The organism is Polynucleobacter yangtzensis, assembly GCF_027924165.1.
Classification (GTDB): domain Bacteria; phylum Pseudomonadota; class Gammaproteobacteria; order Burkholderiales; family Burkholderiaceae; genus Polynucleobacter; species Polynucleobacter yangtzensis.
Map to the genome: position 1 here is coordinate 1835186 of NZ_AP026973.1, position 111030 is coordinate 1946215.

At 45.9% G+C, this 111030-nt stretch carries 122 protein-coding genes, 1 tRNA gene and 1 riboswitch (2 of these 124 only partly in view); of the genes, 46 read left to right on the forward strand and 77 right to left on the reverse strand.

Translation table 11 applies throughout. From position 1 onward, the window contains the following. Both mutY and mutM read right to left on the reverse strand, forming a co-directional pair. Positions 1 to 32, reverse strand: partial view of an A/G-specific adenine glycosylase gene (mutY, locus tag QMF28_RS09175; RefSeq protein WP_281742421.1) — the start only. Its footprint begins 1114 nt before the window's first position; only the first 32 of its 1146 coding nucleotides appear in the window; the start codon lies at positions 30 to 32; the stop codon falls past the left edge of the window. Further along, positions 17 to 853: a bifunctional DNA-formamidopyrimidine glycosylase/DNA-(apurinic or apyrimidinic site) lyase gene (mutM, locus tag QMF28_RS09180; protein WP_281742422.1), complete on the reverse strand. Its 837-nt coding sequence runs from the start codon at positions 851 to 853 to the stop codon at positions 17 to 19. Before mutM ends, mutY begins: the two co-directional genes overlap by 16 nt. A 35-nt stretch (positions 854 to 888) precedes the next feature. Here mutM and QMF28_RS09185 point away from each other — a divergent pair, with 35 nt between their 5' ends. From QMF28_RS09185 to pth, 6 genes are all read left to right on the forward strand, one after another. Continuing rightward, positions 889 to 2376, forward strand: a complete 1488-nt coding sequence (locus QMF28_RS09185; protein ID WP_281742423.1) for a lipoprotein insertase outer membrane protein LolB — start codon at positions 889 to 891, stop codon at positions 2374 to 2376. Positions 2377 to 2387: 11 nt separating this feature from the next. Beyond that, positions 2388 to 3266 carry a 4-(cytidine 5'-diphospho)-2-C-methyl-D-erythritol kinase gene (gene ispE, locus QMF28_RS09190; RefSeq protein ID WP_425594894.1) on the forward strand — a complete coding sequence of 293 codons (879 nt, stop codon included), beginning with the start codon at positions 2388 to 2390 and terminating at the stop codon, positions 3264 to 3266. Between the two features lie 5 nt (positions 3267 to 3271). Further along, positions 3272 to 3348 (forward strand) — tRNA-Gln (locus tag QMF28_RS09195). A 54-nt stretch (positions 3349 to 3402) separates the two neighbouring features. Continuing rightward, the gene (locus QMF28_RS09200) at positions 3403 to 4368 is read left to right on the forward strand and encodes a ribose-phosphate pyrophosphokinase (RefSeq protein ID WP_425594895.1); all 966 of its coding nucleotides are present in this window, start codon (positions 3403 to 3405) and stop codon (positions 4366 to 4368) included. 136 nt (positions 4369 to 4504) lie between these two features. Beyond that, positions 4505 to 5149 carry a 50S ribosomal protein L25/general stress protein Ctc gene (locus QMF28_RS09205; protein WP_068319643.1) on the forward strand — a complete coding sequence of 215 codons (645 nt, stop codon included), beginning with the start codon at positions 4505 to 4507 and terminating at the stop codon, positions 5147 to 5149. Between the two features lie 111 nt (positions 5150 to 5260). After that, positions 5261 to 5851: an aminoacyl-tRNA hydrolase gene (gene pth, locus QMF28_RS09210; RefSeq protein ID WP_068319644.1), complete on the forward strand. Its 591-nt coding sequence runs from the start codon at positions 5261 to 5263 to the stop codon at positions 5849 to 5851. Positions 5852 to 5868: 17 nt separating this feature from the next. On the opposite strand, the gene QMF28_RS09215 is transcribed toward pth, so the two are convergent. The 5 genes from QMF28_RS09215 to QMF28_RS09235 are packed head-to-tail and all read right to left on the reverse strand — an operon-like array spanning position 5869 to position 10015. Continuing rightward, complete coding sequence (locus tag QMF28_RS09215) at positions 5869 to 6135, reverse strand: YfhL family 4Fe-4S dicluster ferredoxin (protein WP_068319646.1); 267 nt, start codon at positions 6133 to 6135, stop codon at positions 5869 to 5871. Between the two features lie 25 nt (positions 6136 to 6160). Beyond that, positions 6161 to 6658, reverse strand: a complete 498-nt coding sequence (coaD, locus tag QMF28_RS09220) for a pantetheine-phosphate adenylyltransferase (RefSeq protein ID WP_068319648.1) — start codon at positions 6656 to 6658, stop codon at positions 6161 to 6163. A gap of 36 nt (positions 6659 to 6694) precedes the next feature. Then, the gene (rsmD, locus tag QMF28_RS09225; RefSeq protein WP_281742424.1) at positions 6695 to 7291 is read right to left on the reverse strand and encodes a 16S rRNA (guanine(966)-N(2))-methyltransferase RsmD; all 597 of its coding nucleotides are present in this window, start codon (positions 7289 to 7291) and stop codon (positions 6695 to 6697) included. 22 nt (positions 7292 to 7313) lie between these two features. Further along, positions 7314 to 8651: a M16 family metallopeptidase gene (locus tag QMF28_RS09230; protein WP_281742425.1), complete on the reverse strand. Its 1338-nt coding sequence runs from the start codon at positions 8649 to 8651 to the stop codon at positions 7314 to 7316. After that, positions 8651 to 10015, reverse strand: a complete 1365-nt coding sequence (locus tag QMF28_RS09235) for a M16 family metallopeptidase (protein WP_281742426.1) — start codon at positions 10013 to 10015, stop codon at positions 8651 to 8653. The genes QMF28_RS09230 and QMF28_RS09235 overlap by 1 nt, the downstream gene beginning before the upstream one ends. Before the next feature lie 63 nt (positions 10016 to 10078). Between QMF28_RS09235 and ftsY the strand changes: the two genes are divergently transcribed. Then, a complete protein-coding gene (ftsY, locus tag QMF28_RS09240; RefSeq protein ID WP_281742427.1) occupies positions 10079 to 10969 on the forward strand; it encodes a signal recognition particle-docking protein FtsY in 891 nt (296 codons plus the stop codon). A gap of 93 nt (positions 10970 to 11062) precedes the next feature. Then, positions 11063 to 11986 carry an RNA polymerase sigma factor RpoH gene (rpoH, locus tag QMF28_RS09245; protein ID WP_425594896.1) on the forward strand — a complete coding sequence of 308 codons (924 nt, stop codon included), beginning with the start codon at positions 11063 to 11065 and terminating at the stop codon, positions 11984 to 11986. A gap of 36 nt (positions 11987 to 12022) precedes the next feature. On the opposite strand, the gene QMF28_RS09250 is transcribed toward rpoH, so the two are convergent. Genes QMF28_RS09250 through QMF28_RS09270 form a run of 5 tightly spaced genes read right to left on the reverse strand, consistent with a single transcriptional unit; the run spans position 12023 to position 16082 of the window. Continuing rightward, a complete protein-coding gene (locus QMF28_RS09250; RefSeq protein WP_281742428.1) occupies positions 12023 to 12607 on the reverse strand; it encodes an SCO family protein in 585 nt (194 codons plus the stop codon). Positions 12608 to 12614: 7 nt separating this feature from the next. Beyond that, the gene (cyoE, locus tag QMF28_RS09255; RefSeq protein ID WP_281742429.1) at positions 12615 to 13508 is read right to left on the reverse strand and encodes a heme o synthase; all 894 of its coding nucleotides are present in this window, start codon (positions 13506 to 13508) and stop codon (positions 12615 to 12617) included. Positions 13509 to 13510: 2 nt separating this feature from the next. Then, positions 13511 to 14632 (reverse strand): COX15/CtaA family protein, encoded by a 1122-nt coding sequence (locus QMF28_RS09260; protein WP_281742430.1) that lies wholly within the window; start codon positions 14630 to 14632, stop codon positions 13511 to 13513. After that, entirely contained in the window at positions 14632 to 15288 is a 657-nt protein-coding gene (locus QMF28_RS09265) for a hypothetical protein (protein WP_281742431.1), read from the reverse strand. The genes QMF28_RS09260 and QMF28_RS09265 overlap by 1 nt, the downstream gene beginning before the upstream one ends. Next, a complete protein-coding gene (locus QMF28_RS09270) occupies positions 15285 to 16082 on the reverse strand; it encodes an SURF1 family protein (RefSeq protein WP_281742432.1) in 798 nt (265 codons plus the stop codon). The genes QMF28_RS09265 and QMF28_RS09270 overlap by 4 nt, the downstream gene beginning before the upstream one ends. A gap of 24 nt (positions 16083 to 16106) precedes the next feature. On the opposite strand from QMF28_RS09270, the gene QMF28_RS09275 reads away from it, so the two are divergent. Beyond that, on the forward strand, positions 16107 to 16319 hold the full coding sequence (locus tag QMF28_RS09275) for a twin transmembrane helix small protein (protein WP_215348025.1): 213 nt from the start codon (positions 16107 to 16109) through the stop codon (positions 16317 to 16319). Positions 16320 to 16380: 61 nt separating this feature from the next. Here QMF28_RS09275 and QMF28_RS09280 read toward each other — a convergent pair whose 3' ends face one another. The 7 genes from QMF28_RS09280 to QMF28_RS09310 all read right to left on the reverse strand — a co-directional run bounded on the left by QMF28_RS09280 (position 16381) and on the right by QMF28_RS09310 (position 21962). Continuing rightward, on the reverse strand, positions 16381 to 17235 hold the full coding sequence (locus tag QMF28_RS09280) for a cytochrome c oxidase subunit 3 (protein ID WP_281742433.1): 855 nt from the start codon (positions 17233 to 17235) through the stop codon (positions 16381 to 16383). Between the two features lie 29 nt (positions 17236 to 17264). Then, positions 17265 to 17459, reverse strand: a complete 195-nt coding sequence (locus tag QMF28_RS09285; protein WP_068319664.1) for a DUF2970 domain-containing protein — start codon at positions 17457 to 17459, stop codon at positions 17265 to 17267. Further along, positions 17456 to 18040 carry a cytochrome c oxidase assembly protein gene (locus QMF28_RS09290; protein ID WP_068319666.1) on the reverse strand — a complete coding sequence of 195 codons (585 nt, stop codon included), beginning with the start codon at positions 18038 to 18040 and terminating at the stop codon, positions 17456 to 17458. Before QMF28_RS09290 ends, QMF28_RS09285 begins: the two co-directional genes overlap by 4 nt. Positions 18041 to 18052: 12 nt before the next feature. Continuing rightward, entirely contained in the window at positions 18053 to 18268 is a 216-nt protein-coding gene (locus QMF28_RS09295; protein ID WP_276203325.1) for a cytochrome oxidase small assembly protein, read from the reverse strand. Beyond that, on the reverse strand, positions 18168 to 19787 hold the full coding sequence (gene ctaD, locus QMF28_RS09300) for a cytochrome c oxidase subunit I (protein WP_068319668.1): 1620 nt from the start codon (positions 19785 to 19787) through the stop codon (positions 18168 to 18170). Before ctaD ends, QMF28_RS09295 begins: the two co-directional genes overlap by 101 nt. Positions 19788 to 19830: 43 nt before the next feature. Beyond that, positions 19831 to 20901: a cytochrome c oxidase subunit II gene (gene coxB / locus QMF28_RS09305; RefSeq protein ID WP_425594919.1), complete on the reverse strand. Its 1071-nt coding sequence runs from the start codon at positions 20899 to 20901 to the stop codon at positions 19831 to 19833. A 263-nt stretch (positions 20902 to 21164) separates the two neighbouring features. After that, entirely contained in the window at positions 21165 to 21962 is a 798-nt protein-coding gene (locus QMF28_RS09310) for a methyltransferase domain-containing protein (RefSeq protein ID WP_281742435.1), read from the reverse strand. A 23-nt stretch (positions 21963 to 21985) separates the two neighbouring features. On the opposite strand from QMF28_RS09310, the gene QMF28_RS09315 reads away from it, so the two are divergent. Both QMF28_RS09315 and trmL read left to right on the forward strand, forming a co-directional pair. Beyond that, the gene (locus tag QMF28_RS09315; RefSeq protein ID WP_281742436.1) at positions 21986 to 22747 is read left to right on the forward strand and encodes a ComF family protein; all 762 of its coding nucleotides are present in this window, start codon (positions 21986 to 21988) and stop codon (positions 22745 to 22747) included. Next, a complete protein-coding gene (gene trmL / locus QMF28_RS09320) occupies positions 22740 to 23210 on the forward strand; it encodes a tRNA (uridine(34)/cytosine(34)/5-carboxymethylaminomethyluridine(34)-2'-O)-methyltransferase TrmL (RefSeq protein WP_281742437.1) in 471 nt (156 codons plus the stop codon). The genes QMF28_RS09315 and trmL overlap by 8 nt, the downstream gene beginning before the upstream one ends. Before the next feature lie 22 nt (positions 23211 to 23232). On the opposite strand, the gene QMF28_RS09325 is transcribed toward trmL, so the two are convergent. From QMF28_RS09325 to QMF28_RS09340, 4 genes are read right to left on the reverse strand one after another with little or no spacing between them, the layout of a single operon-like run. Continuing rightward, entirely contained in the window at positions 23233 to 24255 is a 1023-nt protein-coding gene (locus QMF28_RS09325) for an NAD(P)H-dependent glycerol-3-phosphate dehydrogenase (protein ID WP_281742438.1), read from the reverse strand. Between the two features lie 24 nt (positions 24256 to 24279). After that, positions 24280 to 24792: a protein-export chaperone SecB gene (secB, locus tag QMF28_RS09330; RefSeq protein ID WP_068319678.1), complete on the reverse strand. Its 513-nt coding sequence runs from the start codon at positions 24790 to 24792 to the stop codon at positions 24280 to 24282. A gap of 29 nt (positions 24793 to 24821) precedes the next feature. Further along, a complete protein-coding gene (grxC, locus tag QMF28_RS09335) occupies positions 24822 to 25076 on the reverse strand; it encodes a glutaredoxin 3 (RefSeq protein ID WP_068319680.1) in 255 nt (84 codons plus the stop codon). A gap of 9 nt (positions 25077 to 25085) precedes the next feature. Then, positions 25086 to 25499, reverse strand: a complete 414-nt coding sequence (locus tag QMF28_RS09340) for a rhodanese-like domain-containing protein (protein ID WP_068319682.1) — start codon at positions 25497 to 25499, stop codon at positions 25086 to 25088. A 22-nt stretch (positions 25500 to 25521) separates the two neighbouring features. Between QMF28_RS09340 and gpmA the strand changes: the two genes are divergently transcribed. From gpmA to QMF28_RS09355, 3 genes are read left to right on the forward strand one after another with little or no spacing between them, the layout of a single operon-like run. Beyond that, positions 25522 to 26211: a 2,3-diphosphoglycerate-dependent phosphoglycerate mutase gene (gene gpmA, locus QMF28_RS09345; protein WP_281742439.1), complete on the forward strand. Its 690-nt coding sequence runs from the start codon at positions 25522 to 25524 to the stop codon at positions 26209 to 26211. Between the two features lie 12 nt (positions 26212 to 26223). Continuing rightward, positions 26224 to 27657 carry a S41 family peptidase gene (locus QMF28_RS09350; RefSeq protein WP_281742440.1) on the forward strand — a complete coding sequence of 478 codons (1434 nt, stop codon included), beginning with the start codon at positions 26224 to 26226 and terminating at the stop codon, positions 27655 to 27657. Positions 27658 to 27678: 21 nt separating this feature from the next. Then, positions 27679 to 28431: a HesA/MoeB/ThiF family protein gene (locus QMF28_RS09355; protein ID WP_281742441.1), complete on the forward strand. Its 753-nt coding sequence runs from the start codon at positions 27679 to 27681 to the stop codon at positions 28429 to 28431. A 4-nt stretch (positions 28432 to 28435) separates the two neighbouring features. Here QMF28_RS09355 and ptsP read toward each other — a convergent pair whose 3' ends face one another. The 8 genes from ptsP to QMF28_RS09395 all read right to left on the reverse strand — a co-directional run bounded on the left by ptsP (position 28436) and on the right by QMF28_RS09395 (position 35988). After that, positions 28436 to 30187 carry a phosphoenolpyruvate--protein phosphotransferase gene (ptsP, locus tag QMF28_RS09360; RefSeq protein ID WP_281742442.1) on the reverse strand — a complete coding sequence of 584 codons (1752 nt, stop codon included), beginning with the start codon at positions 30185 to 30187 and terminating at the stop codon, positions 28436 to 28438. A 5-nt stretch (positions 30188 to 30192) separates the two neighbouring features. After that, positions 30193 to 30462 (reverse strand): HPr family phosphocarrier protein, encoded by a 270-nt coding sequence (locus QMF28_RS09365; RefSeq protein WP_068319699.1) that lies wholly within the window; start codon positions 30460 to 30462, stop codon positions 30193 to 30195. Between the two features lie 17 nt (positions 30463 to 30479). Then, positions 30480 to 30902 (reverse strand): PTS sugar transporter subunit IIA, encoded by a 423-nt coding sequence (locus QMF28_RS09370; protein WP_068319704.1) that lies wholly within the window; start codon positions 30900 to 30902, stop codon positions 30480 to 30482. A 2-nt stretch (positions 30903 to 30904) separates the two neighbouring features. Next, entirely contained in the window at positions 30905 to 31846 is a 942-nt protein-coding gene (gene gshB, locus QMF28_RS09375; RefSeq protein WP_281742443.1) for a glutathione synthase, read from the reverse strand. A 29-nt stretch (positions 31847 to 31875) separates the two neighbouring features. Continuing rightward, entirely contained in the window at positions 31876 to 33174 is a 1299-nt protein-coding gene (gshA, locus tag QMF28_RS09380; RefSeq protein WP_068319708.1) for a glutamate--cysteine ligase, read from the reverse strand. A 103-nt stretch (positions 33175 to 33277) separates the two neighbouring features. After that, complete coding sequence (locus tag QMF28_RS09385; protein WP_281742444.1) at positions 33278 to 34762, reverse strand: ammonium transporter; 1485 nt, start codon at positions 34760 to 34762, stop codon at positions 33278 to 33280. A gap of 13 nt (positions 34763 to 34775) precedes the next feature. Beyond that, positions 34776 to 35114, reverse strand: coding sequence for a P-II family nitrogen regulator (locus QMF28_RS09390; protein WP_011903792.1), 339 nt, complete (start codon positions 35112 to 35114; stop codon positions 34776 to 34778). 25 nt (positions 35115 to 35139) lie between these two features. After that, positions 35140 to 35988, reverse strand: a complete 849-nt coding sequence (locus QMF28_RS09395; RefSeq protein ID WP_281742445.1) for a TorF family putative porin — start codon at positions 35986 to 35988, stop codon at positions 35140 to 35142. A gap of 261 nt (positions 35989 to 36249) precedes the next feature. Here QMF28_RS09395 and QMF28_RS09400 point away from each other — a divergent pair, with 261 nt between their 5' ends. Then, entirely contained in the window at positions 36250 to 36504 is a 255-nt protein-coding gene (locus QMF28_RS09400) for an accessory factor UbiK family protein (RefSeq protein ID WP_068320637.1), read from the forward strand. A 41-nt stretch (positions 36505 to 36545) separates the two neighbouring features. On the opposite strand, the gene QMF28_RS09405 is transcribed toward QMF28_RS09400, so the two are convergent. Genes QMF28_RS09405 through QMF28_RS09435 form a run of 7 tightly spaced genes read right to left on the reverse strand, consistent with a single transcriptional unit; the run spans position 36546 to position 41171 of the window. Further along, positions 36546 to 37142 (reverse strand): hypothetical protein, encoded by a 597-nt coding sequence (locus QMF28_RS09405; protein ID WP_281742446.1) that lies wholly within the window; start codon positions 37140 to 37142, stop codon positions 36546 to 36548. Further along, positions 37123 to 38133, reverse strand: coding sequence for a lipoyl synthase (gene lipA, locus QMF28_RS09410; protein WP_216212902.1), 1011 nt, complete (start codon positions 38131 to 38133; stop codon positions 37123 to 37125). The genes QMF28_RS09405 and lipA overlap by 20 nt, the downstream gene beginning before the upstream one ends. After that, entirely contained in the window at positions 38130 to 38774 is a 645-nt protein-coding gene (lipB, locus tag QMF28_RS09415; protein WP_068319718.1) for a lipoyl(octanoyl) transferase LipB, read from the reverse strand. The genes lipA and lipB overlap by 4 nt, the downstream gene beginning before the upstream one ends. 7 nt (positions 38775 to 38781) lie before the next feature. Continuing rightward, the gene (locus QMF28_RS09420; protein ID WP_068319720.1) at positions 38782 to 39048 is read right to left on the reverse strand and encodes a YbeD family protein; all 267 of its coding nucleotides are present in this window, start codon (positions 39046 to 39048) and stop codon (positions 38782 to 38784) included. A 33-nt stretch (positions 39049 to 39081) separates the two neighbouring features. Further along, positions 39082 to 39795, reverse strand: a complete 714-nt coding sequence (locus tag QMF28_RS09425) for an alpha/beta hydrolase (protein WP_281742447.1) — start codon at positions 39793 to 39795, stop codon at positions 39082 to 39084. Between the two features lie 25 nt (positions 39796 to 39820). Continuing rightward, positions 39821 to 40129, reverse strand: coding sequence for a (2Fe-2S) ferredoxin domain-containing protein (locus QMF28_RS09430; protein ID WP_281742448.1), 309 nt, complete (start codon positions 40127 to 40129; stop codon positions 39821 to 39823). Between the two features lie 16 nt (positions 40130 to 40145). Next, positions 40146 to 41171, reverse strand: coding sequence for a VanZ family protein (locus QMF28_RS09435; protein ID WP_281742449.1), 1026 nt, complete (start codon positions 41169 to 41171; stop codon positions 40146 to 40148). A gap of 106 nt (positions 41172 to 41277) precedes the next feature. Between QMF28_RS09435 and QMF28_RS09440 the strand changes: the two genes are divergently transcribed. Beyond that, the gene (locus QMF28_RS09440) at positions 41278 to 42063 is read left to right on the forward strand and encodes a biotin--[acetyl-CoA-carboxylase] ligase (protein WP_281742450.1); all 786 of its coding nucleotides are present in this window, start codon (positions 41278 to 41280) and stop codon (positions 42061 to 42063) included. Then, on the forward strand, positions 42060 to 42869 hold the full coding sequence (locus QMF28_RS09445; RefSeq protein WP_281742451.1) for a type III pantothenate kinase: 810 nt from the start codon (positions 42060 to 42062) through the stop codon (positions 42867 to 42869). The genes QMF28_RS09440 and QMF28_RS09445 overlap by 4 nt, the downstream gene beginning before the upstream one ends. Here QMF28_RS09445 and rfaE2 read toward each other — a convergent pair. Next, positions 42866 to 43354, reverse strand: coding sequence for a D-glycero-beta-D-manno-heptose 1-phosphate adenylyltransferase (gene rfaE2, locus QMF28_RS09450; protein ID WP_068319731.1), 489 nt, complete (start codon positions 43352 to 43354; stop codon positions 42866 to 42868). The genes QMF28_RS09445 and rfaE2 overlap by 4 nt on opposite strands. Before the next feature lie 107 nt (positions 43355 to 43461). Here rfaE2 and QMF28_RS09455 point away from each other — a divergent pair, with 107 nt between their 5' ends. The 5 genes from QMF28_RS09455 to QMF28_RS09475 are packed head-to-tail and all read left to right on the forward strand — an operon-like array spanning position 43462 to position 48239. After that, positions 43462 to 44016 (forward strand): glutathione peroxidase, encoded by a 555-nt coding sequence (locus QMF28_RS09455; protein WP_425594920.1) that lies wholly within the window; start codon positions 43462 to 43464, stop codon positions 44014 to 44016. Then, positions 44013 to 45389 carry an NAD(P)/FAD-dependent oxidoreductase gene (locus tag QMF28_RS09460; RefSeq protein WP_281742453.1) on the forward strand — a complete coding sequence of 459 codons (1377 nt, stop codon included), beginning with the start codon at positions 44013 to 44015 and terminating at the stop codon, positions 45387 to 45389. Before QMF28_RS09455 ends, QMF28_RS09460 begins: the two co-directional genes overlap by 4 nt. Beyond that, positions 45389 to 46174 carry a DUF1365 domain-containing protein gene (locus tag QMF28_RS09465; RefSeq protein ID WP_281742454.1) on the forward strand — a complete coding sequence of 262 codons (786 nt, stop codon included), beginning with the start codon at positions 45389 to 45391 and terminating at the stop codon, positions 46172 to 46174. Before QMF28_RS09460 ends, QMF28_RS09465 begins: the two co-directional genes overlap by 1 nt. Continuing rightward, the gene (locus QMF28_RS09470; RefSeq protein ID WP_281742455.1) at positions 46171 to 47466 is read left to right on the forward strand and encodes an SAM-dependent methyltransferase; all 1296 of its coding nucleotides are present in this window, start codon (positions 46171 to 46173) and stop codon (positions 47464 to 47466) included. The genes QMF28_RS09465 and QMF28_RS09470 overlap by 4 nt, the downstream gene beginning before the upstream one ends. Further along, positions 47463 to 48239, forward strand: a complete 777-nt coding sequence (locus tag QMF28_RS09475; RefSeq protein WP_281742456.1) for an SDR family NAD(P)-dependent oxidoreductase — start codon at positions 47463 to 47465, stop codon at positions 48237 to 48239. Before QMF28_RS09470 ends, QMF28_RS09475 begins: the two co-directional genes overlap by 4 nt. Positions 48240 to 48267: 28 nt before the next feature. Here the strand turns inward: QMF28_RS09475 and QMF28_RS09480 are convergent, their stop codons facing one another. Genes QMF28_RS09480 through argS form a run of 3 tightly spaced genes read right to left on the reverse strand, consistent with a single transcriptional unit; the run spans position 48268 to position 51301 of the window. After that, a complete protein-coding gene (locus tag QMF28_RS09480; protein WP_068319752.1) occupies positions 48268 to 48915 on the reverse strand; it encodes a thiol:disulfide interchange protein DsbA/DsbL in 648 nt (215 codons plus the stop codon). After that, positions 48912 to 49535 (reverse strand): SPOR domain-containing protein, encoded by a 624-nt coding sequence (locus QMF28_RS09485; protein WP_281742457.1) that lies wholly within the window; start codon positions 49533 to 49535, stop codon positions 48912 to 48914. The genes QMF28_RS09480 and QMF28_RS09485 overlap by 4 nt, the downstream gene beginning before the upstream one ends. Positions 49536 to 49573: 38 nt before the next feature. After that, positions 49574 to 51301 carry an arginine--tRNA ligase gene (gene argS / locus QMF28_RS09490; protein WP_281742458.1) on the reverse strand — a complete coding sequence of 576 codons (1728 nt, stop codon included), beginning with the start codon at positions 51299 to 51301 and terminating at the stop codon, positions 49574 to 49576. A gap of 35 nt (positions 51302 to 51336) precedes the next feature. Between argS and QMF28_RS09495 the strand changes: the two genes are divergently transcribed. Next, a complete protein-coding gene (locus QMF28_RS09495; RefSeq protein ID WP_281742459.1) occupies positions 51337 to 51654 on the forward strand; it encodes a DUF1840 domain-containing protein in 318 nt (105 codons plus the stop codon). On the opposite strand, the gene metH is transcribed toward QMF28_RS09495, so the two are convergent. Further along, on the reverse strand, positions 51651 to 54401 hold the full coding sequence (metH, locus tag QMF28_RS09500; RefSeq protein ID WP_281742460.1) for a methionine synthase: 2751 nt from the start codon (positions 54399 to 54401) through the stop codon (positions 51651 to 51653). The two genes, QMF28_RS09495 and metH, sit on opposite strands and share 4 nt — an antisense overlap. Further along, positions 54398 to 55462, reverse strand: coding sequence for a homocysteine S-methyltransferase family protein (locus tag QMF28_RS09505; RefSeq protein ID WP_068319764.1), 1065 nt, complete (start codon positions 55460 to 55462; stop codon positions 54398 to 54400). The genes metH and QMF28_RS09505 overlap by 4 nt, the downstream gene beginning before the upstream one ends. A gap of 74 nt (positions 55463 to 55536) precedes the next feature. Here QMF28_RS09505 and QMF28_RS09510 point away from each other — a divergent pair, with 74 nt between their 5' ends. Continuing rightward, positions 55537 to 55986 carry a PhaM family polyhydroxyalkanoate granule multifunctional regulatory protein gene (locus QMF28_RS09510; protein ID WP_216212962.1) on the forward strand — a complete coding sequence of 150 codons (450 nt, stop codon included), beginning with the start codon at positions 55537 to 55539 and terminating at the stop codon, positions 55984 to 55986. On the opposite strand, the gene QMF28_RS09515 is transcribed toward QMF28_RS09510, so the two are convergent. Next, positions 55898 to 56983 carry an MBL fold metallo-hydrolase gene (locus tag QMF28_RS09515; RefSeq protein ID WP_281742461.1) on the reverse strand — a complete coding sequence of 362 codons (1086 nt, stop codon included), beginning with the start codon at positions 56981 to 56983 and terminating at the stop codon, positions 55898 to 55900. The two genes, QMF28_RS09510 and QMF28_RS09515, sit on opposite strands and share 89 nt — an antisense overlap. A gap of 42 nt (positions 56984 to 57025) precedes the next feature. Between QMF28_RS09515 and QMF28_RS09520 the strand changes: the two genes are divergently transcribed. Beyond that, positions 57026 to 57202: a DUF1289 domain-containing protein gene (locus QMF28_RS09520; RefSeq protein ID WP_082786336.1), complete on the forward strand. Its 177-nt coding sequence runs from the start codon at positions 57026 to 57028 to the stop codon at positions 57200 to 57202. 29 nt (positions 57203 to 57231) lie between these two features. On the opposite strand, the gene acuI is transcribed toward QMF28_RS09520, so the two are convergent. Then, the gene (acuI, locus tag QMF28_RS09525; protein ID WP_281742462.1) at positions 57232 to 58215 is read right to left on the reverse strand and encodes an acrylyl-CoA reductase (NADPH); all 984 of its coding nucleotides are present in this window, start codon (positions 58213 to 58215) and stop codon (positions 57232 to 57234) included. 87 nt (positions 58216 to 58302) lie between these two features. Here acuI and QMF28_RS09530 point away from each other — a divergent pair, with 87 nt between their 5' ends. The 3 genes from QMF28_RS09530 to QMF28_RS09540 are packed head-to-tail and all read left to right on the forward strand — an operon-like array spanning position 58303 to position 59799. Beyond that, entirely contained in the window at positions 58303 to 58599 is a 297-nt protein-coding gene (locus QMF28_RS09530) for a hypothetical protein (protein WP_281742463.1), read from the forward strand. A 9-nt stretch (positions 58600 to 58608) separates the two neighbouring features. Next, the gene (locus QMF28_RS09535; protein WP_068319774.1) at positions 58609 to 59109 is read left to right on the forward strand and encodes a flavin reductase family protein; all 501 of its coding nucleotides are present in this window, start codon (positions 58609 to 58611) and stop codon (positions 59107 to 59109) included. 27 nt (positions 59110 to 59136) lie between these two features. Next, positions 59137 to 59799, forward strand: a complete 663-nt coding sequence (locus tag QMF28_RS09540; RefSeq protein WP_281742464.1) for a glutathione S-transferase family protein — start codon at positions 59137 to 59139, stop codon at positions 59797 to 59799. Positions 59800 to 59817: 18 nt separating this feature from the next. Here QMF28_RS09540 and QMF28_RS09545 read toward each other — a convergent pair whose 3' ends face one another. The 8 genes from QMF28_RS09545 to QMF28_RS09580 all read right to left on the reverse strand — a co-directional run bounded on the left by QMF28_RS09545 (position 59818) and on the right by QMF28_RS09580 (position 71374). Beyond that, on the reverse strand, positions 59818 to 62853 hold the full coding sequence (locus QMF28_RS09545; RefSeq protein ID WP_068319776.1) for an efflux RND transporter permease subunit: 3036 nt from the start codon (positions 62851 to 62853) through the stop codon (positions 59818 to 59820). A 7-nt stretch (positions 62854 to 62860) separates the two neighbouring features. Beyond that, positions 62861 to 64000 carry an efflux RND transporter periplasmic adaptor subunit gene (locus tag QMF28_RS09550; protein WP_486644326.1) on the reverse strand — a complete coding sequence of 380 codons (1140 nt, stop codon included), beginning with the start codon at positions 63998 to 64000 and terminating at the stop codon, positions 62861 to 62863. A gap of 169 nt (positions 64001 to 64169) precedes the next feature. After that, positions 64170 to 65708, reverse strand: a complete 1539-nt coding sequence (locus QMF28_RS09555; RefSeq protein ID WP_281742466.1) for an efflux transporter outer membrane subunit — start codon at positions 65706 to 65708, stop codon at positions 64170 to 64172. A 131-nt stretch (positions 65709 to 65839) separates the two neighbouring features. Continuing rightward, positions 65840 to 67672, reverse strand: a complete 1833-nt coding sequence (gene glmS, locus QMF28_RS09560; RefSeq protein ID WP_281742467.1) for a glutamine--fructose-6-phosphate transaminase (isomerizing) — start codon at positions 67670 to 67672, stop codon at positions 65840 to 65842. Next, positions 67672 to 69210 carry a bifunctional UDP-N-acetylglucosamine diphosphorylase/glucosamine-1-phosphate N-acetyltransferase GlmU gene (glmU, locus tag QMF28_RS09565; protein ID WP_281742468.1) on the reverse strand — a complete coding sequence of 513 codons (1539 nt, stop codon included), beginning with the start codon at positions 69208 to 69210 and terminating at the stop codon, positions 67672 to 67674. Before glmU ends, glmS begins: the two co-directional genes overlap by 1 nt. Next, positions 69207 to 70115 carry a tRNA 2-thiocytidine(32) synthetase TtcA gene (ttcA, locus tag QMF28_RS09570; protein ID WP_281742469.1) on the reverse strand — a complete coding sequence of 303 codons (909 nt, stop codon included), beginning with the start codon at positions 70113 to 70115 and terminating at the stop codon, positions 69207 to 69209. The genes glmU and ttcA overlap by 4 nt, the downstream gene beginning before the upstream one ends. Positions 70116 to 70145: 30 nt before the next feature. Next, positions 70146 to 70541, reverse strand: a complete 396-nt coding sequence (locus tag QMF28_RS09575) for a dihydroneopterin aldolase (protein ID WP_068319792.1) — start codon at positions 70539 to 70541, stop codon at positions 70146 to 70148. Between the two features lie 23 nt (positions 70542 to 70564). Then, a complete protein-coding gene (locus tag QMF28_RS09580; protein ID WP_281742470.1) occupies positions 70565 to 71374 on the reverse strand; it encodes an SDR family oxidoreductase in 810 nt (269 codons plus the stop codon). A 25-nt stretch (positions 71375 to 71399) separates the two neighbouring features. On the opposite strand from QMF28_RS09580, the gene QMF28_RS09585 reads away from it, so the two are divergent. Continuing rightward, positions 71400 to 72587, forward strand: coding sequence for a class I SAM-dependent methyltransferase (locus tag QMF28_RS09585; protein WP_281742471.1), 1188 nt, complete (start codon positions 71400 to 71402; stop codon positions 72585 to 72587). Between the two features lie 9 nt (positions 72588 to 72596). Here the strand turns inward: QMF28_RS09585 and QMF28_RS09590 are convergent, their stop codons facing one another. The 3 genes from QMF28_RS09590 to QMF28_RS09600 are packed head-to-tail and all read right to left on the reverse strand — an operon-like array spanning position 72597 to position 76630. After that, positions 72597 to 73727 carry a tRNA nucleotidyltransferase/poly(A) polymerase-related protein gene (locus QMF28_RS09590; RefSeq protein WP_281742472.1) on the reverse strand — a complete coding sequence of 377 codons (1131 nt, stop codon included), beginning with the start codon at positions 73725 to 73727 and terminating at the stop codon, positions 72597 to 72599. Then, positions 73727 to 74635: a complex I NDUFA9 subunit family protein gene (locus QMF28_RS09595; RefSeq protein WP_281742473.1), complete on the reverse strand. Its 909-nt coding sequence runs from the start codon at positions 74633 to 74635 to the stop codon at positions 73727 to 73729. Before QMF28_RS09595 ends, QMF28_RS09590 begins: the two co-directional genes overlap by 1 nt. A gap of 36 nt (positions 74636 to 74671) precedes the next feature. Next, on the reverse strand, positions 74672 to 76630 hold the full coding sequence (locus tag QMF28_RS09600; protein ID WP_281742474.1) for a lytic transglycosylase domain-containing protein: 1959 nt from the start codon (positions 76628 to 76630) through the stop codon (positions 74672 to 74674). Between the two features lie 93 nt (positions 76631 to 76723). Here QMF28_RS09600 and QMF28_RS09605 point away from each other — a divergent pair, with 93 nt between their 5' ends. Further along, positions 76724 to 77341 carry a 5-formyltetrahydrofolate cyclo-ligase gene (locus QMF28_RS09605; RefSeq protein WP_281742475.1) on the forward strand — a complete coding sequence of 206 codons (618 nt, stop codon included), beginning with the start codon at positions 76724 to 76726 and terminating at the stop codon, positions 77339 to 77341. Here QMF28_RS09605 and metF read toward each other — a convergent pair. From metF to metK, 3 genes are all read right to left on the reverse strand, one after another. Continuing rightward, a complete protein-coding gene (metF, locus tag QMF28_RS09610) occupies positions 77330 to 78160 on the reverse strand; it encodes a methylenetetrahydrofolate reductase [NAD(P)H] (RefSeq protein WP_281742476.1) in 831 nt (276 codons plus the stop codon). The two genes, QMF28_RS09605 and metF, sit on opposite strands and share 12 nt — an antisense overlap. 36 nt (positions 78161 to 78196) lie before the next feature. After that, positions 78197 to 79642, reverse strand: a complete 1446-nt coding sequence (gene ahcY, locus QMF28_RS09615; protein WP_281743676.1) for an adenosylhomocysteinase — start codon at positions 79640 to 79642, stop codon at positions 78197 to 78199. Between the two features lie 61 nt (positions 79643 to 79703). Next, positions 79704 to 79809, reverse strand: a riboswitch (S-adenosyl-L-homocysteine riboswitch). Between the two features lie 67 nt (positions 79810 to 79876). Then, a complete protein-coding gene (gene metK, locus QMF28_RS09620) occupies positions 79877 to 81043 on the reverse strand; it encodes a methionine adenosyltransferase (RefSeq protein WP_068319810.1) in 1167 nt (388 codons plus the stop codon). 203 nt (positions 81044 to 81246) lie between these two features. Between metK and QMF28_RS09625 the strand changes: the two genes are divergently transcribed. Genes QMF28_RS09625 through dapF form a run of 3 tightly spaced genes read left to right on the forward strand, consistent with a single transcriptional unit; the run spans position 81247 to position 83944 of the window. Then, positions 81247 to 82107 (forward strand): lysophospholipid acyltransferase family protein, encoded by an 861-nt coding sequence (locus tag QMF28_RS09625; protein ID WP_281742477.1) that lies wholly within the window; start codon positions 81247 to 81249, stop codon positions 82105 to 82107. 23 nt (positions 82108 to 82130) lie between these two features. Beyond that, on the forward strand, positions 82131 to 83030 hold the full coding sequence (locus tag QMF28_RS09630) for an LpxL/LpxP family acyltransferase (protein WP_281742478.1): 900 nt from the start codon (positions 82131 to 82133) through the stop codon (positions 83028 to 83030). Between the two features lie 59 nt (positions 83031 to 83089). After that, positions 83090 to 83944, forward strand: coding sequence for a diaminopimelate epimerase (gene dapF, locus QMF28_RS09635; protein WP_281743677.1), 855 nt, complete (start codon positions 83090 to 83092; stop codon positions 83942 to 83944). 12 nt (positions 83945 to 83956) lie between these two features. Here dapF and pyrE read toward each other — a convergent pair whose 3' ends face one another. Beyond that, entirely contained in the window at positions 83957 to 84625 is a 669-nt protein-coding gene (gene pyrE, locus QMF28_RS09640) for an orotate phosphoribosyltransferase (RefSeq protein WP_281742479.1), read from the reverse strand. An 8-nt stretch (positions 84626 to 84633) separates the two neighbouring features. On the opposite strand from pyrE, the gene QMF28_RS09645 reads away from it, so the two are divergent. Next, on the forward strand, positions 84634 to 85416 hold the full coding sequence (locus QMF28_RS09645; RefSeq protein WP_281742480.1) for an exodeoxyribonuclease III: 783 nt from the start codon (positions 84634 to 84636) through the stop codon (positions 85414 to 85416). A 36-nt stretch (positions 85417 to 85452) separates the two neighbouring features. Here QMF28_RS09645 and QMF28_RS09650 read toward each other — a convergent pair whose 3' ends face one another. From QMF28_RS09650 to gatC, 12 genes are all read right to left on the reverse strand, one after another. Next, positions 85453 to 86772 (reverse strand): AmpG family muropeptide MFS transporter, encoded by a 1320-nt coding sequence (locus QMF28_RS09650; RefSeq protein ID WP_281742481.1) that lies wholly within the window; start codon positions 86770 to 86772, stop codon positions 85453 to 85455. 15 nt (positions 86773 to 86787) lie between these two features. Continuing rightward, the gene (metW, locus tag QMF28_RS09655) at positions 86788 to 87381 is read right to left on the reverse strand and encodes a methionine biosynthesis protein MetW (RefSeq protein ID WP_281742482.1); all 594 of its coding nucleotides are present in this window, start codon (positions 87379 to 87381) and stop codon (positions 86788 to 86790) included. Further along, the gene (metX, locus tag QMF28_RS09660; protein ID WP_281742483.1) at positions 87378 to 88517 is read right to left on the reverse strand and encodes a homoserine O-succinyltransferase MetX; all 1140 of its coding nucleotides are present in this window, start codon (positions 88515 to 88517) and stop codon (positions 87378 to 87380) included. The genes metW and metX overlap by 4 nt, the downstream gene beginning before the upstream one ends. Then, positions 88514 to 89164 carry a nucleoid occlusion factor SlmA gene (gene slmA / locus QMF28_RS09665; RefSeq protein WP_281742484.1) on the reverse strand — a complete coding sequence of 217 codons (651 nt, stop codon included), beginning with the start codon at positions 89162 to 89164 and terminating at the stop codon, positions 88514 to 88516. Before slmA ends, metX begins: the two co-directional genes overlap by 4 nt. A gap of 10 nt (positions 89165 to 89174) precedes the next feature. Next, entirely contained in the window at positions 89175 to 90077 is a 903-nt protein-coding gene (gene argB / locus QMF28_RS09670) for an acetylglutamate kinase (RefSeq protein ID WP_216185208.1), read from the reverse strand. A 13-nt stretch (positions 90078 to 90090) separates the two neighbouring features. Further along, positions 90091 to 90579 (reverse strand): RNA polymerase-binding protein DksA, encoded by a 489-nt coding sequence (gene dksA / locus QMF28_RS09675; protein ID WP_281742485.1) that lies wholly within the window; start codon positions 90577 to 90579, stop codon positions 90091 to 90093. 120 nt (positions 90580 to 90699) lie between these two features. After that, on the reverse strand, positions 90700 to 91761 hold the full coding sequence (locus QMF28_RS09680) for a CobW family GTP-binding protein (RefSeq protein WP_281742486.1): 1062 nt from the start codon (positions 91759 to 91761) through the stop codon (positions 90700 to 90702). A gap of 69 nt (positions 91762 to 91830) precedes the next feature. Next, a complete protein-coding gene (locus QMF28_RS09685) occupies positions 91831 to 92832 on the reverse strand; it encodes a tyrosine recombinase XerC (protein WP_281742487.1) in 1002 nt (333 codons plus the stop codon). Beyond that, positions 92813 to 93487 (reverse strand): DUF484 family protein, encoded by a 675-nt coding sequence (locus tag QMF28_RS09690; RefSeq protein WP_068319836.1) that lies wholly within the window; start codon positions 93485 to 93487, stop codon positions 92813 to 92815. The genes QMF28_RS09685 and QMF28_RS09690 overlap by 20 nt, the downstream gene beginning before the upstream one ends. A gap of 27 nt (positions 93488 to 93514) precedes the next feature. Then, positions 93515 to 94987: an Asp-tRNA(Asn)/Glu-tRNA(Gln) amidotransferase subunit GatB gene (gatB, locus tag QMF28_RS09695; protein ID WP_281742488.1), complete on the reverse strand. Its 1473-nt coding sequence runs from the start codon at positions 94985 to 94987 to the stop codon at positions 93515 to 93517. Next, on the reverse strand, positions 94984 to 96501 hold the full coding sequence (gene gatA, locus QMF28_RS09700) for an Asp-tRNA(Asn)/Glu-tRNA(Gln) amidotransferase subunit GatA (RefSeq protein ID WP_281742489.1): 1518 nt from the start codon (positions 96499 to 96501) through the stop codon (positions 94984 to 94986). Before gatA ends, gatB begins: the two co-directional genes overlap by 4 nt. Next, entirely contained in the window at positions 96498 to 96791 is a 294-nt protein-coding gene (gene gatC / locus QMF28_RS09705) for an Asp-tRNA(Asn)/Glu-tRNA(Gln) amidotransferase subunit GatC (protein ID WP_068319845.1), read from the reverse strand. Before gatC ends, gatA begins: the two co-directional genes overlap by 4 nt. A gap of 61 nt (positions 96792 to 96852) precedes the next feature. On the opposite strand from gatC, the gene QMF28_RS09710 reads away from it, so the two are divergent. The 5 genes from QMF28_RS09710 to rodA are packed head-to-tail and all read left to right on the forward strand — an operon-like array spanning position 96853 to position 102417. Then, the gene (locus QMF28_RS09710; RefSeq protein ID WP_068319852.1) at positions 96853 to 97896 is read left to right on the forward strand and encodes a rod shape-determining protein; all 1044 of its coding nucleotides are present in this window, start codon (positions 96853 to 96855) and stop codon (positions 97894 to 97896) included. A 24-nt stretch (positions 97897 to 97920) separates the two neighbouring features. Continuing rightward, positions 97921 to 98847 carry a rod shape-determining protein MreC gene (gene mreC / locus QMF28_RS09715; RefSeq protein ID WP_082786340.1) on the forward strand — a complete coding sequence of 309 codons (927 nt, stop codon included), beginning with the start codon at positions 97921 to 97923 and terminating at the stop codon, positions 98845 to 98847. Further along, the gene (mreD, locus tag QMF28_RS09720; RefSeq protein WP_216213059.1) at positions 98844 to 99368 is read left to right on the forward strand and encodes a rod shape-determining protein MreD; all 525 of its coding nucleotides are present in this window, start codon (positions 98844 to 98846) and stop codon (positions 99366 to 99368) included. The genes mreC and mreD overlap by 4 nt, the downstream gene beginning before the upstream one ends. Before the next feature lie 8 nt (positions 99369 to 99376). Then, positions 99377 to 101284: a penicillin-binding protein 2 gene (gene mrdA / locus QMF28_RS09725; protein WP_345739968.1), complete on the forward strand. Its 1908-nt coding sequence runs from the start codon at positions 99377 to 99379 to the stop codon at positions 101282 to 101284. Next, on the forward strand, positions 101266 to 102417 hold the full coding sequence (gene rodA, locus QMF28_RS09730) for a rod shape-determining protein RodA (protein WP_281742490.1): 1152 nt from the start codon (positions 101266 to 101268) through the stop codon (positions 102415 to 102417). The genes mrdA and rodA overlap by 19 nt, the downstream gene beginning before the upstream one ends. A gap of 83 nt (positions 102418 to 102500) precedes the next feature. Here the strand turns inward: rodA and QMF28_RS09735 are convergent, their stop codons facing one another. Beyond that, complete coding sequence (locus QMF28_RS09735; RefSeq protein WP_068320646.1) at positions 102501 to 102785, reverse strand: HU family DNA-binding protein; 285 nt, start codon at positions 102783 to 102785, stop codon at positions 102501 to 102503. Between the two features lie 113 nt (positions 102786 to 102898). Then, complete coding sequence (locus tag QMF28_RS09740; protein ID WP_068319864.1) at positions 102899 to 103264, reverse strand: hypothetical protein; 366 nt, start codon at positions 103262 to 103264, stop codon at positions 102899 to 102901. Positions 103265 to 103421: 157 nt separating this feature from the next. On the opposite strand from QMF28_RS09740, the gene QMF28_RS09745 reads away from it, so the two are divergent. Beyond that, positions 103422 to 104318 (forward strand): aspartyl/asparaginyl beta-hydroxylase domain-containing protein, encoded by an 897-nt coding sequence (locus QMF28_RS09745; RefSeq protein ID WP_281743679.1) that lies wholly within the window; start codon positions 103422 to 103424, stop codon positions 104316 to 104318. Between the two features lie 3 nt (positions 104319 to 104321). Here QMF28_RS09745 and QMF28_RS09750 read toward each other — a convergent pair whose 3' ends face one another. Further along, positions 104322 to 104618 carry a DUF167 domain-containing protein gene (locus tag QMF28_RS09750; RefSeq protein WP_281742491.1) on the reverse strand — a complete coding sequence of 99 codons (297 nt, stop codon included), beginning with the start codon at positions 104616 to 104618 and terminating at the stop codon, positions 104322 to 104324. Between the two features lie 22 nt (positions 104619 to 104640). On the opposite strand from QMF28_RS09750, the gene can reads away from it, so the two are divergent. The 4 genes from can to QMF28_RS09770 are packed head-to-tail and all read left to right on the forward strand — an operon-like array spanning position 104641 to position 108415. Next, positions 104641 to 105312, forward strand: a complete 672-nt coding sequence (gene can / locus QMF28_RS09755) for a carbonate dehydratase (RefSeq protein ID WP_281742492.1) — start codon at positions 104641 to 104643, stop codon at positions 105310 to 105312. Position 105313: 1 nt separating this feature from the next. After that, positions 105314 to 106213, forward strand: coding sequence for an LpxL/LpxP family acyltransferase (locus QMF28_RS09760; RefSeq protein WP_281742493.1), 900 nt, complete (start codon positions 105314 to 105316; stop codon positions 106211 to 106213). A gap of 25 nt (positions 106214 to 106238) precedes the next feature. Further along, positions 106239 to 106991, forward strand: coding sequence for a metallophosphoesterase family protein (locus QMF28_RS09765; protein ID WP_068319878.1), 753 nt, complete (start codon positions 106239 to 106241; stop codon positions 106989 to 106991). Positions 106992 to 106996: 5 nt separating this feature from the next. Continuing rightward, a complete protein-coding gene (locus tag QMF28_RS09770; protein WP_281742494.1) occupies positions 106997 to 108415 on the forward strand; it encodes a serine/threonine protein kinase in 1419 nt (472 codons plus the stop codon). Between the two features lie 2 nt (positions 108416 to 108417). Here QMF28_RS09770 and QMF28_RS09775 read toward each other — a convergent pair whose 3' ends face one another. Next, positions 108418 to 109746, reverse strand: a complete 1329-nt coding sequence (locus tag QMF28_RS09775; protein WP_281742495.1) for a dicarboxylate/amino acid:cation symporter — start codon at positions 109744 to 109746, stop codon at positions 108418 to 108420. Positions 109747 to 109847: 101 nt separating this feature from the next. Between QMF28_RS09775 and QMF28_RS09780 the strand changes: the two genes are divergently transcribed. Both QMF28_RS09780 and QMF28_RS09785 read left to right on the forward strand, forming a co-directional pair. Next, on the forward strand, positions 109848 to 110585 hold the full coding sequence (locus QMF28_RS09780; protein ID WP_068319885.1) for a pseudouridine synthase: 738 nt from the start codon (positions 109848 to 109850) through the stop codon (positions 110583 to 110585). A gap of 58 nt (positions 110586 to 110643) precedes the next feature. Next, positions 110644 to 111030, forward strand: the beginning of a protein-coding gene (locus QMF28_RS09785) for a peptide chain release factor 3 (RefSeq protein WP_425594921.1). It continues 1242 nt past the right edge of the window; only the first 387 of its 1629 coding nucleotides appear in the window; it begins with the start codon at positions 110644 to 110646; the stop codon falls past the right edge of the window.

A 111030-nucleotide genomic window follows, 5' to 3' on the forward strand; every position in this document is an offset into this window, starting at 1 on the left:
GGCGCAAAGGTGTTAATCAGCGTTTTTGACATTGTGGGCAAAAGTAGGTGGAGCGCTGACCCTGCACTATCTGGCTAATGGGCGTTTTACATACCTTGCATGGCAACCCCTTGCGATCGTAGACCTTGGTTTGGACCATGAAATGTCCTGGATCGCCATCACTATTCACAAAATCTTTTAGTGAGCTACCACCGGCATCAATTGCTTTTTTTAGTATCAACCTGACAGCCTGTGCAAGGCGCGAACATTGTGGTCGAGTTAACTTTCCGGCCGCCTTAGCAGGATGAATGCCTGCCTCAAATAAACTTTCAGAACAATAAATATTGCCAACACCGACAACTGCTTGGCCTGCCAAAAGAAATTGTTTAACTGCAACACTACGCTTGCGCGAAGATTGATACAAAACCTCTGCACCTAATTCTCCCGAAAACTCTGGAGAGAATGGCTCTACTCCCAGCTTTTGCAAAAGCGTAAATTTTTCAATAGGGCCCTTAGATTTAGGGTGCCACAAAACGGCGCCAAATTTTCTAGGGTCATGCAAACGCAAACTCAACTTCCCAAATTCAAACGTTACTCGATCATGGGTCTTCAGGGGATCCGAGCTTGGTACAACTCGCAAGGTTCCCGTCATCCCCAAATGAATGAGCAAATAACCCGTATCCATTTCCAATAAGAGGTACTTGCCGCGACGCTCTATGGTGCTGACCTTTTGCCCCGGCAAGGATTTGCTTAGACTTACAGGGACGGGCCAACGCAAGCGCCCATCAATGATTTTGACGGCGGTGACTTTGCGTCCCTCAAGGTGAGGCGCAATTCCTAATCGTGTGACCTCTACTTCTGGAAGTTCTGGCATAAATGGATTGTAGATTCGCGGATTAGAATGTGCTTATGAGTAAATTCGTACTGAAACCTCTATTACCGGCTTTATTCCTGGCAACCTTGGCTGGTGGAGTCCTTTCACACGCCCAAGCGCAGCCACAGGCAAATGGATTGCAAACCGGCGAAGCCATCTTTGAGGTCCTTGCCTCCGAAATCGCGCTCCAACGTGGCGAGGCTGGCTTGGCCTACAACACCTACCTGGAGATGGCGCGTCAATACAAAGATCCTAGGTTGGCCCAAAGAGCGATGGAAATAGCGATTGCGGGCGGCTCACCAGACCTAGCCATGCAAGCCGCTAAGACTTGGGATGAACTATCTCCAGCTTCAGATTCAAAGCCGAAAGAAGTTTTAGTGACCCTGTTGATTCTGAGCAATCGCTGGTCTGATGCAGTTAAGCCAGCCATCGCATTGCTGCGACAACAAACTCCGGCACAACAAGTAAACACTCTTTTGCAATTACAAGCACTGCTTGCCAAAGCAAAAGATGAATCGGATGCACTGCGTGCGTTTTATGAAATCGCATCAACCGTCAAAATTGCCCCCAAAGATCCTGGCTTGCTCTACACCTATGCAATGTCTGCCGAAAAAGTCGGCCGCATCGATGTCATGGAAAAAACCTTGCGCGATATTTTGCGGAAATACCCAAATGATGTGAACTCTTTAAATGCTCTTGGCTACTCTCTGGCTGATCGAAATGTACAGTTACCAGAAGCATTTGCACTAATCACCAAAGCACATCAACTATCACCAAAAGACAGTTTCATTTTGGATAGCTTGGGTTGGGTGAATTTTCGTCTTGGAAAAAACGCTCTCGCCTTAGAGCAACTGCAACAAGCATTTGCCATGAAACCAGAAGCAGATATTGCTGCCCATGTTGGAGAGGTTTTGTGGGTCATGAATCGCCAGAGCGAAGCAGAAGCAATCTGGCGAAAAGGCCAGAAGTTGGATGCCAATAACCCAACACTTAAGGAAACACTTAAACGCTTTAAGCCTGATTGGACTAGAGATGATCAAACAGCTAAAGGTTCTTGGGATGGTCGTTTCGCAGTCAAAGTTATTGGCTTAACTGAAACACAAAACCAAGGTGGCTCAGGCGGATTTACCTTAACGCAAGAATCGTTAAAAGATGTACTAGAGATACGCAATCCCATGGGTGGATCAATTGCAAAAATTACCATCACACCAGGTGAAGCAACTCTGGAGAGCGATGGTAGGGTTGTAACGGCAGTAGACGCTGACACCTTAGTACAAAATACCTTAGGACTCCCCCTGCCAGCAAGAGGTCTATCAAACTGGTTAAGAGGTGAGGTTCGTGCCGGTAGTGAAGCGAGCGTTGATAGAAATGCTAATGGCCAGGTGAACAAAATTAGTCAAGATGGCTGGGACCTTCTTTATACGTGGAGCAATACCGGTCGTCTAGAGAAACTCACTATGACACGCAGCTCGAATATTGGTTCAATTGATATTCGTCTTGTATTTGACAGACCGAATGATTAAGCAAGAAGAATATGGTGAGTCTCGATTCTTTATCTCTTCGCTCGCCAGCTAAGCTCAATCTTTTTTTACATATTGTTGGGCGCAGAGAAGATGGTTATCACCTACTTCAATCCGTCTTTCAACTCATCGACTGGTGTGACACGCTCCACTTAAAACGCATTCCTGAAAATGAAGTGCGCCGAGTAAATCCCATTCCTGGAGTTGCACCTGAACAAGATTTAGTAGTACGCGCCGCAAATCTGTTGAAAGATTTTTGCAAGCTTGAGGCTGGTGTTGAAATTGATCTGCAAAAACAAATTCCGATGGGCGCAGGAATGGGTGGCGGATCCTCGGATGCAGCAAGCACATTGATTGGCCTCAACACTCTTTGGAATCTCAATCTACCCAATGAAACTCTTTGTAACTTGGGCTTAAAGCTCGGGGCTGATATCCCATTCTTTATTTTTGGCAAAAATGCCTTTGTTGAAGGCATTGGGGAGAAAATTCAAGAAATTTCTCTTGAAACTCCTCATTTTTTGGTCATCTTCCCCAACCAGGCTATTGCAACCGCTAGTATTTTTCAAGACCCGGAATTGACCCGAGATCACGCTCAGATTACAATAGATGGCTTTCTTGCATCGCCATTGTTATTTCAATCAAATGATTGTCAGGCTGTAGCGATGCGGATTTGCCCAGAAGTGAAGCAAGCTTTGGATTGGATTACCCAGGCAGTACCGGGCTCTCAGCCCCGTATGTCCGGATCTGGAAGTAGCGTTTTTGCAGTCTTAGACCCTAAGACTGACTTCGCAAAACTAGAAAATCTGCTTCAAAATCTTCCTAAAGGGTGGGTAGGTCGGGTTGTTCGGGGGCTAAATAAAAATCCCGCTTACAATTTGATTTCTTCAGATTGACCTGTAGGGGAATCGCCAAGCTGGTTAAGGCACTGGATTTTGATTCCAGCATGCGAAGGTTCGAATCCTTCTTCCCCTGCCAAAGACTGTAGAAACGACAAAGAAAACCTTTTGACCCCACAAAACCCTTAAGACTATGTCCTCCATAAACGCAGATTTATTGACTCTTTTCACAGGCAACGCAAATCCCGTTTTGGCTGAGGCTGTAGCCAAAGAACTCAATCTCCCGATGGGAAAAGCCTTTGTTGGCCGCTTCTCAGACGGTGAGATCCAAGTAGAAATTCAAGAAAACGTTCGCGGCAAAAATGTCGTAGTGATCCAATCAACCTGTGCACCTACAAACGACAGCTTGATGGAGCTCATGATCATGATTGATGCCCTGAAACGAGCATCTGCAAGCCGCATAACCGCAGTGATTCCTTACTTCGGCTATGCCCGTCAGGACCGTCGCCCCCGTTCAGCGCGTGTTGCGATCTCTGCACGTATCGTGGCAAACATGCTCCAGTCTGTTGCTGGCATTGAGCGGGTTTTGACAATGGACTTGCATGCCGACCAGATTCAAGGCTTTTTTGATATCCCAGTAGATAACATCTACGCCTCTCCAGTCCTTTTAGCCGATTTAGAAGCGCAGAAAACCAAAAAAGACCTCATCATTGTGTCTCCAGACATAGGAGGCGTTGTTCGCGCCCGCGCGATGGCTAAGCAATTAGGTACTGATTTAGCGATTATTGATAAACGCCGCCCTAAAGCGAACGTATCCGAAGTAATGCACCTTATTGGCGAAGTAGAAGGCCGCCACTGCGTAATCATGGACGACATCATTGATACAGGTGGAACCCTCTGTAAAGCCGCTGAGGCGCTTAAAGAGCGTGGTGCCAAGGGCGTTACCGCCTACTGTACTCACGCCGTGCTCTCAGGCGGTGCTGTGGCCCGTATTGCTGCTTCCGAGCTAGATGAATTGGTTGTTACTGACACCATTCCCCTCACTCCTGAGGCAATGAAAGTAGCAAAAATTCGCCAATTAAGCGTTGCCCCCATCCTTGCTGAAACCCTTTTCCGCATTAGTAAAGGTGATTCAGTGATGTCGATGTTTGCCGAATAAGCCAAAAATCACTGTTTTACCCCGGTTTTTGGCAGTTTTAGGCCTTTTGTAGGCAAAAACGTTCTTTCCCACGATATAATTGAAGGCTTTTCTGTTTGGTCGCGAACGGAAATTAACCTTAACTAGGGAATTGAATATGAAAGTTGTAGCCTTTGAAAGAAGCGTACAGGGAACGGGTGCGAGCCGCCGTCTGCGCAATTCCGGAAAAACTCCGGGAATCGTTTACGGTAGTAAAGATCCAGCCTTGGTCATTGAGTTAGACCACAACGCGTTGTTCCATGCTCTCCGTAAAGAAGCATTTCACTCATCTATTTTGGATTTGGAAATTGGTGGCAAGACACAGAAAGTGTTGTTGCGCGATTACCAAATGCATCCATTTAAACCATTGGTATTGCACATTGACTTCCAGCGCGTATCCGCGTCTGAGAAAGTTCATATGCGCGTTCCATTGCACTTCACAAATGCTGACACTTCAGCTGCTGTGAAATTGCAAGGTGCTGTTATCAGCCACATCATGACTGAGCTCGAAGTTTCTTGCTTACCAGCAGACTTGCCAGAGTTCATCGAAGTGGACTTGGCTAAGATTGAAGTTGGTCACGGCATTCATGCTAAAGATATCGCATTGCCAAAAGGCGTTACCTTGGTATTGCATGTTGAGCAAGAGAACCCAGTGCTTGCTAATGCACGTATCCCAGCAGTTAAAGCTGCTGAGCCTACTGATGCGCCTGCAGCACCAGCTGCAGCAGCTCCGGCTGCTGATGCTGCAAAGGATAAAGCTTAATTCATTAGCTAAATCACTTGTACTGGAAGGCCTGCGCAAGCGGGCCTTTTTTATTGCCCCAAGTTTTCATTCTTTTTTGGCGAAATACTTTTATATCTTTAAACTCTCAACATGACTAAATTAATTGTTGGCTTAGGCAACCCCGGAGATGAACATGAAGAAGATCGGCATAACGCTGGCTTCTGGTTTGTCGACGCCTTAGCAAAACAATTGGGCGTTCGTTTTGAATCAGAGAAACGCTTTCATGGAAAAGTGGCAAAAGCAAAATGGGAAGGTGAAGACCTCTTTCTACTAAAGCCGAGCACTTACATGAATCTGAGTGGTCAGTCTGTTGGCGCGCTTTGTCGTTTTCATAAAATGACACCTGCAGATATTTTGGTAGTGCAAGATGAACTGGATCTCAAGCCGGGCACTGCACGCTTAAAACTAGGCGGGGGCACAGGTGGTCACAACGGCTTAAAAGATATTCAGGCGCATTTAAGTACCCCAGAGTATTGGCGCTTGCGCCTAGGTATTGGTCACCCCAGAGATTTAGCAGGCGATGGCCGCCCTATGGACGTTGCAGATTATGTATTGCGCAGACCGCAATTAGCCGAGCAAAAACTTATCGATGCCAGCATTGAAAATGGCTTACAAATTTTGTCACTTTTTTTGAAAGGCGATACCCAAACCGCCATGATGGAGCTCCACTCGAAGGGCTGACCGTATATGCCGCCCAGTTAGGCTGGGTTGGCTTTCTTATTGGCAGTTAATAGCTTGAACTTCACCATCAACTGCTCTTGAGATTCAACAACTTCAGGATTAAACGGAATGCAATCTACTGGGCAGACTTGGCGGCATTGAGGGGCATCGTAGTGCCCCACACATTCAGTGCACTTACTGGGATCAATTTCATAAATCTCAAGACCCATATAAATCGCATCATTCGGACATTCTGGCTCACATACATCACAGTTGATGCATTCGTCCGTAATCATTAAAGCCATGATTTAGTCGCCAAATTTCATTTGGTCACTCTTTATTCTGAGCACCAGAAGCAATTTTTTTCACAAGCCATTTTTCCACTGATGGGAAAACAAACTTGCTCACATCACCACCCATCGATGCAATTTCACGCACGAAGGTTCCGGAGATAAATTGATATTGATCTGATGGAGTTAAAAACAGTGTTTCAACATCCGGCAATAAATAGCGATTCATACCTGCCATTTGGAACTCGTATTCGAAGTCAGAGACAGCTCGTAAACCACGCACAATCACGCGCGCATTATGTTCACGCGCAAAATCTTTTAACAGACCAGTAAAGCCCACAACTTTGACATTGGGATAATGTCCCAGCACTTCCTTGGCGATATCAATACGCTCTTGCAGTGTAAAGAATGGGCGCTTGCTACGGCTATCGGCGACACCCACAATTAGCTCTGTGAAAATGCTTGATGCACGACGCACCAAGTCCTCGTGACCACGAGTAAATGGATCAAATGTTCCAGGGTATACAGCAACAGTCATATTATTCCTAAGGCTTTATCGGCTACAGGCAAGAGTTTAGCCTCTTCCACCCCGAAATAGACAGGCTTTTACCTGTCCTGCCTCTAAGTATTTTCCACAATGCCAGTCCGGCAGTAGGGCCTCTATCTCTTCGCGAGGACGGGTAGATGGGAATTCGACATAAATACCACCTCCAGAGGCGTCATCACACACTCTTCCCGCCTCAATCACAGCTCGATCTAGTAAGCTCGAATCCTGAAATGGGGGATCAATAAAAATTAAGTTACTGGAGCGATCTGCTTGTTGCCTCAAAAACTCTAAGCTATCTCGTTGCAATATCTCTACAACCCCATCAGCGGGAGATGACTGCAATAAAGCAAAGTTAGTTTTTAAGTTTGCATGAGCCTTCTTATCCTTCTCCAGCAGGATCACTAATTGCGCCCCTCTCGAAGCTGCCTCAAAACCTAAGGCGCCAGTACCTGCAAAAAGATCTAAGCAGCGTAAGCCTGATAAATCCTGCCCCAACCAATTAAATAGAGTCTCTCGGATTCGGTCAGTTGTGGGACGCAAGCCCGGCAAATCTAAAACCGTTAGCAAACGACTTCTCCAGTTACCCCCAATAATCCGAACTTTCTTGGGCGGTTCAGTCTTCAAAGGCTTATTCGCTTTATTGGGCTTATTTATTTTTTGCTCCCAATACAACGATCTTCATACGATCCATTGCCAGATATTTTTGGAACGATGCTTTGACCTGTTCCAATGTCACTGCCTCAACTTGCTTGGTCCAAACATCCATAGTGTCGAGAGGTAAATCATTCCAAGCAATGGAAGAAACGTTATCCAATAATTTACGGTTGTTATCAATTCGTAGTGGATAGCCATTGATTAAGTTTGATTTAGCTGCTTCGAGTTCTGATGGAGTGGGGCCATCGGCAATAAATTGGGCGATAGTGGTGCTCATTACATCTAAAGCTAGAGCAGCTTGATCATTCTTGGTTTGTAGACCCGCTTGAAAAATACCATTTTCTTTTCCAGGGGCAAAGTAGCTAAACACGCTATATGCCAAGCCACGCTTCTCACGCACTTCAGACATTAGACGAGATACAAAACCACCGCCGCCCAAAATGTAGTTACCAACGAGCAATGGGAAATAATCAGGATTGTTACGTGCTACGGCCGTCATTCCCATGGCTATATGAGCTTGCTGGGAGTCAAACGGTATTTGAATCTCTCGTTGAGCCAAAGCTTCTATTGGGGAACGCTGCAGATCAGGCAACTTCGCGATAGGTTGGCCAGATTGAGGAATCTGCTTTAACAAAGTCTGTACGATTTCTGCAGCCTGAGCACGATCCACGTCTCCCACAATGCTCACAATCATGCGATCACCGCGATAAAACTGTTTGTGAAATTGCTTGAGGTCGTTCACGTTTACAGAGCTAACTGACTGCACCGATGGTGAGTCTGCTAAAGGGTAGTTTCCATAAACTGATTTTTTAAAACGCCGCTCTAAAAAAAATTCTGGCTTTGTTTCAGCTTCACGCAAACTCGTGATTGTTCTTTGCTTCTCACGCTCAACTATTTTCGGATCATAGCTTGGCGCACTCAACATGGCTGCAGCTAATTGCACTGCCCTGTCGCGCAAGTCTTTTCTGCTGAGACTGCGAATACGGAGAATTGCTCTCTCACCACCCACTGATAAACCAATATTGGCACCCAAATCAGCAATTTCATCGGCTATTTGAGCTTCTGTTAGCAAGCCCTTATCGCCTCTGGCGCCATAATTCATTAGGCCTGCAACCATATCAGCCACACCGCTCTTGCCAACTGGGTCATAACGATCACCAGCATCAATACTGACCTCAATATCGACCATGGGCAATGCTTTGGTCTGGACTAAATAGGCTTGGGCGCCCTTATAGGAATCCAATTTCTCAATCGGCAATATTGCGTAAGCATTACTCAACACACCCAAACCTAATAGACAAGCTGAAATTATTCTCAAGAAGGCATTCATTATTTACCCTCCTTATCTGCAGATTTACGTGGCTGCGGATTTAAAATAGCAATTGTCAAACCCTCATCAACCAAATATTTTTTTGCAACTGCTTGGACTTGTTCTGGAGTAATGGTCTGCATTTTCTCCAACATATAGTTGATATCCTTCCAAGAGAAGCCTGCCATTTCAGCGCTACCAATTTCCATTGCCTGACCAAAGATGGAATCACGCTTATAAATTTGGTCAGACAAAATACGCACCTTAATTCTTTTGAGCTCGGACTCCAATACTCCTTTTTGCTTTACCTCTTCAAGCGCCTTCCGAATACTCCCCTGAGCCTGGTCAACTGTCTTACCTTTGGCCATCGTTGCGCCAATTAAAAATAACTCTGGTCCGCGAGAGATCATGTCGTAACCCACGCCAACATCATTAACCACTTTTTCTTGCTTAACAAGAGTGCGATTTAGACGGGCATTGTCATAACCATCCAGAACAGCTGTTAGCAGCTCTAATGCATATGGCTCAACATCATCAAGCTTCCCAGGCTCAAGGCGGGGCACCTTCCAGGCCATAGCTAGCTGAGCATTATCCGCCGGTGCTTTTACCTGAACCTGCTTAATCCCTTTTTGAGGTGGCTCAATTTGAGGTTTACGAACCGGCAGTTCGTGAGCAGCAGCTGCGCCGTAATATTTCTCCACGATGGCCAGAACTTGTTTTGCATCCACATCACCAGCCACTACCACGGTTGCATTATTTGGCGCGTACCAACTGCGATACCAATCTCGTGCATCTACTGGCTTCATATTTTGTAAATCATTCATCCAACCAATCACAGGGTGACGATATGGCGAACTCATGTAAGCGGTTGCCATCAGAGATTCATTGAGCAAGCTACTTGGATTATCTTCAGTACGTAAGCGACGCTCTTCCATGACGACTTGAATTTCTTTAAAAAACTCTGCATCGTCAAAATTCAAATTAGACATGCGATCAGCCTCAAGCTTTATCACGTTTTCTAGCTTTGATTTTTCAACTTGCTGAAAGTATGCGGTGTAGTCACGGGATGTAAATGCATTTTCGCGCCCACCTACAGCAGCTACCAAGCGTGAAAACTCTCCGGACTTCACCTTATGAGTACCTTTAAACATCATGTGTTCAAGCACGTGGGCAACACCAGTCTTTCCATTGACCTCATCCATAGAGCCAGCTCGATACCAGACCATATGCGCGACTGTTGGCGCGCGATGATCTTCTCTGACAATCAATTTCAGGCCATTGCTTAGCTGATATTCATGCGTATCAGCAGGTTGAGCACCAGTAGCCCAACTAATTTGAGTAAATAGGATGAATACAAAGGAAATTCGAAGTAAATTGGAAAGCATCTGCTAAATCACCATACCTTAAGAATTAAATTGATAAGATGCATGTTTTAAATTGTATCGATTATGTTCGGCTTACGTAAAACCCTCGGATCCCTTTTCAAATCAAACAAGATTGATGAATCTTGGTTTGACACTTTGGAAGAATCGCTAATACAAAGTGATGTGGGCCTTTCTACGACCGAACAACTCATCAGCAAACTTCGTAAAGCAGCAAAATCAGAGAAAGCCTCCAGCCCCGAAGAGTTACAAGCGCTACTTATTCAAGAAGTGAGCTCATTACTCACTGCTATTGAGCCTTCACCAAACCCACTCTTTACTAGTGATAAGCCTAACACTCCAGAGGTATGGTTAGTTGTAGGGGTAAACGGCGCCGGCAAGACTACAACTATTGGCAAACTCTGCCGACTCTTTCAGTCTCAAGGTAAATCAGTTCTCCTGGCTGCTGGCGACACCTTCAGAGCCGCCGCACGTAACCAGCTTCAAGAGTGGGGTGGACGCAATCAAGTAGATGTCATCACCCAGGAAGGTGGTGACGCTGCCGCTGTTGCGCATGACGCAATTCATGCTGCCATATCTCGCAAGAATGACATTCTCATTATTGATACCGCAGGTCGTCTGGCAACCCAGGACAATCTGATGGAAGAACTCAAGAAGGTGAAACGTGTCATTGGCAAAGCACTCCCTGGAGCGCCTCACCACACACTACTCGTTTTGGACGGCAATACCGGGCAGAACGGCTTAAGCCAGGTAAAGGCATTTCATGCCGCCTTGGGGCTGACTGGAATCATCGTGACCAAGCTAGATGGCACCGCTAAAGGTGGCGTGATCTGCGCCCTTGCCCACACCCTACATGAAGGCCCAAAACCCGCTGTTCTAGCCCTAGGCAAAGGTGAGGGAATTGATGATTTAGCCCCCTTTACAGCAGGGCAATATTCTTCTGAATTATTCAATTAAATCAGCAACTTATAGAGCTTAAAAACGATTAGCACTCTCTTGACAAGAGTGCTAAAATAGAGCTCTGTTAACACCTCATATTTATAAGAAAAAATGGTTCAAAAGAAATCTGACAAACCGAATTTGCAAACGCTGCCAGTCGCGCAGACTGCGGCGGCGTCTGCATTTCCAATGCTGCCAACTCTTGGGGTTGGCACTCTCGATTCATACATTGCGTACGTTAATCGCGTACCAATGCTCAGTGCTGCGGAAGAATTGCATCTTGCGCAGGAATTTCGTCGCACAGAAAATGTTGATGCTGCTAAAACTTTAGTGCTGTCACATTTGCGTTTAGTGGTTTCTGTTGCTCGCCAATATCTTGGATATGGCATTCCACACGCAGACTTAATTCAGGAAGGCAATATCGGCTTGATGAAAGCAGTAAAACGCTACGACCCAAACAATGGTGCTCGCTTAGTGTCTTACGCGATTCATTGGATCAAAGCAGAAATTCATGAGTACATTCTCAAGAACTGGCGCCTGGTTAAAACTGCAACCACTAAAGCACAACGTAAATTGTTCTTTAACTTGCGAAGCAATAAACCTACCTTAAGCGCACTAACTCCTAGCGAAGTAGAGGCTTTGGCCAAAGCACTTGATGTCAAAGGTTCTGACGTTAAAGAAATGGAAATGCGCCTTGCTGGCGGAGATGTTGCGCTTGAAGGCGATGACAGTGATGATGAGTCTGCATATGCTCCCATTCAATGGCTAGCAGACAACTCACAAGAGCCTACCGCTCGCATTGCCAGCGCTGAAGCGGATGCCTTGCAGGGCCCTAAATTAGATCAAGCATTGATGGCTTTAGATGAGCGTAGTCGCAATATTGTGCAATCTCGTTGGTTAGCGATGGATGCTGAAGGCAATGGCACCAAGACATTGCATGATCTTGCTGATGAGTACGGCATCTCTGCTGAACGCGTGCGCCAAATCGAAACTGCTGCACTCAAAAAGATGCGTGGATTACTCCAGGCAGCCTAAATAAAAAGGGGTTCGATTAAGAACCCTTTTTATTTTTTACTTCAGCAACTCTTTCAAATCATGCGCCAAGGTCTCGGGACCTTGTGCATGTTTGATATATAAACGTAAACGACCCTCTGGATCAAATGCATAGCTACCTGCTGTGTGATCCATGGTGTACGAGCCCGGCTTGGTGCCCGGCACCTTTTTGTAATAAATCTTGAAGTCTTTGGTGACCTTCTCTAATGCAGCTTCATCCGCTGGACGCAAGCCTAAGAAACGTGGATCAAATGCAGGAACGTACTGTTTCAAAATCTCAGCTGTATCTCGCTCTGGATCCACCGTCACAAAAAGCACTTGAACCTTATCTGACTGGGGTCCCAGCAGAGTCATGACTTGCTGCATCTCGGTCAAGGTTGTTGGGCAGACATCAGGACACTGGGTGTAGCCAAAGAACATCACCACTACTTTGCCCTTAAAGTCAGCCAAGGTTCTCACCTTCCCATCTGGATCCAACAAACTAAAGTCTTTTCCAAAGGCTGTACTACCAGTGATATCGATATTTTTGAACTCTGGCTTTGGACTACATGCAGTCAATACAACGCAAAGAATTGCTAAAAAGCAAATGCGTAAAAAATTCATAGGGATCTCAAAGGAAATAGTGATCTATTAAAAGCGCTGCAAAGAGTAGCGATAGATAGGTAATGGAAAAACGGAATGTTTTCTTAGCCAAAGCATCGCTATAAGAAATAAATAACGCAACCACATAAGCCAAGAACAATAAACCGAGAATAATGGCTGATATCAAATACACCATACCGCTCATGCCATAGATATAGGGCAACATCGTGGCGGCAATGAGAATCAAGGTATAGAGAACGATGTTTAACAGCGTAAATCGCTCACCATGAGTCACCGGCAGCATTGGTAAGCCCGACTGTACATAGTCATCACGGCGATACAAAGCCAAAGCCCAGAAATGTGGGGGCGTCCATACAAAGATGATCAGAACTAGGAGCCACGCCTCTGCTGAAAGGGTATTGGTTACCGCCGCCCAGCCCAATGCTGGTGGCATTGCACCGGACAAGCCCCCAATCACAATATTTTGCGGTGTCGCAGGCTTCAGCAGCCAGGTATAGATCACTGCGTATCCAACGAACGTGGCAAGAGTTAGCCACATTGTTAAGGGGTTACAGAAGGTCCACAAAATAACCATTCCGAGCGAACCCAGAATGATGGAAAAAATAATGATGTGAAATGGCGTTACTTCGCCAGTAGCAGATGGACGCCAAGAGGTTCGCTTCATTTTGGCATCAACAGCTTGCTCGATTAAACAATTCACTGCAAACGCTGCACCGGCTAAAAGCCAGATACCCACAATGCCGCCAAAGAGAACTGGATAAGGCACCATCCCAGGGGTTGCTAAGAACATGCCGATAACAGCACAAAATACGGCGAGCTGAGTCACTCTAGGTTTAGTTAAAACCCAATATTGACGCCAACGTGGCATAACCACTGATGCGTTTATTTTAGAGTCACTCATATTTATGCCATCTTCTTTTGAATGAAAGGCTTCCAAGAGGCCCAATAACTCATTCTGACTAAACAGAATACCAAAGCAGCAGAGCCAGCGGTATGTAATAGAGCGGCTAATAAAGGCCACTGAAATATCACATTCGAAATACCGGTCACGATCTGTAGCAGAAGTACAACCAATAACAACTTAGCTACCAAACCCAGACCAGATAAGACTGAGGTTGCCAAATGAAGTGCTTTAAAGCCTAAGGTGCCCAACACCACCAATACCAATATGGCAAAGAGGCGATGCGCCCAATGAATGGTTTGCAAGGCTACAGGGGAGATAAATTCGCCTTGGGCATTTAAGCCCAATTGGCGCCAAAGGGTAAAGCCTTCGCTCCAATTAGTTTCTGGCCATACGCTACCCATGCAGGTCGGAAAATCTGGACATGCTAAGACGGCGTAATTGGTACTCACCCAAGCACCCAAAAAAATCTGAATAAAGAGAACTACAAAAGAAAGAGTGAGAAGCTGCGCTGAAATGGGTCGAATACGAAGAACGCGAACTGCAGAAAGTTTTTCTTCCCAAGAATGTTGTGCATACAGAGTTAAGCAAGACAATAAAACTAAGGCCAACATCAAATGAATGGTGACAATAATGGGTTGTAACTTGAGGGTCACGGTCCAAGCACCAAAAGCGCCTTGCACGCAAACCAATATAAGTAAACCGAGGCTGCCAAGTAAAGGATTTTTTCCTAAGGACTTCAGCTTAGTAAAAGCGATTCCTACTTGTACCAAAATGAGTGCGCCTACAGTCATCGCTAAATAGCGATGAATCATTTCGATCCAAGCTTTGATAACCGTCACAGGCCCGGTGGGCATAGCGCTCTCAGCCTGCTGAATCTCACTAAGCGCACGAAATGGATTAGAGGTGCCATAACATCCAGGCCAGTCAGGACAGCCTAAACCTGAGTCAGTAAGCCGTGTAAACGCGCCAAACACAATCAGATCAAAGGTCATAAAGACCAATACCCAGTTGAGTTTTTGGAAAAAACTATAGCCTGGCTTTCTCCAAAGATAGAGCAGGGGCAGGCCGGCAAAAATGATTGCGATAGCCGCTAACTCTAAAAATAAAATCAAACTCGGCATTACAAATTCTCGCCCTTATGATTTAACTTCAGGAGCTTTTCTAGATCTTTCTTCATGCCAGCGAACTCTTTAGGAGAATTTGTCACTGGGAAATACATCATCTTTGCAGGACTTGGATCTATTAATTGAATCTGCTGACCCGCACCCTCTTTATTAAGCCATGTCTCAAAGTCAGAGCGAAGTTTAGGATCCGACGGAAGGGAAACAATTTTGAAGCCCGCAGCTTTTTCGTCATATGCTTTAATAACTTCTGGATCAACAGGCTGACCATCTGTGTTAACCCATAGGAGCTGGAGACGACCACCCTCTCTCCCCATAGCAACCTTTACTTGACGCATCAAAAATAATGCTTCAATACATTTTTCATCCTTAACCTTGCATTCACCAGCAGGGCGAGCAATTAAGAGACTCCATTTGCCTTTTGTGGGTGTATCAAGCCATGCTGTATTGAAATCTTGAGCTGGGTAAACAAGGGTTCCTAAATTAGTTTTACCGCCTGTAGGTTTAATCACGTAATACGTAAAATACGATGCGATTACTGGAGAGGCACAAGCTAGCAATAGCAATAGCATCTGAATGCGACCACGACGGGTGCGCGCATTAATAGCAGCCGAATCTACCTGTGATGCTGGAATTAATAACTCTTTATCACTCACCCTTGATCCCCTCGATGCCCATGACCAAAACCCTGACGTTTATATTGCCGCAAACCTGTAGCCAACCAAAATACGAAACCAGCAAAAGCTAAAGCAAACCACTGGAATGCATAAGCATAATGGCGATCGACTCCACTTGTCAGAGGCGGCCACTCACGAAGTAAACCATCATCCGAGCCGACCTCAATCTGACGCAAAATAAATGGAGCTTGCGTCCAACTATGCAACTTACCTTCGGACACCAAGTCAAAATTTTGCTCAATCCTGGGTTTATTAGGATCAATAGCATTCTTGCCGCTACCTAACTCATAAACCTTACCAGGCTGCGCAAAAACGATGCCTTCTACATTGACTATCCGATTTGGCGTTTGTACTGGCGGCAAGGTCTCACGATTTTCATTGTTGCGTGGCGCCCAACCCCTATTAACCCAAAGAATCTCATCCTTGCCCTCTAGCCTTAAAGGCATCATCAGATAGAAACCCGATTGCGAAGTAGTACTGCCGGCAGGAGGAATGGGTCTAGGCCGGTTATCCAGCCAAATGGCCGCTTCGGGAAGGTATTGCCCCCTTGCAATCATGCGGCGCTCACGAGCCTCCTCTAAAGCCCAAGGACCGGCATTCGCACTCAAGATAGGCATTTGTTGGCGGACTAACAAATTGGCGGCCAAGGCAATTTTGGTATCCGCTCTACTCAGCTGCCAAATACCTGCTCCACAGCCAATCGCAATCACGATCAAGGCTGATACAGTAGCAACTATGCGCTTTGTTATGAGAGCGGTAAAAAGACTATTCAAGAGATTTAATAATAAGGATTTGTAATGAAGTGGATTATTCCAATTGTCCTACTAATGATTGTTTTTAGCTTAGGATCGGCTTTGTATTACATGATGAAAGATAGGGGCAATAGCTCACGCATGGTCCACTCACTCATGCTGCGTATCGGACTATCAATCGCACTGTTTGCAGGAATTCTACTGGCCCACTACTTTGGACTCATTGAGGCCACTGGAATTAAAGTAGGCACCAATTAAACGGCACCTTTCTTGAAGGCTTATAAACAAATCGGGGCTTTAGGCCCCGATTTTTATTAAATTACATCCAGTAAACAGCGATGTACAGGCCGAGCCAGACTACGTCAACGAAGTGCCAGTACCAAGCAGCACCTTCAAATGCGAAATGATGCTTAGAAGTAAAGTCGCCACGAATCATACGACGCAAGACAATCGCTAACATCGTGCCGCCAAGGAAAACGTGGAATCCATGGAAACCGGTCAACATGAAGAATGTAGAGCCGTAGATGCCTGAAGTCAGCTTCAAGTTCAACTCATGATATGCATGGTAGTACTCATAAACCTGGAAACCCAAGAAAACGATACCTAAACCAACAGTTGCAGCCAAGCCAATGATGGCTTTCTTCATATGGTTTTCTACTAACGCATGGTGAGCGATAGTGATCGTTACGCCTGAGCTCAAGAGCAACAATGTGTTGATTGTTGGAATTGGCCAAGGACCCATAGTGGTGAATTTCTCAACCAAACCAGCAGGACCATCATTTGGCCAAACAGCTTGGAAATTAGGCCAAAGCAATTTGCTTTCTACATCGCCCATCCAAGGCATCGCAATATTGCGTGCATAGAACAAAGCTGCAAAGAATGCACCGAAGAACATGATTTCAGAGAAGATGAACCAAGCCATCGACCAGCGATAGGAGATGTCAACGTTGACACCGTTCTTACCAGCATTAGATTCTGCAATCGTGTCACCGAACCAGTTATAGAGAACGTAGAGAACAAACGCAACGCCTGCGAGGGTCAAAGGTCCGCCCCAAGAGGCATGATTTACCCATCCAGAAATACCAAAGCCAAAAGCAATTAAGCCGAAAGCGGCCATTGCTGGATGTCTAGATAGTCCAGGGACGAAATAGTATGGGGTTGAATTGGATGACATCTTATTCTCTCTATTCAATCAAAAAATAATCAATGGGACACAACTACTTTCACTATCAACAGGAGGACACCCATAAAAATCAAGGCGCCAATTACACCTGCAATGATAATGTGCACAAAACTCAATGAAGCAACATCTTCCTGCAAACCAGACTTCTTACGCACTCCTAAAAAGCCCCACATCACGGCTTTCATAGACTGCATAAAACTACTTTTCTTTTTCATGAAGCCAACCTTGATTTGGGGGCTGGCGGCGTACCGCCTAAACCCAACTCAAAGAAGGTATATGACAAAGTAATTGTTTTTACATCATCCGGCAAACCTGCATCGATCACAAAGACTACCGGCATCTTTTTTGTTTCTTTTGCTGCTAGTGTTTGCTCCTGAAAGCAAAAGCACTCTAATTTCGTAAAAAACTCAGTTGCACTTTTAGGTGCATAACTCGGTATTGCTTGAGCACGCACTGGGCGATTTTGATTGTTAGTTACTTCATAAACAATCTCTGTCATTTCACCAGGGTGTACTTCTAAAAAATTCTTTACAGGTTTGAAGGTAAACGGACCGCGGCTATTCGAATCAAACTCAATGGTTACTGTACGAGCATAGTTAACTTGGGTATTGCCAACCTTATTAGGACTGAAGGCTCTGACACCATAATCATTCTTGCTTGTTACTACGTTAATTCCGGTGACCTCACACAAGGCCTTGTACATCGGAACTAAGGCATAACCAAAACCAAACATCATCACAGCTGCAATTAAGAGCTTCAACAAAATTTGGCGGTTGAGTGCTTGATCTATAACCATGTCTACAAGGGGTTAACCCAACAAGCTCCGTTTAATCACAATGCCAATAAAAAAGGCTGCTACAACGCTCAACAGGATGAAGCCCATCCTGCGATTATTCGCAGCAAGGGCTTGCTTACCTGATGAATTAAATTCCTGCTTCACGCATCTGCTCTGCGCTAGGCGGAGTTTCAAAAGTATGGTGTGGTGCTGGTGACGGTACTGTCCACTCAAGACCCTTAGCTCCATCCCATGGCTTCATTGGAGCTTTTTCGCCTTGGCCCCGATACGCTGGCATCACAACGAAGAGCAAGAAATAAACCTGTGCTAAACCGAAGCCCAATGCGCCGATCGATGCAATCGCATTGAAGTCAGCAAACTGAGTTGGGTAGTCAGCATAGCGACGTGGCATACCTGCTAAGCCCAAGAAGTGCATTGGGAAGAAGGTAATGTTGAAGAAAATCATGGAAGCCCAGAAATGGATCTTGCCGCGAGTTTCACTAGCCATGTAGCCAGTCCACTTTGGACACCAGTAGTAGAAGCCAGCAAACATTGCGAACAATGAACCTGCAACTAATACATAGTGGAAGTGAGCAACAACGTAGTAAGTATCTTGTACGCCGATATCAATTGGCGCCATCGCCAAGATCAAACCAGTAAAGCCGCCCATCGTGAAAACGAAGATAAAGCCGATAGCCCACAACATTGGAGTTTCAAAGGTCATTGAACCTTTCCACATGGTTGCTACCCAGTTGAAAATCTTCACGCCAGTTGGAACTGCGATTAACATGGTTGCGTACATAAAGAACAACTGACCAGTTACTGGCATACCAGTTGCAAACATGTGGTGAGCCCAAACGATGAATGACAAGATCGCGATCGATGCAGTTGCATAAACCATTGAGCTGTAACCAAACAATGTCTTTCTGGAGAAAGCAGGTACGATTTCACTAATGATTCCGAATGCTGGAAGAATCATGATGTAAACCTCTGGGTGACCGAAGAACCAGAAAATATGCTGGAACATGATTGGGTCGCCACCGCCAACTGCGGAGAAGAATGAAGTGCCGAAATGACGGTCAGTCAGAACCATCGTAATTGCGCCAGCCAATACAGGCATCACAGCGATCAACAAGTAAGCAGTAATCAACCATGTCCAGCAGAACATTGGCATCTTCATTAATGTCATGCCAGGAGCGCGCATGTTCAAAATAGTTACGATGATGTTAATCGAACCCATGATCGATGAAGCACCCAATAAGTGGAGTGCAAAAATCGCCATGTCCATGCCAGGGCCCATTTGTGAAGTCAATGGAGCATAGATAGTCCAACCACCTGATGGAGCACCACCAGGAACCAAGAATGAACTCAACAACAGTGTTGCCGCTACTGGAAGAATCCAGAAGCTAAAGTTGTTCATGCGGGCAAATGCCATATCAGATGCGCCGATTTGCAAAGGCACCATCCAGTTAGCAAAACCAACGAAGGCCGGCATAATCGCACCGAACACCATCACCAAACCATGCATGGTTGTCAGCTGATTAAAGAACTCTGGGCGCAGGAACTGCAAACCAGGTTGGAACAATTCCAAACGAATTCCCAAAGCCATCACACCGCCAGCTAGCAAGCTAACGAATGAGAAGATCAAATACATCGTACCGATGTCTTTGTGGTTGGTTGCGAACAACCAACGACGCCAGCCATGTGGCGTGTGATCGTCGTGCGCGTGGTCGTGTGCGTGATCGTGGGTAGTAGAGACTGTGCTCATGAATTACTCCGGTTTCGTTTTTATCTGTATTTGTTAATCTGAATTAATTGCCGCGCGCAGTAATAATGTCTTGGGTCTGAATCACTTCACCCGTCTTATTACCCCATGCGTTACGTGTATAAGTCATCACTGCAGCGATATCGCCATCAGAAATCACACCAGCCCATTTCGGCATTGCGCCTTTACCATTAATCAGGATGTTGTACTGAGCAGCTTTAGGACCCAATACCATCTTGCTACCATCCAATGCAGGGAAAGCGCCCGCACCTTTGCCGTTAGGTTGATGACAAGCTGCGCAGTTTGCTGCGTAAACTTTTGCACCACGCTCTTTTTGCTCATCCAAGGTGTAAACCTTAGATGGATCATCACCGGCAGCGCCCATTTCTTTTTTCTTCTGAGCAACCCAAGCGGTGTAGTCATCTTGTGAAACTACACGCACAACGATTGGCATGAATGCATGCTCAGCACCGCAAAGCTCAGAGCACTGACCGCGGAAAGTGCCAATAGTTTCAGCTCTGAACCAGGTGTCACGAACGAAGCCTGGAATCGCATCTTGCTTTACGCCAAACGCTGGGATAGTCCAAGCGTGAATCACGTCATTAGCAGTAGTGATCAAACGAATTTTCTTGCCTACTGGCACAACCATTTCATTGTCAACTTCCATCAAATAGGTATTTGATTTTGGTGCTAAATTATTAATTGCTTCGCGTGAAGTAGACAAAGTGGATAAGAAGCTAATGCCTTCACCTTCACCTTTGATGTAGTCGTAACCCCACTTCCACTGATAACCAGTGGTTTTAATAGTGATGTCAGAGTTGGTGGTGTCTTTCATTGCTACAACTGTTTTTGTTGCAGGCAATGCCATACCAATAACGATGAGCAATGGAATCACTGTCCAAATAATTTCAACAGTGGTGCTCTCATGGAAAGACGCTGATTTGTGACCTAATGATTTACGGTGCTTCAAGATGGAATAGAACATCACTCCAAATACACCGACAAAAATTAGGGCGCAAATTACCAACATCATCCAATGTAACCAGTGGATCTCTTGCATGATTTTGGTAGCGGGAGCTGCAAAATTTAGCTGATTAACAGCTGGGCCACCAGGCATATTCTCTGCTGCATATGCAAATGCAGTGCCAAAAGCAGCTACGAAATAGAGCGAAGCCCTAGTGACTTTTCCAAATAAATTCATCTTATTCTCTGTTTATTGTCGTGAGCAAAGCGACAAAAATGCCGCAAATTGCCCAAAAAACGGTCTCAAGCCAATACATCCTGCCGTGATTATAGGGTTAATTAGGCGTAACAACAAACCGGGATAACCCAGCCTGATCCAATCTTGACCAAGGTTAAAATGATAGTGAGCACTTACACTTAAGCAGAATCTGGTCTAGTCTTGCGTCCAATTTGATTTAGATCAATATAGGCCACGCTGTCTTTGGCCTTCGCTAGATGCTTTCCAATGACCCAGGCATGCCCATAAACCACCTCTAAAGTGAGTTTTTGCGGCAAAGAACTCAATTCTGAAGTCTCTATGGGGGTGGAATGGATCAACTTGAGAGCGTTGATATCACCCAACAATAAGGCACTGTTTTCATAGTCTAGGGTTAGGTACTCCATATCCATTACCGGATCTGAAAATCGCTCAGCAAGCAAAGCATCGCCCATGTCATGCATGTCCCAAGGGCTTAATAGATTTTTCAGCTTTAACTCTGAAAGGGATATTGAGCGCAACTCTTTCCCGGTATCGGGGCCCAGATAGCTAAATGCAATTAATCCACCCTCACGCAGGACGCGCCAACACTCGTGTAGAAATACTTTTGGGTCTGCCAGATCGTGCAATAGAAGATCACTTAAAATCAAATCAACAGAATTATCAGAAAGATCAAATTTTCCCGACGATGTGTAATCGGCTAAAGAGCTAGTGCTAGCTCCAAATAGTGAGCGCCAATGTGTGACTGCTTTAGCGCGCCACATTGCAAAACCAGAAACACTCTCATCTACGAGGCTTATTAGGCGCGCCCTTGGGTAGCGCTTGGCAAATGTATTCAAATGCTTTCCGGGAAAGTCCGGCACTATCAAAATATCTTTTACATCGAGCTTAACTATGTCTAACTTCTGCAGCATGCGATCTGCAATTTCGTCTTGTAACCATTTGATGGGCTGGGTCATCGGCTCAGTATACTCAGCGCCCCATGCAATTTCCAGAGAACATTTTTGAAGCGATTTGTGACCGGCTTTTACCAACGGCTTGCATTGCTTGTCATCAGTTTCAGCATCGTTCGATTTGCAATAACTGTTTAGGCGCTTTGCGATATGAAGGCTTGTTTAACTATCAGTGCTGCTATCAATGCGGCGTCACACTTCAGCCCGAAGAAATTGCCCAGCAATATTGCGCACCCTGCCAAATATCTGAACCCTATTTTGATGAAACTTATTGCTTAGATCGCTACACAGGCATTCTTCAATCGCCATTGCATGAGTTTAAGTATCAAAAACGCATTGCTTATGGCCATGCACTCAGCAGCGCCTGGAACATGCTTATCTCTTCGCAACTTGAACACATTGACTCAAGTTATTTGCTACCTGTTCCATTAAGCATCCAAAATTTGGCGCAACGTGGCTTTAATCAAAGCTGGGAAATTGCTAAACGAATTAAATGTGGGCGGCATATTCAGAAATCACCCTACATACTGAAGCGTCACCATTATTCCGAACACCAGGCTGGAAGCAATCTTGAAGACCGACATCTATCCATTAAAGGAATGTTTTATGTTGAAGCAAAATATATCGAACAAATTCAAGATAAAACGGTCATCATCTTTGATGATGTTATGACTAGCGGAGCTACCCTAAATGAAATTGCCCGCATTCTGAAGGACAATGGCGTATATCGCGTAATCAATTGGGTACTTCTCAGGGCTGCGCGACCAATCGAAAGAGTGCGACATGTTTAATATCGTTTTATTCGAACCAGAAATTCCTCCCAATACCGGGAACATCATTCGCCTCTGTGCAAACACTGGTGCGAAATTGCATCTAATAGAGCCTCTTGGTTTTCCGATGGAGGATGCAAAGCTTCGCAGAGCTGGCTTGGACTATCACGAATTTGCAAGAGTCAAAGTTCATCAAAATTGGGCTCAGTTTTTACAAAATGAGAAACCCAATCCTGAACATCTTTTTGCATTGACCACCAAAGGGTCAGGAAAATTTCATGAGGGCAAATATTCACTCAATGATTACTTTGTCTTTGGTTCTGAAACCAAAGGTATTACAGATGAAGTAAGAAATTCCATCCCGGAAACTAATCGCATGCGTCTTGCAATGCAAGATAGTAGCCGTAGCTTAAATCTATCTAATACAGTGGCAATCGTTGTGTATGAAGCATGGCGCCAAAATGGCCTTGCTGGTGGTCAATAACAAGCTGACCTAGGAACCGCGCCTAGGATTCGATTTTGGGGTCGCGCCCCATGAGCTTCTTAACAGCATCATGTGGCCTTAATTTTCCAGATAGTACTTCGCCCATCATGGCAGTAATAGGCATCTCTACATCAAGACGTTTGGCTAAGTCTCCAACAGCTTGAGCGCACAGCACACCCTCAGCAACATGGCCAAGACTAGCAAGTATTTCGGACAATGATTTTCCAGCGGCAAGCTCAAGACCAACGCGACGATTACGAGACAGATCTCCTGTTGCGGTCAAAATTAAATCACCGACTCCAGTTAAACCCATACAAGTTTCAGACTTGCCACCTGCAGCCTTTACTAGACGCATCATTTCAGCCAAACCGCGTGTCAACACTGCGGCGCGAGCATTCAGTCCTAAATCTAAACCATCGCCAATACCTGCGGCGATAGCCAAGACGTTCTTAATGGCGCCACCCAATTCAACGCCGATCAAATCATCACTTGAGTAAACACGCATATTACCGTGATGGAAGGCAGCTTGAACAACCTCGCAAAGTTTTGCAGATTTACTTGCGACAGTTAAGGCGCAAGGCATGCCCGCGCCAACCTCACGGGCAAAGCTAGGGCCAGACAAGGCGCCATACGAATGCGTTATGCCATGTGAGTGAATTTTGCTTTCACGCTCTACCACTTGATGCGGCAACAAAGCAGTATCAGGCTCTAAGCCTTTGCATAGCCAAATAATATTGAGGGGATGTTCGGCAACTTTTAGAACTTGAGCAATCGTTTCAGAAAGCCCAGACATTGGCGTAGCAATGACTAAAAGATCATCGCTCGAAAGTCTTTTAATTGCAGCAGCAAAATCGCTCTCGAGTTTTAATCCTTCGGGTAATTGAATGCCTGAAAGGTATTCACGATTTTCACCGCTCTTTTGAATATCTTGTAATTGCTGCTGGCTGCGAGACCACAAACATACATCACCTTCATTGAGATGGCGAGTAGCCTGTGCGGCCATCGCCGTTCCCCAAGCGCCAGCACCAAGCAGTGTCACTTTCATGATCTGTGGGCTCACTTAAAAAACTTAGTGAGGCTTGCTTTCTGTTGCTGCGCCTTCTTTTGCAGCGGCTTCTTGTTGAGCCTGCATCAAACGATGCTCATACATGCCATGGAAATTGATTTCATTCAAATGAATTGGCTGGAAGCCTGCACGACTAATAATGTCGGCGATATTTGAACGCAAGTATGGGTACAAAATAGTTGGGCAAGCAATGCCGAGCATTGGATCAATTTGTTCAACAGGGATATTGCTGAACTCAAAAATACCTGCTTGTTTAGCTTCAACCAAGAACAATACTTTTGTATCCACCTTAGCAGTCACAGTAGAGCTCAAAGCCACCTCAAAGATTCCTTCGCTTAAAGGAGCAACGGAAATATCAATCTCTACTTGAACTTGTGGCTCAGATGCAACCAACAAAATCTGTGGTGCATTTGGCTGCTCAAGCGACAAATCTTTTAGATAAATGCGCTGAATACGAAATCCAGGCTCTTTAGATTGTTCGATGCTCTCTTGGGGTGCTGAGGATTGTTCAGTCATTACTAACTTTCTTTTGTATGTTTAATCTATTAAGCCAACAAAGGATCAAGCTTGCCGGCGCGATCCAATGCAACTAAGTCGTCATAGCCACCAACGTGGGTGTCGCCAATGTAAATTTGCGGGACTGTGCGGCGACCAGTGCGGGTCATCATGATCTCTCGCTGAGATGGATCACGATCAATCAAAATCTTCTCTAAGTTCGCGACGCCTTTTTTGTGCAATAGCTTTTCTGCCATGACGCAATATGGGCAAACCTGGGTGCTGTACATCGTTACTGGGGGCATTATTTTTCCTTACTTCACCAAGGGAAGAGCTGCTGCCTTCCAAGCCTGCACGCCACCATCCAATACACCCACCTCTACGAAACCCAACTTTTGAGCTTCAGCAAGGAGTTTGCGGGATTGAGTGCCAGTGTCACAGACCAGGACAACAGGCAGCTTACGGTCTAACTTCAGCTTTTCAATTGCGGCGGTCAAGGCGGAAGAATTGGCAAATTTAGCGCCCGGGAGGTGCCCAGTTTTGTACTCCTCCTCGGAACGCAGATCAAGCACATACGCTTTGCGACGATTAATCCAAATCGTAGCCTCTGTAGGCGACAAGCCTTTTCCGCCAATAAGCGTAGATAATGTGGGCAGGAAAAGCGCTGCGCCCGAAACCAGCAGGAGGGCGATTAGCGCTAAATTATCAATTTGCGTGAGAAAGTTCATCACCGGATTATAGAATGGCTCTATGAAACAACTTGTCCTTATTCGTCATGGCGAATCCGCCTGGAACCTTGAAAACCGCTTCACTGGCTGGGCGGACGTTGACTTAACCCCAAAAGGCGCAGAACAGGCCCTAGCAGCAGGTACAAACCTCAAAAAAGCAGGCTATGAATTCGATATTGCCTATACCTCTGTTTTAAGACGCGCTATTCGCACCCTCTGGAATGTGCAAGACACTATGGATCTCATGTGGCTTCCGGTTGTTCATAGCTGGCGACTGAATGAGCGTCACTATGGAGCCCTCACTGGACTCAATAAAGCAGAAACAGCAACGAAGTATGGTGATGAACAAGTTCACATCTGGCGACGCTCATATGACGTACGCCCTCCTTTGCTGGAAAACGAAGATGAGCGCAATCCTAAGAATGATCCTCGTTACTCCAAACTCAATACCTCCGATATTCCATTGGGTGAGTGTCTGAAGGATAACGTTGAGCGTGTATTGCCATTGTGGAATGAATCGATTGCTCCAGCGCTCAAAGCTGGCAAGCGCGTTTTATTAGTTGCTCACGGCAATAGCATTCGTTCTCTCATTAAGTATTTAGATCAAATGTCTGATGAAGCCATTATGGAAGTCAACGTTCCAAATGGTATCCCACTGGTTTACGAATTAGACGATGACCTTAAGCCTATTCAACATTTTTATTTGGATTAAAACAAAAGAGCTATGCGCCAATTTCTAAAGAATTTTGCACTGATCGCAGTTGGTCTTATTGCTGGAGTTGCAGCAACGATCCAGCTCTCCGCGACCGCCCAGCAAGGCGCCCAGCTCCCACTGGATGAACTGCGCACACTGTCCAATGTCTTTGCACAGATTAAACGTGAGTATGTGGAGCCGATTGAAGACAAGCAATTATTGACAGATGCTGTCAAAGGAATGGTAAGTAGTCTTGATCCGCATTCCACCTTCTTAGACAAAAAAGATTTTTCAGAAATGCAGGAACAAACATCTGGAAAATTTGCTGGTCTCGGTATTGAAATTACATCTGAAGATGGTGTAGTGAAGGTGTTAAATCCCATTGAAGACAGCCCAGCAGCTCGTGCAGGTCTGCAGGCAGGAGATTTAATTACACGTCTAGACGATAAGCCAGTACGCGGTATGTCTCTCGATAAAGCTGTCCGTACTATGCGTGGCACACCGGGAACCAAAATTACTTTGACAGTATTCCGCAAGAGTGAAGAGCGCAGCTTCCCAGTAACAATTACTCGTGCAGAAATTAAAGTTCAATCAGTCAAAACTAAAATTCTCGACAACGATATTGCTTGGGTACGTATCACTAGTTTTCAGGAGCGCACCGTTCCTGATCTTGCTAAAAAATTAACTGATATCACCAATCAAGATCCAAAACTCAAAGGCATCATTCTTGACCTGCGTAACAATGGCGGCGGTTTATTGCAAGGTGCCGTCGGAGTGGCTGCAGCGTTCTTGCCAGCAGATGCAATTATTGTCTCTACCAAGGGCCAATCCCCAGATTCGAAGCAAGTATTCAATGCCACTCCAGCCATGTACCGCTTGAATGAACCTGGCGACCCACTAGCGGGCGTACCAGCCATCTTCAAGAAGTTGCCTATGGTGGTGTTGGTAAATGCCTATTCCGCCTCAGCCTCTGAGATTGTGGCTGGCGCACTTCAGGATTACAAACGCGCAACCATTATCGGCAAAACAACTTTTGGTAAGGGCTCAGTACAAACCGTTCGCCCTCTGACTAATGATTCGGCGCTCAAGATTACTACCGCTTACTACTACACCCCTAGCGGTAAATCGATTCAGGCTTTTGGCGTTAAACCAGACATTCCGGTAGATCAAAATAAAGATGGTGATCCTGATGATGTTTTGATCACTCGTGAGATTGATAGCGAGAAGCATCTGCGTAACAAACAATCTGCTGAAGACAAGCTCATTAAAGATCGCGAGCAACGTCGTCTTGAAGAGTTGCAACGTATTGAAGAAAAAAATGCGAAGAAAACTCCTGAGGAAAAAGAGAAAGATAAAAATAAGAAGCCGCCAGAGCTTGGCAGCGCAGATGATTTCATGCTTTCTCAGGCGGTGGCCTTTATTAATGGCCAGCCAGTGAAGCGCTCATCCTCTAAGCTTGAATAATTTTTAGCTTACGGCTAGCGCATGAATGACGAGCAGTTACTTCGCTACTCCAGGCATTTATTGCTGGAAGAAATTGATGTTGTCGGCCAAGAAAAACTGCTCGACGCACATGTATTAGTAATTGGCGCTGGCGGCCTGGGCAGTGCGGCCGCGCCTTACTTGGCAGCAGCAGGAGTAGGTCACATCACACTGATAGATCATGATGCAGTAGAGCTGACGAATTTGCAGCGTCAAATCATGCATGCCGAAAGCAGTATTGGCAAAAGCAAAGTTGTCTCAGGAAAAGAATTTCTAGAACGACTTAATTCCACGATTCAAATCGAAACCATTCAAGCTAAAGCAACTAGCTCACTGCTGGATGAGTTATTGCCGAGCATGGATGTAGTTTTAGATTGCACAGATAATTTTTCAACTAGGCATCTGATTAATGCTGCCTGCGTTAAAAACAAAACTCCACTAGTGTCCGGATCGGCCCTCAAATTTGATGGTCAAGTCAGCGTTTTTGATCCACGTAACTCAAAGTCACCATGCTATGCCTGCATCTTTTCGCCGGATGAGCAATTTGAAGAAGTCAGCTGCTCTAGCATGGGCATCTTCTCACCCTTGGTGGGAATTATTGGCGCCATGCAGGCGGCTCAGGCCCTGCAACTTTTAATTGGTTTTGGTGAAACCTTAGTGGGACGCATGCTGCTATGGAATGGGCGGACAACCCAGATTGATGAAATCCGCATTAGCCGCAATGGTGAGTGTTCGGTGTGCGGCTCAGCGCACTAAGAACCTAAGAAAGCAAGCGTTCTAAAGCTTTCGCTTGCTCTTCGGGCTCATAAGCCCTTAATACTCTGGCTACACGAGCCTTTAATAGGCCTACATTTGCCTGTAGGATCTCACGCTTTACCAATAGCAACTGACTAAAGTGCATTGAAAAATCGGTCAGGCCCAGCGCCAGCAATAACCTTGTTAATGCAGGATCACCAGCCATCTCACCACAAACGGCCACAGGTACATTTGCGCGTTTAGCTTGCTCAATGATATTTGCCAATAAGTTCAATATTGCCGGATGTAGAGGGTCGTATAAATGTGCGACAGCATGATCCGCCCGATCGATCGCCAAGGTGTACTGAATTAAATCGTTAGTACCAATGGATAGGAAATCAAAGCGATTAATAAACAAAGGGAGCACTAAAGCGGCAGCCGGAATCTCAATCATGGCGCCGACCTGAATATTCGGATTAAATGCTTTGCCACGCTGATGCAATTGCTGCTTCGCTTTTTCAATCAATCTAAATGTTTCATCAATTTCTTTAGCATGCGCCAACATTGGAATCATGATGCGCGCCTGACCGTGCGCCGACGCGCGTAAGATTGCCCTTAACTGCGTCAAGAAAATTTCAGGTTCTGTTAAGGACCAGCGGATCGCTCGCAAACCTAGTGGTGACGTGCCTGTTTGGGAAATGTCACCGCCGCCGCCTAAAGCTTTATCAGCACCAACGTCGATAGTTCTGATATTGACAGGCAAGCCATGCATTAAATCTACTACACGGCGATATTCTTGATATTGCTGCTCTTCATCTGGCAAAGCCTGCTTACGATCCATGAATAAAAATTCAGATCGAAATAGGCCAACACCTACGGCGCCTAACTTCACAGCCTGAATAGCATCTTCTGGCAACTCAATATTGGCGAATAACTCAATCTCAACTCGATCAGCTGTTTCAGTTTTGGCATGTTTTAACTGCTGGAGCTTGCGGGCTTCTTTTAAAACCTGAGTTTGTAATTTTCGATATTCGGCTAGCAGTTGATCATCAGGAGCGACAACCACAACACCTCGCTCGCCATCCAATACGAGCCAGTCGCCATGACGAATCATTTCACTCGCATGACGCACGCCGACTACCGCAGGAATCTCCATACTTCGAGCCACAATAGCGGTATGGGAGGTCTTACCACCAAGGTCCGTTACAAAACCTGTAAAGGCATGCTCTTTAAAACGCAACATGTCGTGCGGAGCAATGTCATGGGCAACAATGATCGATTCAACCCCAACATCACTTCCGGGTAAGAAATCTGAATCATTTAAAGAATCTTTTTTCTGGGCATTTAATGCCTTAATCACACGCTCAGCAACCTGCCGAATATCATTTGCGCGCTCTTTTAAATATGCATCCTCAATATCTGCAAATTGCTCCAATAGATCATTGAGTTCAGTTGTTAAAGCCCAAGCGGCATTTAATCTCTGGGTACGAATTAACTTAATCGGCTTCTCAGCCAACGCAGGGTCAGCCAATATCATGCCGTGCACATCTAAGAACGCCGCCATCTCTTGTGGTGCATCCTTAGGCAAGCCTTGACGCAATTGCTCAAGCTCTAAACGTACCTGATCAAACGCATCCAACAACTTTTGAGCTTCAGCCTCTTCTTTACCAGCCTCAACCAGATGATGACTCACTTCTAATGCTGCACGAGATATCAGCACGGCCTTGCCTATGGCAATGCCCTTTGATACCGGAATTCCGTGCAAAGCAAATGTCATGCTAATTACTCACCTTCGCCAAAGCGATCATTAATCAAAGCTGTCAGAGCCTGCATAGCTTCATCCTCTTTCTCGCCTACAGTCTCAAGAGTGACAGTGCTGCCGATTCCAGCCGCCAACATCATGACGCCCATAATGCTCTTGGCATTAATTTGACGCCCGTTTCGTGACAAAAATATTTCACAGGGAAACTGTGCGGCCAATTGAGAAAGTTTTGCAGAAGCGCGAGCGTGCAAACCCAACTTATTAATGATTTCAATTTCTGCGGTAGGCATTGTGAGATGAGCCCTCTTTACTCTTGATTGACTTTTGAACCGAGGCGCAAAATGCCATGCTGCCCACCAGCAAGCGCCTTTTGCGCGAGCTCTTCCAAACCCTCACCGCGGTGAGAGATGCAACGCATCAACATAGGGAGATTAAGTCCAGCTAAAACAACCACAGGAGCATTTAATCCTGATAAGGGACCCAGAGCCTCTAACTTAGATGCGACATTCGCAGGGGTGGCGCCCATGACATCAGTCAGAATAAGAACACCATTGCCGGTATTAACACCATAAGCTGCTTTCAGTACGCGATCGAAACTTACCTTGGTATCTTCATAAGGGGGAATATCAACCGCCTGCACACGTTCTGGCACCACGCCAAAAGCATGCTCTGCAAAGCCCAACATTGCACTTGCAACAGGTGTATGAGCAACGATGACAATTCCAGCCATATTTATGCCAATGCTTTCTCTAGTGTTGCCAACCAAAATTGCGGAACATTAAAATCACTTTGGTCGGTAATTTCAACAAAACAAGTGGGGCTAGTCACATTAATTTCAGTGAGAAAGCCGCCGATTAAATCCAATCCAACTAAGAATAATCCACGCTGATTGAGGATTGGCGCTAATTTTTCGGCAACCCTTTTTTCGCCCTCAGTTAAAGGCATAGCAACTCCCTTACCGCCCGCTGCTAAATTGCCGCGAATTTCATTACCCTGTGGAATGCGCGCCAATGCAAATGGCACCACCTCGCCACCAATTAATAGCACTCGCTTATCGCCCTGGGCAATCTCTCGAAGAAAGCGCTGAACCATGAGCGTTCTTGCACCATTTTCCCCAAGCGTTTCGACAATGCTAGCGAGGTTAAGACCATCGGCACCCACCCTAAATACTCCCATACCGCCCATACCATCTAAGGGTTTAATCACAATATCTCGGTGAGTTTGATGAAAGTGCTCTACTGCCTCCAATTCACGCGTTACCAGAGTAGGGGGAATAAGCTCTGGAAACTCAGTAATAGACAGTTTTTCTGAGTGATCACGCACCGCGCTCGGCTCATTAAATACTTTTGCACCCTGACGAACTGCAGCGGATAACAACCAAGTTGTATTGAGATACTCAATATCAAATGGTGGGTCAGTACGCATGAGAACTGCGGAAAAAGATTTGAGTGCTCGCGACTCTATATCACCCAACTCATACCAATTCGTAGAGCTTGGTTTAATTGCTAAGGCTTGGCAATCAGCAACAACAAAATCATCTCGCCATAAAACATTTCTACTTTGACAAAACCATAAACGATGTCCAGCTTCTTGCGCAACGCGCATCATTGCCAGCGTGGAATCTTTTTGAATCTTGAAAGACTCAAGAGGGTCTGCAATAAAAAGAAAGTCCATTTTTTTCTATTGAGAGATTAGTGTTTCATTTATGCAGCTTCGGCGTCTGGATCAGTGCGCTCTAGCTCCAATGATGCAGCAAGAAGGGCTAAACGGGCAACCACGCCATATAAATAGAAGCGATTGGGTGCTGCGCTGCCTGGCTTAGCACCTAAATCAGGCATGGAGTTTTGCTCAAATGCCAGAGGCACAAAGTGCATGCCAGGTGCATTAAGATTTTCATCTGGACCGCGATCGGTATGAACGCGATAGAAGCCGCCAATAACGTAGCGGTCAATCATGTACACCACTGGCTCAGCAACTGCCTCGTTAACCTTTTCGAAGGTATAGACACCCTCCTGAATCAGCACATCGCTGACTTCAAGACCCTCTTTAACCACACTCATCTTATTGCGATCTTTGCGGTTCAAACCCTTTAGCTGTGCGGGATCGTTTACCACCATGATGCCCATGCCGTAGGTTCCTGCATCCGCTTTCACAACGACATATGGCTTCTCTTTAATACCGTATTCACGATATTTTTTCGCTGTCTTTTTCAATACTTGTTCAACTGCAGTCTGCAGCTCATCTTCACCCTTACGCTCATGAAAATTAATATTCGAGCAACTTGAAAAATAGGGGTTAATCATCCACGGATCAATGTCAACCACTTTGGCAAATTTCTTTGCGACCTCTTCATAAGCGGCAAAGTGATTGGATTTCCGACGAACGTGCCAGCCCGCATGCAGGCCTGGCAACAGATATTGTTCGTAAATATTTTCCAGAATCGGAGGAATACCTGCAGATAAATCGTTATTCAACAAGATCGAGCAGGGATCAAAATCTTTTAAACCTAAACGTTGTTTCTTTAGCCCAAGACGGGAAAGAGGCTCCATCAATAAGCGATTGCCATCAGGCAGCTCAATCCAAGTTGGCTTCTTAATTTCTTCAGAGAAAGTTCCGAGGCGAACATTCAACCCTGCTTGACGCAAAATCGAAGACAAGCGAGCAATATTTTGCAAATAGAAAGTATTGCGGGTGTGACGTTCCGGAATTAACAATAAGTTTTTTGCTTCCGGACAAATCTTCTCAATAGCAGCCATTGCAGCTTGCACTGCTAAAGGCAACATCTGCGGAGATAGATTATTAAACCCGCCTGGAAATAGATTGGTATCTACCGGCGCCAACTTAAACCCAGAATTACGAAGATCAACTGAGCAGTAAAAAGGCGGCGTGTGCTCTTGCCATTCCAACCTGAACCAACGCTCTATGGTTGGGGTCGCTTCTAGAACCTTTGACTCTAATTCGAGCAAAGGGCCGCTGAGTGCAGTAATGAGATGTGGAACCATTCCACCATTGTAAGATTATTAAAAGAAAGACGCGGGATCCGAGGATCCCGCGCTTAAAACTAGGCAGCTAACCACTGCCGCCCAGTGAGGGGTAAATTACAGATTAAGACTCGTAGGCAGACTCACCATGTGAGCTGATATCGAGGCCTTCGCGCTCTTGATCTTCCTTGACACGCAAACCAATCACGATATCGACCAATTTGAAGGCAATGAAAGAAACCACGCCAGACCAAATTAAAGTCACAATCACACCTTGGCTTTGGATCCAAAGCTGACTAGCGATAGAGTAATCAGGGGCAACAGCATTTGCTACATAGTCCCAGATACCTGTTCCGCCGAGAGCTGGATCAGCAAATACGCCTGTCAACAATGCACCTAAGATACCGCCAACGCCATGCACGCCGAATACGTCCAAGCTGTCGTCTGAACCCAACATCTTCTTGAGGCCAGAAACGCCCCACAAGCAAACTACACCAGCAGCAGCACCGATGGCAAGTGCACCCATTGGACCAACAAAGCCAGCAGCAGGAGTAACAGCAACTAAACCAGCTACGCATCCAGAAGCAGCACCCAACATAGATGGCTTGCCTTTTGTAATCCACTCAGCAAATGACCAGCCCAATACTGCAGCAGCTGTTGCCAATAATGTATTTACGAAGGCTAGTACTGCACTGCCGTTTGCTTCGAGGGCTGAACCAGCATTGAAACCAAACCAACCAAACCACAAGAGTGAAGCGCCAATCATGACGAACACCAAGTTGTGTGGCTTCATAGCTTCTTTGCCGTAACCCAAACGCTTACCAACTACGTATGAGCCAACCAAACCTGCAATCGCAGCATTGATATGAACAACGGTACCGCCAGCAAAGTCGAGAACACCCTTCTGCCACAACCAACCAGCACGCGCTGTAATTGCTTCAAGTGATGCTGCATCTTTGATGTCATCAGGACCGGGCCAGAACCAAACCATGTGAGCGATTGGCAAATAGCTGAAAGTGAACCAGAGAATCACAAACAAAATGATTGCGGAGAACTTTGCACGCTCTGCAAACGCACCAACGATCAAGCAGCAAGTAATCGTCGCAAACGCAGCTTGGAAAGCCATAAATACAAACTCAGGAATAACAACACCTTTACTAAAGGTAGCTGCTACTGAATCTGGGTTCATGCCTTGCAAGAACAAGCGATCCAATCCACCAATAAATGCCCCACCTTCGCTAAATGCAAAGCTATAGCCATAAAGAGACCACAAGACCGTTACCAATGAAAAGATAAACATGCACTGTACGAGTACAGAAAGAATGTTCTTACTTCTTGTTAAGCCACCGTAGAACAAAGCCAAACCAGGCAAAGTCATTAGGATTACTAATGCAGTACACACTAGCAACCAAGCTGTATCAGCCTTATTGCACTTTTCAGAGCAAAGAACTGGAGCAGGCTCTGCAGCAGCAGGAGTAGCAGCAGGCGCTGTTACAGCTGGCTTCTTAACTTCATCAGCATGCGCTGGTGAAGTAACCATTACACCAGTAGCACCAATGGCCAAGGCCATAGCACCACCAGCAACGAGTCGTTTCATCCAAGTTAACATTTTGAACCTCTCTTTAAAGTGCTGACGCACCGGTTTCACCGGTACGAATACGAATGACATGCTCAACTGGGGAGACAAAAATCTTGCCATCACCAATCTTGCCTGTACGTGCAGATTTTTCAATTGCTTCAATCGCACGCTCCAAGATGCCATCTTCAACAGCAGCTTCAATTTTTACTTTAGGCAAGAAGTCGACAACATACTCAGCACCGCGATACAACTCAGTGTGACCTTTTTGACGACCAAAGCCTTTAACTTCAGTGACGGTAATGCCCGAAACTCCCACTTCCGAGAGAGCTTCGCGCACTTCGTCAAGCTTGAATGGCTTGATGATTGCGGTAATTAATTTCATACGTTTCTCCGTTCAGAGGAAATAATTAAAATACTTTTGTAAGAGAAACTACAGCGCCTGGGCGACCCGCAGAACTTGTCATAGTTCCAGTTGATGTGCTTGACCAAGTATTCCACCAAACTGGATTTGCATTAGTGCTTACGTATGCAGCTGAGAGTGACAAGCCACCGCCAAAATCTTTAGTTGCGCCAAGCTTAAAGTCTGTATAGCTAAGATTGTTTTGACCTTGCAATAAAGGGCCGCTAGTAACAGGTTGACCAGCAACATATTGATAACCAATGTGTCCATTCAAACTAATACCCCAAATACCAGTGTCATAGTTTGCTGTGAGATCTGGGTATACAGAACCTGTACTATTTGGGATACCAAAGATATTTGTTAACGCATAGTTCACCTTAACAAAACCAGTAACTGGGCCAAAGGTAAAGTTTTGAGCTGCGTAAAGTTCTGTTGTGTTTGGATTTAACATCATGGCGTTATAGTTGCCACCAGTTTGTGGATAGTAGTACTGCAACACACCAAAGTCGGAGGCAAAACCTTCAGCAATCAACTCCTTCTTAAAACCACCGTAGAAGTCCATTTCAATAGGCGCTTTAACTCCGTTATTAGTCGTGTTGGATACCCAGTTAATCGTACTGTTCCAGTTACCAATGTAGAAACCGCTCTCATGAGCGTAATCAAAACCGCCCTGAATCGCTGGTTGATAATTGGTTTGAGAAATACCGCGATAGCGGTAGTCATTAGTGATCGTCACGTTTGCTGTAACTGGGCTCACTTCTGGAGCAGCTGGTGCTGGAGCTGTTTGTGCAAATGCTGCAGTTGCAAATAAACCAGAAGCTGCTAGAGCGATGGCTGTCTTTTGAATTGTTTTCATTTAAAACTCCTAAGTGGTCATGAAAAAAAGGGATAAATGCTTATTGCATGGGGTGATCATGAGGGTCGGCCGTTTTTGTGCATTGGACGGATTCCCCTAATTAATGCTTATGCACATTTTTAGTGCATGTAATTGCACCTGATAGGTGAATTTGGGTCATTTTTCAGGTTTCAACCCCTTTTTGGGCATTTTTACCCACACAACTTAAAATACCAATGTGTATCTTTTCTGCAACTCTCAATAGAACTGCGAATCCCCATCATGCAAAAACCAGGCGAAATCCTCGAACAAATCCAACGTATCGCTAGCGATATGCAGAATAAAGTTGGCGATGCGATCCGCAATTCACCAGCTCAAGAGATTGAAAAAAATGTACGCGCCATGATGAATCAAGGATTTCAGAAAATGGATTTGGTCACGCGCGAAGAGTTTGAACTACAAAGCAAGGTGCTTGCTAAGACACGTGAGAAATTAGAAGCACTAGAAGCTAAAGTAGCCGCACTGGAAAAACAGTAATAGTAAGTTGCCGCAGTAGATTCAATCTTTAAGTCTTCGGATTATTCTGGCACGAAGTCAGTAAAGAAATTTTCATACTCTTCTTTGGCAAAAAATGTTTTTGCATTTTCTGTCGCTGCATTCGTACGTAGCACTGAGATTTGATAAATCCAACTATCTCCATTGGATGCGACTCGGTTAATCCAACGAACACGCATGAGTTGCTGTGATTTTCCATTGGATTTCAAATCAATAAAATAATCTTGGGTTGATAAACGCTGTTTATCCGCAGTTTTATAAAATCCATCTTCAACAGCGACATCTCCACCGGATGCTTTTGCCCTATCAATTAAGTTCGCTTGCAATTGCGAAAGAAGCTTGCTCAGTGATGCACTTTGATTCGCTGGTAACTGAATAGTGCTAACCGAATAAATATCATCATCAATTTTTACCGCTTCCAGCACCTGCAAAAACTCTTGATCAAGATAGGGAATGCGTCGGTCTAATTTATCCGGCTTACCTGGGAATAAAGCGGTATATCGCTCTTGTGGTGACTGGACTGTTCGCCAATCTAACTTTGGACTACATGCAATGAGAAAAACTAAAGCCGCCAATAAAGCAGCGGCTTTTGTAATTCCTCTAAACAACCCCAGCTCCATGCGCCTGTTGATCTGCGTGATAGCTTGAGCGCACCATAGCGCCTACTGCCGCATGGGAGAAGCCCATTTCATAAGCCTTTTCCTCAAACATCTTAAAGACGTCGGGATGAACATAACGCGTCACCGGCAAATGATGTCCCGATGGGGCAAGATACTGACCGATCGTGAGCATATCAATATTGTGCTCACGCATATCGCGCATAACCTCCAAAATCTCATCATCCGTTTCACCCAGACCTACCATCAAACCACTCTTGGTTGGCACGTGCGGGAAACGCTCTTTGAAGTCTTTTAGAAGCTTTAAAGAGTGTAGGTAATCAGCACCGGGTCTTGCTTGCTTGTACAAACGAGGTACTGTTTCTAGATTGTGATTCATCACATCCGGCAAACCACTTGGAGCATGCTCAGCAAAAATATCTAAGGCCTTATCAAGGCGACCGCGAAAATCTGGCACTAACACTTCGATACGGGTATTGGGCGAAAGAGCACGTGATTGAGAAATACAATCCACATAATGCATTGCACCACCATCACGAAGATCATCACGATCAACGCTAGTGATAACGACGTAGTTCAACTTTAGCGCGGCAACGGTGCGGGCCAAATTAGCAGGCTCTTTCACATCGAGGGGATCCGGCCTTCCATGACCTACGTCGCAAAATGGACAACGACGCGTGCATTTGTCACCCATGATCATGAAAGTTGCAGTGCCCTTACCAAAACATTCACCAATATTAGGGCAGCTTGCCTCCTCGCAAACAGTTACTAACTCGTTTTCGCGCAAAATCTTTTTGATTTCAGAAAAGCGTGAATTATTAGAGGCGGCTTTAACTCTAATCCAATCTGGCTTTTTGAGCACCTGTTCTAGTGGAACAATCTTGATTGGGATACGCGCAGTCTTCTCACTAGATTTTTGCTTACGTGATGCGTCGTAATTGAGATCTTGGCGACCCTCAATAGGTGTGTTGGTGTCAGGCTTATTCGTTGTCATGATGGCATCAGTTGCTTTTGTAAATGCTGCAAAAGCCTTTGGCTAATAGTGTCTATATTGTCCTTGATCCCAAGGGTTTGCATATCAACCGTCTTTAAACCCTCATAACCACAAGGGTGGATACGCTTGAAAGCTTCCAGATCGGTTGCTACATTCAAGGCAAGACCATGATAGGAGCAGCTTTTGGAGACCTTGAGACCCAAAGCAGCGATCTTGGCGCCAATCCACTCCGGGGGCACTCCTGGCTGCTCAGAGACATAAATTCCTGGGGCACCTGGATGTCTTTCAGCCTTAATGCCGAAATCGGCTAGGGTATCAATCACTGCTTGCTCTATTCGAGAGACCAGCTCCTTGACGAAAATTCCAAGGCGCCTGAGATCCAACAGAAGATAAACAACAATTTGCCCTGGCCCGTGATAAGTAATCTCGCCACCGCGATCCACCTGCACCAGAGGAATTTGATTACTCGGCGAATGCAAATTCCCTGCATCACCAGCTAAACCCAAAGTAAACACAGGGGGATGCTCTAACACCCAAATCTCATCAGGTGTGTCGCCAGTACGCGCCTTTGTAAATAGTTGCATTGCCTCATACGTCGATGCGTACTCTGCCAATCCAAGTTGTTTTACCAAAGCCGCCATCAACAAATTAGAGAACGACGCTAACTAATGGGTGGGTAGATAAAGTTCTATAGAGCTCATCTAACTGTTCACGACTGGTCGCAGTAATTGGCAAAGTAATACCAAGATAATTTCCGTCCTTTGATGGGCGTTGCTCTACCTTACTCTCATCAAACGTAGGATCAAATTGCTTAGCAATATGAATGATCGCAGGGAGATATTCAGGGTTTGTTTTACCCATTACCTTGATTGGAAATAATGAGGGATACTCAATTAAAGACTTTTCTTCAGTCATGCTTTAACTCTCTATATCTAATTTGATTTGTAATTATTTGCGGTGATCTGGCATGCCCAACCAAGCACCCGTAATGATGTTGCGAATGCAATGTAAGCGACGGTGGAAAAAATGATCAGCGCCAGGAACTACCTGCACTGTTAATTCTTGTGGGCGCGCCCAATCCAAAACATCAATTAATGGGATCGTTTCATCTAATTCGCCGTGAATCAATATCGTGTCCACAGGAACTTGAGCCAGCGTCCATTTACCAGCAGCACTGCCTACCATGACAAGGCGTTCAGCTGGGCGCCCCAGGTCTGAAAGCCTTTGTACCAAATGACTGCCAACAAAACTTCCAAAAGAGAAGCCAGAAACAACTAGTGGCAAAGTATTCGCATTCGCTGCCCAATCTTGATTTGCAGTCATCTCAAATTTACCCCAGCTTGATGGGGTACGCATCCAGTCAGTCACGTGCAGCAAATCTTCCAACTCACCAACGCCATCGTCATGCACACCCTCGGTTCCGCCGACACCACGAAAGTTTGGACGCACGCTAACATAACCCAGTTGGTTAAATGCACGCGCCATGGTTTGCGCAACCTTGTTATCCATCGTTCCACCCATTAGAGGGTGTGGATGAGCAACGAGCGCTAAACCACGGACTGCAAAGTTAGGATCATTTTTTAATTCATCAGGAAGATCAATCGACATCTCCATTGATCCAACAATACCTTCAATATGAATTACTTTTGTACGACTATTCATAAAACACTTTCAATCATTTAAATCACTAAGCCAACTGTAAGCGCTCAACCGGGCGACCTGCAATTAAATGTGACTGGATAATTTCTTCAACATCATCTACATCAACCATGGTGTACCAAACACCTTGTGGATAAATGACCATGACAGGACCATCAGCGCAGCGATCTAAGCATCCGGCCTTGTTAACGCGAATCTTTCCTGGGCCCGCAAGTCCAAGCTCTTTAACTCTTTTTTTGGCGTAATCAAATAGCGCAAAAGCATTGTGCTGATCGCAGCAGTCTTCGCCATTACTGCGTTGATTTAAGCAAAAAAATAGGTGGTGTGAAAAACTCATAGAAAAATTATATTCATCAATGTTTCGATTTAAATTCCCTGGCACTGCGAAGCATCCAAATCAGCGCTAGAGGTAACCATACTACTGAAACCCACTGCATGAGCTCATTAAAGTGCAATAAGCGCCCCTGATACCAATGTCTTAGTGTCAGAATGAAGTAAGGATTGTCAGGCAATATGTTGACCGCTAATGTAGTGCCCACTAAACAGGTCAAAGCTAGCCAAAATTTAAGTTCTGGCTCCAACTTTAGTGCCCACCTTAATAAGATGCTGCCCAGCACCATTCCCCAGAGGGCCCCTGCAGTTAACCAATTCAAACTAAATTCAGCACCAAACTGAAGTGCCGTAAACAATATCTTGATGAGCACTGTCAAGCCAAGCAGTGCATTGAGGATGCGCCACTGAGGCGCCTTGGCTCGCAACCCAAGCGACAGTAGTAAGGCAACGCCGAGCCAACATAGGGATGTAATCACGACCTCCTGAGCAACATGATTAATCACCCAAGTACCCCAATCTACTGAGCCAAATATGGCGTGTCCCCAAACGCCCGTTCCGAGCCAAGAGCTTTGAGGATAAATTTGCGACCATGGAAACAATAAAAATAATGCGCACGCCGCCCAATTCAAGCCAAACCATTGATCAAAACGACGGCGAATAGCGCTACCAGAGAGCCACTGCGGCCCTAGTGGAATAGCCAATAAGCCGCCCAATAAACCTCCCAAGACATTCGCCCACCAATCCATTTGACTGGGGATACGTGTTGGCAGCCAAGATTGCAAGGTTTCTACCCCTAATGCAAGTACGGCACTCAAGCCTAGTGCGATAGCCAGAGCTACAAAATTACGCCAACGTGGGTAGGCAGCAAACATCACCAAAAACCCAAGAGGGATGTAAGCAAGGATATTGACCGCCACATCAAACAAAGTAATAAAACGAGGCAAAGGGGCATCCAGCCAGGCCCAGGCAGATATTCCGTTGCGGAAATCAAAATCAAAGGGGTTAAGGCTCACATAGATAATCAGGAGCGCGTAACTTAGGCTCATAGCCCTAGCTAATGGCATAGCCTGTAAAGGCCATACCAACTTCCGCGGTCGTTGATCTTTTTGATCCATCCCACAATTCTAGGTCAGACCTTTCTACAATGGCGGAATGACTGCAAATTGCATACTTGAGCGCGTTATCGAGACCAGATCGACCAATGATGATCTTTTGGGGCGTTGGCGCGCCGGAGAGTTAATCGATCCAGTGGCACGCATTGCCCACAAACAAACAGCAGGTAAAGGAAGAGCTGGTCGATCATGGCTAGCTAATCCCGAAGACTCTCTTTGCTTTTCTTTAGCCTTTCCGTTTAAAAGAACTCCTGCAGAACTGAGTGGTTTGAGTTTGTTAGTTGGTCTAGCTGTCATATCTGGGATTGCACAAGCTTGTGACCTTAATGAATCAAAACTTCACGAATTAGGTCTTCGCCTAAAGTGGCCAAATGATTTATTACTAAATAACGCCAAACTCGCTGGCATTCTGATTGAAGGTGGTCAAGCAAAAGCAGGTGATTCAACTTGGATGATTATTGGGGTAGGTATCAACTTACGTAATGCAGAAAAAATTGAGGCTAGTCTCGACAGTGGACTTAAAGCAAGCTCTCTTAGCCAGATTACAGACTCCTTGCCAGATGTTGAATACCTTTGGTTGAAATTAATTGCCTCGCTTGAGCAACATCTCACCAAATTCGATCTACATGGATTTAAACCATGCATGGAATCATGGATGAAGTGGGATGCATATCGAGATCAAGCTGTTTGCATTTCAGGCGCCGGTAAAGATGCTATATACGGCATCACAAAAGGTGTTGATGAATCTGGAGCATTACTATTGCAACAAGAAAACAAAACCATCGCCATTCATGCGGGTGATGTTTCATTGCGGATTCAATCATGAGCCTTTATTTATTCTTTGATGTTGGCAATACACGCCTCAAATGGGCTGCTGTGGAATCCAATCAAAATCCAAGCGCCCAACAAAAGAAGTTGTGGGCTTACTCGGGCTCTATTAGCAGCAAGTCTTTGCAGTCAGCAGAACATCGCGAGGAATTGGCCGACTATATTGCGAAGACACTTCCAAAGCCTGATGCTATTGGCTTTAGCTGTGTAGCCGGAGATGAGGCTATCACCAATCTCAAGTCATTGTTTCCACAATGGAGTGATTTGAATTGGCAGCAATTAAAAGGTGACAGCACATTCTCGGGGATGCGTAGCCTTTATCAAGATGCCAGTAAGCTCGGTGCCGATCGCTGGGCAGCCCTCATTGGCGCCCGTGCCTTATCCACCAATAACACCCTGGTTGTAAATGCCGGTACGGCTACTACGATTGACTTGCTTGGATCTAATGGCGTGCATTACGGCGGATGGATTTTGCCTGGCCTTGGGCTAATGCAAGAAAGCCTGCAGAGCAAAACTGCGCAACTCCCTTTAGCAATTCGTGAAGAATCTCAGCAAGAATTTGGATCTACAACTAATGAAGCCATTATTGGTGGATGTGATGCAGCTCAGATTGGCGCCATTCACTACGCGTTATTACAGGCAAAAAAATTGAATCATCCGGTTGAAAGAATTTGGCTTGATGGTGGCAATGCAAAAGTTCTTCTTGCTCAAATAAGAAAATCTGACTTGCAGAATTGGCCGATTGAACAAACTGAGGGCTTGGTACTTCGCGGCGTTTGGGCGTGGCTACTACAAAATATTTAAGAGCGAATCTTGCCCAGTAGGCTTGTGGTGGAGCGCTCATACAAAAACGGTATGGCAACTGCCTTACCGCCCCAGCTTTTTACTAGATGAGTCTCTGCTAAGGTATCGATTTCGTAATCTCCGCCCTTGACATAAATATCAGGACGAATTTTTTCAATTAAGTTGACTGGCGTTTGTTCGGTAAACAACACGGCCATATCAACACTCTCCAGCGCTGCCAACAAGGCCTGACGATCAGCCTCTGTATTAATAGGCCTGTCATCACCTTTACCCAACATCTTCACCGAAGCATCCGAATTTACGCCGACTACTAAACTAGCACCCAAAGCGCGTGCCTGAGCCAAATAACTGGCATGCCCACGATGCAGAATATCAAAAACCCCATTAGTAAATACTAGTGGCCTTGGTAGATTTGCTAAGCGAACTGCAAGCTCATCGGGCGAACAAACTTTAGCTTCGAAAGAGGGTGGTAGTAACTGGCTCATAACTCAATATTAATGGCAATTTTGTAATGCCAGCGATATTAGCCAGAATGTCTTAGACTTGGTCTCTAACTAGTGAAATTTAAAGGCGCAATATGCATCGCAATCTAATGAATTGGCTCTTTGGCTTATGCGCCCTCCTATCCGGCCTGCAAATTGCCAATGCCGCAAACAGCTGCAGCCCACTCCTCTCTCATACCTTCCCACGTTTACAGGATGAGGCACCACAGAACCTTTGCCAATATCAAGGCAAAGTCATTCTGGTAGTAAATACAGCTAGTTTCTGCGGCTTTACAAGTCAATACGAGGGTCTTGAGAAGATTTACGCCAAATATAAGGACCAAGGTTTTGTAGTGCTTGGTTTTCCTTCTAATGATTTTGGACAACAAGAGCCGGGGAGCAATAAAGACATTGCTGATTTTTGTAAAAACACCTATGACGTGAAGTTCCCAATGTTTTCTAAAAGCGCAGTCTCAGGTAGCAACCCAAATCCTTTATTTAAGATGTTGATTGCCAAAACTGGTACAACACCTAAATGGAACTTTTATAAGTACTTGATTGATCGCAATGGTAATGTGATTGATTCTTACGGCAGCATGACTAAACCAACTAGCAGTAGTATCACCAATCAAATTGAAAAGCTTTTAGGAGAAAAGGCCCAGTGAGTCAAAAACGAATTGCCATCATTGGCGCAGGTATCTCCGGACTGGGTTGTGCATACGCCTTAAGACAACATCCTGAATTTGAAATTACCCTATATGAATCTGGTGATCATATTGGCGGTCATAGCAATACAGTAGATTTCGCTTACAACATCAATGGGGACAAAGTGACCCACGGTGTGGATACTGGCTTTCTAGTTTTCAATCGCAAAACATATCCCCGCCTAGTTCGACTATTCGAGGAAATTAAAGCCCCTGTAGCCCCTTCAGAGATGTCATTTTCTGTCTCTATTGATGACTCTATGAAATCAGGCTCAAATAAAAAGATTGAATGGGCAGGCAACGACATCAACTCTTTTTTCGGTCAGCGCTCCAACCTTCTGTCCCCCTCTTTTTGGCGTATGGCTTATGACATCTTGCGCTTTAACCGTTTAGCCACTCAGCTAGCGCAAGAGCAAATTGATGCCGGCCATCAGTACAAAGAACCAGATGAAAAAATTGCAGACTTTTTAAAACGTCATCGTTTCAGCCAAAGTTTTAAAGAAAATTATTTCCTGCCAATGATTGGCGCAATCTGGTCATGCTCAGTAGAGCAGATGCTTGAATTCCCCATTCAAACTATGGTGCGTTTTTGCCATAACCATGGTCTTTTGCAAATTCAGAATCGCCCACAATGGCTAACCATCAAGGGCGGTTCGCGCGAGTACGTAAAACGAATTGTTGCTGCGATAGAAAAGCATGGTGCAACCATCAAGCGCGAACGTGTTCTGCGAGTTAATGCAGGTCATGATAACGGTCAAGTGGAAGTTATCACTCAGGCTGGCTCAGCCTACTTTGATGAAGTCATCATGGCTTGTCACAGCGATCAAACGCTAGACATGGTTCACGGTATTGATCAGCAAGCCAGAAATATTTTGGCAGCCATTCCCTATCAAAAAAATCGCGCCATCTTACATACAGACACCCACTTCTTGCCAGAGGCAAAACGTTGTTGGGCTGCCTGGAACTACACCGCTAAATCTGGTGATCAGCCAAATGCAAGGCAACACGTCAGCGTAAATTATTTAATTAATCGCTTGCAACCGCTTCCAGACCAACTTAAAGATGTACAAATTATTGTTAGCCTAAATCCTTCCGAAGAGCCGGATCCGAAACTAGTGCATCAAGAGATTCACTATTCGCATCCTGTATTTGATATGAGCGCAATCCAGGCTCAGAAAGAACTCCCTTTGATTCAAGGCTCATCATCTATATGGTATTGCGGTGCTTGGACGGGCTTTGGCTTTCATGAGGATGGATTGCGCTCGGGCGAACTAGTTGCAGAGGCTTTAATTGAGAGTATTCGTCAACCTATTAAGGTCAAACAAGATAGTTAATGTCGAAAGCAAAGATTAACTTTGGGGTAGTTAAGCACCAGCGCATTCGGCCAGCTAAGAATGCGTTTGGCTATGGAGTGTTCACCGTATCTATTCCAATGCGCGCTCGTAAGACCAACCCAAATTTACTCAAAGATGACGGCCTCAGCGATAACAGCTGGGGGTTATGTGCATTTTTTGATAAAGACCATGGCCTAGGAGAGGCGGATAGCCTTGCCTGGATCGAAAAAATTCTTGCTGATAACCAAATCCCACACATAGACGGTGAAATCTGGTTACAAACCTTTCCAAGGGTCTTGGGGTATGTCTTCAATCCAGTAAGCTTCTGGATTTGCACTCGAGCCGATGGCAAAGTACAAGCGGTACTTGCTGAAGTAAACAATACTTTTGGCGAACGTCATTGCTACTTACTGCACAAAGATTCAGGCGAGGAGTTGCACTCAGGTGAGACACTTACCAGCAAGAAAGTATTTCACGTCTCTCCATTTTGTGAAGTAAAAGGCGAATACCATTTCCGCTTCTTATTTCCACAAGACAGTAGTAGCGGCAAAAACAGTGTTTATCGCATTGAACTCCATGAAGACGGCCTACCCCTCATCAATACCAGCATTAGCGGCACCAGCCGCCCACTAAGTCGGGCTAATATCATTTCGGCAATGCTCCGCTACCCTTTGATGAGTTTAGGTGTCATTTTCCGCATTCATTGGCAAGCATTGAAATTATGGATAAAAGGTGTACCCTTTCATTCAAAGCCCAAACCACCAGAACTTGAAGTTAGCAGATGAATCGCCCAGGACAATCCCTTCTCTCGAGATTAAATTTTTCTCGCCCTCAAGAGCGAGCTAGCTCTTCACATAAATATCAAATTAGCGCCAAGGCACTTTTAACGCTCTTGACCCAGCTTAGCAGCGGCTACTTGAGGTTGACCCTACCGGATGGGGACAAAAAAGAGTTTGGTAATCGCAACGATCAACTGCATGCTGAAATTCATATTCTGGAATGGTCGGTATTTAAAGAAATCATGTCCCATGGAGACATTGGTTTTGCAGAGAGCTACATTCAGGGCAAATGGAATACCCCTGATCTCAAGGCATTACTTGAGCTAGCCATTCGCAACCGAACCATCCTAGAAAAAGCCATCTATGGCAATTGGTATGGATCTATTTTCTACCGCCTGAAACATTGGTTAAGGGATAACAGCAAAACAGGTAGTCGCAAAAACATTCATGCTCACTACGATCTAGGTAATGCCTTCTATACCCTATGGCTCGACTCCACTATGAGCTACTCCAGCGCCTGGTTCTCCGAGGGAGACAAACAAGGATTGGCCGATGCTCAACGCGCAAAAATTAGACGTATTCTAGAATCTCTTCAAACCAAACCTGGAGACCATCTCCTAGAGATTGGTTGTGGTTGGGGTGGGGTAATGGAAGAATCACTGCGCACCAACAGGTCAATAACTGGCCTTACTTTATCTACAGAACAAAAAGCTTTCGCTGAAAAACGTCTTCTAGCGGTACAAAATGAGATGGCAAGTGCACCTGCATTTGAAGTGCGACTTCAAGATTACCGCGATTGCCAAGAAAAATTTGATGGTATCGCCTCAGTAGAAATGTTTGAAGCAGTCGGCGAAAAGCATTGGCCGGAATACTTTGAAACTATTGCCCAATGCTTAAAGGCTGGTGGCAAAGCTTGTATTCAAACTATCGTTATTGCTGAAGATCTTTTCGAGCGCTATCGACGCAATACTGATTTCATTCAGCAATATGTCTTTCCAGGTGGAATGTTGCCATCTCGGGAGAGCTTTAAGGCAAGCGCTGCAAAGGCTGGCTTACGAATCGAGCAAGAATTTGCTTTTGGCTCTGACTATGCAAAAACACTTTGCTTGTGGAGAGACAGCTTTAATCACAAACTTCAGGAGGTACGCCAATTAGGATTTGACGAAGCCTTTATTCGTCTCTGGAACTTCTACTTAATGTACTGTGCAGCTGGCTTTACAGAGCGCAATATTGATGTTGTGCAATTTACCCTCAGTCACCAACCATCAATAGCATCCGCTGATGCACTAAGCGCATGAAACAATCGGGCATAGATCATTTCTCAGGAAAAAGAGTCTGGGTCATTGGCGCATCCAGCGGCATTGGCGAGGCCTGTGCGAAGGCTTTGCTACTACAAGGTGCCAAAGTTGCACTCTCCAGCCGCAGAGTAGAGCGCTTAAATCAAATTGCTCTCAATGGGGAAGCAAATCAAACACTCGTTATTCCACTAGACGTTACGAATGATGAACAGCTTCAGGCGGGATATAAAACTATCCTCAATACCTGGGGTGGCGTTGATCTCCTACTTTTCGTATCTGGCATGTATATACCTCTTCGTGCAGATAACTTTGATATCCAAATTGCCGAGAAGACAATTGATGCCAACCTTTTAGGACCAATGAGAGCCGTTGCATTGGTTACACCCGACATGCTGAAAGCCCACTCAGGGCACATTGCCATCGTTGGCAGCGTAGCAGGATATAGTGGCCTACCAAAAGCCTTGGCCTATGGCCCTAGCAAAGCAGCGATCATCAATTTTTGTGAGAATTTATATTACGACTTATTGCCTACGGGTGTCAGCGTACATATGATTTCACCAGGCTTCGTTGCTACTGAAGCAACAGCACAAAATGATTTTGAAATGCCAGCCTTAATTAGCGCTGAAGAGGCAGCTAAAGAAATTTTAGATGGAATTCATAAAGGGGAATTTGACATTCATTTCCCAAAACGATTCTCAAGATTTTTAAAATTTCTCAGAATCTTGCCGTATCCAATCTACTTTTGGATTGTGCGCCGCTTCGTAAAAATCTAAGCAACACCAGAGCATTACTTTCTCGAAGTTATTGCTTGTACTTATTCTTACGAATTTTTTCTTCCAAGTAATCCATAACCAAGATTGCCTTAGCTTTAGTGCCGGCAATGGATGGTGAAGTCACATATTTGCCCTGCATCACAATAGTAGGTACGCCATCAATTCGATAGGCTTCAGCCATTTGCTTTGCAGCACGCGCTTTAGAAATCACCGCAAATGAACGATAAGTAGCTAAGAACGTATTGCGGTCTATTCCCTGGGATGCAACCCAATCAGCAATCTCTGGCTCAGTTAAAAGACGTTTATTTTCTTTATGCATTGCGTACATAACTTTTTCATTGAGAGCATCGCCTTTGCCCATCGCCTCAAGGGCATAAAACAATTGGCTGTGCGGCATGAAGTCATCACGGAAAGCTACGGGGACTCTTTTGAAAACAACATCCTTAGGCTGACGCTTTACCCAGCTGCTTAGCTCAGGCTCAAAGTCGTAACAATGTGGGCAACCATACCAAAAGAATTCGATGACCTCCACCTTCCCTTTGGTCTCTACTGGCTGAGCAATAGGCAATATGCGGTAATCAAAGCCTTCTTCAATTTTTTGTCCTTGAGCAGCCACAAAGCCACTCAAAGAAAGGAGTGCAAATACTGTAATGAATCTTTTGCTAAATGAAATCATGATTTACTGGATTTGATTAAGGTTGGTTTAATGCCCATGCCATTCAATTTATCGCGAACAGGATTACTGTCTTCAACGCTGTTGTATGGACCTACACGAACACGCCAGAGGGTATTGCCATCAGCCGTCACCTCACTTAACTGCGCCTGAATTCCCTGAATAGCTAAATTGGCTTTTTGCGCGTCTGCATCTGCGCGCTTATTAAATGCGCCTACTTGCAAGAAATAAATCGAGTCTGATTTTGCTGCCGGAGCTACATCGGCAGGCTTGTCAGCAGATTTCTTGCCGTTCACCAAATCGCCAATTGGATCCGCTGATGTGGGCGCAGGTGATTTACCTTGAAGCGGCTTATTTAGATCTACAGGCTCAGCAGGGGTGGCCGCCTCGCCTTCAGCAGGCGCAGGAGAAGGCTTGATAGTTAATGGAAGACTTGGGGCACGCATGCCCGGTCTTTCTTGAGGGGTATTTTTAGAAAGATAAAAGGCGATGACAAACGCAATTCCAAGACCGGCGCCCAAACCCAAAATAAAGCCAAGGATAGTGCCGCCATATTGGGTGTTTTTGCTATCAATGCTGCCAATGCGCTTTACGAAGCCAGTTTTCTGATTCGGTGTTTTCATTATTTCCTCATCTTACATCCACACCCCGTACCTCGCCATTACATCTTTGCTGGCGCGGATACTCCGAGTACTTTTAAGCCATTTTGCAACACCTGACGTGTTGCAGACAACAGCGCAAGACGTGCTAACTTTAAATTCTGATCATCTACCAATACGCGATCGGCATTGTAGAAAGTGTGGAAATCTCCCGCCAAATCACGCAGGTAAAAAGCTAATGCATGAGGAGCTAACTCTTCCGCAGCAGATGTCAGCATTTCTGGATACTCCGCCAAACGACGCAGTAAATGATCCGATGCCTTGCTTTGCAATAGCGATAGATCTGCTCCAGCTAAATCCGCTGTTTGTCCACCCCATTGCTGCAAGATTGAACTGATGCGCGCATGCGCATACTGAACATAGAACACTGGATTTTCATCATTCTGCTGCAAGGCTAAATCAATATCAAAAACAAATTCGGTATCTGCCTTACGCGAGATCAAGAAAAAGCGCACGGCATCACGTCCGCGCTGCAATGCCAATTCTCTCTCTTCAGGAGTCATCTCTGGAGTGACGCCACCAGACCACTCAACCAAATCTCGGACCGTCACATATGAGCCAGCACGCTTAGAAATTTTGACTTCTTCGCCATGACGCATCACAGTCACCATCTTATGCAAAACATAATCTGGGTAGGTTTTAGGGATATCCCAACCGCGCTTCTGCGCTACACCCTGCAAGCCTGAACGTACACGGGCAATCGTTCCATGATGATCGCTACCTTGCACATTAATCACCTTCTGAAAGCCACGATTCCACTTGCTGGTGTGGTACGCGACATCCGGCACAAAATATGTAAAGCTGCCGTCTGACTTACGCATCACACGATCTTTGTCGTCACCATCATCTGTAGTCTTTAACCACAGCGCGCCTTCAGCCTCATAGGTCTTGCCTATGTTTTGAAGATCGCTAACGATTTGAGCAACACTTCCGTCGGTGTACAAAGAAGACTCGAGGTAATAACAATCAAATTTAACGCCGAAGGTTTTTAAATCAATGTCTTGTTCATTACGAAGATATGCAACTGCAAACTGACGGATCGCTTCAATGTCGTCTTTATATTCTGGTGAAGCCTTAAAAGCAGTTGCAATTTCTGCAATATATTCGCCGTTATAAGCTTGCTCAGGCCACTTTGCATCACCTGGCTTTAAACCTTGTAAACGAGCCTGAACTGATAAGGCTAAATTCGCAATCTGCACACCAGCATCGTTGTAATAAAACTCCCGATGAACTTTAATGCCCTGGGTTGCTAATAAGTTCGCTAAGGCATCACCAAGCGCTGCTTGACGTCCGTGACCAACATGTAAGGGACCAGTTGGATTGGCAGAGACAAACTCAATCATGGCGCTTGGTGCAGACCCAGCACCTAAAGCGGATTGGCCAAAATGCGTACCAGAGGAGAGTATCTCCTGCACTACGGCAGTTTTAGCGGCATTACTCAGGCGGAAATTAATAAAACCAGGGCCAGCGATTTCGCAAGATGCAATCAGCTCATTAAAGCCATTCTGTTGCTGCAAACGCTCAACCAAGGCTTGAGCGAGCTCGCGCGGGTTGAGCTTCCAAGCCTTCGAAAGCTGGAGGGCGATATTGCATGCGACATCGCCATGATCAACGGCCTTAGGGCGCTCTAAACGGGGTGTAGGAGGCGCCTCTAGGCCGCGCTCCTGAGCCAAGCCCGCCAGTGCAGTGCTCAGCATTTCAATTAAGCGATTTTTATTAGTAGACAACATAGATAAGTGAGTTTATCAGGTGGTAAGCTATCGAAATGATCTATCAATTTCGCTCAAAAGCTGGTCCAGACGTCATCATGCTGGCAGATCTGACCAAACGAATTTTTGATATTTTGGGGCGCCCCCTAGATCCTCGAGGGATCCTGACGGTTGAACAACTCCCAAATCTAATCACTGCGCTAGAAACCGCCATTCTCAAAGATCTTGAGGAACGAGCAAAAGTGAATGAAGACTCTGAAAATGGTGCCGAGAAGCCTAAGCTGGCTGATCGCCTTGGGCAGCGAGCCTACCCATTTCTAGAGCTCATGAAGCAAGCAAGATCCAAGGACGAACCCGTCATGTGGGGCGTTTAGTCCAACAAGCTTGCTAGCTGGCGGCGGGTATCTTCAACACTCTGGCCACGACGTTTTGCCAAATCCTCAACCTGATCATCAGAAAGTTTGCCCACATTAAAGTAGCGCGCATCTGGGTGAGCCAAATAAAAACCACTCACACTAGAAGCAGGATTCATCGCCATAGACTCAGTCAGAGTCATGCCAATATCTTCTGAACCAATGACTCGCAATAAATCTTCTTTGACCTCATGGGCAGGACAGGCTGGATAGCCAGGAGCTGGACGAATACCGCGGTACTCTTCGTTAATCATTTGATCGTTAGTCAAAATCTCATCGGTTGCATAACCCCAAAGATCTGTACGCACACGATGGTGCATTAACTCCGCAAATGCTTCTGCGAGACGATCCGCCAAAGCCTTCAACATAATGGCGCTGTAGTCATCATGCTTTGCCTGAAACTCAGCTACTTTCTTTTCTACACCATGACCGGTTGTGACTGCAAAACAACCGAGGTAGTCCGCAACACCAGAATCTTTTGGCGCAACGTAATCAGCCAAACAACGATTCGGTCTACGTACGCCATCTACAACCGGACGCTCAGATTGTTGACGTAAGTTATGCCATACAAACAATGGGTGCTCGCGTGTTTCATCGCTATAGAGAACAATGTCATCACCAACCGTATTGGCAGGATAGAAGGCAACTACAGCATCAGCTTGTAGCCACTGACCTTTAATGAGTTTATCGAGTAAAGCCTGGGCATCGGCAAATACCTTGCGAGCCTCAACTCCTACAACTTCGTCATCGAGAATGGCGGGGAATTTACCTGCCAAGTCCCAAGTCTGAAAGAACGGTGTCCAGTCAATGTATTTTGCAATGTCGCTTAGTGCAAAGTTTTTAAATACGCGACGGCCGATAAATTTTGGCTTTTCTGGAACGTACGAAACCCAATCAATCATCTCGCGATTCTTGCGAGCTGCTTCCAAGGAAATTGTTGGTGCAGCTTTCTTATTGGCATGTTGCTCGCGAATACGCACATAGTCATCACGCAAATCTTGGATGAATTTCTTAGCGCTTTCATCAGACAACAAACTAGAGGCCACAGATACCGAGCGGGATGCATCGGGTACATAGACGACGGGACCATCGTAATGCGGAGCAATTTTCACCGCAGTATGTACGCGAGAAGTCGTGGCGCCACCAATCATGAGTGGAATTTGACGCTCACGGAAATAATCATCACGCTGCATCTCTTGTGCAACATAAGTCATCTCTTCTAGAGATGGGGTAATCAAGCCTGATAAACCAACGATATCGGCATTCTCTTCCTTGGCGCGCTTCAGAATTTCTGCGCAAGGAACCATCACACCCATATTGGCAACTTCAAAGTTATTGCATTGCAGAACAACGGTCACAATATTTTTACCAATATCGTGTACGTCACCCTTCACAGTCGCCATCACAATCTTGCCTTTAGCTTTGGCTTCGCCACCAGCGGCAATATGTTGACGCTTCTCTTCTTCTATATACGGAATCAAAATAGCAACCGCTTGCTTCATCACACGGGCACTCTTAACTACTTGCGGTAAGAACATCTTGCCGGCACCAAATAGGTCACCGACAACGTTCATACCATCCATGAGTGGGCCTTCAATCACTTCAATAGGCCTACCACCGGCACCCATAATTTCTGCACGCAGTTCTTCTGTATCTTCTTCGATAAACGTTGTAATGCCATGCACTAAGGCATGCGTTAAGCGCTCACGAACTGGAGCTTCACGCCACACCAAGTTTTCAACCTGCTTCGCGCCGCCGCCTTTAAATTGATCGGCAATATCAAGCAATCGCTCTGTTGGAGTTTTGCCATCTTTCTCTTTAAAGCGATTAAGAACTACGTCCTCAACACGCTCACGTAACTCAGGATCTAGGTCAGCGTATACGCCCAGTTGACCAGCATTCACAATGCCCATATCCATACCCGCCTGAATGGCGTGATACAGAAACACTGTATGGATTGCTTCGCGCACACGGTCATTACCGCGGAAGGAGAAGCTCACATTAGAAACGCCACCGCTTACCTTGGCACCTGGCAGATTTTCTTTAATCCAACGGGTAGCATTAATAAAGTCAACAGCATAGTTGTCATGCTCTTCAATACCAGTAGCAATTGCAAAAATATTTGGATCAAAAATAATGTCTTCAGCTGGAAAGCCAATTTCATTTACCAAGATCTCATAGCAACGCTGACAAATTTCAGTCTTGCGCTTGAATGTGTCCGCTTGACCCACTTCATCAAAGGCCATGACCACTGAAGCGGCGCCATAACGACGAATTAAGCGCGCTTGCTTTCTAAATGACTCTTCGCCCTCTTTCAAGGAAATCGAATTCACAATTGGCTTGCCTTGAATACATTTCAAGCCTGCCTCGATCACACTCCACTTAGAGGAGTCGATCATGATGGGCACACGGGCAATATCAGGCTCAGATGCGATCAGGTTTAAGAAGCGAGTCATTGCCGCTTCAGAATCCAGCATCGCCTCATCCATATTGATGTCAATAACTTGGGCACCATTCTCAACCTGCTGACGGGCTACTACGAGCGCTTCATCAAATTGATTATTCAAAATCATGCGAGAAAATGCTTTTGAACCAGTGACGTTAGTACGCTCACCAATGTTCACAAAGCCAACATCGGCTGTAACGTTAAATGGCTCGAGACCAGAAAGCTTCATTGCTGGCATAGCTTTTTTCTCAATCTTGCTCATGCTGATACCTCAGCATTCTCGCGATAAAAGGCACGAGGTTTGCGCTTGGCAACAGCATTGGCAATTGCGCGAATATGATCTGGCGTAGTGCCGCAGCAGCCACCAACTAAATTGACTAAACCATCTTTTGCAAAACCATCAACCAAGCTAGATGTAATTTCCGGCGTCTCATCAAAGCCTGTATCACTCATTGGATTAGGCAATCCAGCATTAGGGTAACAAGACACCGCAGCATCACATATACGCGCTAACTCTGCAATGTAAGGACGCATCAGCGCAGCACCGAGTGCACAGTTCAAACCAAACGTCAGTGGCTTAATATGACGCAGGCTATTCCAAAATGCTTCGACTGTTTGCCCAGACAAAATACGTCCAGATGCATCCGTTACTGTTCCAGAAATCATGACTGGTAAACGCTCACCAGTTTCTTCAAAAAATTCATCGAGAGCAAAGAGTGCAGCTTTAGCATTGAGCGTATCGAAAATAGTTTCGACTAAAAATAAATCCACGCCACCAGCAAATAAACCTTCAATCTGTTCACGGTAGGAGGCGCGCAAAGCATCAAAAGTTACATTGCGTGCTCCTGGATCATTTACATCAGGTGAAATACTTGCAGTCTTTGGTGTTGGCCCAATCGCGCCCGCAGCAAATCGTGGCTTATCTGGGGTGCTGTATTTTTCACAAGCAGCGCGCGCCAATCTAGCAGAGACCTCATTCATCTCACGTGCCAGACCAGCCATTTTGTAGTCCTCTTGCGCAACTGAAGTTGCACCAAAAGTGTTGGTCTCAATAATGTCTGCGCCCGCATCTAAATACTGCTCATGAATCTTGCTAATAATTTCTGGCTGAGTCAGTACGAGCAGCTCGTTGTTGCCTTTAATGTCGCCAGGATGATCAGCGAAACGGGTATTGCCTGGCAAACCACGGTAGTCAGCTTCGGTTAACTTGTACTGCTGAATCATGGTGCCCATAGCGCCATCCAAAATGAGGATGCGCTGCTTTAAAAGCTCAGGAAGCTTTTGACCGCGGGTATAAGGCTGGGACAAACCATTAGATTGCATTGTTAAACCGGGATTAATCTCTAGAATCCCTTATTCTATTGGAAAAGCCACTTTTCATTTACCCCGGAGCCCCTATGTTTGGAACCATTCCCGAATTTAATCAAAGCCTAGATATGTTTAAAACCATGTGGGGACAAGGTGCGGCAGCTCAGGCCGGGCAATTTCCCTTCACAGCAGATGCGTCTAAGGCTGCTGGCGGCTTTGGAGCTGCTTTCCCTGGCCTAGATGTGGATGAGCTAGAAAAGCGCATTAAGGACCTTAAAAGCGTTGAAAACTGGCTAAATTTGAATCTCAACATCCTCAAGTCGACCATACAAGGCTTAGAAGTTCAGCACGCCACCATGATGGCCCTCAAATCCTTTGGCGATGCCGTCTCTGCAGCAGGGGCAGCAGCTACAGCACCCAAGGAAGAGTCCGAGACAAAAACGACTAGCGCTAAACCACGGAAAACCGCAACACGCCGTCGTCGCAAAGCTGGCGACGCAACTTACCTCGACGAAGTAGGTAATTCAGATGAGCAATAGCCTCACCCATCGCAAAAGTAAGTTGATGAATATCTAATTCGCGCTTAAACAAGACCGGCACAATCTCTCGAGCATGTGCCGGTTTTTTACATGCGCCCAAAGCATCTGCTAAGCGCTCATCATGATGTGCCTTCAATTGCGCAATACGCGGTCTGATTCCTGTAAATGGCTTTCCATGAGAAGGTAATACCAAAGTATCTTCTGGCAACGCTAAATATTTTTCAATAGAGTCTAAATACAGTCCCAGAGGATCTGCATCTGGATCAGCGTCGTAAACACTGACATTAGTAGAGATGCGGGGTAACAGCATATCTCCAGAGATCAGCACACCAAGCTCTTTGCAAAACAGAGAAGCGTGTTCAGGCGCATGTCCATACCCCATGATCACTTGCCAAGAATGCCCACCAATAGAAATACTTTCACCATCAATAATGCGGCGATATTGACGCGGCACTCCAGGAACCATATTGCTGTAGTAATTAGAGCGCGCTCGAATTTTTTCTAAATCTTCTGGTGTCGTTAATCCATGTCTTTGAAAATGATCTGCAGAACCTCCGCTACCAGCACGCGCGCCCACTGCAGCGCCACCCTCTTTGCAGCTTAACCATTGAGCGGTTAAGTAATCAGTCATAGAGATCCACAAGGGCACTTTCCATTTTTCACACAACCATTGCGATAAGCCCACATGATCAGGATGCATGTGAGTCACGATGACACGCAAGACTCGCAAGCCTTCAAGCTGAGTAGCAAAGACCTGCTCCCACGAGGCTTTTGTCTCATCATTAGCAATACCGCAATCCACCATCGTCCAGCCTGAAACGCCGTCGATTTCATCGCGCAGTAGCCATAGATTGATGTGGTCTAAGGCAAACGGTAGGCGCATACGAATCCAACGAACACCTGGCACAACCTCAATACTGCTACCCACTTCCGGAAGTGCGTCTCCTAATGGATAATGGATCTCAGCTTCAGCACTTGCTTTGTTTTGAGTGTTCATGATTTAACGTAATTTCTTTTATCTTTTACTTCTAGGTTTGCTTTGACAACAGTTCCATCACCCTGCATTAATTGGTGTGACATTAATCCTGAAAATGGTTACTGTCGTGGCTGCTATCGTACCCTGAATGAGATTGCTGATTGGTCTGATATGACCAATCCCGAGAAGCTTGAGGTTTGGGCACAACTATCTATTCGCAAACCCCAAGCACCGCAGTAAAACTTCTTTATATAACTCTACTTCTTTCTTTATTTATTAACGTCGACAATCAAGCGTCCACGTACATTGCCTGCCATTAATTCTTGCGCATATTTAATGGATTCTTCAAGTGAAATTTCATGTGAGATTTCATCCAAAGTTTTCAAATCCACTAATTTGCTTAGTTGCTCATAGGCAGCGATTCTTTTTGCACGCGGCACGGTCACACTATTGATGCCGTAAAGAGTAACGCCTCGCAAAATAAATGGCGCAACAGTGGATGGAAAATCCATGCCTTGCGCTAATCCACAAGCCGCTACTGCACCATCACTCTTGGTTTGTGCACAAGCATTTGCCAAAGTATGACTACCAACGCTATCTACAACAGCAGCCCAACGCTCTTTTGCCAGCGGCTTACCGGGTGCAGATAGAGCGGCACGATCAATTACTTCGGCTGCACCTAATTTTTTAAGGTAGTCCGCTTCGGCCAATCGACCAGTACTGGCTACAACGGTGAAACCCAATTTACTAAGAAGCGTAATTGCAAAGCTGCCAACACCTCCTGCAGCACCCGTCACCAGAATCTCACCATCGCTCGGTTTAAGTCCATGCTTTTGTAGCGCCATGACACAGAGCATTGCGGTATAGCCCGCCGTACCAATTGCTAATGATTGCTTGGCAGTAAATCCTTTTGGCAACGGAATCAACCAATCAGCCTTCACACGAGCCTGCTGCCCCAGACCACCCCAATGTCCTTCGCCCACTCCCCAGCCATTGAGAAGCACCATATCGCCAGCCTTAAAGTCAGGGCTAGTACTTTCAATTACCTCGCCTGCAAAATCAATCCCGGGCACCATCGGAAAGCTACGCACTACTGGACCTTTGCCGGTAATGGCTAGGCCATCCTTATAGTTAAGTGTGGAATACAGTACCTTTACACGAACATCGCCCTCTGGGAGGCTAGCCTCATCTACCTGGGCCAATTCTGCACGATAGCCTTGATCGTCTTTATTTACCAATATTGCTTTAAACATGTCTCATCCTTTTAGAGCGAGGTATTTCCCCGCAGCAATTGCTTAATAGGTTTATCCTAACGAGCATTGCTGATTATGGAGGTTTCCATGAAAAAAATTCTACTATTAACTACGATTTCTGGCTTGTTGCTGTCTGGGTGCTATTCAACCCAGGTCAACATGTCAATGGGCAACATGCGCCTCATTAGCTCTAGCGCTGCTCCACAGGATGTCATGGATTTCGCGACCAAGACCTGTAGAAATGATTTCTATGAAGGCGCCAGCTTTTTGTCTAAAGCGGGTAAAGAATATCGCTTTAAGTGCGTAAAAGCTGAAGAAAACGAAATCTTGATTCCTATTCCCGGCACAACCATTGCAGCTGCTGCAAAAACTGAAGCAAAGTAAACAAGACTAATGACCCCATTTACCTCACAAGAGCTGCGCAAAGGTTTTTCATCGTTTGCAACCGGGGTCACTGTCATCACTTGCTTGGATGAAGAGAATAATTCCCACGGCATCACCATTAGCTCGTTTAATACAGTCTCGCTCGAACCGCCACTCATCCTCTGGAGCCTGAAAAAGCATTCACGCCTCATGCCTTGGGTTGAGCTTGGCAAAAAACACCTGATTCACGTCCTGGAACGCTCGCAAGAAGATCTGGCAATGCATTTTGCTACGGTGAAAGTGGATCAATTTAATGGTATTGACCATAAGCTTGCAGCTAGCGGACTTACTCAAATCGATCATTGCGTAGCCTATTACGAATGTGAAACTGTTTGCGTTCATATTGGCGGCGATCACAATATCATTGTTGCCAAAGTCATTAACTTAAAAAATCATCCTGAACGAGAGCCTCTCATTTTTGCGCGCAGTAAATTTGTTGGCCTCGATTTCACAGAAATCCAATCTAGCTAATAACAGCTACCTTCGTAAGGAAATACCATGATGCGTTTATGGGGTCGTAAAAGTTCTATTAACGTACAAAAAGTATTGTGGTGTCTTGCAGAGTTGGGTCTTAAAGAAGGTAAAGATTTTGAGCGTATTGATGCTGGGCTGCACTTTGGGATCAATGACACGCCTGAGTTTTTAAAACTCAATCCAAACGGTTTAGTTCCCACGTTAGAAGATGGTGACGTTGTACTCTGGGAGTCCAATACCATCATGCGTTACTTGGCACGTCAACATGACAAGGCTGGACGCTTTACTACTAACATCAAGACTCAATACGAATCTGAGAAATGGATGGATTGGCAATTGGGCACGATGTGGCCAGCGCTACGTATTGCATTTTTGGGGCTAACCAGAACCCCAGAAGCTGAACGTAATCACCAAGCTATCTTGAAGGGCTATCAAGAAACTAATCGACTGCTTGGCATGCTTGATCAAACACTAGCCAAAAAAAATTACTGCTCAGGCAACCAATTTCAAATCGGCGATATCGTTCTCGCCCTCTGTGTCAGCCGCTGGATTCTGCTAAATAAAACCTTCCCACAGCAAACTGGAGAACGCGCAGATCTTAAGAATATTAATGCGTGGCTTACACGCCTTGAAGAAGAAACTTGCCTTAACGATATTGCCGAAAAAGAGCTTAATATCGTTAAGTAGTTTCTCTGATTTGTATTTTTACTGCTGTTTAAATTTCTTAGCGTGGTGATCGGCACCGATAAATAAGTACATTGCGGGCACCACAAAGAGTGTGAACAATGTGCCAATCGATAAGCCGGTAAAGATCACAATACCCATAGACTGTCGACCCGCAGCGCCAGCACCTGAGGCGATCACCAATGGCAACACGCCCAAGACCATCGCGGCAGTCGTCATCAAAATAGGGCGCAAACGAACGCTGCTGGCCTCTACGATGGCATCAAGCTTACTGCGTCCAGCTTCTTGTAATTCATTAGCAAATTCCACAATCAAAATTCCGTGCTTACTAATCAAGCCCATCAGTGTGACTAACCCCACCTGGGTATAGACGTTTAAGGTGGTGAATCCTAGATTAATAAAGATCAAGGCGCCAAATAAAGCCAATGGCACAGAAACCAAAATCACAATCGGATCACGGAAGCTTTCAAACTGAGCCGCAAGTACCAAGAACACGATCAAGATCGCAAAGAACATAGTGACTAGGAAGCCACCGGACTCAGCCATAAATTGACGTGACGGGCCAGCATAGTCCATGCTGTATCCATTAGGCGCAACTTCTTTCAAAGTCTGGCGCATGAACTCCAGCAAATCTGCCTGTGAGATAAACGGTGTGCTTACGCCCGAGATCGTCGCGGAGTTCAACTGCTGAAAGTGGTTAATTGATTGAGGCACTACTCTTTTTTTAATTGTTGCAATAGTGCGCGCCTGGACCATAGCACCGCTTGGGGTGCGGATGTAGTAATCTAAGATTTGATCTGGATTTAAGCGATCAACTTGTTTCACTTGTGGAATTACACGATAAGAGCGTCCGGATACCGAGAAATAATTCACAAAGCCGCCACCTAAAGCAGCAGAGAGTGACGCGCCGACTTGCTGTTGAGTCATCCCCAAAGCCGCTACTTTTTCACGATCGATTTCCAAAACATCCTGCGGTTTATCAATCTTCAAATCAGAATCGACGAAGAAGAAGTTACCGCTACGGCGTGCCTTATCCAATACTGCTTGGGATACTTCATTGAGCTGCGCATACGATTCTGTGGTGTTGATCACCACCTGAACTGGCAAGCCCTGCGCACCAGGCAATGCTGGAAACTGGAAAGCGGCTACACGTGCGCCTGCAATCGTATTCCACTTCTGTTGCATATCTTCTTGAAACTTAGTGGCATTGCGCTTACGCTCACCCCAGTCCTTGAGCAAAATACCACCAAAGCTAGAAGTTGGGCTTGTGATCTGAAAGGCCTGCTCATATTCTGGTTCTGCTGCAGCGATTGCGTAAATTTGATCCGCATAAGTCTGCATTTGGTTAACCGTACTATTAGGCGGCCCTGACGCCTGCATCAAAACAATGCCTTGATCTTCTGTTGGCGCCAATTCAGCACGTGCAGTTGCGTAAAGATAGGCAACACCACCCAGCAAAATGACGCCCATCACAATGATGACTTGCCAGGTGCTTAATAATTCACGCAAAGTGCTTTGATAGCTGTGATGCACCTTATCAAAGATGCGATCAATCTTTTGCACAAATGATGAAGCTTCCTGTTCTTCAGTGAAGATGCGCGAACACATCATCGGCGATAGCGTTAACGCAATCAACCCAGAAACTGCCACTGCACTAGCCAAAGTAAAGGCAAATTCTGTAAATAAGGCGCCGGTTAAACCGCCCTGGAAGCCAATTGGGATATACACCGCAATCAACACGACTGTCATAGCCAAAATAGGGCCGCCTAATTCGCGCGCAGCAATTAAAGAAGCCTCTAAGGGCGACTTGCCCTCTTTCATATGACGGTCAACGTTTTCCACCACAATAATGGCGTCGTCGACCACCAAACCAATTGCCAGCACCAAGGCCAACAGGGTGAGCAAGTTAATGGAATAACCCAAAACCTGCATTAAGAAGAATGTGCCAATAAGAGATAAAGGCATTGCAATGACTGGCACTGCAACAGCACGTGCACTACCCAAGAAGAGGTAAATCACTACGGTCACAATGACCAAAGCTTCCAGCAAAGTTGAAATAACTTCGTCAATAGAGCTAGTAATAAATTTAGTTGAGTCGTAAACGATCTTGCCGGTCATACCAATTGGCAATTGCTTCTGAATATCAGGAACTACATCTCGAACACGTTGTGCTACATCCAACAGGTTTGCTTGTGGAGCCACCTTAATCGCTATGAAGACCGAGCGCTTGCCGCTAAAGGCCACATTAGTGTTGTAGTCCTCAGAACCCAGCGTGACGTTTGCCACCTGCTCTAAATAGACAATATTTACACCATCTCTTTTGATAACTAATCTACGAAACTCATCAAGGGTGTGCAGATCGGTGCCAGCCACTAAATCGACCGCAACCATATCGCCCTTGGTGCTACCAACGGCCGAAAGATAGTTATTTGCAAACAAGGCGTTGTAGACATCATCCGCACCAACACCCAGGCCGGCCATCTTTTCTCGATCAAGCCAAGCGCGTAAGGCGAACTTACGACCACCAGTAATCTCTGCGTTTTGAACACCCTCAACAGAGTCCAACTTTGGCTTTACAACACGCAACAAGTAATCGGTGATTGCGTTATTGGGAATTTCATCGCTATAGAAACCCATGTACATTGCAGCAGTAGATTGACCAACCTGCACCGTCAAGATCGGCTGCTGTGCTTGGGGTGGCAACTGATTCTTAACCGCACTAATTTGAGTTTGTATCTGCGTTAATGCTGCGTTTGAGTCGTAATTCAATTTCAAGGTAGCAATAATGGTAGAAACGCCACTTACGCTAGTTGAAGAGAGGTAATCAATACCCTGAGCTTGAGCAATAGAGGCCTCTAGTGGCTGAGTAATAAAGCCTGCGATGGTCTCTGGATCCGCGCCGAAGTATGCTGTTGTGATAGTCACAATCGCATTCTGCGTTTGGGGATACTGATTTACTGGCAAAGAGCCTATTGATTTCAGTCCAAATATCAATACCAGCGCGCTCACCACCATGGAGAGCACTGGCCTACGGATGAATATGTCAGTCCAATTCATCTGCTATTTATTCCTGGGGCTTCGGATCAGGTGAGTTTGCCGGCAGCACCTTGTTGTTAATAATTAGTGGCGTGCCATTCTTTAACTTCAGCTGACCACTAGTAACAACGGTTGCTCCCTCATCAACACCTTTGAGAATAGCCACTTGATCGCCACGTGTTAATCCAGTTGTGACAAATACTTGTTGTGCCTCAAGAGTAGGATTGCCTTTCTTATCCTTCTTACCAGTTGGTTTGGCAATAAAGACAGTTGAACCATAAGGGTTGTAAGTAACTGCTGTTTGCGGGAGAGTTAAATACTTCACCTGATCGCCAAGCTTGATATTGACGTTAGCAAACATGCCCGGCAGAATTTTCTTATCTGGGTTGGCCAGTTGAGCCTCAACCTGAATATTGCGGGTATTAGTGTCTACCTTTGGACTAACGGCCGTGATCTTGCCTGTGAAGCTCGCATCTTTAAATGCATCGGTCGTCACCACCACCTCTTGGCCAACCTGAATTTGCTCAGCATTATTTTGTGGCAAATTGAAATCTACAAAAATTGGATCCAAAGTTTGTAGTGTTAGCAACTTATCTCCAGGGTTCACATATTGACCTGGATTGATAGCCACAATTCCGATGCGCCCACTAAATGGCGCCTTAAGATTTTTCTTGGCTACTAATGCCGTCTGCTGCTCAACCTGAGCCTGCTTCGATTTAGCATCTGCAGCACTCGTATCAAATACGTTTTTACTAATTGCCTGAATTGCCAACTGCTGCCTATCGCGCTCATTAATCACCTTAGCTAAATCTGCCATGGCCTTTAATGAATTTAACTGTGCGACATCAGAAGTATCATTTAACTTAATCAGTAAATCACCTTCTTTAACGTCCTGCCCAGACTTAATGGGCACCGTTTGCACGAGGCCGCCCAATTCTGTACTGAGCTCAACACCCCTAAATGCACGCACATTACCAACGCTCGTTAACTTGGGCTGCCACTCAGAAGACTCAATCACCATGGTGGAAACCGTTGCAGGAGGCAAGCCCATACCAGCAATGAAATTCTTAATTAAAAAAGTCTTTAACTGATTAAAAGCAAAAATTAAACCTAGCAACAGAAACACGCCACAAAGCATGATGGTCATACGGCGAGGTAGTGGCTCCATAGCCATTAATTTTTCATGTGCTTTAGTGCCGCGCCATTTTTGCCCCATGCGAGCCCAAAAAGCTTTTGCCTTTTCCCAAAGGGCAATGGCTCTCTCGCGCAATTTCCACTCAATTGCTTTGCGTTTTGTCCATGCCCATAAGGCAAGAACTAAAGCAATGAGCTTGTTCTTAATTTGTTCCAGAAGTTTCATTTTGATCTTTGTTCGCTATGTCTTTTGGTTTAAAAGCGGGGCCTTCACGATTCCACCAGCCACCACCCAGCGCTGCAAATAATGCTGCTGTATCTGAGAAACGAGTTGCTTGTGCAGAAACGGATTTCACCTTTGCTTGTTGATATTGATTTTGGTAATAAAGCACTGCTAAATAACTTGCTGTGCCTAACTTGTATTGCTGCTGTACTAAATCCAAAGTTTCATAGGCATAACGCTCTGCGTCTGATGCTGCTTTAAGTGCCTGAGCACCAGTCTCTAGAGCACGTAACGCATTAGCCACTTCTTGAAATGCATTTAAGACAGTTGCCTGATATTGAAAAGCTGCTTGCTCGTAGTTAGCAATTGCGCCACGACGTTGCGCCAATAGCTGACCACCTTGGAAAAGCGGCTGCAAGATACCGCCACCCAGAGTCCATAAAGATGAGTTAGGCCCAAATAAACTGCTTGATGTCAGTGCCGCAGCGCCAATCGATCCGGTGATATTAAATTGCGGCAATAGGTTGGCCGTTGCGACACCGACAAAAGCGTTCTGTGCTTTCAATTGAGCTTCTGCAGCACGCACATCAGGGCGCTGGCGCACTAGACTAGAGGGCACTGAGAGTGGCAACTTCTCTGGTAATTTTAAATTTGCCAAATCAAACTTAGCGATATTGGCATTACTTGGAATCTCACCCACTAATACCGCCAACTGGTTACGCGCAAATGCTAGATTTCTTTCGTAGTTGAACAGATCTACTTGAGAGCTGGAGACTAGTGTGCGCTGCGATGTAACGTCAACTTTAGAAACTGTACCAATCACTAATTGCTTCTCGGTTACTTCAGCAAGATTGGTTTGAGCTTTCAAAATTTCTTCTGTGGCCTGCATCTGTGCACGAAGAGCCGCCTCTCTCACGGCACTTGTTACCACATTGGCGGTTAAAGAAAGATAGGCGCCTTCTAACTGAAACTGCGCCACTTCTGCTTGCGCACGCGCACCTTCTACCGCCCTACGCGCCCCTCCAAATACATCTAACTTATACGTAACATTTACTGAGGTGTTGTACAGATTGTAAGTATCGGTGCCATAGTTCAAACCGTAAACAGCTGATGGCTGCTTCTGTCTTAAGGCATTTGCGCCAACGCCAATTGCTGGAAAGTACTGCCCACCAATTTGTGCATTGACGTTTTCTTGGGCTGCGCGGAGTGCTGCATCAGCTGCGCCTAAATTTGGATTTTGCTCAAGCGCTTTTTTAATAAGTGCATCAAGCTCGGGAGATTTATAAAGCTCCCACCATTGCGCTTCAATATCAGCACCTTCAACAAACTCTTGATCACTACCCCCAGGCACACCAGGAGCAGTTGTGAGTTTTTTGGTAAGAGGGGTTTCAGTATATGAAGAGGTCTTCGGTGCCTCAGGTTGCTTAAAGTCTGGTCCAACCGCGCACGCAGAGAGAACCGCCACACAAATTAGTGGGATTAACTTCAAACGTGAGCTTGGGTTTATCAACGGAAACATGAGTTGCAACAAATATCCTCTTTTACAAGGGTTATTTGAACACAAAAATGCAATCAGAGCCCCGTAAAGCCCTGATTTATCTACTGAATTTTGTTCACAACTTTAGGTGAATGTCAAACAAGCGGAAAAAATTATTCAACCGTGACACTCTTAGCCAAATTTCTGGGCTTGTCTACATCAGTACCGCGTACGCAGGCCGTGTGATACGCCAATAACTGCAGCGGAACTACGTGCAGGATAGGCGAAAGATTGCCATAGTGCTCCGGCAAGCGGATGACGTTAATGCCATCACTATTCACAATCTCGGTGTCATGATCAGCAAATACATAGAGCTTGCCGCCACGTGCTTTTACTTCTTGCATGTTGGATTTGAGTTTTTCTAGCAACTCATCTTTTGGGGCAACTGTCACTACCGGCATCTTATCGGTCACCAATGCAAGTGGTCCATGCTTTAACTCCCCAGCAGGATATGCCTCTGCATGAATATAAGAAATTTCTTTCAGCTTTAAGGCACCCTCTAGTGCGATTGGGTAATGCAAGCCACGACCTAAGAAGAGCGCATTTTCACATTTAGCAAAAGCATCACTCCAGGCAATTATTTGCGGCTCAAGCGCCAACACTGCATGCAGGGCTTTAGGTAAATGACGTAATTCGCGAAGTAATTCTTTTTCTTTTTCAGCAGAGATTCTGCCGGCACGTTTCGCCAATGAAACTGCCAAGAGATACAAAGCCAAGAGTTGTGTAGTAAATGCTTTCGTTGAAGCAACACCAATTTCAGCTCCAGCTTTGGTCAAGAAATGCCAATCAGTTTCACGAACCATGGCACTACTAGCCACATTACAAATTGCTAAAGTGTATTTATGCCCCAAACTCTTGGCATGACGTAAAGCAGCCAAGGTATCAGCCGTCTCGCCAGATTGTGAAACAACCACAATCAACGTTTTTGGATTAGGAACGGTAGTCCGATAGCGGTACTCACTTGCAATTTCAACTTGTGTCGGAATACCGGCGATGTCTTCTAACCAATATTTAGCAACACAAGCAGAGTAGTAGCTGGTGCCACAAGCCAAAATCAAAATTTGATCGAAGGCTTTCCAGTCTTCAGGACTTGCATTAAATAAACCGGGACCAAATTCAGCAATATTGGCCAGCGTATCGCCGATTGCGCGAGGTTGCTCAAAAATTTCTTTTTGCATGTAGTGCTGATACGGCCCCAAATCAACCGAGTCAGCTTGCGCAGGCATAGGCTTCAACTCTCTATGGGCAGGCTTGCCCGCCTGATCAATCACCTCAACACCATCCGCCTTAAGAACTGCAACATCACCCTCATCCAAATACAGCATGGAATGAGCGCGGCCGGCCAAAGCCAGGGCATCAGATGCTAAAAAGTGCTCATGGTCCCCGATTGCTACCACTAGAGGTGATCCGACGCGCGCGCCCACCAGGGTGTTTGGGTTGTCTTGGGCAATTACGCCGATAGCATAGGCGCCATGCAATTTTGGGAGCACCGCTCTAACTGACCGTGCAATATCTTTTTGTCCACTAGCAACAAATTGCTGATGAACTAAATGAGCGATCACTTCCGTATCAGTTTCGGAAGTAAACAAATACCCAGCAGCTTTTAGTTCTGCACGAAGTGATTCGTAGTTCTCAATAATGCCGTTATGAACAACCGCGATTAATCCATTGGAAATATGTGGGTGAGCATTTTGTGTGTCTGGCTTGCCGTGAGTTGCCCAGCGAGTGTGAGCAATGCCAAGCGTACCAACAAAATCTTTGCCTTGCTCAGCTAACTCAGAAACGCGTGCCGTAGTGCGCGCCCGTTCAATTGGATGTTTAGCATCATTGCCGTTGATGACCGCAAAACCACAAGAGTCGTAACCGCGGTACTCTAAGCGGCGTAAGCCCTCGACCAAAACATCAACAATATTTTTATGGGAGGCTGCGCCAACAATACCGCACATTATTTTTTACCTTTTGCAGTTTTCTTAACTACTTTTTTAACCACTTTCTTCGCGGTCTTCTTTGATGCTTTTTTTATTGCTACCTTTTTAGCTGCTACTTTTTTGGCGGCTGGCTTTTTAACAATACTCTTTTTTTCTTGCTTTACAGGGCGCTGCCACTGCAATGAAATTTGCTTTGCTCTCGATACAGTCAACTGATTTGCTGGCGCATCTTTGGTGAGCGTTGTACCAGCACCCAATGTGGCGCCGCGACCTACGCGCACTGGCGCAACGAGTTGCGTATCTGAGCCGATAAAAACATCATCTTCAATGATGGTTTGATGCTTGTTAACCCCGTCGTAGTTACAGGTAATCGTACCGGCACCAATGTTGACTCTAGACCCAACAATAGAGTCACCAACATAAGCTAAATGGTTAGCCTTGCTATTGGCCGCAATTTTGCTGTTCTTGACTTCAACGAAGTTACCAATATGAACGTCGTTTGATAAATCTGCACCTGGGCGTAAGCGAGCATATGGGCCAATAAGAGATTGATTGCCTACTTTGGCACCATCTACATGGCTATATGCATGAATCACTACACCCTTACCAATTACGCTATTGCGAATCACACAGTAAGGGCCAATCTTTGTACCGGCATCTAAAGTAACGCAGCCTTCAAATACACATCCAACGTCAATTGATACATCCGTACCGCACTCTAAAGTACCGCGTACATCAATGCGTGCCGGATCAGCAAGAGATACGCCCGCATCCATTAATTGATTAGCGATATTAAGTTGATGAACGCGCTCAAGTGCAGCCAGTTGATCGCGACTATTGACGCCAACAGTCTCAAACTCATCATCGGCCTGTGTTGTCCGAATTGGTGCGCCATCTTTGACTGCCATGGCGATCACATCGGTTAAGTAATACTCGCCCTGTGCATTACTTGCACGCAAAGCCTTTAACCATTTTTTTAATGAGTTTGTTGGCAGCACCATGATGCCGGTATTGATTTCTTGAATCTGTTTTTGCGCTGGAGTTGCGTCTTTCTCTTCAACAATCTCTTTTACTGAGCCATCGGCATCGCGCACGATACGGCCATAACCAGTGGGATTGCTTAAGTTTTGGGTAAGGAGTGCAAGCGCACTATCTTGACCTCGCACACCATCCGCTAACTTTGCTAATTTAGCGAGAGTCTTTTTTGTTGTCAGTGGAACGTCACCGTACAAAACTAGTGTGGGCTCTTGAAAATCTAATTTTGGTAACGCCTGCAATAAAGCGTGACCGGTACCCTTTTGCTCGGCCTGAAGTGCAGTCACCACTTTGCCAAAGCTTGGATTTTCTTTGCTGGCATTTAATAGAAATGATTTAACGTCTGCCGCTCCATGCCCAACAACGACAACGGGGCCTGTTTTTGCCTTCTTATCCTGCAGCGAAAGTGCGGTACTGAGGACGTGCTGAAGGAGGGGTTTGCCTGCTAGATTTTGCAGGACCTTGGGCAGAGCGGATTTCATCCGCTTTCCTTGCCCAGCAGCCAAAATGACGATATTCATAAAGGGGGATTATAAGTCCCCTGAATCATGGTTCCACAGGCTAATTCGTCTAATTCCGCCTCATCAATTGCCTTGTCGCCAGCAGATCTAGCGGCAATCCCAGAGAGCTCGGTGGAAATCTCTAGGTTTTTGAAATCAAAAGCCTCCCCATCCATTAAATGAGACGGGACGATATGGTGCATAGAGCGGAATAAGTTTTCCACTCGACCTGGATGCTTTTTCTCCCAGTCGCGCAGCATTTCTTTCATCACTTGGCGCTGAAGATTGGGCTGACTGCCACAGAGATCGCATGGAATGATAGGGAAGTTCATATCTGTCGCATAACGCTCTAGCAACTTTTCGGGAACGTAGGCCAAAGGACGAATGACGATATGTTTGCCATCATCGGATCGCAACTTTGGTGGCATGCCCTTGAGTTTGCCCGCATAAAACATATTGAGCATCAAGGTTTCTAAGATGTCATCACGATGATGTCCCAATGCAATCTTTGTTGCACCTAATTCATCTGCGACGCGATACAAAATTCCACGGCGCAAACGTGAGCACAGTCCACAAGTGGTTTTACCTTCAGGGATCACACGCTTCACAATGCTGTAAGTATCTTGCTCTTCAATGTGATATTGAACGCCCAAACCCTTTAGGTAATTGGGTAATATTTCCGCAGGGAAGTTGGGTTGCTTTTGATCCAAATTCACCGCGACGATTTCAAAATTGATTGGTGCACGCTCACGCAACTTCATCAAAATATCGAGCATGGCGTAACTATCTTTACCGCCAGATACGCACACCATCACTTTATCGCCATCTTCAATCATGACAAAGTCACCAATGGCTTGGCCAACCAAGCGACAGAGTTTTTTCTCTAACTTGTTTTCTTCGAAGACAACTTTACGAATATCGCCCATAACTATTACGTTCTTTTCTGCACTGTTGCTCTAAGACGTCTTAATACGAAATACTTCAACACCCACTGAGTGGCAATCTGGATACACATCAGGCTTAGCTGTACTAACGCGCGCAGCTAACACTTTAGGATGCAGCAGCATGGCGGTCACGATGTCATCACAGAAGGTTTCCTGCAAATGGATATGGCCCTGAGAGGCCCTAGCCTTAATGGTTTCACGCATAAAGTCGTAGTCCACCACCTCATCTAATTGGTCCTGAGTTGGCGTATTCATCGCCAAAGGAATATAGAGGTCTACATTCAAGATAACGCGTTGCTCAGCTTTTTTCTCAAAGTCATGAACACCGATGTTGATATAGATTTCATAGTCACGCAAAAATAAGCGACGGCAGTCAACAAGAGCAGGATGAGAAAGAATAGCGTGCATTAATATTTGCTTTATAAAAATACTTAATTGGTTTTGAACATCACGTCACGAGTGGAGGGTAATAAATGCTGTCCACCATCTACATATAAAGTGGTCCCAGTAATAGCGCTAGACTCCGCTAAAAATACTGCTGCTTTTGCAATATCTGCAGGTGTTGAAGATTTTCCTAGTGGTGTCATTTGATGCGCCTTAGAAAAACCGTCATTCGTTTGATCGCCAGATGGGAGCGAGATTCCAGGCGCCAACCCCACTACTCGTAGATGCGGCGCAAAATCCATTGCCAATAATTCAACCGAAGAAAGTAATGCTGCTTTTGACAGCGTATAAGACAAATAATCTGGATTGAGATTAATGAGTTTTTGATCTAGCAATTGAATTACCGATGGAACAACCTCTGATCTGTTTGACTTGCTTTTTTGACATTCAAACATCAGTTGAGATAACAAAATTGGCGCCATCAAATTGACCTGCATATGCTCTTGCAATCTTTTTCCGCTTAAAGGGGTATCTGAACTGGCGCGATCATATTCAAAAATAGAGGCACTATTGACTAAGCAGCTCAGATGCGGAAAAGCAGTACTTACGGCTTTAAAAAGATTATTCGTCGAGACTTCATCGGCTAAATCTGCCTGAAAAGCCTGAGCTTTAACTCCAAATCCCTGAATTTCTTCAACGGTTTGGGCGGCCTCTTGACCTGATCGCCCATAATGAACAGCAACATCCCAGCCCTGACGGGCAAACTGCAAGGCAATTTCTCGACCGAGACGCTTTGCGGCGCCAGTCACTAAAACTGCCTTTGGTTGCTGGGATGGGGATGTTGAACTAGGGTTCAATTAAATTCTCTTAGACTAGCGAGCTATGGATATTACCTTGACCAGCCTTGAAATGGAGCATAGTGCGCTTCTAAAGGCCAAAATAGCCTCTCAAATCGCCTCTCAGGGCGGATGGCTGCCCTTTTCTCGCTACATGGAAATGGCCTTATATGAGCCTGGTATGGGCTATTACAGCGCCGGGGCTCACAAACTGGGTGCGGGTGGGGATTTCACCACCGCCCCTGAGTTGAGCCCCTTATTTGGCGCAGCTATTTGCTCAACCCTCCTACCGATACTTGAGGGCCTCAAAGACAAAGGCTTGCCCACACAAATTTTAGAGTTTGGTGCGGGTACAGGAAAATTAGCCACATCCATACTCACACGCCTAAATGACCTTGGATTTCAATTAGACCGCTACGACATTATTGAAATTTCTCCAGATTTAGCGCAGCGTCAACAGGAAAGCATTAATGCAACGGTTAAAGAACTTAATCTGAAAACGCAATGCAATTGGCTTAGCGAGTTACCTAAAAATTTCAAAGGCATCATTCTTGCCAATGAAGTTATCGACGCCATTCCGTGTGATGCCATCATTTTTAAAGATGGCTTTTGGTATTGGCATGGGGTTGCCTTCGAGAATGAGGCTCTCACTTGGAAAGCGGGTTCACCCGTTGAACAAAAGTTGCTGCCCGAGAGTTTATTAAGCAGCAACTTCTCTGAGGGCTATGTCACCGAACTACACACACCGGCAAATGCTTGGATGCAGCAAGTCGCAAAGCATTTAGAAGTTGGCTTGTTTCTGACATTCGATTATGGCTTTCCGGAGAGCGAGTACTATCACCCCCAAAGACTTGAGGGTACGCTGATGGCTCATCATCGTCATCATGCGATTCAAGACCCCTTTTATCTCCCAGGTCTTTGTGACCTAACAACGCATGTTGATTGGTCACAGATTGCACGTAGTGCATTGACAGAAAATGTAGATGATGTGTATCTCACTAATCAGGCTGCATACCTACTAGATGCAGGCATTGGCGATATCGCACTTGAGATTGGCGATCCCAGTGACCCAGAAACATTTCTTCCAATCTCCAACTCTCTACAAAAACTATTGTCCGAGGCGGAAATGGGTGAACTGTTTAAGGCCTTTGCATTTTCCAAGAACTTAGAAAGTTTGCTACCAGGTCATGTCCTTGAAGATCTGCCTGGTCTACGTGGCAGAAATAGACTCTAGTAACTTGTTTTAAGAATTTAGCGCTGCAGTAATTGCAGCCAATCTTGCGGACTCAAAGGCGCTACCAATGCGCTCGCCATTAGAGCGATCCTCTGCTGCAATACTTGCAATAATTTCTGTGGTATTGATTGCTTGGGTGTTTTTCATTGCATTTACTAAAGATAAGACATTCATCCCCAACTTATCAGCAAGATTCAAAATCACTTGAGCGCGTTCGGGCTTGCGCCAAAGGTCTGCACGATTAAACCAAGCCAAAATATCTGTAGCTTGATAAGAATGATGGAGGTGTTTATTTACTAAAACTCTCAGGTCACTAAAGATTTCGCAGAAATCACGCACTTCGATTGGCATGCGAACACAATCAGCCCAAGAACGAATTTCACCAGCAGGCAAATCCATCAAGGTAATTGCGCAACGCTCATCCAAGCCATTACTGGCACATGAGAAGTGCGTAATTAACGCCTCCCGAAAAGACTCTTCAGATAACTTGGTGACCAATGTCGGCGGCAATAGCGCACTAGCAGCACCGGTAGTCAATAAGACCTGGAACAAATGCATGGGCTTTGCAGCAATCAAGCCTCTAGCTAGCTCCTGCCAAATACGCTCGGCCGACAAAGCATTTAACTCGCCCGACTGAACAATTGCCTTTAACGCTATGAGTGTTTTTTCTGCTACGCTAAATTCTGGGAAACGCGCAGAGAATCGAGCGATACGCAATAGACGTAGTGGATCTTCTGCAAATGCATCGGATACATGCCGGAATATTTTGGCAGCCAAATCTTCTTGACCGTTATAAGGATCAATAATTGGTCCAAACTGTTTTCCGTCTGCGCCTACTTCTTGCGCCATTGCATTAATTGTTAAATCACGACGCTCTAAATCTTGCTCCAAGGTAACGGAAGGATCGGCATAAAAATGAAAGCCTTTATAGCCTTGGCCCGTCTTACGCTCAGTGCGCGCAAGCGCGTATTCGGCCTGGGTCTCTGGATGCAAGAAAACCGGGAAATCTTTTCCTACAGGGCGGTAGCCCTTCGCAATCATTTCTTCTACGCTGGAGCCGACCACAACATAATCAATATCGTGCACAGGCAAACCCATCAGGGTGTCCCTGATAGCGCCGCCCACTGCATAGACTTTCATTACTGCATGCCCTCTAGGCTACGACGACTCATTTTGAATACATCTGTCAGTGCATCGACACCGTTTGCGGGCAAAGTATTAGGTAATTGCATCGAGGCAATATTGTCACGAGACATTAAAGTGGGTCCGGGCATGAACTCAAATGCGAGCGCCTGCAAATAACCCACAAAAGCGGGTACCGGAATAATGGCACAACTTGTTTTTGCTCTTCGAGCGGCAAACTCAACGATTTCTTTCATCGTATAAACCGTTGGGCCCACCAAATCATAAGATTGATGAATTGTTTGCGGCATTGATAAGGATTTCACAAAAGCAGATGCAACATCATCCACACTCACCGGCTGAAACTGAGCCTGATGGTTGGCTAAAGGCATAGCAGGGAATAACTTAGTCAATTTAGAAAACAAATTAATAAATTGATCTTGCGCACCAAAGATGACCGATGGTCTAAAGATGGTCCAATCTAAATTGCTTGCCTTGACTGCAGCCTCACCATCGCCCTTGCTGCGCTGATACATGGAAGGGCCATTAGAATCTGCGCCTAGTGCACTCATGTGCAAATACCGCTTTAAGCCATGCAACTGCATCGCCGTAATAATATTTTTTGGCAAATCTACATGAGCCGCTTTAAATACTTTTCCATAAGGCTGAGCTGGCTTGTCATGCAAAACACCAACCAAATTGATCACTGCTCCATTTTTATCAATACGCCCACAAAGACTTTGCAGTTCATCAAAATCATGAATATCAGCATCTTCAACGTGGACCTTAGGCAGCATTCGTAATTCACGTGCGGCAGCCAAGTGGCCTGTTGGAATCAATACAGAATAGCCTGCAAGCTGGAGTTGCGCCGCAATCACTCGCCCTACAAATCCATTGCCGCCAATCAGAAGGATGTCGTATTTCATATGAGGCTCTCTTTGCCTGGAGAGGCAATTAATTGTTTAAGGAAGTTCAGATTGAGTTGCAGCCTTCGGCGCAATTACACCCAATCTTTGCTTTAAAGATTGTGTTTGGCCATTCATTACAGACGAATAGTAATTTGCATTAGAGAGTACGTTCTTTACATACACACGTGTTTCCGTGAATGGAATAGTTTCTGCAAAAATTGCGCCTTCGGTTGGGCCTGATAATTTTTCACGCCAAGCTTTTGAGCGAGAGGGTCCTGCGTTATAGGCCGCCGAAGCCAAAACCCAAGAGCCATCTAGATCCACGAGAACCATATTTAAATAATTACTACCCAATGTCAGGTTGGTATTAGTGTCGCTCAGCTTGTCATTAGTGTAATTTGTCATGCCAATTTTTTTGGCTACGTACTTAGCAGTATTAGGCATCACCTGCATCAAGCCGGATGCACCGACAGAGGATGAAGCATTCATAATGAAGCGAGACTCCTGACGAATCAAACCATATGCCCAAGCAAGATTCAAATCGATTTGACGCGCAATCGGAGATAGCTCCTCTTTAAATGGTGTTGGGTAACGCAAACTAAAGTCATGCTCTTGCTTTGTACGATCAGCGGTATTCACAACACGGTCGTATAGATGAATACGCTTCGCATACTCAGCTGCAGCCAATAACTGCTTATCAGTCATGTTGCGCAATTCCCAATTCCACTCGCGATTACCCTCAAAGCGCAAGTTCATGGCATATAAGCGCTCACCACGAATAAATCCTTTACGACTTGCTATTGCATCAATCTCTTGCTCAGTCACCTTAGTCTTGGCAGGCGCATGATTTGACTTGCCTAGCTCTTCACGCGCCAGTTGACCATAAAAGTTGTATTGATCAGCAATCAACTCAAAACTGTCTTTGGCCTTAGCATCCTGGCCTTCCGCTTTTAATGCGCGTCCATACCAATAGGTCCATGCGGGATCTTTAGCGCGGACTGCTGGATTCATGCCATCAATCGCGTTCTTTACTAGGGGCCAGTCTTTGGCGCGCAAACCAGCTCGTACTTTCCACTCTTGCGATTCAACAGAAAGTAGCTCGTTATAACCAAGCTCCTGCTGCAAACGATAAGCATCATCCGCATTGGGATCTAACTTCTTAGCTAAAAACTGCCCGATCACACCCCATGCAACCGCTTGGTTCTCTTTGCTGTAGCGCGATGCATTTTGAGAAAAGTCACGATACGCTTTTGCTGGATCTGCCTTAGCAGATTTCACAATATCTCCTATTGGATCTTCGCCCCCAAGACGGCGTGCCATAGTGTCAAAACCTCTCTCACTTGCAGCACGACCAATCGCCTTAGCTTCGCTAGGCGACATGCCGCCAGCAGCAACTAGCGAGGGCACTAACTCTTGGCAAGCCTGCCCAAAGTAACCCGGGTCCAATAAGACTGAACGCGAATCAATTGCCAATTTAGTTGGGTTCTCGCCCTGAGACAGCTTAGATAACAAGGAGTAGCACTTTACTTGCGTATCGTCATCCAATACAAACTTAGCGTACTCAGCATCAAAGCGCGCCCAATCTCTTCGTTTACCCAAAACCAAAAGCCAATCATTGCGCATACGATCTGCTAGGGCTGTGCCTTGATATTGATTTAAGAATGCAACGACTTGAGCATCCGCACCATAGTCATTACGCGCACCTCCAGCGCTATCAAACAACTGTGGCTTTATGCGGAAATAAGTTACGTAATCATCAAATGGGTAGTTGGCTAAATTTGAAGCGAGTTGCTGAGTCCGAAATACGTCGTTCTTTTTTGCAGCCTCACGAAGATCAATAAACATCCGATCAGTATCGGTAATTTCTGCGGGAGCAGCTTTGCTCTCATATGACTTAGGTAGGCTTGGCTTTTTGGTTTTTTCTGCAAAGCTACTAGACATACCAAGCGCTAGGCCCAAGATCAAAATCTTAGCCATCAAAAGGTGCTTGCTACTGAATATTGCGGACTTCATTCTTGCTATCTAACCCCATATCTATTTACCTGACTGTAGCCAGGCAACAACTTGATTACTATATCCTTTAATTTTCGCCTGATAATGGTCGATATGCACGGTAATTCAGCAAAAACTCTTCGTCAAAATTTATTGAAGCAACGGACTATGTTGGCTGCCGAGCATGATTACGCTCAAATTCAAGCGCGCCTCATCGATCACTTAAATGAACTGCTATCAGAACAAGGCGATTCCTGGCAATCTATCGCTCTTTATTGGCCTATTCAGGATGAGATCGATTTGCGCTCTACCTTGGTGGCTTGGGCTAAAAAAGCTCCCAATAGGACTCTTTCACTGCCATTTGCGCGCCCCGATAAACATCTCGATTTTTATGAATGGCGCCAAGGAGATCAATTAATTCCAAGCATGCATGGCGTACCAGAGCCTAGTCCAGAAAATCCTGCACGACCCCAACTGATACCTGACTGCATCCTCATCCCCTGTGTTGGCTGGTCTTGCTCTGTAGTTGACGGCAAAACACATTACTGGCGCCTGGGTTACGGGGGTGGTTACTTCGATCGCACTCTGGCGCAGCTACGAAAAAATAACCCAAACCTCATTTGCATGGGGATTGGGTTTGATTGGCAAAAATTAGATGATTCTCAATGGGCTGCTCAAACGCACGATGAGCCATTGGATATGCTCCTGACGGAGTCTGGATTACTTCGTTAAATCTAAGTTATCTGCAATAGCCAAAACTGCATCAGCCTGATTGAGCGAGTAGAAGTGGATTCCAGGTGCGCCAGCGGTCAATAACTGGTCACACAAGTCAGTCACCACCTCTTCGCCAAATGCGCGAATAGATGCAATGTCATCACCATAAGATTGAAGACGCAAACGAATCCAGCGTGGAATTTCTGCGCCGCATGCATCTGAGAATCGCAATAACTGGCTGCTATTGGTGATCGGCATAATGCCCGCGATGATCGGCTGAGTTACACCCTGGTCATATGCCTCATCAACAAAACGGAAGTAGGCGTCACTGTTATAAAAATACTGGGTGACCGCAGAGTTCGCGCCAGCCTTCATTTTTTGCACAAAGAAATCCACATCACTGGCAGGCGACTTCGCCTGTGGATGTGTTTCTGGATATGCAGCGACATCAATATGAAACCAATCGCCTGTTTCTGCGCGAATAAATTCAACTAATTCATTGGCATGATGAAACTCGCCATACTGGCCCATGCCAGATGGCAAGTCACCGCGCAAAGCCACAATACGCTTTACGCCTAAGGCTTGATATTGCTTGAGCATCTCGCGCACGCTTTCACGTGAGCTGCCAACACAAGACAAATGAGGAGCAACTGCTGCACCAGCAGCATGAATATCACTCACCACTTTTAATGTGCCAGACTGTGTAGAGCCACCGGCACCAAAGGTCACGGAATAAAACGCAGGCTTAAGCGATTCACTGAAGCGCTCGCGCACAAGATGCAACTTACTCTCACCTTCAGGTGTTTTAGGAGGAAAGAATTCGACGCTTAATTCCATGATTTTGGCCTAGGTATCTATTGAACAGTGATTGGATTAATAACGGTAGTGGTCAGCCTTATATGGGCCTTCCTTCGTTACGCCAATGTAAGAAGCTTGCTGGTCAGACAGCACAGTCAACTCTGCATTGAGAGTCTTGAGCTGTAAGCGTGCAACCTTCTCATCTAAATGCTTAGGCAATGTGTAAACACCGATTGGGTATTTATCTGTACCCACTGCATTCCACAATTCAATTTGCGCAATCACTTGGTTTGCAAATGAAGAACTCATTACGTAAGAAGGATGTCCTGTACCGCAACCCAGGTTAACCAAGCGGCCTTTAGCCAAAATGATGATGCGCTTCTCAGGCTTGCCATTGGCTGCCGGGAAAATCACATGATCAACTTGTGGCTTAATTTCTTCCCACTTGTATTTCTCAATACCAGCAACATCGATCTCATTATCAAAGTGGCCGATGTTACAAACGATGGCTTGATTCTTCATCTTAGCCATATGGTCATGCGTAATCACATGGTAGTTACCAGTTGCAGACACGAAGATGTCTGCTTTGTCAGCGGCGTAGTCCATGGTTACAACACGGTAACCTTCCATCGCAGCTTGCAAGGCGCAAATTGGGTCTACTTCAGTAACCCATACTTGAGCAGACAAAGCACGCAATGCTTGTGCTGAACCCTTACCCACGTCGCCGTAGCCGCAAACTACAGCAACCTTACCAGCAACCATCACGTCAGTAGCGCGCTTAATCGCATCAACCAAAGATTCGCGGCAACCGTAGAGGTTGTCGAACTTGCTCTTAGTAACGGAGTCGTTTACGTTGATTGCTGGGAACTTCAAATCGCCCTTGGCGAACATTTGATACAAGCGATGTACGCCTGTAGTGGTTTCTTCTGTAACGCCTTTTACTTTTTCCAGGCGTGTTGAGTACCAAATCGGGTCTTGCGCCAATTTCTTCTTAATGGCTGCGAACAAAATGGTTTCTTCTTCGCTAGTTGGGTGATTCAAGCAAGCTTGATCTTTTTCAGCGCGCGCACCAAGATGCAACAACAAAGTAGCATCGCCACCGTCATCCAAAATCATGTTGGTGTAGCCGCCATCAGCCCACTCAAAAATACGATGGGTAAAGTCCCAGTACTGCTCAAGGGTTTCACCCTTGATCGCAAATACAGGAGTGCCATTAGCAGCGATTGCTGCAGCAGCGTGATCTTGTGTAGAGAAAATATTGCAAGATGCCCATTGAACTTCAGCACCAAGTGCCTCCAGGGTTTCAATCAGCACAGCTGTTTGAATGGTCATATGCAATGAACCAGTGATGCGTGCACCGCGTAATGGCTGTTGTGCAGCAAACTCGTCGCGAATAGCGATCAAGCCAGGCATCTCAGTTTCAGCAATCGCGATTTCTTTGCGACCAAAGTCAGCCAAAGTGATATCAGCAATTGCGCAACGAGTTGCAACAAAGTTATTTAAATCAGAAACGGTATTCATTAATGCTCCAGCTAAATACGATCCAATGCTGGAGTAGAAACTCGCTAGCCATTGAATCATGGGTTAGCGAGCGCGGTTGCAATTAGCAAATTCCGTTTAGGAATCCACTCCCTTCAAGCCTGGGGAAGTACTGGGTCTCAGCATTCCTTGCAACGCTCCTTGAAGGTATGCCGTAATTGTAAACAATTACGGCATATTTCGCCTCAATACACCTACAAACTGCGTATTTCCTACTTACAGACCTGCTGCGGCACGTAATGCAGCCGCCTTGTCTGTTTGCTCCCAAGTAAATTCTGGCTCCTCACGACCAAAGTGGCCGTAAGCAGCAGTCTTCTTGTAAATTGGGCGCAAGAGGTTAAGCATCTTCACAATGCCTTTTGGACGCAAGTCAAAGTGCTCAGAAACCAATTGAGCAATCTTCTCATCTGAAATCTTGCCTGTGCCAAATGTGCTCACCATTACTGAAGTTGGTTTAGCAACACCAATCGCGTAAGAAATCTGAATCAAGCACTTGCTTGCCAAACCAGCAGCAACCACGTTCTTTGCAACATAACGGCCAGCGTATGCTGCAGAGCGGTCAACCTTAGATGGATCCTTTCCAGAGAAAGCGCCACCGCCATGAGGAGCTGCGCCACCGTAGGTATCCACAATAATTTTGCGACCAGTTAAACCGCAATCACCTTGTGGACCGCCGATCACAAAACGACCCGTTGGATTAACCAAGAAGTTAATCGCACCTTTGATTAAATGCTTAGGCAATACTGGTTTGATGATTTCTTCGATGACTGCTTCGCGCAACTTTTCGAGAGAAATATCTTCATCATGCTGAGTAGACAACACAACTGTATCGATAGAGTCAGGCTTGCCGTCTACATAACGCAATGTCACTTGTGACTTTGCATCAGGGCGCAACCAGTTCAAACGGCCATCACGGCGCAATTGGGATTGACGCTCGACTAAACGATGTGACAAATGAATTGGCAAAGGCATGAGCTCTGCAGTTTCATCACAAGCGTAACCAAACATCAAACCTTGGTCGCCAGCGCCTTGATCCAAGCCATCGTCATGAGCCTTATCAACGCCTTGAGCGATATCAGGACTTTGCTTGTCATAGGCAACCAATACTGCACAGCCTTTGTAGTCGATACCGTAATCAGTATTGTCGTAACCAATTTCACGCAAAGTATTGCGAGCAACTTGGATGTAATCAACGTTTGCGTTAGTAGTAATTTCACCAGCCAAAACTACTAAACCGGTGTTGCACAATGTTTCTGCTGCAACACGTGCAGTTGGATCTTGAGCCAAGATAGCATCAAGAATCGAATCAGAAATTTGGTCTGCTACTTTATCGGGGTGACCTTCAGAAACAGATTCTGAGGTAAAGAAGTAATCGTTTGCCATTGCATATTCCTTTATTAATTAACACGATCATTGGGACAACTCGACGTGCCAGGAACTACAACGGCGACGCTTTAGCAGAATTTATGAATCGCCCTGCAAGTTGCCTTAACTCAGCGATGGAGGAATTCTATATGAAAAGCCGCTACTTGGGCAAGGCAGGCTGAAATCCACACAGTAAGAGCAGCATTGAATATCATTAGGGGGTGCGAAAACTCCTCCTTAAGCTCTGTCTCAATACGATTGCCGCGCTTCCTCTTGCCTTGGTTCAGGTAATTGGGGCTTCTTTAGGCATGCTCGCTTATGTTGGCTCAAAGCAATACCGCTCACTCTTTCGCCCTCAATATGAAGCCGTAGCCCAAGCTCGAAAATTGCCATTGAAGCTTTGGGAAGCCATCAGAGCATCTGGCATGCTTTTTTCAGACAGTCTGTGGATTTGGCGCAACCCACAAAAAGCACTGAAATTAGTTGAGGTGCAAAACTGGGATGTCGTTGAGGCGGCGATTGGCGAAGGGCATGGCCTGGTTATGCTTACACCCCATCTAGGCGGCTTTGAAATTATTCCCCGCGTCTTGGCGCAACATTTCCCCGCAACCATTCTGTACCGTCCGTCACGCCAAGAATGGCTCAATGAAGTGGTGGAAGAAGGTCGCGCCTATCCCAATATGCATTTTGTTCCGACCAACCTTAATGGCGTGCGTCAAATGACTCGAGCACTCACAAGGGGTGAGGCCATTGGCATTCTTCCCGATCAAGTGCCTAGCGGTGGTGAGGGTGTGTGGGTACCATTTTTCGGGCGCCCAGCTTACACAACACCATTGCCAGCTCGTCTTGCTAACCGCAACAACACTCCAGTCGTGATGTTTACCGCTAAGCGTAAAGGTATCGGCCAAGGCTGGCTAATGCAAGCAACTCGCCTTACGCCGTTATCTGAAGATGCCAACACTGCCGCTGCAGAGCTAAACATTGCTATTGAAAATGCAGTCCTTGTTGCACCAGAACAATTCATATGGTCCTACAACCGCTACAAGCATCCCGCTGGTGCAGAATTGCCTCCAAGCAATTAAATTAATTCGTTATCATTTCTGGAATGACCTGGTTACAAAACCTTTTCAATTTCTTGGCGCTCAGTCTTCTGCGCCTCTTTGCTTTTTTACCCTATACGATTACTGTCCATGTTGGCTATGGCCTCGGCTGGCTTGCAGCCCATATTCCGAATGGACGTAGCAAGGTAGTCAAAACCAATTTGCGTTTGTGCTTTCCGAATCTGAGCGAGGAAGAAATAAATAAGCTTGCAATTGAGCACTGGAAATTATTTGGTCGCAGCGTACTAGAGAGAAGTCGCATCTGGCTTGGTAGCGGTAAACAAATTACCGATATCGTCACCATTGAATCAGCGATCACCTTAGGAGATCGCAAACCACGCCTTCTCATTAATCCACACTTTGTTGGCCTTGAAGGTGGCTTTATGGCGCTTTCCGTATTGGCTACTCAACACGACTGGCCACGCGGTGCCGGTCTTTATCAAAATATGAAGAATCCCTTCTTCAATCAAAAAATGATTGAATGGAGAAATCGTTTTGGTGGCAAGTCCATTGAAAGACAGAGTCGCTTACGGGATCTCATTCGCGAAATTCAAACGGGTAATTTTATTTTTATTGCGCCTGATATTGATTTAGGGCCGCGGGATTCGGTCTTTGTTCCCTTCTTTGGCATCCAAACCAATACCATTACCTCTGTATCCCGCCTAGCAAGGCTCAGCGGGGCTGAGGTGTGCCTTATGACAACTACGTTAAATAAAGATCGTAAAGGCTACACCTGCCACATCAGTGCGCCCTTGCCTAACTTTCCAAGCGATGATGTGGAACAAGATACTGCGCGCCTCAACCAATATATTGAAGAGCTTGTTCGTGAAAGACCAGCGGAGTACTATTGGGTACATAAACGCTTTAAACATCGGCCGCCAGGCGAGCCGAGTCTTTACGATTAAATGGAAATATTTTGAGCATTAATACAAACAATCCAGTGCGCAAGCTACGCTTCACCAAAATGCATGGTGCTGGCAATGACTTCATTGTGCTCAATGGCATCAATCAAGACCTGAGCGGCATTACGCGTGAACAGTGGCAAGCATTGGCACACCGCCAATTCGGTATTGGCGCAGATCAAATTCTTCTGGTTGAAAAAGCGACGCGCCCAGATGCCGATTTTCGATATCGCATTTTTAATGCTGATGGTGGCGAAGTGGAGCAATGTGGCAATGGCTCTCGTTGCTTTGTACGTTTTGTATTGGATCAAGGGCTCTCCAATAAGAATCCCTTGCGCGTAGAAGTGGCACATACTGTGCTTACCCTCAAATCTCATCCCGATGGGCAAGTAGAGGTGGATATGGGCGCGCCTATTTTTGAACATAGCCACATTCCATTTAATGCAACTGGTTTGGCTAGCGTACAAGAGTTTCAAGAAACGCTATATGCGCTTCCGCTGAACTACCCAGCTACACACGACAGTTTGGTTGGTGTTTTATCTATGGGCAATCCACATGCAGTTCAAGTGGTTGGCGATGTTGATAGTGCGCCCGTACTTGAAGAAGGTCCTGAGATTGAAGGGTTTGCAGCGTTCCCCAAAAAAGTAAATGCAGGCTACCTACAAGTTATCAATCGCAATGAAATTAAATTGCGCGTGTTTGAGCGTGGTGCAGGTGAAACTTTGGCCTGTGGCACCGGCGCATGTGCGGCAGTTGTTTCTGGCATTCGCAGAGGCTTATTAGACTCACCGGTAAAGGTTCATACACGGGGTGGCGATCTACAAATTGCTTGGTCTGGAATCGTTGATGGCGTGACTCAATCAGTCATCATGACTGGTCCAGCAGTCACGGTATTTGAAGGTGAAACAGAAATCTAAGAGCGAGTGCTCTTAGATGCCGTACTTCTCACGATACGCTTTTACTGCAGGCAAATAATTAGTTAATTGAGTATCGCTTGATGCTGTCAGAAACGACATCAAGCCAGTCAGGTTCGCAATCGAAATCACTGGCAAACCAAACTCTAGCTCTACTGCTTGCACAGCAGATTTATCGCCAATATCCACAGCGTTACCTGAACGCTCCATACGATCCAAAGCAATCAATACTGCAGCAGGTTCTGCACCCGCCTTGCGGATCAGATCCACCGACTCTCTCACAGAGGTGCCAGCAGAAATCACGTCATCAATAATCACCACTCGCCCCTTAACAGGAGCACCCACCAAGACTCCGCCTTCACCATGATCTTTGGCTTCTTTGCGGTTATAGGCGTAAGGAACGTTGATGCCATCATCAGCCAAAGCGATTGCTGTAGCAGCTGCTAACGCGATTCCTTTATAGGCTGGGCCATAAAGCATGTCGAATTGCAGCTTCGACTCTTGTAATGCTTTGGAATAGTAGCGGCCTAGCGCACTCAAACGAGCGCCGTCATTGAATTCGCCGGCATTAAAGAAATAAGGCGAGAGTCTACCGGCTTTGGTTTTAAACTCCCCGAAGGACAAAACCTTTGCCTCTAAGGCAAAACGTATAAAGTTATCTTGATTTGAATTATTTGAGCTCATAGGCCTACATGTTACGCATCATTTCCGCGAACCTCAACGGTATCCGTTCCGCAGTCAAAAAAGGCTTTCTGCCATGGGCCGTAAAGCAAAAGGCCGACTTCATTTGCATGCAGGAGCTCAAAGCCCAGCGCGATGATTTAGAAGACGCCATTCTCAATCCCGATGGCTTGCATGCCTACTTCCACCATGCTGAGAAGAAGGGCTATAGCGGTTGCGGAATTTATACCCCTCATAAGCCTGATGAGGTCTTATACGGGTACGGTAATGAAGAGTTCGATGCTGAGGGGCGTTATGTAGAGGCGCGCTTTAAAGGGCTTTCTGTTATTTCGGTCTACATGCCCTCGGGCTCCAGCTCACCTGAGCGACAAGAGGCTAAATACCGCTATCTTGATAGCTTCCTCCCACATCTCATAGCCCTCAAAAAATCAGGTCGAGAGATTGTGCTTTGTGGAGACGTCAATATTGCCCATCAAGAAATCGACCTGAAGAACTGGAAAGGTAATCTCAAAAATTCTGGGTTTTTACCTGAAGAGCGTGCATGGTTAACCAATCTATTTAGCAAAGTGGGTTACGTCGATGTCTATCGTCAGCTCGAGCCCGAAGCGACTGAGACTTGTTACACCTGGTGGAGTAATCGCGGACAGGCTTATGCGAAAAACGTGGGGTGGCGCATTGACTATCACATTAGCACACCAGGTATTGCGCAAACCGCTAAGAAAACCACCGTATATAAAGATGAAAAATTTTCAGATCACGCACCACTCACTGTGGATTACGACTGGAAAATTTAAGCGGCAGTAAATTGCAGCAAAAAACAGCGGGGGAGATTACTCTCCTTCTTTTTTGATCTGCACGATCTTGAAATGAATCGTGGCCCAAATTAAGAGCAACACCGGAGCACCAATAATGGCGGTACCAAAGAAGAATGTCTGGTACCCGAAATTATCAACAAACACCCCTGAGAAGCCCGCCAACCATTTAGGCAGCAGCAACATCATCGAGCTAAACAAAGCGTATTGAGTGGCTGAGTAGCGGATGTTCGTCAGTGAAGATAAGAAAGCTATAAAGGCCGCACTCGCAATACCTGAGCTAAGGTTGTCTGCAGAAATTACCCAAATCAAGCCATGCAAGTCATGGCCTTGTGTTGCCAACCAGGCAAACAATAAGTTGCTGACCGCAGAGAGAACAGCGCCTACAAATAAAATGCGGAGCACACCAAATCGTAATGTAAGTACGCCACCAAGAAATGCGCCCACTAAAGTCATAATCACTCCAAATACTTTGCTGACTGCTGCCACCTCATCTTTGGTGTAGCCCATATCTACATAGAACGGATTAGCCATAATGCCCATCACTACATCGCTAATGCGATATACGGCAATCAAAGACAAAATCAATACTGCATGCCAACGATAGCGGGTGATGAATTCTGCAAAAGGCTCAACAAGCGTTTGATATAGCCATGCTTTAGCGGTACGCACTTTTGTCAACTCATACTTGACCGGCTCTTTGCTTAGCAAGGTTGTAATCACACCGACGCCAATAGAAGCAGCCATACAGAGATAAGCAAATTGCCATGCACTCGCATCGTATCCACTACCCGTTTCAGCACGAGCAGCAAGCCAAAGAACGCCAGCACCAGCCCAAATCAAGGCCAGTCGATATCCGGTTTGATATGTGGCAGCTAAAGCTGCCTGATGATCACTATTGGCAGATTCAATCCGAAATGCATCTAAAGCAATGTCTTGAGTAGCAGAACCGAAGGCCACCAACAAGGCGCACCAGACAATCGAATTGAGCGCGAGCTTTGGATCTGAAGTCGACATGCCAACCAGACCCAAAATGATGAGCGCTTGTGCAAAGAGCAACCAACTGCGGCGGCGCCCAAACAATTTCGTTAGCAAGGGAATTTGCAAACGATCTACGAGAGGCGCCCACATCCACTTAAAGGCATAGATCAAACCAACCCAGGTTAAGTAGCCAATAGTGCTGCGATCAATGCCGGCTTCACGCAACCAAAAACTAAGGGTTCCCAAAATGAGCAGCAAAGGTAGGCCCGCGGAGAAGCCCAGGAATAGCATGCGCAAGCAAGGCCACTCGAGATAAACCCGAAAATCTTTTATCCAAGATTGGACTGCAGTTAACACCTTTATATTTTTATCCTAGGCGCGACGAATGCGGAATAAGGCAAGGCTGCCAAAAAGGTTCGGCATCAAAGTAACTTGGCGACCTTCGTGCAAGATGCATTGATCGAGAATCTTTAGCCCAAGATTAGAGGCTAGCTTCTCAAAGTCAGTAACAGTGAGTACCCGCACGTTTGGTGTGTTGTACCACTGATAAGGCAGGCTCTTAGAGACTGGCATACGGCCTAAGCCCACAGCAAGGCGGTGCGACCAATGACCAAAGTTAGGAAACGAAATTACCGATTCTTTTCCTACACGCACAACTTCACGCAAAATCTTTTCAGTTTGATGAATGGTTTGCAAAGTTTGCGACAGAACAACCGTATCAAAACTATTGTCTTCAAAAAGGGCTAAGCCGCCCTCTAAGTCCTGCTGGATGACATTCAAGCCTTTTTGCACGCATGACAGTACACGTGAATCATCAATCTCAACACCATAGGAATGAACTGGCTTTTGCTTCTGTAGAAACTCTAAGAAACTACCATCGCCGCAACCAAGGTCCAGCACTTGAGTATTCGGTGCTATCCAATTGGAAATAGCGGCAAAGTCGGCGCGTTTATTTTGATTGCTCATACTTGAGTCTCGCGCATTTGCTTGAAGTAGGCTCGAACCAGATTGTGATATCGAGCATCATCTAATAAGAAGGCATCATGCCCATGAGGCGCATCAATTTCTGCATAAGTCACCTCACTCTTATTGCTTAACAAAGATTCCACAATCTCGCGACTACGATTAGGCGGGAAGCGCCAGTCTGTTGAAAAGCTCACTACCAAAAACTTGGCCTGCACTTCAGCTAGGGCGCGATTAAGACTGCCATCGTAACGACGTGCAGGATCAAAATAATCAAGCGCACGGGTAATCAGCAAATAAGTATTGGCATCAAAGTAGTTTGAGAACTTATCGCCCTGATGGCGGAGATAACTTTCAACTTCAAATTCAACATCAAAACTAAAGCGGTAGTCATTAGATTCGCCATTAGGGCGTTGTAATTCGCGCCCAAATTTTTCGGCCATGTCATCATCAGATAAATAGGTAATGTGCCCAACCATGCGCGCTAAACGCAAGCCGCGCTTAGGCACTACGCCATGCTCGTAATAGTTACCGCCATGAAAATCGGGGTCAGACAAAATAGCATTGCGCGCCACTTCATTAAATGCAATGTTCTGCGCACTCAGTTTTGGAGTGGATGCGACTACAACGCAATGCTCTATTCGCTTGGGGAACTGAATAGCCCAAGCCATTGCCTGCATACCGCCCAAACTACCACCCATCACGGCGGCAAATTTACGAATACCCAGCTTGTCAGCCAAGCGCGCTTGAGTGTTCACCCAGTCTTCAACAGTGACCACTGGAAACTCAGCGCCATAAGGCTTGCCAGTTGCAGGATTTATGCTCATAGGCCCAGTCGAGCCAAAGCATGAGCCTAAGTTATTAACACCGATTACAAAAAAGTGATTGGTATCAACAGGCTTGCCTGGGCCAATCATGTTGTCCCACCAACCAATATCCGTTGGATCCTCTGGACTTGGGCCGGCTACATGATGTGACGCATTGAGTGCATGACAAACTAGAACAGCATTACTTTTGTCTGCGTTAAGCTTGCCGTAGGTTTCAATGACTAAATCGTAGCCAGACAACACAGCGCCACTCTGCAAAGGCAGGGGCTCGGCAAAATGAATAGTATTTCTAGAGAGATTTAGCTCGCTCATTCTGACAGGAGAAGGCGCAAACTAACATCAGACGCTTCGGTGGGCAACTTCTTAAACCCGCTACGGGCAAAGCGATGCCAACGGCCCAAAACAAAACTCATCAACATAGCAGCGCGAATGCTAACCTCTTCTTGACCAAGCTGCGCCCAATTACCACCTTGAGTTTGGGCAATGCGCAAAGCCTGCTTAAGAGATGCTTCAACGCGATCTAAGACTTGAGTAATACGCTCTTGCAGACGATCATCTTCCTGCAACAAGGCATCGCCCAATAAAACGCGAGTCATACCTGGATTCTTTTCGGCAAAGAATAAAAGCATTTGCAAAATACCGCGTGCTTGGGCAAGGCCGGACTCTTCTTTTTGGTTGATCTGATTAATCAAACCAAAGACCGTTTGTTCAATAAACGAAATGAGGCCCTCGAACATCTGCGCTTTACTTGCGAAATGGCGATACAAGGCCGCTTCTGAAACTTGAATTTTGGCTGCTAATGCAGCAGTAGTAACGCGCTCACCCTTCGGGTTTTGCAACATCTCTGCAAGGACCTGCAGGATCTGCAGACGGCGTTCGCCCGGCTTGGGACGCTTACGTGCCTTACCAGCATCAGCACTGCTGTCGTTAATATCTGCCGGCTCTAAAGATTCGCGCATGCTTATTTACTTACCTAGAACGAATCATCGTACCGAACGCTTGCTCGGTCAGAATTTCTAACAATAAAGAATGCTCAATACGACCATCAATGATGTGCACTGAATTAACACCGCTCTTTGCCGCATCTAATGCAGAAGAAATCTTGGGCAACATGCCGCCAGAAATCGTGCCGTCAGCAAACAAGCCATCGATTTCTCTGGCAGTGAGGTCGGTCAAGAGGGTGCCATTCTTATCCATCACGCCTGGAATATTCGTCATCATGACCAACTTCTCTGCGTGCAAAATTTCAGCCATCTTGCCAGCAACTAAGTCTGCATTGATGTTGTAGGCCTGACCTTCTTCGCTAAATCCAATCGGAGAAATCACCGGAATAAAAGCATCGTCTTGTAAGGCTTTTACAACTGCAGGATTAATGGCCTCAATTTCACCAACAAATCCCAAATCAATTGTTCCGCCAGCATTCTTTTCATCGGCAACCAACATTTTTTTGGCGCGGATGAGTCCGCCGTCTTTACCAGTCAAGCCTACAGCTTGGCCACCAAAGTGGTTAATCAACATCACGATGTCTTGCTGCACTTCACCACCCAAAACCCACTCCACCACTTCCATGGTTTCTTCGTCGGTCACGCGCATACCTTGAATAAAGGTACCGGTCTTACCGATTTTCTTAAGAGCTTCATCAATTTGTGGTCCGCCGCCATGAACCACTACAGGGTTCATGCCAACAAGTTTGAGCAAAATAACATCGCGCGCAAAACTTTCTTTGAGGCGCTCTTCAACCATGGCGTTTCCACCGTACTTAATCACGATCGTTTTGCCGTGATACGAACGGATGTAAGGCAAAGCCTCAGCCAGAATCTCCGCTTTCAACAAAGGGGAGATATCGCTAATAGTTGGTAAATGCTTAGTCATTGCTACTTAAAATTTATTCGCCAAATAATTTTTGACGGAGTTCACGACGCTCTTGAGCCTCAAGAGATAAATTGGCTGTAGGCCTTGCAATTAAACGGTTCAAGCCGATTGGCTCACCAGTTTCTTCACACCAACCATAGTCTCCAGATTCAATACGCGCTAAAGCTTGTTCTACTTTTTTGAGCAACTTGCGCTCGCGATCGCGCGTACGCAATTCCAAAGCATGCTCTTCTTCAATCGTGGCACGATCCGCAGGATCTGGAACCAAAATATTTTCACGCAGGTGCTCTGTTGTCTCGGAGGCATTCTTTAGAATGTCATCCTTGAGAGTAAGTAATTTTTGACGGAAAAAATCTAACTGGGCAGCATTCATGTAGTCCTTCTCGGACATCTTGAGCAATTCAGCCTCCGTTAAAGGCGCGCCTTTTGGAGCTTTTGTGCTCGCAGCTTTACTGCTTGCTTTTGCAGCAGTTGCTGGTTTTGTTGCTGTTTTTACCGTCATCTCATTCTTCCTTGGTTTGAAGCATTATTGCCTCATTCTGCCAAACTTTTACAGCCCTCGAATCAATATTTCTCAATATTCATAATACTGACCGTGGCGGCGGATTGTACCCGAATCTTTCTAGGCCAAACAGCCTTCGAGCCCAGCCAGTAGGGTGTCTTTAGGCAAATCGATGCCAATAAATACCATACGGGTTTGCTTGGGTTCTGAACCCCAAGGACCAGCTAAATCGCTGCCCATCATCTGATGAACCCCCTGGAACACTACTTTTCGGGCACTTCCCTTCACGTAGAGGACACCTTTATAGCGCAGCATCTTCTCTCCAAAGACCTCCAAGATGCCACCAAGGAAGTCTTCCAACTTTTTGTGATCAAAGGGTTTATCACTACGAAAAACAAAGGATTGAATGCGGTCTGTATGGCCCGCATGACCATGGTGGTGGTCATGGCTATGATCGTGGCCGCAGGTGCTGTGATCATGATCGTGACTATGGTCATGGCCGCAATGCTCATGATCGTGGTCATCCTGCTCCAGGAAGTGAGGATCAATATCCAGCTTGGCATTCAAATTGAAGCCCTTGAGATCTAAAACAGCATTCAACGGCACCACACCCTTAGAAATGCCAGCAATAGGCGCCCTTGGGTTCATGTGCATCAGACGATTACGCAAAGCGTCTACTTCTGCGGGAGTAACTAAATCTGTCTTCGTAATAAAGATTTGATCGGCAAAGCCAACTTGGCGCTGCGCCTCTTCATGCTCATTGAGTTGCTGCTGACCGTGCTTGGCGTCCACTAGGGTAACCACAGCATCTAAGACATAGTGATCAGCAACATCGTCATCCATAAAGAAAGTCTGGGCTACAGGACCGGGATTAGCAACGCCCGTCGTTTCAATCACAACGCGATCAAAACTAATCTTCTTATCCTTACGCTGTTCCCAAAGCTCATTTAGTGCTTCAACGAGGTCACCACGAATGGTGCAGCAAATACAGCCGTTACTCATTTGCACAATATTCTCTTGGTTGTCTTGCACCAAGATATCGTTATCAATATTTTCTTCACCGAACTCATTCTCGATCACAGCAATTTTTTTGCCATGCTCTTCAGTGAGAATGTGTTTGAGCAAAGTTGTTTTGCCGCTTCCTAAGAAGCCAGTCAAAATGGTTACCGGAATTAATGCCATGGATGATCCAATCAAAATCTAGAGGCCAAAGTTTCCCAAAGCGGGAAACCTTCTATCTTACCGAGTTCCTCAAGCTTTGCCAGCCTTTGCGCGTGGATGCGCTTTATCGTATGCCTGAGCAAGGTGTTGAAAATCTAGCGAGGTGTAAATCTGGGTGCTGGCGATGCTGACATGCCCCAACATCTCCTGAACAGCGCGCAAATCTTGGGATGATTGCAGCACATGACTTGCAAAGCTATGGCGCATCATATGGGGGTGCACATGCGTTGGTAAGCCGGCGCGCATTGCCAAGGTGCGTAAGCGCGCCTGCACAGTGCGTGGCGATAAACGCTTGCCTGTGGCAGATAAAAATAGTGCGATTGACTCTTCGGTGTAGCTTCCGGCATCGCGCAGCTCTCGCCATGCCATAAGAGATTTCATTGCTGGCACCCCGACAGGAACCGAACGCCGCTTGCCGCCCTTACCCAAAACAGTGACCTCAGCAGCATCCCAATCCAACCAACCAGCAGACTCATGTTGGCGATCTTTACTTTGCATCACATCAATTCCGAGGAGCTCCGAAAGACGCAAGCCGGAGGAATAGAGCAAATCAATAATTGCCGCATCCCGAATCGATTCCAAATCCTTTTTCTCTTCTGCCTCTTTGACTGCTTGATTTACCAAGGCAAGCGCCTGCTCAACAGATAAGGCTTTGGGCAAAGACTTCAGGCGCTTTGGTGCCTTGACATCATCGACGGGATTAGCAACGAGTGCGCTTGTTACCTTGCCTGCGCGCACATCACGTCGCGCATCCTTTTCGCTGAGCCAGTCGTACCAGCCACGCCATGCAGATAGCGCTCTCGCAATGCTTCTTGAGGATTTGCCTTTGGAATGCAAACGACCAGCCCAACGACGCACATGACCATTGCTTACCTTTAATAATTCAATAGAGTCTTCAAGAGCAAAGTTTTGGAGGTCGCTCAAATCCATGCCATACGCCTTGAGCGTATGTGGCGAGAGTTGACGCAACACATGCAACTCATGCAAATACTCTTGCATGAGGGGGTGAAGATCAGTCGCCTTTAATTTCATAAGCCTGGATGCGATCCAAAGCTGCAGCAGTTAATTCAGCAATCTGACGTAAATAGAACGCGCCCATATCAGCCGTAAAGCGTGACTCGTCTTTACTTGCCAGCAATAACACTGCAGGGGATTGACTGGCGCCAATGCTTTTGCCCAGCGGCAAGCCAATAGCGACCATGCTTTGCCACTCAGGATCGATAGTCGTTTGGCTGGCGAGTAAGTCAACGCTGGCAGCAGCTAGTTCTTTTGCCGAGCCACACAAGGGCGTATCAACCCAGGGACCAAAAGCAGAATTTGGTGAAAGTAATTGCGCAGATTCCACTTCAAATACTTCTGCCAAACCAGAAGTAATCGCAGCCTCTACATCGGCTTTATTGTTTGCTTTCATTAAACGCAACAACCAAGCAACTAAGCTTTGCTGAGTTTTATCGTTACGACTACCAAAGTGCAACATCTCACTTAAGCGACGATTAAGCTCTTGATTCTGTGTACGCAACACTGTCATCTGGCGCTCTTGCAAAGAAATCGCACGGTCTTCATGAGGGTGCTTAATTCGGATCTCATTAAAGAGATCGGCGTAGCGCTCAAAAAAGCCCGGGGTTACTCGCAACCACTCAGCAACCAACTCTTCTTGCTCGGCTTGTTTTGGATCTATTGCGCTCATCAATTGCTTTCTAAATATGTTCTTTTGTTAACCCAGCTTCTTACGCAAGAGTTCGTTTACCTGACCAGGATTGGCTTTGCCTTGCGAGACCTTCATGATCTGGCCCACTAATGCATTAAACGCCTTCTCTTTGCCTGAGCGGAACTCTTCCACGGACTTCTGATTAGCTGCCAATACTTGATCAATGATGGCTTCAATTGCGCCACTATCGCTAATTTGCTTCAAGCCCTTGGCGTCAATCACTTGGTCCACAGTGCTAATGGCCTTGCCTGCAATAGCCTCTTCCCATAGAATCGCAAAGATGTCTTTAGCAATTTTGTTGGAGATGGTGCCATCCGCTACGCGAGTCAGCAATGGTGCCAAATGCTCAGCCTTTAATGGTGCTTCTGCTGCTGCAATACCAGCACGATTTAATGATGATGCAAGTTCGCCAGCAATTAAATTAGCTGCCGCTTTTGCCAATGGCTTACCGACGATTGCCAATAGATCTTCAAATACTTTTGCAGTGTCGCGATCTTGAGTTAACAACTGCGCATCGTAGGCACTTAAACCAAATTCGCTTTGCCACTGATCACGCAACTGCGCAGGAAGTGCAGGCATCTTGCTGCGCACATCTACAATCCATGCGTCATCAATAACTACTGGCAATAAATCAGGATCTGGGAAATAGCGATAGTCATTTGCGTCCTCTTTACTCCGCATGCTGCGTGTTTCACCGCGATCAGGATCGTACAAACGGGTCTCTTGAACAACGGTACCGCCATCTTCAATTAACTCAATTTGACGACGTACTTCGTATTGAATTGCCTCTTCCAAGAAACGGAAGGAGTTCAGATTCTTGATTTCGCAACGGGTGCCAAACTCAGCTTGCCCCATAGGACGAACAGATACGTTCGCATCGCAACGGAATGAACCTTCTTGCATATTGCCGTCACAAACGCCAAGCCAAACCACCAGTCCATGCAGGGCTTTAGCATAGGCAACAGCCTCAGCAGCGCTGCGCATCACCGGTTCGGTCACGATTTCTAATAAAGGAGTACCCGCACGGTTTAGATCAATGCCGCTTGAAGGTTCGCCATGAGGACCAGTAAAACCCTCTTCGTGAACCGATTTACCTGCATCCTCTTCCATGTGGGCACGAGTGAGCTGCACTACCTTCACTTCATCGCCAACCAGAATTTCTACCTGGCCACCCACAACAATCGGAATTTCCATCTGGCTAATTTGATAGCCCTTCGGTAAGTCAGGATAGAAATAGTTCTTACGCGCAAAGATGCTTGCCGGTGAAATCTTTGCATTGACGGCTAAGCCAAAACGAATCGCATGTTCAACAGCTTGACGATTGAGGACAGGCAAGACACCAGGCAATGCAAGATCAACCGCACATGCTTGTGTATTTGGCTGCGCACCAAAGCGCGTGCTCGCACCACTAAAAATCTTCGACTGTGTTTGTAGTTGTGCGTGGGTCTCTAGACCAATAACGACTTCCCATTGCATCATGACACCTCACTTGCTTGACGCAAATGCCAATCACTGGCTTGCTGATATTGATGAGCCACTTGCAATAAGCGTGCTTCTGAAAAATAGTTGCCGATGAGTTGCATGCCAATAGGTAAGTTATTGGTATTAAATCCGCATGGGACACTCATTGCTGGCAGGCCCGCTAAGTTAGTAGACAGGGTGTAAATATCTTCTAGATACATTTGCACAGGATCTTTTGATTTTTCACCTAAGCGCCAGGCCACATCAGGGGCTACGGGACCCAGAATGACATCGCACTGGTTGAATGCCGCCTGGAAATCGGCCGCAATAATGCGACGAATCTTTTGTGCTTGGAGATAGTAGGCATCGTAGTAACCATGACAAAGAACATAGGTTCCAATCATGATGCGGCGCTTCACCTCAGAACCAAAACCTTCAGTGCGGGACTTTGCATACATGTCGCCAAGGTCGCGATATTCATTTGCACGATAACCGTAACGTACGCCATCGAAGCGACTCAAATTACTTGATGCTTCTGCTGGTGCCAAAACGTAATACACAGGAATTGATAATTTGGTTTTAGGTAAGCTGACTTCAACTAGTGTCGCGCCTAAGTTTTCTAAAAGCTTGGAGGCTTCGTTTACGGATTTGGCAACATCGCTTGCTAAACCTTCAGCAAAGAACTCTTTTGGCAAACCAACACGCAAACCTTCTAGTGGTTTTGCTGAATTGTTGTTTCCCTCTTTCCAATTTTGGTTGAGGTAACGGCCGTAATCTTCTCCGGAGTCCGCCAAAGAAGTGGAGTCACGCGGATCATGCGAAGACATTGCTGAAAGTAGCAAAGCGCAATCTTCTGCGGTCTTGCCCATCGGGCCCGCTTGATCGAGTGAAGATGCATAGGCGATCATGCCGTAACGAGATACGCGCCCATAACTAGGCTTAATTCCGGTTAGGCCACAGAAGGCGGCTGGCTGACGAATGGAACCACCAGTATCTGTACCGGTGGCAATCGGCGCCAAGCCAGCAGCAACCGCTGCAGCAGAGCCACCAGAAGAGCCTCCAGCTACGTGTGCGGCATTCCAAGGATTTAAAACCGGTCCAAAGGCAGAGTTTTCGTTGGATGAGCCCATTGCGAACTCATCCATATTGGTCTTGCCCAGGCAAACCATGCCAGCACCATGGGGATTGTTTTCGTCTGGGATTCCCAGATTAGCCACTACCGTGGCATCAAAAGGGCTCTGATATCCAGCCAAGATTTTGGAGGCTGCAGTTGACTTCCAGCCACGCGTTACGAAGACATCTTTGTGAGCAACAGGGATGCCGGTTAACTTGCCAGCCTTGCCAGATGAAATTAGATGATCTGCTTTATTTGCTTGCTCTAAGCTTAAGTGAGCATTCACATCAAGATAGGCATTCCACTGTTTTCCAGCCTCAATACGGTCCAAAAAGTACTGGGTTAGCTCAGTGCTGGAGACCTCTTTTGCGGCTAGTGCTTTTGCCATTAAGGCAATCGGGGTATTGTGCCAACTCATTCGATCACCTTTGGCACCAAGAAGTAGCCATCCTGCTGCGCAGGGGCTGATTGCATGTTTTCAGCACGGTGGTCTGACTCAGTAACCTGGTCAGCACGCATAGGCTGAGCCAAATCACGTAAAAAGAGGATTGGATGAGCCAAAGGCTCAAGACCAGTTGTGTCAACTGCTTGCATTTCCTCAACCAAGGAAAAAATAGCCTGCAATTGAGGCAAAACTGCCTCGGCTTCTGCCTGATTTAACTCAAGCCTAGAAAGGTGCGCAATGCGCTGGACATCATCAAGTTTCATGGGGCGCTAGAGTATCATTCCTATATATTTTCATTAACACTTTCTATTTTCCCACTACATCATGTTTGGTTTTTTCCGCAGCTACTTTTCCAATGACCTAGCCATCGACCTAGGAACCGCCAACACCTTAATTTATATGCGTGAGCGGGGTATTGTCCTCGATGAACCTTCTGTTGTGGCAATTCGCCAAGAAGGTGGTCCAAACGGCAAAAAGACCATTTTGGCCGTCGGCAAAGAGGCAAAAGCGATGTTGGGACGTGTTCCAGGGAATATTGAGGCAATTCGCCCAATGAAAGACGGCGTTATCGCTGACTTCACAATTACTGAACAAATGCTCAAGCAATTTATCAAGCTTGTGCACGAGAGCAAATTATTAAAGCCAAGCCCACGCATCATCATTTGCGTTCCTTGTGGATCTACTCAAGTTGAACGTCGTGCGATTCGTGAATCTGCATTAGGCGCTGGCGCATCACAGGTATTTTTAATTGAAGAGCCGATGGCTGCTGCAATTGGTTCTGGCTTACCTGTTTCTGAAGCTGCTGGTTCAATGGTTGTCGACATCGGTGGCGGTACAACTGAAGTTGGCGTAATGTCATTGGGCGGCATGGTTTACAAAGGCTCCGTTCGTGTTGGTGGCGACAAGTTTGATGAAGCCATTACAAATTACATCCGTCGTAACTACGGCATGTTGATCGGCGAACAAACTGCTGAGTTAATTAAGAAGACAATTGGTTCTGCTTTCCCTGGCGCTGAAGTACGCGAGATGGAAGTAAAGGGTCGCAATCTTTCCGAAGGTATTCCACGTAGCTTCACCGTTACCAGCAATGAAATTTTGGAAGCATTAACTGATCCATTGAATCAAATCGTGACTGCGGTAAAAGCCGCTCTCGAGCAGATTCCACCTGAGTTGGCGTCCGATATTGCTGAGCGCGGCATGATGCTCACAGGCGGCGGCGCTTTATTGCGTGACCTTGATCGCCTCTTGCTTGAAGAGACTGGCTTGCCAATTCATGTTGCAGAAGATCCTTTAACTTGCGTGGCTCGTGGTTGCGGTATCGCACTTGAGCGCATGGATAAGTTAGGCGGAGTGTTCTCGCACGAGTAAGCGACATACACGTCGATCAGGGAATTGCAACATAGCGCTCCACCACTTTTCAGACAGGGCATTCCGGCCTTACTTAAACTGATTGTCTGTCTGTCGATCAGCATCGCTCTGATGCTGATCGATTTTCGTTTCAAAGCACTCGATCCCATCCGCAACAACGTCAATTGGATTTTGCGTCCACTTGAATATGTGATGATGATGCCGCGCAATGCGCTCGAAGCAACATCAGAATATTTCACAACAAGATCAACTCTTGATCAAGAAAATCAAGTCATGAAAGTGCGCCAAGCAGAACTTTCTCTGCTGGCAAATCAATCTGAATTTTTGATGGTGGAAAACCAAAACCTGCGCGAGCTGATGGCTTTGCAAAAACAGGTTCCATTCAAAACATTGCCGGTCGAAATTCTATTTAATCCTCCTAACCCGATTTCTCAGCGCATTGTGATCAATCGCGGCAGCAATGATGGCTTGAAGCTTGGCAACCCCATCGCCAATGATTCTGGCATTTTGGGCCAGGTAGTCCGCCTCTATGAGCGCTCTGCAGAGGTTTCCCTGTTAGAAGACCGCGATTTTGCGGTTCCAGTACAGGTGGCACGTAATGGCCTGCGTGCAGCGGTCTTTGGCACTGGGCGTGGCAATCCCTTAGAACTTCGATATTTACCTGTAGCCAGTGATTTAGAAGTCGGCGATATTTTGCTGACCTCTGGAATTGACGGCGTTTACCCCCCAGGTTTTGCGGTGGCTGTCATTAGCAAAATTGAGCGCAATGTTGACAAGAATTCATCTAACGTTTTTTGTGTACCAGTAGCAGCAGTCAATCGCTATCGTCAAGCGCTCGCACTTTTATATGATCCACAATTTGATGCTAAAGCTCCAACAAATAACAAGTCAGCCACTGGTGTAACCAATACACCGGGACGTCGACAAACTCGTGCGCGGGGAATGCAATGATTGATTTCCAAAGCGGCTATATTCTGCGCCCGGTAAATCCGGTCTTTATTTACTTCAGCTTATTTTGTGCGCTGCTATTAAATCTGCTGCCGATTGGTAATTATGGTTGGGTGCCAGATTGGTTAATTCTGTGCATCGTGTTTTGGAATATTCATCAGCACCGTTATGTGAGCGTGATCACCGCCTTCATTCTGGGCCTCATGATGGATGTTCACAACTCCGATCTACTAGGCTTACACGCCTTTAGTTACTCGCTTGTTGCTTACGTTGCCATCTCCTGGCACAGGCGCATCGTGGCTCTCACCGTGCTTTCACAAGCTCTGCATCTACTCCCGATTTTCTTATTGGTCTCACTATTTCCCGTTCTCGCGCATTGGTTGCTAAGCGGCGAACTTTATTGGTGGGCTCTCACAGGCGCTATTCAAGCGCTGATAGAGGCAATGCTCTGGCCAATAGCGACGCGCATCCTACTTGCGCCACAGCGTCGTCCCATAGATGTTGATCACAATCGACCTCTGTAAGAAACAAGATGGTTTCTTTTAAAAAGCCTGACCTAGACTCATTTCAAGAGCGCATTCACATTGCGACCTTGTTCGTCACCGTTTGTTTTTTATTGCTTGTTACTCGCCTTGTATGGCTGCAACTAGTCAGTCACGGAAAATATGCGCTACTAGCGGAGAGTAATCGCATTGCTCTTGTTCCTGCTCCTGCAAACCGAGGTCTTTTAATTGATCGCAATGGCATTGTGATCGGCAGGAATTATTCCGCCCTCACTCTGGATGTGAATGCTGAAGAGGTAAAAGGCAACGTAGACCAACTGATTAGTGATCTTTCCGAAATTATTGATATTTCACCCAGAGATAGGCGTAATTTCAAGCGATCCCTCGAAGATTCACGGAATATGGGCACTTTTCCCCTGCGTTCTATGCTCAACGAGACCGAAACTGCCCGTTTTATGGCAAATCGCTACCGTTTTCCTGGAGTAGAAATCCGGGCCAGGAGCTTCCGGGAGTACCCATACAACGAATTGGCCTCCCATTTGATTGGCTATATTGGCCGCGTCTCTCAAAAAGACAAGGAGCGCATGCAGGCCGAAATCGAGGGCGCCAAGGCTGACGATCCAGATGCTTTACAGGCATCTTTCTTGCCAGGCATTCAGTACGTTGGAAAGATTGGTTTAGAGCAAAGCTACGAAACTGTTTTGCGTGGAGTGCCTGGATACGACCAAGTAGAAATTACTGCCGGCGGAAAACCCGTACGCACACTTTCTAGTTCGCCCTCAGTTCCCGGAAAGAATGTGGTTCTCTCAGTTGATATCAAGCTGCAATATTTGGTTGAGCAGCTTTACGGAAATTTCCGTGGCGCGTTTGTCGCGATTGAACCTGAGACTGGAGATGTCTTAGCATTTGTTTCTAAGCCCAACTTCAATCCAAATGATTTTGTTGAGGGCATTGATTCGGTCACCTGGAAAGAGTTGAACGACTCACCACAGAAGCCCCTCTATAACCGTCCGCTAAAAGGCATCTATCCACCAGGATCAACTTATAAGCCTTTCATGGCGCTAGCCGCCTTGGAATATAAAAAGCGTACGCCATCGCAATCCATCTCCGATCCTGGATACTTTGAGTTTGGCAATCACACTTTCCGCGACGACAAAAAAGGTGGTCATGGCATTGTGGATATGCAAAAGTCAATTGTTGAATCTTGCGATACCTATTACTACTTACTTGCACGTGATATGGGCGTCAACATGATGCATGACTTTATGAAGCCGCTTGGCTTTGGTCAAATTACTGGCATTGATTTACAAGGTGAAGCAAGAGGCGTTCTACCATCTACCGAGTGGAAGAAAAATACTTTCAAAAAACCAGAACAGCAAAAATGGTACGAAGGTGAGACCATTTCTCTTGGCATTGGTCAGGGCTATAACGCTTTTACTATTTTGCAATTGGCTCATGCCATGGCGAACGTGGCTAATAACGGCATTGTGATGAAACCGCACTTAGTGAAAGCAATTGAAGATCCATTCACACGAAACAGAGTGCTCACAACACCCAAAGAAAGTTATCGCATCGATCTCAATGCAGAAAATATTGAAGTCATCAAGAAAGCGATGCTTGAGGTAAACATTTCAGGCACGTCTGCTGCTGCGTTTAAAGGCACCGGCTATCAAGTTGGCGGCAAAACAGGAACTGCACAAGTCTTTAGCTTGAATTCCAAGGAATATAAACATAGTGCTACTGCAGAATTCTTACGCGACCATGCTCTATATATTGCATTTGCTCCGGTAGATAAACCAACCATTGTGATTGCCATGGTTGTAGAGAACGCTGGCTTCGGCGCACAGTATGCAGCGCCAATTGCACGTAAAGCATTGGACTACTACATTGAGGGCAAGTGGCCTAAGGAGATTCCTGAATGGAAAAGAGCCCCTTAATTAAAGTTAAAGGTTTTTTCTTTAGCATCTTTGCTGGATTAGACCGCCAGCTAGGCCTTATTCTGCTTGGCTTAGCGGCTGTTGGCTTTTTTACTTTTTTATCAGCAAGTCAAAACACTCCCGTACAAATTGCAGAAGAGTTGCGTAATCTTGCGCTCTCATTTGTGGTGATGTGGTTCGTTTCACGCATACCGCCAAAATGGTTAGAGATGGGTGCAGTTTGGATTTATGGGTTTGGTGTTGCTCTTTTAATTGCAGTGGCTGCATTTGGATTAATCAAAAAAGGTGCGCGTCGCTGGCTCAATATTGGAGTAGTGATTCAGCCATCTGAAATTATGAAAATTGCAATGCCACTGATGCTTGCTTGGTATTTTCAAAGGCGCGAGGGCATTCAAAAAAATTGGGACTATGCGGTTGCCGCGATTATTTTGGCCATCCCGGTTTTTTTAATTGCCCGTCAGCCCGATTTAGGAACTGCTCTCTTAGTTTTTGCTGCGGGACTTTACGTCATTATTTTGGCGGGCCTGCCATGGAAATGGATTTTGCCCTTTGTTGCTCTAGGCGTTATTGGTATTCTGCTAATTATTATTTTCGGTAGCACTATCTGCGCACATGATGTAGTTTGGCCGCTTGTACATAATTATCAAAAGCATCGTGTTTGCACTTTGCTAGATCCAACTAGTGATCCATTGGGCAAAGGCTTTCACACTATTCAATCTATGATTGCGATTGGCTCAGGTGGATTCTTTGGTAAGGGTTGGTTTCAGGGAACTCAGGCACATTTGGAATTCATCCCAGAAAAACATACTGACTTTGTGTTTGCCGTTTTCTCCGAGGAGTTTGGTCTATTAGGTAACTTAGTATTGCTTGCACTTTTCTTCGCCCTGATTAAAAGAGGGCTCGCCATCTCCGCAAGCGCGCCTAATTTATTTACAAGACTTTTGGGTGCGGCAGTAACCTTGATTTTCTTTACTTATGCTTTTGTGAATATCGGCATGGTGAGCGGTCTATTGCCCGTTGTTGGGGTGCCGTTACCATTTATTAGCTACGGTGGTACTGCGCTAGTTACCCTGGGATTTGGTGCGGGCATATTGATGAGCATTCATCGTCATCGCCGCTTAGTGCAAAGCTAAATACAAATTGTTTTAGCAGTCCGCAATTCTTGAGGAAATAAAAAAGCCCGGCATGCCGGGCTTTTTTATCAACAAAGGAAGAATTACTTCTTACGCTTGTTAACAGAATCTTTAAATGCTTTACCAGCAGAAAACTTAACTGTTTTTGCAGCGGCGATTTTGAGTGGCTCGCCAGTTTTTGGGTTGCGACCCATACGTGCAGCACGTTTGCCTGAAGCAAAAGTACCAAAGCCGATCAGTTGTACTGAGTCACCTTTAGTAACAGCTTTGATGATTGTCTCGATAGCAGAATTCAATGCGAATTCAGCTTTGGCTTTAGAAATCTCCGCGTCGTCAGCAATCGCTGCGATTAGTTCGGCTTTGTTCAAGTGAAGCTCCTTATAGATATTGATGTCAGCGCACATTACGCCTACATGATTTTAACCACAAAAAATTACAAAAATAAAGTTGCGCTACAGCAATTTTTTAACACGACTACAAACTACTCATCCAAAACTACGATATCAGAAACAAAATACTCCGTGTCGCCAAAACAGGTTGTCGGCAATCCGATGTGTTGCTCATACTTTAGGGCAACCTTTTTTCCTAAATTAGCATTTATTTTTTGCGCCACAGCATCTTCACGCACCGTAAAGAGGAATTTTTCTGACATAGTCCCCGGCATGGAAACCATGGCCAATTCACCCTCCCAGGTTTTGCATACATAGCCGCGATTAGAGAATTTCTGCACATATCCGGCACGCTCGCCACTTCCGTAGCTCCAATTGAGCATTGCCCACGTATAGACTGAAATGCCCACTAACCCAATTAAAACAAGGCTTAAGAGCCATTTTATAAAGCTATTCATCAGAATTTCCTTGGTAAATCACCACACAAACCCTAAGCGGGTACTTATATCTTCTATAGGAAGTATATGAGCATCTAGTTGCGAGAAATACTCTATTTGAGTCCAGCATCCAAATTAAAATATCCATAACTACCTTAAATAGACAAAAAATATGGAAATCCGCCACATCATCTTTTTTATTTTTGTAGCGTCAGCTATTTACGTCTATTTCAGGGGAAAGGTGCGTTTTGGCGTAGTAAGGTCCCTTACGGACTACCAGGTGCTTCTAGCGCCAGTAAATACCCTGCTGTATCTCTTTTCAAAAGTGAAGGCCAGCGCCTTTATTCCAGTTAGTCAATTTCCCGAGATGAAGCCCATTCAAGAAAACTGGGAAACCATTCGCCAGGAGGCACTTTCTCTACAAGAGGGTGGGTCTATTGCAGCGGCTACTGGCTATAACGACATTGGCTTTAATTCATTCTTTCGCACCGGCTGGAAGCGTTTTCACCTTTGCTGGTACGGAAAAGAGGTGCCGTCAGCCCAAGCTAAATGCCCGAAAACGGTCGCCCTACTTAAATCAATCCCTTCCGTCAAAGCGGCCATGTTCGCGTCGCTACCACCCGGAGCAACTTTGGTGCGGCACCGAGACCCCTACGCAGGCTCCTTGCGCTATCACATTGGCTTATCTACACCGAACAACCCCAAGTGCTTTATTGATGTCGATGGCGAGCGCTATTACTGGAAAGATGGTGAAGCGGTGATGTTTGATGAAACCTACATTCACTTTGCCGCCAATGAAACCGATCAGCAGAGGATTATTTTGTTTTGCGATGTTGAGCGACCTGTTTACACCAAAGCTGTTGAATTATTCAATCGCTGGTTTGGGCGATACGTTATGAGTGCAGCCTCCTCTCAAAACGTAGAAGGTGAAAAAGTTGGGTTTGTAAATGTTCTATTTACCTATTTTTACCAACTTCGCGCGCAAGCCAAAAAACTAAAAGCAAAACATCGCACCGTTTATTACGTAGGCAAGTGGGTTCTCATTCTGGGAATTTTGTGGGCTATTTTTTGGTAGGCCTCAGGGACTCAACATCTGAGCAATTTGCTCTGGGCTAATGGGCCCCCAAATTTCCACTCTTTTCTTACGGCTATTTTGACCAGAAACAAATTGAATTTGCTTCTGAGGCACTCTTAATTGCTTAGAAAGCCAGGCCAATAAAAGTTCATTTGCCTTGTTTTCAAGGGCGGGCGCCTGTAGAGAAATTTTTAAACAGCCATCATGCAAGCCAACCACCTTGGTTTGTTTTGCGCCTGGCTGGCAGTGCAAATTTAGGATGATTCCAGTGGGGGTTTGTTTTAACCAAATAGGTGTCATCAAAGTACTTTAAACTGAAACTATGACGATGAAGAATTCCCAAGCTTTAGAGCAACTATTTTCAAACAATCGCGCCTGGGCCGAAAGCATGGTGGCCAAGGATGCTAACTTCTTTAAGCGCTTAGTTTCTCAACAAGCTCCGGAGTATCTTTGGATCGGCTGTTCTGATAGTCGAGTGCCAGCAAATGACATTGTCAATTTATTGCCCGGTGAATTATTTGTTCATCGAAATGTTGCAAACGTCGTTGTCCACACTGATTTGAATTGTTTATCCGTTATTCAGTTTGCTATCGACCTACTTAAGGTGAAACATATTCTGGTGGTGGGTCATTACGGCTGTTCTGGTGTGCATGCAGCATTAACTGATAAGCGAGTAGGTCTTGCTGATAACTGGTTACGGCACGTTAAAGATGTGCATCAAAAACACGAGCGTTATCTGGGTGACATGATCCCAACTCCAAAACGTCAAGATCGATTATGCGAGCTCAACGTCATTGAGCAAGTAGTGAACGTTTGTGAAACTACCATCGTGCAAGATGCATGGGCACGCGGACAAGATCTAACGGTTCACGGCTGGGCTTATCGACTTGAGACCGGCCTTGTTAATGATTTAGGAATGTCAAGTAGTTCCATCGAAGAAATGACTGAGCGCTATGTGAAGTCAGTTAAGCGTTACGAACTAGCGCAAAATTAATTTGCTCAAATCTTTTTCTAACCATGTAGTCGTTGCACTACTCAAGCTTCTTGCGCTGCTACCTTATAGATCATTAGTTGCCATTGGTTATGGGCTTGGCTTTATAGCTGCTCGCATTCCCGGCGATAGAAATCGGGTTGTAAAAACCAATCTGCGACTATGCTTTCCCCAATTAAGCTCAGCTGAAATTGATAGCTTAAGCAAACAACATTGGCTTTTACTCGGCCGTAGCCTGGTTGAAAAAAGCATTATTTGGTGCGGTAGCTCAAAACAATTGAGCAATATGATCGAAGTGAAGTCAGCAGTAGATCTTTCTAGTAAAAAACCTCGCATCTTAGTGAATATGCACTTCACCGGAATTGAAGGTAGCATTATTTTGAGTGCGCTGAGCAAAGAAAAGCACTGGCCACGTACTTCCGGATTTTTTCAAAGAATGAAGAATCCATTTTTTAATAAAAAAATTGTGGAATGGCGTAATCGTTTTGGCGGCAACTCTATTGATCGGCAGGGAAATGTTAAAGCCATCATTCGAGAAATTCGTAACGGTGACTTCATCATCATTGCGCCGGATATTGATTTAGGCCTCAAAGATTCTGAGTTCGTACCATTTTTCGGAATTCAAACAAATACGATCACTACGATTTCTCGCTTAGCCAAAATTACTGGCGCCGACGTGTGTCTAATGACAACAACCTTGAAAGCAGATGAATCTGGATATCTATGTGAAATTGGAAAACCATTAGAGAATTTTCCCGGGGAAGATCCAAAATCAGACACCGCACGTCTTAACCAATACTTTGAAGATGAAATTCGACTGCGCCCGGCGGAATACTATTGGGTTCACAAGCGCTTCAAAAACCGTCCCGACAACAGCCCAAACCCCTATAACCCTTCTATCTAGAGGCCTTTTGTCCTATCATTAAGGGATGACTGAACGTATTGGGCTATTTGCCGACCTCCACAGTAATTTAGAGGCTTTTGATGCTTGTATGGCACGCGCCGAAGAGCTTGGAGTAACCCGGATGGTTTTTTTGGGTGACCTAGTGGGCTATAACGCCGACCCTGTAGCGCTCGTTGATCGCATTGCCGATCTCGTAGAGAACAAAAAAGCGATTGCCATTCTCGGCAATCATGATGAAGCTGTATTTAAGGACAGCCGCAGTCAAATGAACTCCAACGCAAATGCTGCTATTGAATGGACTAAGTCTCAACTTAATTCTGGCCATGTAGAGTTCCTTAAAAATCTTCCACTCATGGTTCAAGAAGATCAGATTTGTTTTGTCCACGCCTCCGCACATAATCCAGCTGACTGGAATTACATTACCGATAGTATGAGCGCTTGGCGCTGCGTACAAAACTCAGGGAAAAATTACACCTTTGTTGGTCATGCACACGAACAAGCTTTGTTTTATCAAAGTGCCGTTGGCAAACTCATACGTTTTGCGCCGCATCCTGGCGATGAAATTCCAGTACTACATCATCGCCAGTGGGTTGGAGTTGTGGGCTCACTTGGTCAACCCAGAGATGGCAATCCAGAGGCATGCTTCGCAGTTTTTGAACCCGAATCTGAAATGCTCACCTTTCATCGCACCCCTTACGATCACTTTACTGCTGCCGAAAAAGTGCGTCGCGCTGGACTGCCGGAAGATTTGGCTAATCGCCTCATTACAGGCAAGTAAGTCTAATGGCAATTAACACTGACATTGAAGCAGTAGACGATATATTTCAAGAAGGCAAAGTAGTTGATGGATTTACTTTGGGCAAAGAGGTTCATCGCGGCGGAATGGCTAGCCTCTTTTCAGCAACTAAAGAAGGTGTTGATGTCCCCATTCTGCTAAAGATTCCACGCGTTGGTAGAGACCAGCCGGTTGAGAGCTTGATCGGGTTTGAAACTGAATTGACCATCTTGCGCTCTCTTAAAAGCCCCTACGTTCCTAAATATTTGGGTTCCGGCAACATGGCCACACGCCCGTATATCGCAATGGAGAGGGTTGAAGGGCGACCCCTCGAGGACTACATCAAAGAAGGTAAAGTTTTTACGATCGATGAAGTTGTTCGCATCGGAGCGGATCTTGCACAAGCAGTTCAATCACTACACTCTCAAGATGCAATACATCTAGACATCAAGCCTGAAAATATTTTGGTTGATGACAAGGGCAAACTAACCCTCATAGATTTTGGCTTATCGCATCATGCTCGCTATCCAGATTTGCTTGCAGAAGAAATGCGTAAAGGCGTTGGATCCGCACCTTATATCTCTCCGGAGCAAGTAGCTGGAATTCGCTCAGATTCGCGTAGCGATATTTTTTCTATCGGCGCAATCATGTATGAATTGCTGACTGGCGAACTGCCATTTGGCAATCCACAATCGATGAGCGGCCTTCGTAGACGAATGTGGGCTGAGCCGTTTCCACCACGGGCAATTCGCAGAGAGATTCCGCGCTGGCTTCAAGAGGTGGTGTTGAGATGTCTAGAGCCTCGCGCAGCCGATCGCTACCAGAGCGCTACTCGCTTACGACAAGTGTTGCGTGATCCTGAGGGCGTAACACTTACCGAACGGGCAGACCGTGTTGAGCCGCCTAGTTTTTGGCAAAACCTCAAGGGCATGTTCAAGGCCGCCGGCTACGAACCCTCTCCCAGTCCGCGTCCCAGCATGGGTAACTTTGATGCGCCTCTGATGATTGCTGCAATAGATACACGCCAATCTGATGAAGACTTAAGAGAGCGCATGCAAATTACCGCTAAAAACTTACTGCACGCTTATCCTGAAAGTCGATTAGTTTGCTTGAGCACCATTAGCAGCACTCCAACGTTCGAGGGCAACCAAGAAAATGAAACCGCCAGCGGAATTGTGCGCGGCCATTTAGTGCAACTCATGGATTGGGCCAAACCACTGAAGCTGCCACCAGAGAGAATCTCTTATCACGTGCTAGAAGCTCTTGATCCCGCCTCACGGATTGTTGAGTTTGCTAAAGATAATGATGCATCGCTTATTCTGATTGGCGCATCACATAAGCTACCCAACAAGGTAACGCCCTGGAGAACCTCGATGACTAAGATTGTCGAAGAGGCTCCCTGCAGCGTTCATATTGTCAGAACTTAAGTTCAGCGCATTTTGTCTTGCTTTTGATCCAAGATAAGCTCAGGCTCTTGCGCCTCAATCCAGTTATCGCGATTTAGCACGCTAGTTAATTGCTTTTGGTCTAGCTCGCCGGTCCACCTAGCCACCACAATAGTGGCTACGCCGTTACCAACCAAATTAGTCAATGCTCGTGCTTCAGACATAAAGCGATCAATGCCCAAAATAATCGCTAACCCAGCAACCGGCACATCTCCGACAGCAGAAAGTGTTGCAGCCAAAACAATAAATCCACTTCCAGTTACGCCTGCAGCCCCTTTGGATGTCAGCAAAAGCACTAATAATAGTGTGATCTCCTGCATGAGCGTCATCGGCGTATTGGTTGCTTGCGCAATAAATACAGCGGCCATAGTTAGGTAAATAGAGGTGCCATCTAGATTAAATGAATAACCCGTTGGAATGACGAGGCCAACACAGGTTTTCTTGGCGCCTAAAAGTTCCATTTTTTCCATCATGCGCGGCAAGACTGATTCAGACGATGAAGTGCCCAGAACAATCAACAACTCTTCTTTGATATATCGAACGAATTTAAAAATATTGAATCCATTGAATCGCGCAATGAGTCCCAAGACAATAAATACAAAAAGAAAGCAGGTTAAATAAAACGTGCCCATTAATTTGCCCAATGAAAATAATGAGCCTATGCCGTATTTGCCAATAGTGAACGACATTGCGCCAAAAGCGCCAATAGGCGCAAATTTCATGATGACGCCAATCATGTCAAAAAGAACGTGTGATGTTTTTTCAATTAAGTCAAACACCATCGTGCCGCGACCACCGAACTTATGCAATGCAAATCCAAACAATACTGCAAGGAAAAGGACCTGCAAAATTTCACCCTTAGCAAATGCATCTACAGCACTATTCGGAATGATGTTCATCAAGAAATCGGTGGTGGTACCCATCTTTCCAGGGCCGGTGTATGCAGCAATTCCTTTGGTATCCAAGCTTGCTGGGTCGACATTCATGCCAGCACCTGGTTGGAGCAAGTTAACCACGACCAACCCAACCACTAAAGCAATGCTACTCACGATCTCAAAATACAAAAGGGCCAGTCCGCCCGTTTTGCCAACCTTTTTCATATCTTCCATGCCGGCGATACCAACTACTACCGTACAGAAAATAATCGGGGCAATTAACATCTTGATGCCTTTAATGAAGGCATCTCCAAATGGCTTCATTTCCGTACCCAAACTTGGATAAAAATGGCCCAACAAAACACCAATAACAACTGCTGCAAGTACTTGAAAATAAAGGATTTTATAAAAAGGTGGCTTTTTTAATGAAACGGTCATTTCGATATCCTTTACTTAGTTATTGGCAGGCATTTTTCATCTCGGCTTGTACCATGTTAACTCCAGGTTAGAAAATGACCTTCATGCCGGATAATGCGGGGATGGAAGAAAAAGTTCGCGTCTCAAAATTACTCTCTGAGCTAGGTCTATGCTCACGCCGTGAAGCAGACTCATATATTGAACAAGGTCTAGTAACGGTAGATGGGGAAGTGGTTAATGAATTAGGAGTTCGCGCTTTCCGTCATCAAAAAATTGAGTTGCAATCTGGTGCCAAGGCACAACAAGCTTCTCGCATCACCGTGATTTTAAATAAGCCTGTTGGATATATCTCTCATTACGACGATGAACAAGAATATCAACCCGCAGCCTCTTTAATCACCCCCGAAAATTACTTTGCTAGTCCGCTAGACAAGGGTAGAAGTCCGCGCTTCAATACAAAGGGGCTAGCGCCCGCCGGAAGATTAGATATTGACTCTACTGGCATGCTGGTTCTGACTCAAGATGGCCGTATTGCTAAATTATTGATCGGCGAAAATAGCCCGATCGAAAAAGAATATTTAGTGCGCGTTGAAGGCTTACTTTCTTTCGAAGACTTAGATCGCCTAAGACATGGCCTCTCGCTAGACGGCGTAGAGCTAAAGCCGGCACAAGTGAGTTGGCAAAACGAAGATCAGCTTCGCTTTGTTTTGCGTGAAGGTCGTAAACGCCAAATTCGCAGAATGTGTGAGATGGTAGGCCTTAAGGTCTTGGGCCTCAAGCGTGTCAGAATGGGTCGCATCTCATTGGGGCCACTGCCCCCTGGTCAATGGCGCTATGTTGGCCCACATGAGCAGTTTTGAGTCTTCTTGGCACGCTTATAATTGCGTCCATTCATAGATTAATCAGCGCAGAATTACCATCAAAACTTCCATCCCCAGCACGCCAGGCGCAGAAGTACTTAGACGCCGCAGCTTTGCCATTATCTCGCACCCAGATGCGGGTAAAACTACGCTTACTGAAAAATTGCTACTCTATGCGGGCGCCATTCAAATTGCAGGCAGTGTTAAAGCACGTAAAGCAAGTCGCCATGCAACCTCCGACTGGATGGAGATTGAAAAACAACGGGGCATTTCTGTAGCAAGCTCTGTGATGCAGATGGAATATCGCGATTGCATCATTAACTTGTTAGACACTCCGGGTCACCAAGATTTCTCAGAAGACACTTACCGAGTATTAACTGCGGTTGACTCTGCTCTTATGGTGATTGATGCTGCCAATGGCGTTGAATCTCAAACATTACGCTTG

What these genes read in the sequence shown, in the direction of transcription:
- mutM (WP_281742422.1), bottom strand. Translation starts at nt 853, where the DNA reads ATGCCAGAACTTCCAGAAGTAGAGGTCACACGATTAGGAATTGCGCCT.
- QMF28_RS09185 (WP_281742423.1), top strand. Translation starts at nt 889, where the DNA reads ATGAGTAAATTCGTACTGAAACCTCTATTACCGGCTTTATTCCTGGCA.
- ispE (WP_425594894.1), top strand. Translation starts at nt 2,388, where the DNA reads ATGGTGAGTCTCGATTCTTTATCTCTTCGCTCGCCAGCTAAGCTCAAT.
- QMF28_RS09200 (WP_425594895.1), top strand. Translation starts at nt 3,403, where the DNA reads ATGTCCTCCATAAACGCAGATTTATTGACTCTTTTCACAGGCAACGCA.
- QMF28_RS09205 (WP_068319643.1), top strand. Translation starts at nt 4,505, where the DNA reads ATGAAAGTTGTAGCCTTTGAAAGAAGCGTACAGGGAACGGGTGCGAGC.
- pth (WP_068319644.1), top strand. Translation starts at nt 5,261, where the DNA reads ATGACTAAATTAATTGTTGGCTTAGGCAACCCCGGAGATGAACATGAA.
- QMF28_RS09215 (WP_068319646.1), bottom strand. Translation starts at nt 6,135, where the DNA reads ATGGCTTTAATGATTACGGACGAATGCATCAACTGTGATGTATGTGAG.
- coaD (WP_068319648.1), bottom strand. Translation starts at nt 6,658, where the DNA reads ATGACTGTTGCTGTATACCCTGGAACATTTGATCCATTTACTCGTGGT.
- QMF28_RS09230 (WP_281742425.1), bottom strand. Translation starts at nt 8,651, where the DNA reads ATGAATGCCTTCTTGAGAATAATTTCAGCTTGTCTATTAGGTTTGGGT.
- QMF28_RS09235 (WP_281742426.1), bottom strand. Translation starts at nt 10,015, where the DNA reads ATGCTTTCCAATTTACTTCGAATTTCCTTTGTATTCATCCTATTTACT.
- ftsY (WP_281742427.1), top strand. Translation starts at nt 10,079, where the DNA reads ATGTTCGGCTTACGTAAAACCCTCGGATCCCTTTTCAAATCAAACAAG.
- rpoH (WP_425594896.1), top strand. Translation starts at nt 11,063, where the DNA reads ATGGTTCAAAAGAAATCTGACAAACCGAATTTGCAAACGCTGCCAGTC.
- QMF28_RS09250 (WP_281742428.1), bottom strand. Translation starts at nt 12,607, where the DNA reads ATGAATTTTTTACGCATTTGCTTTTTAGCAATTCTTTGCGTTGTATTG.
- cyoE (WP_281742429.1), bottom strand. Translation starts at nt 13,508, where the DNA reads ATGAGTGACTCTAAAATAAACGCATCAGTGGTTATGCCACGTTGGCGT.
- QMF28_RS09260 (WP_281742430.1), bottom strand. Translation starts at nt 14,632, where the DNA reads ATGCCGAGTTTGATTTTATTTTTAGAGTTAGCGGCTATCGCAATCATT.
- QMF28_RS09275 (WP_215348025.1), top strand. Translation starts at nt 16,107, where the DNA reads ATGAAGTGGATTATTCCAATTGTCCTACTAATGATTGTTTTTAGCTTA.
- QMF28_RS09280 (WP_281742433.1), bottom strand. Translation starts at nt 17,235, where the DNA reads ATGTCATCCAATTCAACCCCATACTATTTCGTCCCTGGACTATCTAGA.
- QMF28_RS09285 (WP_068319664.1), bottom strand. Translation starts at nt 17,459, where the DNA reads ATGAAAAAGAAAAGTAGTTTTATGCAGTCTATGAAAGCCGTGATGTGG.
- QMF28_RS09290 (WP_068319666.1), bottom strand. Translation starts at nt 18,040, where the DNA reads ATGGTTATAGATCAAGCACTCAACCGCCAAATTTTGTTGAAGCTCTTA.
- QMF28_RS09295 (WP_276203325.1), bottom strand. Translation starts at nt 18,268, where the DNA reads ATGGAGCTAAGGGTCTTGAGTGGACAGTACCGTCACCAGCACCACACC.
- ctaD (WP_068319668.1), bottom strand. Translation starts at nt 19,787, where the DNA reads ATGAGCACAGTCTCTACTACCCACGATCACGCACACGACCACGCGCAC.
- coxB (WP_425594919.1), bottom strand. Translation starts at nt 20,901, where the DNA reads ATGCCTGGTGGCCCAGCTGTTAATCAGCTAAATTTTGCAGCTCCCGCT.
- QMF28_RS09310 (WP_281742435.1), bottom strand. Translation starts at nt 21,962, where the DNA reads ATGACCCAGCCCATCAAATGGTTACAAGACGAAATTGCAGATCGCATG.
- QMF28_RS09315 (WP_281742436.1), top strand. Translation starts at nt 21,986, where the DNA reads ATGCAATTTCCAGAGAACATTTTTGAAGCGATTTGTGACCGGCTTTTA.
- trmL (WP_281742437.1), top strand. Translation starts at nt 22,740, where the DNA reads ATGTTTAATATCGTTTTATTCGAACCAGAAATTCCTCCCAATACCGGG.
- QMF28_RS09325 (WP_281742438.1), bottom strand. Translation starts at nt 24,255, where the DNA reads ATGAAAGTGACACTGCTTGGTGCTGGCGCTTGGGGAACGGCGATGGCC.
- secB (WP_068319678.1), bottom strand. Translation starts at nt 24,792, where the DNA reads ATGACTGAACAATCCTCAGCACCCCAAGAGAGCATCGAACAATCTAAA.
- grxC (WP_068319680.1), bottom strand. Translation starts at nt 25,076, where the DNA reads ATGCCCCCAGTAACGATGTACAGCACCCAGGTTTGCCCATATTGCGTC.
- QMF28_RS09340 (WP_068319682.1), bottom strand. Translation starts at nt 25,499, where the DNA reads ATGAACTTTCTCACGCAAATTGATAATTTAGCGCTAATCGCCCTCCTG.
- gpmA (WP_281742439.1), top strand. Translation starts at nt 25,522, where the DNA reads ATGAAACAACTTGTCCTTATTCGTCATGGCGAATCCGCCTGGAACCTT.
- QMF28_RS09350 (WP_281742440.1), top strand. Translation starts at nt 26,224, where the DNA reads ATGCGCCAATTTCTAAAGAATTTTGCACTGATCGCAGTTGGTCTTATT.
- QMF28_RS09355 (WP_281742441.1), top strand. Translation starts at nt 27,679, where the DNA reads ATGAATGACGAGCAGTTACTTCGCTACTCCAGGCATTTATTGCTGGAA.
- ptsP (WP_281742442.1), bottom strand. Translation starts at nt 30,187, where the DNA reads ATGACATTTGCTTTGCACGGAATTCCGGTATCAAAGGGCATTGCCATA.
- QMF28_RS09365 (WP_068319699.1), bottom strand. Translation starts at nt 30,462, where the DNA reads ATGCCTACCGCAGAAATTGAAATCATTAATAAGTTGGGTTTGCACGCT.
- QMF28_RS09370 (WP_068319704.1), bottom strand. Translation starts at nt 30,902, where the DNA reads ATGGCTGGAATTGTCATCGTTGCTCATACACCTGTTGCAAGTGCAATG.
- gshB (WP_281742443.1), bottom strand. Translation starts at nt 31,846, where the DNA reads ATGGACTTTCTTTTTATTGCAGACCCTCTTGAGTCTTTCAAGATTCAA.
- gshA (WP_068319708.1), bottom strand. Translation starts at nt 33,174, where the DNA reads ATGGTTCCACATCTCATTACTGCACTCAGCGGCCCTTTGCTCGAATTA.
- QMF28_RS09385 (WP_281742444.1), bottom strand. Translation starts at nt 34,762, where the DNA reads ATGTTAACTTGGATGAAACGACTCGTTGCTGGTGGTGCTATGGCCTTG.
- QMF28_RS09390 (WP_011903792.1), bottom strand. Translation starts at nt 35,114, where the DNA reads ATGAAATTAATTACCGCAATCATCAAGCCATTCAAGCTTGACGAAGTG.
- QMF28_RS09395 (WP_281742445.1), bottom strand. Translation starts at nt 35,988, where the DNA reads ATGAAAACAATTCAAAAGACAGCCATCGCTCTAGCAGCTTCTGGTTTA.
- QMF28_RS09400 (WP_068320637.1), top strand. Translation starts at nt 36,250, where the DNA reads ATGCAAAAACCAGGCGAAATCCTCGAACAAATCCAACGTATCGCTAGC.
- QMF28_RS09405 (WP_281742446.1), bottom strand. Translation starts at nt 37,142, where the DNA reads ATGGAGCTGGGGTTGTTTAGAGGAATTACAAAAGCCGCTGCTTTATTG.
- lipA (WP_216212902.1), bottom strand. Translation starts at nt 38,133, where the DNA reads ATGACAACGAATAAGCCTGACACCAACACACCTATTGAGGGTCGCCAA.
- lipB (WP_068319718.1), bottom strand. Translation starts at nt 38,774, where the DNA reads ATGGCGGCTTTGGTAAAACAACTTGGATTGGCAGAGTACGCATCGACG.
- QMF28_RS09420 (WP_068319720.1), bottom strand. Translation starts at nt 39,048, where the DNA reads ATGACTGAAGAAAAGTCTTTAATTGAGTATCCCTCATTATTTCCAATC.
- QMF28_RS09425 (WP_281742447.1), bottom strand. Translation starts at nt 39,795, where the DNA reads ATGAATAGTCGTACAAAAGTAATTCATATTGAAGGTATTGTTGGATCA.
- QMF28_RS09430 (WP_281742448.1), bottom strand. Translation starts at nt 40,129, where the DNA reads ATGAGTTTTTCACACCACCTATTTTTTTGCTTAAATCAACGCAGTAAT.
- QMF28_RS09435 (WP_281742449.1), bottom strand. Translation starts at nt 41,171, where the DNA reads ATGAGCCTAAGTTACGCGCTCCTGATTATCTATGTGAGCCTTAACCCC.
- QMF28_RS09440 (WP_281742450.1), top strand. Translation starts at nt 41,278, where the DNA reads ATGACTGCAAATTGCATACTTGAGCGCGTTATCGAGACCAGATCGACC.
- QMF28_RS09445 (WP_281742451.1), top strand. Translation starts at nt 42,060, where the DNA reads ATGAGCCTTTATTTATTCTTTGATGTTGGCAATACACGCCTCAAATGG.
- rfaE2 (WP_068319731.1), bottom strand. Translation starts at nt 43,354, where the DNA reads ATGAGCCAGTTACTACCACCCTCTTTCGAAGCTAAAGTTTGTTCGCCC.
- QMF28_RS09455 (WP_425594920.1), top strand. Translation starts at nt 43,462, where the DNA reads ATGAATTGGCTCTTTGGCTTATGCGCCCTCCTATCCGGCCTGCAAATT.
- QMF28_RS09465 (WP_281742454.1), top strand. Translation starts at nt 45,389, where the DNA reads ATGTCGAAAGCAAAGATTAACTTTGGGGTAGTTAAGCACCAGCGCATT.
- QMF28_RS09470 (WP_281742455.1), top strand. Translation starts at nt 46,171, where the DNA reads ATGAATCGCCCAGGACAATCCCTTCTCTCGAGATTAAATTTTTCTCGC.
- QMF28_RS09475 (WP_281742456.1), top strand. Translation starts at nt 47,463, where the DNA reads ATGAAACAATCGGGCATAGATCATTTCTCAGGAAAAAGAGTCTGGGTC.
- QMF28_RS09480 (WP_068319752.1), bottom strand. Translation starts at nt 48,915, where the DNA reads ATGATTTCATTTAGCAAAAGATTCATTACAGTATTTGCACTCCTTTCT.
- QMF28_RS09485 (WP_281742457.1), bottom strand. Translation starts at nt 49,535, where the DNA reads ATGAAAACACCGAATCAGAAAACTGGCTTCGTAAAGCGCATTGGCAGC.
- argS (WP_281742458.1), bottom strand. Translation starts at nt 51,301, where the DNA reads ATGTTGTCTACTAATAAAAATCGCTTAATTGAAATGCTGAGCACTGCA.
- QMF28_RS09495 (WP_281742459.1), top strand. Translation starts at nt 51,337, where the DNA reads ATGATCTATCAATTTCGCTCAAAAGCTGGTCCAGACGTCATCATGCTG.
- metH (WP_281742460.1), bottom strand. Translation starts at nt 54,401, where the DNA reads ATGAGCAAGATTGAGAAAAAAGCTATGCCAGCAATGAAGCTTTCTGGT.
- QMF28_RS09505 (WP_068319764.1), bottom strand. Translation starts at nt 55,462, where the DNA reads ATGCAATCTAATGGTTTGTCCCAGCCTTATACCCGCGGTCAAAAGCTT.
- QMF28_RS09510 (WP_216212962.1), top strand. Translation starts at nt 55,537, where the DNA reads ATGTTTGGAACCATTCCCGAATTTAATCAAAGCCTAGATATGTTTAAA.
- QMF28_RS09515 (WP_281742461.1), bottom strand. Translation starts at nt 56,983, where the DNA reads ATGAACACTCAAAACAAAGCAAGTGCTGAAGCTGAGATCCATTATCCA.
- acuI (WP_281742462.1), bottom strand. Translation starts at nt 58,215, where the DNA reads ATGTTTAAAGCAATATTGGTAAATAAAGACGATCAAGGCTATCGTGCA.
- QMF28_RS09530 (WP_281742463.1), top strand. Translation starts at nt 58,303, where the DNA reads ATGAAAAAAATTCTACTATTAACTACGATTTCTGGCTTGTTGCTGTCT.
- QMF28_RS09535 (WP_068319774.1), top strand. Translation starts at nt 58,609, where the DNA reads ATGACCCCATTTACCTCACAAGAGCTGCGCAAAGGTTTTTCATCGTTT.
- QMF28_RS09540 (WP_281742464.1), top strand. Translation starts at nt 59,137, where the DNA reads ATGATGCGTTTATGGGGTCGTAAAAGTTCTATTAACGTACAAAAAGTA.
- QMF28_RS09545 (WP_068319776.1), bottom strand. Translation starts at nt 62,853, where the DNA reads ATGAATTGGACTGACATATTCATCCGTAGGCCAGTGCTCTCCATGGTG.
- QMF28_RS09550 (WP_486644326.1), bottom strand. Translation starts at nt 64,000, where the DNA reads ATGGAGCCACTACCTCGCCGTATGACCATCATGCTTTGTGGCGTGTTT.
- QMF28_RS09555 (WP_281742466.1), bottom strand. Translation starts at nt 65,708, where the DNA reads ATGTTTCCGTTGATAAACCCAAGCTCACGTTTGAAGTTAATCCCACTA.
- glmS (WP_281742467.1), bottom strand. Translation starts at nt 67,672, where the DNA reads ATGTGCGGTATTGTTGGCGCAGCCTCCCATAAAAATATTGTTGATGTT.
- glmU (WP_281742468.1), bottom strand. Translation starts at nt 69,210, where the DNA reads ATGAATATCGTCATTTTGGCTGCTGGGCAAGGAAAGCGGATGAAATCC.
- ttcA (WP_281742469.1), bottom strand. Translation starts at nt 70,115, where the DNA reads ATGGGCGATATTCGTAAAGTTGTCTTCGAAGAAAACAAGTTAGAGAAA.
- QMF28_RS09575 (WP_068319792.1), bottom strand. Translation starts at nt 70,541, where the DNA reads ATGCACGCTATTCTTTCTCATCCTGCTCTTGTTGACTGCCGTCGCTTA.
- QMF28_RS09585 (WP_281742471.1), top strand. Translation starts at nt 71,400, where the DNA reads ATGGATATTACCTTGACCAGCCTTGAAATGGAGCATAGTGCGCTTCTA.
- QMF28_RS09590 (WP_281742472.1), bottom strand. Translation starts at nt 73,727, where the DNA reads ATGAAAGTCTATGCAGTGGGCGGCGCTATCAGGGACACCCTGATGGGT.
- QMF28_RS09595 (WP_281742473.1), bottom strand. Translation starts at nt 74,635, where the DNA reads ATGAAATACGACATCCTTCTGATTGGCGGCAATGGATTTGTAGGGCGA.
- QMF28_RS09600 (WP_281742474.1), bottom strand. Translation starts at nt 76,630, where the DNA reads ATGAAGTCCGCAATATTCAGTAGCAAGCACCTTTTGATGGCTAAGATT.
- QMF28_RS09605 (WP_281742475.1), top strand. Translation starts at nt 76,724, where the DNA reads ATGCACGGTAATTCAGCAAAAACTCTTCGTCAAAATTTATTGAAGCAA.
- metF (WP_281742476.1), bottom strand. Translation starts at nt 78,160, where the DNA reads ATGGAATTAAGCGTCGAATTCTTTCCTCCTAAAACACCTGAAGGTGAG.
- ahcY (WP_281743676.1), bottom strand. Translation starts at nt 79,642, where the DNA reads ATGAATACCGTTTCTGATTTAAATAACTTTGTTGCAACTCGTTGCGCA.
- metK (WP_068319810.1), bottom strand. Translation starts at nt 81,043, where the DNA reads ATGGCAAACGATTACTTCTTTACCTCAGAATCTGTTTCTGAAGGTCAC.
- QMF28_RS09630 (WP_281742478.1), top strand. Translation starts at nt 82,131, where the DNA reads ATGACCTGGTTACAAAACCTTTTCAATTTCTTGGCGCTCAGTCTTCTG.
- dapF (WP_281743677.1), top strand. Translation starts at nt 83,090, where the DNA reads ATGCATGGTGCTGGCAATGACTTCATTGTGCTCAATGGCATCAATCAA.
- pyrE (WP_281742479.1), bottom strand. Translation starts at nt 84,625, where the DNA reads ATGAGCTCAAATAATTCAAATCAAGATAACTTTATACGTTTTGCCTTA.
- QMF28_RS09645 (WP_281742480.1), top strand. Translation starts at nt 84,634, where the DNA reads ATGTTACGCATCATTTCCGCGAACCTCAACGGTATCCGTTCCGCAGTC.
- metW (WP_281742482.1), bottom strand. Translation starts at nt 87,381, where the DNA reads ATGAGCAATCAAAATAAACGCGCCGACTTTGCCGCTATTTCCAATTGG.
- metX (WP_281742483.1), bottom strand. Translation starts at nt 88,517, where the DNA reads ATGAGCGAGCTAAATCTCTCTAGAAATACTATTCATTTTGCCGAGCCC.
- slmA (WP_281742484.1), bottom strand. Translation starts at nt 89,164, where the DNA reads ATGCGCGAATCTTTAGAGCCGGCAGATATTAACGACAGCAGTGCTGAT.
- argB (WP_216185208.1), bottom strand. Translation starts at nt 90,077, where the DNA reads ATGACTAAGCATTTACCAACTATTAGCGATATCTCCCCTTTGTTGAAA.
- dksA (WP_281742485.1), bottom strand. Translation starts at nt 90,579, where the DNA reads ATGACGGTAAAAACAGCAACAAAACCAGCAACTGCTGCAAAAGCAAGC.
- QMF28_RS09680 (WP_281742486.1), bottom strand. Translation starts at nt 91,761, where the DNA reads ATGGCATTAATTCCGGTAACCATTTTGACTGGCTTCTTAGGAAGCGGC.
- QMF28_RS09685 (WP_281742487.1), bottom strand. Translation starts at nt 92,832, where the DNA reads ATGAAATTAAAGGCGACTGATCTTCACCCCCTCATGCAAGAGTATTTG.
- QMF28_RS09690 (WP_068319836.1), bottom strand. Translation starts at nt 93,487, where the DNA reads ATGAGCGCAATAGATCCAAAACAAGCCGAGCAAGAAGAGTTGGTTGCT.
- gatB (WP_281742488.1), bottom strand. Translation starts at nt 94,987, where the DNA reads ATGATGCAATGGGAAGTCGTTATTGGTCTAGAGACCCACGCACAACTA.
- gatA (WP_281742489.1), bottom strand. Translation starts at nt 96,501, where the DNA reads ATGAGTTGGCACAATACCCCGATTGCCTTAATGGCAAAAGCACTAGCC.
- gatC (WP_068319845.1), bottom strand. Translation starts at nt 96,791, where the DNA reads ATGAAACTTGATGATGTCCAGCGCATTGCGCACCTTTCTAGGCTTGAG.
- QMF28_RS09710 (WP_068319852.1), top strand. Translation starts at nt 96,853, where the DNA reads ATGTTTGGTTTTTTCCGCAGCTACTTTTCCAATGACCTAGCCATCGAC.
- mreD (WP_216213059.1), top strand. Translation starts at nt 98,844, where the DNA reads ATGATTGATTTCCAAAGCGGCTATATTCTGCGCCCGGTAAATCCGGTC.
- mrdA (WP_345739968.1), top strand. Translation starts at nt 99,377, where the DNA reads ATGGTTTCTTTTAAAAAGCCTGACCTAGACTCATTTCAAGAGCGCATT.
- rodA (WP_281742490.1), top strand. Translation starts at nt 101,266, where the DNA reads ATGGAAAAGAGCCCCTTAATTAAAGTTAAAGGTTTTTTCTTTAGCATC.
- QMF28_RS09740 (WP_068319864.1), bottom strand. Translation starts at nt 103,264, where the DNA reads ATGAATAGCTTTATAAAATGGCTCTTAAGCCTTGTTTTAATTGGGTTA.
- QMF28_RS09750 (WP_281742491.1), bottom strand. Translation starts at nt 104,618, where the DNA reads ATGACACCTATTTGGTTAAAACAAACCCCCACTGGAATCATCCTAAAT.
- can (WP_281742492.1), top strand. Translation starts at nt 104,641, where the DNA reads ATGACGATGAAGAATTCCCAAGCTTTAGAGCAACTATTTTCAAACAAT.
- QMF28_RS09765 (WP_068319878.1), top strand. Translation starts at nt 106,239, where the DNA reads ATGACTGAACGTATTGGGCTATTTGCCGACCTCCACAGTAATTTAGAG.
- QMF28_RS09770 (WP_281742494.1), top strand. Translation starts at nt 106,997, where the DNA reads ATGGCAATTAACACTGACATTGAAGCAGTAGACGATATATTTCAAGAA.
- QMF28_RS09775 (WP_281742495.1), bottom strand. Translation starts at nt 109,746, where the DNA reads ATGACCGTTTCATTAAAAAAGCCACCTTTTTATAAAATCCTTTATTTT.
- QMF28_RS09780 (WP_068319885.1), top strand. Translation starts at nt 109,848, where the DNA reads ATGGAAGAAAAAGTTCGCGTCTCAAAATTACTCTCTGAGCTAGGTCTA.